A 110,409-nucleotide genomic window follows, 5' to 3' on the forward strand; every position below is an offset into this window, starting at 1 on the left:
GGTCAGAGCGGCGCGGTGCGGTAAAGCCGGACCTTGAGGCCGCCATGCGGGATCGGCGGGCCGATCTCGGCGAAATTCAGCCCGGTCGCCTTGGCCAGCCCGCCGTCGCTGGTCACGAGGCCAAGCCGCCAGCCCGGCAGCTTTTCGCGCAGGGTCTGGCCGAGCCCGCCGTAGAGCGCGAACAACAGGTTCCGGTTGCCGATCCGGTCGCCGTAAGGCGGGTTCACCATGACGAGGCCGGGCGGACCGTCGGGCCGTTCCAGCGCACCGACGGGGTGGCAGGCAAAGCGGGTCAGGGCGGCGACGCCCGCGCGCTCGGCATTCTGGGTCGCCATGCCGACCGCGCCCTGGTCGCGGTCGGATCCGTAGAAGCGCAGGTCCGGAGTGCCGGGCTTGTCGGCCGCGGCTTTCATCGCGGTCCATGCCTGCGGATCGAAGGATGCGAAATCCTCGAAGGCGAAGCGGCGCGACCGGCCGGGGGCGAGCCCGGCGGCGATCTCGGCCGCCTCGATCGGGAAGGTGCCCGAGCCGCACATCGGGTCCATCACGGGTTCCGATCCGTCGTAGCCGCACTGGCGCAGGAACAGTGCTGCCATCGTCTCGCGGATCGGGGCCTTGCCGACGGCCAGCTTGTGGCCGCGCCGGTGCAGCGCCTCGCCCGAGGTGTCGAGCGAGATGGTGCAGAGGTCGTCCTCGATCCGGACCATGATCTTGAGCGCGGCCTCGGCGCTGACTGTTGCGCCGAGCGTTTCCGTGATCGCCCGTTCCACCCGCTGCGCGGCGGCGCCTGCGTGGTAGATGCGCGACTTGCGGCTGGTCGCTTCGACCTTCACCGGCAGATCCGGGCGCAGCACACCGGCCCAGTCCACCTTGCGCGCGCGCTTGTCGAGCTGGGCGAGGTGCATCGCGCGGAACTCGGCGATCCGCACCAGCACCCGCGTCGCGCCGCGCAGCCACAGGTTCGCGCGCCAGACCTCGGGCCAGCCGCCTTGCGCGGTCACGCCGCCCGCGACGGCGGTTGCATCCGCAAAGCCAAGCTCGCGCGCCTCCTCGGCGAGCGTCGCTTCCAGCCCCGGCGGGCAGGTCAGGAACAGGCCGAGGGCCGGTTCAGACGGCGATGAAGTGGACATCGGGGATGCGTTCGATTTCAAAGACATCCTCGTCGTAACGCTCGCTCAGCATGTCGACATAGGCTTCGTCCCAGCCGGGCAGGTCCAGTTCCTCTTCGATCTCGTCCTCGATCGCGAATTTGTCGAGGAACGCGGCGATCACCCGGCGTTTCTGGCGTTCAGTCATGACCGGGTGCGCATGCAGATAGGCCCGGAACCGCTGCATGCCTTCCTTGGACATGATGTCCGCCAGCAAGTCGAAGCCGCCGATGATCTTGGTCCCGTGTTCCAGACCCGCGACCTCGCGGATGATGGAGCCCCAGATCAGCGGCGTGTCCTCGTTGCACCAGACCGTGATCTCGATCTCGGGGTGGGCGGCGCGGATACGGGCGATCAGTTCGGACCAGCGCAGCAGCGCCGGATCGGTGCCGTCGAGGAAGGTCAGGAAATCGTCGTGCGGGCTCTCGGCGAAGAGGGCGGGCAGGTAGGTGGCCGGGTTGCGGATGCCGAGGCAGAGCGTCAGGTGATCACTGCCGAAAAGCTCCGCCAGATCGGTCAGGCGCTGTTCGGCGCGCGGGTAGAGCAGGCCGCCGCTGACAGCGAGCTTGGGCACGCAGAAGAAGTTCTCGTCCGACAGCAGCACCCGCGTCGCACCGTCCTGTTCCACGATCTGGTCCAGCAGGATGTCACGCGCACCGTCTGCGGGGGCATCCTTGATCATCGCCTTGACCGTGTCCCGCAGCAGCTTGCGATAGCGCGAGGGGCCGGGCACCGCGATGCCCTTTTGCAGGAACAGGTCCTTGTTCTTGAGCAGGCACTTCACCAGGCGGTCTACGTCGGTGCAATGTGCGCCCGCGTGCAGGACGATTTCCATGGCGTGCCCTTATTCCCCGGATCCCGGCGTCCGGCTGGTTGCGCCTTCTATATCGCGGGGCGGCTGGACAGTAAAAGCGGTTTGGGGCATGGGGCTTGGCATGGTGGACGTTCCGACACAGGCGGCGCAGGGGCGGCGAATCTTCTGGCCTTCGGCTTGGTCCGTCGGCGCGGGGCTGATCGCCGCGCTGGTGGTCGCGCCGATCGTTTCGGTGTTCGTGATCGCGGCCGCGCCGTTCTGGTCGGGGGCCGAGAACATCTGGCCGCACCTGATCTCCACGACCCTGCCGCGCTACCTGTCGAACACGCTGTGGCTGATGGCCGGTGTCGGCCTGCTGACCGCCTGCATGGGGACCGGGGCGGCGTGGATCGTGGCGCGATACCGGTTTCCGGGCGACAGGTGGCTGGAATACCTGCTGCTGCTGCCGCTGGCGATCCCAGCCTATGTCGGGGCCTATGCGCTGGTCGATTTCCTGGAATACGCGGGCCCGGTTCAGAGCGGTCTGCGCAGCCTGATGGGCTGGAAAACGGCGCGCGACTACTGGTTTCCGGAGATCCGGTCGCTGGGTGCTGCCGTTCTGGTCCTGGCGGCGGCACTGTATCCCTACGTCTACCTGCTGGCGCGGGCGGCGTTCCGCGAACAGGCCGGGGCGGGCGAAGAGGTGGCGATGTCGCTGGGCGTCGGCGCCTTTGGCCGGTTCCGGCGCGTCGGGCTGCCGCTGGCGCGGCCCGCCATCGCGACCGGCGTGGCCGTGGTGATGATGGAGACGGTGAACGATTTCGGCACCGTCGACTATTTCGCGGTGCAGACGCTGACGACCGGCATCTTCTCCACCTGGCTGGAAAAGAACAACGCGGGCGGGGCGGCGCAGATCGCCTGTGTCATCCTCGCGCTCGTCGTGGCGCTGGTGATGATCGAGAAGCTGTCGCAGCGCCGGTCGCGGTTCTACAACATGGCGCGGGGCCATCGCCCGGTGGAAAAGGTGCGGTTGTCGGGCCGGGCCGGGTGGCTGGCCTGCGTGCTGTGCTGCATTCCGCTGCTGATCGGGTTCGTCCTGCCCGCCGGGGTGATCCTGAGGCACGCGGTCGACAATGCCGAGGCCTGGCTCGACCCCGGCCTGCTGCTGGCGTTCCGGCACACGATCACCGTCGGCGGCATCGCCGCGCTGGTGACGGTGGGGGCGGCGGTGTTCCTTGTCTACGGTGTGCGGCTGTCGGGGCGGCGGTTTCCGCGGCTGATGCTGCCGCTCACGTCGATCGGCTATGCCGCGCCGGGGGCTGTGCTGGGGGTCGGGATCCTCGTGCCGCTTGCCGCCGCCGATCACCGGCTGGCCGACACGGTCGAGGGCGCGACGGGGTTCGACATCGGTCTGGTGATGACCGGATCGGCCTTCGCGCTGGTGCTGGCCTATTCGGTCCGGTTCTTCGCCATCGCCGGCGGGGCGGCGGATTCGGGGTTCGGGCGCGTGTCACCGTCGCTGCCGATGGCGGCACAGTCGCTGGGGCGGACACGGGGGCAGGTGCTGCGGTCGATCTATTTCCCGCTGGTGCGCGGCACGCTGGCCTCGGCACTGCTGCTGGTCTTTGTCGACTGCGTCAAGGAACTGCCCGCGACGATGCTGCTGAGGCCCTTCAACTACGACACGCTGGCCACGCGGGTGCACGATCAGGCCTCGCTGGAGAACCTCGGGCAGGCGGCCCCGGCGGCGATCCTCGTGATCCTCGTGGGGCTGGCCGCCGTGGCATTGCTGGCCCGCGCCAACCGCTGAAAGCGCTGTCGCACTGGGGCGGAAAATTTCTGTCCGATCCCTGCAATTTTTCCCTTGCAGCCGTCCGCCCAAGCCAATAGATGATCCCTCACCCAAGGACGCGGGCGTAGCTCAGGGGTAGAGCATAACCTTGCCAAGGTTAGGGTCGTGAGTTCGAATCTCATCGCCCGCTCCAATTAAACAAAGGGTCTGAACCGTCAGCCCTTTGTGACTTCTCTCAGGATCAGAAACAGGCCCTGCCGCCACCCACCGTCGCTAGACGTGTGGCGGTGTGACCATCGACTGCACCTCGCGGACCACGCGGGCCACCGGGACCGGTTTGACCAGCACGACAGGGCGGGGCGACATTGGCGCGGCCGAGGCGTCGAGAATTGAATCGTCTCCGGTGAGAAAGAGGAACGGGATCCCGCGGTCCCACAGGGCCTGTGCCACCGGGCCGCTTGTCTGGCCACCGGCCAGCGACAGGTCCAGCGTCGCACCGTCCAGACCGCTGTTCGCTGCGGCGATTTCGGCGATGGCGGCGTCCACGGTGGCGTGCGGGCCCACGACCTCGAACCCGGCATCCGACAGGATCCGTTTCAGCAGAGCGGCATAAAGGAATTCGTCCTCGACCACCAGAATCCTGGGGCGTCGCGTCATGTCGGTGCAGGCATGGTGGCGGGGAAGCGCAGTTCGTAGACGATTCCGTCGGGCCGGTAGGAAAACGACGCATGTGCACCGAGTTCGCGTGGCACCAGTTCGGTCAGCAGCAGCTTGCCGAAGCCGTCGCCGTCCTCCGTCGTCTCCGGCAGGGGGTGGTCGGCATGTTCCGACCAGACAAGGCTCAGCTCGTTCGGGCCCCGGCCGGAGCCGCATTCGATGGTCACAACGCCGTCTTCCGAGGCAAAGGCGCCATGCTTGACCGCGTTGTTGGTCAGTTCGTGCAGCGCCAGAACGATGGTCGAGGCGGTCGCGGCCTCAAGCTCGGCATCCGCGCCGCGCAGGGTCACGCGGTCGTGGATTTCCGGACCCAGCTGATCCAGTTCCTGCCGGACAAGGTCGTGCAGCGGCCGCGGCATTGCCGAACCGGCGACGAGGTGCAGGTTGGCCCGCCCGATCGCTTCCAGCCGCAGTTGCAGCCGGTCGAGCAGGTCGTCCTTGTCGCTGGCGTTGTAGGCCGAGAAGGCGGCGACCGCCTGAACGATGGCCAGCAGGTTCTTGACCCGGTGGCGCAGTTCAGAGACCAGCAGTTCCTGCCGGTCGCGCCACATCTGCTGTTCGGTCACCTCGAAGGTCATCGCCATCACGCCGGCGACCGCGCCGCTGCGCGTCCGGTAAGGTTCCGCCACGCCGGAAAAGTATCGCCGCCGCGTCTGGCCGTCGGGGCGGGTTTCCAGATAGCTGGTTGTCTGCGCGATCTGCGCCTTGCCGGTCTGGAACGCGGCGTCCAGCAGTTTGTGCGCGCCCGGATTCTCCCCCAGAACGCAGCGCTCGGCCAGCGTGCTGCCCAGGGGTTCGACCCCCGGATGCCATGTGCGGAATTCGTCGTTTGCGAAGATGCAGGTATGCTCCGGGCCGCGGTGGATGCCGACGGCGAAGGGCGCGTTCGACAGCAGGTCCCTGAGCAGCGTCTCGTTGTCGTCCAGCAGGGAATAGGCATCGTCGCCGCCCGGCGGGACAACGGGGCCGGTTCCGGTGAACTGAAGGATACAGCCGGTTACACCGCCGGTCGTGTCGTGGCAGGCGGCGACGCGCAGGTCCTCGCCCGAAGCCGTCCGGCGGGTACGCGATCCTGCGCCGACCATGACTTCCCGCATCTCGTTGTCCAGACCCCTGGTCCCGAGAGTTTCGGTCAGACTGTCGGCGGATTGGCCGATCAGGTCGGCGGTGATGCCCGGACGGGTCAGGGCCTGTGACGTGATGAAGCGGATGGTCAGGTTACGGTCCGCGACGATCACCGGGACACCCGCTGCGCGCAGGATCGACGCCGCGTCCGGCTGGGCGGCGGGAATGTCCGTTCGGCGGTCCAGCGACCCTGTGCAGCCATCCGCCATTCGTGGTGGATCCGGATCTTTCGGAAGGGTTCTGGATCCCTCCCGCATTGCGACAGTCACAGTATACCATCCAAAGCGTTTCGCCGCGCCTCCCCAAATCTGGTGGGTCAGATGCCCGCTCCGGCGGTGATGGAAAATTTCGCCGCGTGTTGATCCGCCTGTCGTCTGCCTGCGTATCCGGTTTATGCTTGTCCAGACCACAGCCATGAACGACAAAACCGCGCGCGGCCTGGCCGCCGTGCGGTCTATGCCGCGTAAGGAGGGGGACAGGGTGCAGTCGACGCCACGCGAGTTGTCGCAGGAAACGGTCTGGATGCTGGCGGTGCGCGACCGGCGCGACCGGATGGCGTTTGCCGCCCTGTTCGATCATTTCGCGCCGCGTCTCAAAGGTTTCGTGATGCGATCCGGCACTCCTGCCGAACAGGCGGAAGAAATCGTGCAGGACGTGATGCTCAAGGTCTGGCGCAAGGCCGATCTGTTCGATCCGCATCGGGCGCAGGTGTCGTCCTGGATCTACCAGATCGCCCGCAACCGGCAGATCGACGTGTTGCGCAAGGAAAGCCGCCCGGTGCCCGAGGAACTGGCCGAGGACCCGGATGCCGAGCCGGACGCCGGCCAGATACTCGCGCTGGAGCAGGAAACCGATCACCTGCGCCGCGCCCTGACCGGGCTGAAGCCCGAGCAGCGCGAGGTGATCGAGAAAGCCTACCTGGGTGAACTCACCCACCAGGAGATTAGTGACCAGACCGGGCTGCCGCTCGGGACCGTGAAATCACGGATCCGGATCGGCCTCGACCGTCTGCGGAAGGAGTTGAAGGACCTACAGCCATGAGTGAAATCCGTCACCATGTCACCGATGCCATGCTGGCTGCCTATGCGGCCGGATCGTTGCCGCACCCCTTTGCCGTACTCGTCTCGGCCCATGTCTCAATGTGCCCGGACTGCCGCGCCGCGCTCGAGGCGCATCAGGCGGTCGGCGGCGTTCTGCTGGATCAGGCCGCGCCCGTCGCGCTGTCCGGCGGGTTGAAGGCCGATATCCTGTCTCGTCTCGACGATGAGTTCCCGTCCGAGCCGGTCTATGCCCGCTCCGGGGTCTATCCCGGACCGATCATGCAGACGCTCAAGGGCCGCGCCCCGCGCTGGAAGTCGCTGGGCATGGGGGTCCGGCAGGACATCCTGTCCGAAAACGCCGAGGGATCGGTGCGGCTCCTCTACATCCCGCCGGGGCAGGCGGTGCCGGATCACGGCCACAACGGGCTGGAACTGACGCTGGTCCTGCAGGGCAGTTTCAGCGACGAGACCGGGCGCTTCGGTCCCGGCGATCTGGAGATCGCGGACGAGGAACTGGAACACACGCCGGTCGCCGATCCGGGCGAGGCCTGCATCTGCGTGGCCGCGACGGACGCCCGCCTGCGGTTCCGTTCCGCCCTGCCGCGTCTGCTGCAGCCGTTCTTCCGTATCTGAAGCTCAGCGGCCCCGGTAGACGACGATATCCGGCAGCATGTCGATCAGCCGGATCACCCAAGCGAAGGGAATGGGAAAGTCGGTGCGGAAGCGCCGGCTTTTCATCGCCTTGAGCACCTTGGCCGCCGCATCCTCGGGCGTCATCAGCTGCGGCATCCGGAATTCATTCTTGTCGGTCAGCCGCGTCTTGATGAAGCCGGGATTGACCAGCCGCACCGTGACCCCGGTGTCGCGCAGATCGTGGCGCAGGGTTTCGGCGAGGCTGACGAGCCCCGCCTTGCTGGCGGAATAGCCGATCGAGGCGGGCAGGCCGTGGTATCCGGCCAGTGACCCGATCAGCGTGATGTCGCCGCGCCCGGCCCGGACCATGCCCGGCACGACCTCGCCCAGAACCCGCATCGCGCCGGTGAAATTCACATCCGCCACCTTCAGCGCCGTTTCGGTGTCCCAGTCACGGGCGGCCATCGGCTCGTAGGCGCCCGCGCCATAGATCACGCCATCCACGTTCCCCGCTTCCGCGACCGCTGCCCGGACCGAGGCAAGGTCGGTCACGTCGAGGGGCAGGGCGCGCGCGTCGGGCAGGTCGTCGGCGAGCGACTTGAGCCGGTCCTCGCTGCGGGCCGACAGGACAAGTCGCGCACCCTCGGCCGCAAGCTGGCGGGCAAGGTCACGGCCCAGGCCTTCGCTTGCGCCGATCAGCCAGTAGGTCTTGCCGGTAAAGGCGGTCATGGTGTGGCCCCCTTGGCGTGCTCGTTGTCCGAGGTCAGCGGTTCGGGCGCGGGCGCGGCGCTGAGGAACGGCGCGCGCTTGATCCAGAGGATCACCGCCTGCCAGTGGATCAGCGCCAGCACCCTCAGTGCGCCCATCGGACGGCGCAGGGCTGCACGGGCCAGCGAGCGGTTCGTCGCCGGGGCAAGCGGGCCGTCCAGCGTGGCCAGCACGCCTTCCTTTCCGTTTTCGTAGGCGATGCGGATATGCACCTCGGTCGCGCTCATGCCGAAGTTGAAGATGTAGCGCCCTGCAACCTCTTGGAAGGGCGAGACATGCATCAGCTTGGTCGCGACCAGCCGGTCGTCGCGCCGGATCGGGCGAAAGTCCTCGTGCGCGCAGAAATAGCAGTGCCGTCCGCCGAAGGTGTTGTTCACCTCGGCCACGAAGGCGAAGGGCTGACCGTCACGCAGGGCGATCCAGAAGCTGACGGGATTGAAATGAAACCAGAGGAAACTCGGCTGGGTCAGAAGCAGAAGCTCCGCGCCCTCCAAGGGAAATCCGCGCCGTTCCAGTTCCCCGCGGAACCAGGCCGTGCCGGTGCCGTCGCCGCGCGGGCCGCCGTGCCGGGCACTGTGCAGCGACCACAGGTTGAACCGGTTCCGGGACAACAGGGCAGGGTCCTCCTGCGGGTCGTCCAGATCGCAAAGCACGTAGTCCACGCCGTAGCGGAATGCGTTGCGGATGCCGCCGCGCCGCGCGTGATAGGTTTGTCCCTGAAGATGCCGTGTCACCATATACCAACTACGCTTCGGGCAGCCGTTTGGTTCAGCGCCGGCGGGAATAATGGGGCAGGGCCCGTACGCGGGCTTACCAGAATTTTTGTCCGGGTTTGAACTATTTGCCGTCGGGCACCGTAACTACGGGGTAACACATTAAAAAGAGAGCCCGATGACCTTTCACGATCCTCGTCCGCCGCGCCGCCGTATCGCCATTGTCGGCAGCGGGATATCGGGCCTCTCGGCCGCGTATTACCTGTCCCCCGATCATGACGTGACCCTGTACGAAGCCGACACCCGGCTGGGTGGTCATGCACGCACGGTCGTGGCCGGGCTGAACGGGGATCAGCCGGTGGATACCGGGTTCATCGTGTTCAACTACGCCACCTATCCCCATCTGACCCGCCTCTTCGACGAGCTGGGCGTACCGGTCACCAAGAGCGACATGAGCTTCAGCGCCTCGATCGACGGCGGACGGATCGAATACGGGCTGACCAACCTGCGGACGCTGACGGCACAGCGCCGCAACCTGCTGCGGCCGGGATATTACCGGATGATGTCGGACATCATGCGGTTCGGCCGCGAGGCAGAGGCCGCGGCGCGTGACGATGAGATGACCATCGGCGAGCTTGTGCGCGACCTGAAGATGGGCCGCTGGTTCAGCGACAATTTCCTGATGCCGATGTGCGGCGCCATCTGGTCGACCCCGCTGCGCGAGGTCGATCAGTTCCCCGCGCAGTCGCTCGTCCGCTTCTTTCGAAACCATGCCCTGTTCGCGCAGACCCCGGACCACCAGTGGTGGACCGTGAGGGGCGGCAGCGTGGAATATGTCCGCCGCCTGAAGGATGCGCTGACCGTGCGCGGCTGCCGCATCCTGACAGGCACCCCGGTACATGAGGTCCGGCGCGGCCCCGAAGGCGTGGTCGTGAAGGCCGGAGAGGGCGCGCGATCCGAGCGGTTCGACGAGATCGTCTTTGCCTGCCATTCTGATCAGGCCCTCCGCATTCTCGGTGACCAGGCGAGTGTCGAGGAACGCTCGGCGCTTGGAGACATCCGGTATCAGACGAACCGCGCGGTCCTGCACCGTGATCCCTCGCAGATGCCCAAGCGGCGCGCCTGCTGGGCCAGCTGGGCCTACCGCTCGCAGGACGGGGCAATCGGCGTGACCTACTGGATGAACAAGCTGCAGAACATCCCTGAGTCCGACCCGCTGTTCGTGACGCTCAACCCGTCATCCGAGATCGCCCCGGACATGATATATGATAGCGTGGACTTCGCGCATCCCATGTTCGACCGCGCGGCGCTGAGCGCGCAGACCCGGATCGGCGCGATGCAGGGACAGCAGAATACGTGGTTCGCGGGCGCTTATCTGGGCAACGGCTTCCACGAGGATGGAATTGCGAGTGCCGTGAAGGTGGTCGACCGCATCCGCGCGCTGCATCCGCTGCAATCCGCATCCCCGGAGCTGCGTCCGGATCTCGCTGCCGAGTAACCCGGCCCCGGCATCCCTGTCGGATATATTTTTCATTTGCAGTGCGTTGCAAAGGTTCTCCACTCGACCGCATCGGTCGAGTGGATCGATCAGCCGTGTCGAATCCCATAATCTGGGACTGTGGGCAAAAAACACGCTATGATTGTGTTTGGACCCCGTTCCGGCGACCTTGGGGCGACTTTTTTCACGTTTGTCGGACAATTTTTTAAGAATTGGGCACATTTTTGCCGAATTTGCCTGTTAGTAAAATTTCAAGAGGCCCCCGAAAGCCGGGCCAGATCGGACGGCCCGGCAAGAGGCTGCATCATCTGTTCCGGCTGGGTATTGAGTGCGAGATCGAACATGAGACTACTGATTGTAGACGACGAACCCAGCATCCTTGAATTGCTCGGCGTGGCCCTGAGGGCTCTTGGCAGTTACAAGGTGAAGACTGCCACATCGGCACGTCAGGCGCTGGAGATGATTGCCGACAAGCCACGGGAATTCGACGCCTTTCTGCTGGATATCCAGATGCCCGGCATGGACGGCATCGAACTGTGCTCGGAAATCCGGCGTAATCAGCACTATCGGTCCGCCCCGATCCTCATGCTGACGGCAATGTCCCAGATGAGCTACGTCGAGAAGGCGTTCGAAGCCGGGGCGACGGACTATGTCACCAAGCCGTTCAACTTCGACGATCTCAAGAGCCGTCTGAACACCGCGCGCAAACAGAAATATTCCAAGGCCGCGACCAATTCGGCCGAGGCGACGCCGTCCATGATGCGGTCGGTGTTCAACAACGACCATCAGGATTATTCCGAAGAGCTCGACTTCTCCAAGGTCGAGCGGTTCATCGGCTCCACCGAGTTCGAAAACTACGTCCGCCAGATGACGCTGGCCAAGGCGCCGCACATCTGTGCCTTTGCCGTGCGGGTTGCGAACGGTGCCAATATCGCGGCCTCGGCTGCCTCGATGGACTTCTACAACCTGTTCCACCGCGTCGCCTCGGCCATCTCGGCCGGCACGTCGGCGGCCGGCAGCCTGCTGGCCTATCGTGGCAACGGCCTGTTCATCTGCGCCGAGCACGGAATGCGGCGCACGGATACGACGAAGCTCGAGGCGGACATCGCCGCCGAGATGGCGCGGATCGGCGGCAACACCGAAGTCGCCCAGATCGCAGTTGGCCTGCATGTGGACATGGAGACCTTCGACGCCCAGGCCGGTAAGCGCCTGATCGATGCCGCGATTGCCCGTGCAGAAGCGCGCACGCCCGCCGTGGTTCAGACCCGCACCCCCGAACCGCCCCGCGCGGCCCCGGTCGCAGAGACGCTGCCGGAAATGCCGCGCGTCGTTCCGGTTCGCTACGAACAGCGCGCGGAACGGCCCGCCGCGCCCCGCCAGCGCCCGGACCGTCGCGCCTATGAGCAGATGCTTCTCGACTCGCTTCGCAACGTCTGAGCCGGGGCGGGAGGGCGCGTCATGAATACCACGATTGCCAATCGCAGGATCATTCGCTTTCTCGAGCGGCTGTTCCTCAGCCCGACGCGACAGCAGATCGTCGACTACACGACCACGATCAGCAAGCTGCTGTTCCAGCGGCACGGCATTTTCCTGTCCGCCACGGTGCTTGCTGCCGTATATGTCGACGCGACCAAGGCGATCCTGTGCTATTCCATGGTCCTTCTGGCCGAGGTGCTGGACCTGCGCCTGGCCCGCAAGGTGTCCAACTGGGAAGGCAAGGACCCCAAGACCGCCCGCCGTATCGCCTGGCAAATCCTGTTCAACACGCTCGTCAGCGCGCTGGCGATCACCGCCTTCGTGGTCCAGATCGCGCTGGAGCAGAGGGTAGGGGGGCACTTCACCCCGCTGTTCTTCCTGTTCGCCGCCGCGCTGTTCTGCGCCATGAACAACCACCAGATCCTCGGGGCGCTTATCCTGCGGCTGACGATCTATGCTTTCGCCTTCGGCTTCATCGCGCTGATCGACATCATCCGCTACGCGCCGCCGCTGTCCTCGTACATCTGGCTGCAGTTCTTCACCGTCGCCTTCGTGATGTACTTCATCCTGGACGTGTCCCGGCTCTATCTCGGGATGTACAAGAAGAACCTCGCGCATCTGGAGTCGCTCGAAGAAGAGCATGAGAAGGTCAAGGCCGCCTTCCGCGTGAAATCCAACTTCGTCTCGACGGTCAGCCACGAGCTGCGGACGCCCCTGACCTCGATCAAGGGCTCGCTCGACCTGATGGCCGCGGGCTCGCTCGGGCCGGTGCCGGACCATCTGAAATCGGTCCTCGACCTCGCCGGGCGGAATTGCGAACGGCTCTCCGCGCTGATCAACGACATCCTGGACGTTCAGAGCCTCGAGGCCGGTCGCTTCGTGAGCGAGCTGAAGCCGCTGTCGGTTGAGGATTTCGTGCACGAGGCGGTTCAGGTGAACTACGGCTTCGCTGACAAGCACGGCGTCTATCTGGATTACCAGCGACCCGAAACGGATACGATGATCCTCGGTGACCGGCGCCGCCTGATTCAGGTCATGACGAACCTCATGTCCAATGCCGTGAAATTCTCGGAACGCGGCGATGCCGTGACCATCCGTACCGAAGCGCATGGCGACAAGGCCGTCATCTTTGTCGAGGACAACGGAATCGGCATTCCCGCCGACGCCCGCGAGAAGGTCTTTGCGCAATTCGAGCAGGTGGACAATTCCGATCGCCGCAGCCACAGCGGCACGGGCCTGGGCATGAACATCACGCGTCAGATTGTCGATCTGCACAAAGGGGTCATCGACTTCGCCTCCGAGCAAGGGGTGGGGACGACCTTCATGGTGGCATTCTCGCGCTGGACGCCCGAGCATGCCGGCGCAGAGATCAAGATGCACCCGCATGCCGAAAAGTTGAGGGCGCTGCCGGCGGCCGAGTGAACTTCGGCTCATACCAACCTAATCACAAAAGATTATCAGGGCGGATGGTCACAGTCTGTGCAACCCTGTTGCATAAATGTGCCTCCCGCCAGAGGAATCTTGTGTGTGGCAGAATCAAGGCGTAGTTGTGTAGACATTGTGGTGGGGGGAACAGTTAATGTTTCCAGAACCGGACTGGCTACGGCAATACGCAATGCATCATCACAGAGATCTGGGCCGCATATCGCGCGCGCATCTGGTTTTTCCCGAAATTGCGTCGGATTCTTCTGAATCACGGCCGATTTTGATCGAACGCGCCGCTGCCGCTAAGTCAACTTCACTGCGGGACGAGGTGATAGATAAGACCGGTTCGGTCAAGGTCACCGCAATGTCGTTTCAAAACATGACGCAATACGGCGATCTGTTTGTTGAATTCATGCGTGCGCGGCGCGCGGTGTTCATCGACCGGCTGAAGTGGAACCTCCAGCAGACCGATGGAATGGAATTCGATCAATACGACACACCGGAGGCTCGCTGGGTCGCGGTCCATGAATACGGTCGCGTTCTGGGCGGGATCCGCCTTATGCCGACCACCGCGCGCTGCGCGATCTACAGCTACATGCTGCGCGACGCGCAGAAGGGGCTGCTGGACGACATTCCCCGCGACGTCCTCTTCTTCGACGCGCCCGAAGATCCCCGGACATGGGAGGCGACGCGCCTTTTCATTTCGGACGATGTCGAGGCCGAGCGACGGTCGCTGGTGCAGCGCATGCTGATGATCGCGATGCAGTCCACGGCCGCACAGGCCGGTGCAACCAGCGTCATAGGGATCGTGCCCTCCGTCTTTGCCCGCTGGCTGAAGCGGATCGGCATGGAAGCCTCGCCGGTCGGGCCGAAGTTCAGCATCGACGGGACCTGGAGCCAGGCGGCACTGTTCCCCTTGCGGCACCGTGTGCAGTAGGCATCAACACGCTGACGGGGTGGTCGTGCCCTCCGTTCCATGGATGGCGGCCCGGTGCATACGACAGCAGAGCGCGCGATCGCTTGAAGCTATCGCGTTTCCTGCGGAACCTCGGTGACATTGTTTCTCGGTGAGGAGGTTTGCCACTTTCCGTTCCACGGAAAGTGCATGGTGCCCCCAGAGGGCGTCCAAGCCCTATATCTTGATGCCCCGTCCTGCTCTGAGTTGACGCGATAGCCATAAAAACATGGCCCAATCGTGTTCCGCGCTATTCCATCACGGCCCATCATACCCCATATCTTGAGGGGGATTGAAAAGGGGATGAAAATGACCCGCGCCTTGAACCGTCTCAGCGCCGCAGCGCTCAAGTCCGCGCCGGTCGGCAAACATGCCGATGGCGGCGGCCTCTGGCTCGTCAAGCGACCGGATGGCGGTGCGCAATGGGTTCTGCGCGTCACGCCCCACGGCAGGCGGCGCGAAATGGGGCTGGGTTCCTTCCCTGACGTTTCGCTCAAAGCTGCGCGGGAGAGTGCTGAGAAGTGCAGGGCAATGGTCCGCAGCGGTCTGGACCCGATCAAGGAGCGGGAACGGGAACGCCGGGAGGCCGCTCGGAATATCCATATGCTTGCCGATATCGCGCTGGACGCCTTCGAAAGCCGCAAGGCCGAATTGAAGGGCGACGGGAAGGCAGGGCGCTGGTTCTCTCCGCTGGAACTGCATGTGCTGCCCAAGCTGGGAAAGGTGCCGGTGGCGGATATCGACCAGAAGGATATCCGCGACACTCTCGCCCCCATCTGGCACACCAAGGCGGACACCGCTCGGAAAGCGATGAACCGGTTGGGCATCGTCATGCGCTACGCGGCGGCGTTGGGGCTGGAAGTGGATCTGCAGGCCACCGACAAGGCAAAGGCGCTTCTGGGCAAGCAGCGGCACACCGTCACCAATGTGCCAGCTATGAACTGGCGTGACGTGCCCGCGTTTTATCAGTCGCTCGGCGGATCGGTCACGGAACTGGCGTTGCGGTTGCTCATCCTTACTGCGGTCCGGTCCTACCCCCTGCGGTTCCTGCATGTGGACCAGATCGAGGGGGACGTTTGGGTGATACCCGCAGCGGCCATGAAAGGTCGACTGGGGACGACAAGTGACTTTCGGGTGCCCTTGTCCGCTGAGGCGCAACGCGTTGTGTCAGAGGCCCGGAAATTCGCGCGCGATGGGTATCTTTTCCCCGGCCTGCGGCGGGGTGTGATTTCCGACATGACGATGACGGCTTTCATGGACCGGCGCGGTTTGGTCGAGCGGCCCCACGGGTTTCGGTCGTCGTTCCGCGACTGGACGGCGGAAGCAACGAACACGCCGCGCGAAGTGGCGGAAACCTGTCTTGGGCATGTCAGCGGGGGCGCGGTCGAACGGGCATATCGACGGACGGATTTTCTAGAGCAGAGGCGGGCGGTGATGGAGCGCTGGGCGCTGGTAATTACCAATAGGGTTGATATTGCAATACTGAACCGGGGGGGCGATGCCGCTTAGTCCTCCGCTTGGTGGATGGGGCTGTCCAGATTGGAAGGACCCATCCGCATACGACAACAACCAGAACTGGTCCGATGAAAGGTGGCGCTGGGAATTTCTAAGGCGCAGTCACTCTGTTCGAGGGACTTACCATATGCAGGCATGCAAGGAATGGAGACGCAGTTGTCCCGGCATGCCAATTCCCAAGGATATTTTTTGGCACGAGCGCTATTCGGATATGACTATCGGCATTCCCCCGAGTATCGCCGCTTCAATAGGATACCCGTCGCTTCCCAACCCAGTTTATGCCGACAGCTTTCTATTGTTGGAGCAATGGTCGGATCACGACCATAGGTATCTGCAGGCGCGACGCATCTATCCGCTTGATTTTGCGAAGGAGCATAAACTTAAGTTCGGGGGCAGTGAAATTATGTCACCCACTCAGATCGGCATCGTTTTCGATCCAAACCAACCGATAGAGCCTCAGGTGCGCAACTTAGAGAGTTTCCTGCTTTCGCTTCGACATCATTCCATCAAGACACGAAAAAAGCTCCATAAATCAAAGATGTCGAAGTATCTAAGGATTCTAGATGCGAGGGAGCAGGGTGCCAGCTGGGCCGATTGCGCGGGCTCCATTTTGTCGTTCGATACGGTGGCAACTCCACAGACTGCAGCGGACACGTTCAAGCAAGCTAGAGCGTTCCAAGCCTCGTTGTGATTTTAGGCCCCCCTTCTTTTCCCAATCTTCAAAATCAATCTTCTGTTCCACGGTGCGCCATACCAAACTGTGGAGACGAAATGACCTACCTCACCTTCAACGACCTCAGGTCCAAACTCGGCAACCGGGGACGGACCACGATTTACCGAGACGTCGAACTGGGCCGTCTGCCCAAACCCATCAAGATCGGTTCCCGCCTCTACTGGGCGGAATCTGAAATCGACGCGGCTCTGGCCGCAGCGGCAGAATAAGACCCGCCCCACCCAAGCAATGCGCTTGGGCGATGGGGACGGGAATGTTCTCTGGAAAAAACGCCCAAACCCTACGCCCAGCGCCTTCCGAAATCAAGGAGGCCTGATATGGCTCACTCAACTGACTGGGGCGCGAAGCCCTTTACCTTCATCCAGCCTGACGAGACCCGGCTTTCGGTCATTGTGAAAGGCCGTGACCGCTGGGCGCTGGAATGTCTCATCGCCGCAGGCAAACGCGGCTGCACGCCCATCGACACCCCCGGACCCCGTTGGAGCGGATACGTCTGGAAGTTGCGGGAGATGGGGATCCAGATCGAGACCGTCACGGAGCCGCACAGCGGGCCGTTTTCCGGCACTCACGCCCGCTATGTCCTGCACAGCCAGCCGGTGGCGCAAGACGGCGGGGTTCCGGCATGAACCGCGCCCCCAACACCCCGTCATCGCGCGATGCTTGGGAAGCGCGTCTTTTTTACCGGCATAGCCTGCCGCGCTGGTTCGCCCGGACACACGCTGACCTTCGCAACGGGCGGCCCGACTGATGGCGAAACCCTACAAGCATCACAAAAGGGGGGCTGGGCGTCACGTCCAGCTTCCTGAATGGCTGCAGGCCAGCGAGGCATGGGCGACCATGAAGCCCGGCCCAAGGGCGCTCTACATCGAACTGAAACGGCGGTTCAACGGCACGAACAACGGGCAGATCATCCTTAGTCACCGGGACGCGGCTCAGGCCCTTGCCGTGCATCGCAATACGGTCGGCCCGTGGTTCGATGAACTGCAGCAACGGGGGTTCATCCGCATGACGCAGGCCCCTCACCTCGGTCCCGCCGGTATCGGCAAGGCGTCTATCTGGGCGCTGGAGGAACTGCCGACGCAAGCCGGTCATCTGCCATCCAAGGCGTTCATGTCTTGGCGGGTGAATAAAAAGCCCCGCACAAAAACTGGGACGTCCCGTCACAAACACTGTGACGCATCGGCGGGTATTGCGGCGAAACTGGCGTGAACCGTCCGGAAAACTGTGACGTGCGGTGTATGACTTTCGATGCCGCGCGGCCCAAGAAACCGGACACATATACATCTAGCCAAGGGCAGTGGTTCTTTCCGGGCGAGCGATGCGACTGGTTCGACGGGGCAACTTGCCAGTCGATTTGGATAAAATAGGGGAAAATAGATGGGCGGATGCGGTAGCGGCACATACCTGCGCTGGGGCGGGCGCATGACGGTCGAAGATATGAAACCCCTGCGGATCGGAGTGCTGGCGAAAGACGGCTGGCTGCACTCCGGGCGAACTTCGAAATACAGTTGGACGGTGAACGGAGAGCCGGAGGGCGACATACGGGTGACGGCACGCGATGGCCACGTCAGGCTGAATTATCGGCATCGGAAGGGCGGCGATTGGGAATCGAAAAACTACCGGGTTCGGATCGAATACACGCCTTGCCACTTTGGCGGATCGCGACCTTGGTTCATCTGCCCAGCGCTAGGATGCGGAAAGCGGACAGGGACACTCTACGGCGGCACGATATTCGCGTGTCGCAGGTGCCACCAGCTTGCATACCCATCGGAGAACGAGAGCCGTAGGGACCGTGCTATCCGGAAAGCGGACAAGCTGCGAAAGCAGCTAGGCTGGCCTCCTGGCATTTTCGAAGGGGCGGGTTGGGGAAAACCTCGATACATGCACCGAGCCACATATCAGAAGCTGGCGACTGAATACGAGGCGCTTGAGGCCAAAGCGTTGACCGAAACGATGGCTTGGCTGGCGATGTATCGAAATTAGGCCGGAGAGCACTCACCAGCTACAGACGGGGGGATTCGGAGGGGGATAGAAGAACCAGTTAGTCAATTAACTGTATGATTTTCAAAGTCTTATTGAATTTAATTGGTGCCCCCAGAGAGACTCGAACTCCCGACCCACTGATTACAAATCAGTTGCTCTACCAGCTGAGCTATAGGGGCAATGCGAGGCACTTAGCACCGGCACCGGCACCGCACAAGCGGCAAGCCGCAGGGAAAGGGAAACGGGCGGCGGCGCCCCATCAACTCAGCCGCCGTCCGCCCCATATGCCGACGGGAACCCCCGATCCGCACATGATTCACCCGTCCGGTCGCGCCTTTTGCGCGCCGGTCTGCGGCCACCGTGGGCTACCTTCCCCAAGTGCTTGGTGAACCGGCCCAGGCCGCGGTGACCGGCCTGTCCGTGCCTGCAGGATGCGGGATCGGTGGGTGTGGATCCAGTCTTGACCTGTGGATAACGGGCCGTCAGGGGCCAAGCCTGCCTGAGGTAAGGAAAACATCTGGGGATTCGGTTGGCGTGCGGCGCCGACCATTCAGGCCGCGCAGGGCGGATCGGCGGAATCCGGCGGACCGGGCCCGTCCGCGACCGGGCGCTCGGATCACCGGAGCCAGGCGGAAGGAACCGGGGTCTCGGACAGGGGATGGCCGGTGGTCGCGCCCTCGGATGCGGGGGTGTCGGTCATCCCGGCGCGTTCGACGTAGCTGCCGTAGCGCTTGCCGTCGTCCAGGTCGATCCGCCAGTCGATGATGCGATACTGGTGGAACGCCACCTTCTGCCCGACCATGAAGCCCTCAAGCCGGGTCGGAAGGCCCTCGATATGGCCTTCGAAATTCATTGCGTCGAGGCGGTAGAAGGGGGCGACCCAGATCGGCTCCCGCTCCGGCCCCTCACCGATCAGGATCATGATCCGCGACCCGTCAATGCCTTCGCCAGAGCGGTCGAAGACATGCGCCAGAAAGATCGGCAGGGTTTCCTGCGCCATGGCGACCGCCTGGGCCAGTCCGGGATCGGACGGGCGCAGGTAATCCACCGGATCCTGAGCCCGCAAAGGCATCGCGGGTGCCGCGACAGTGAGGGCGAGGGCGACGATCTGCGCGATGCGGCTCATTCGTATTCCAGAAGCAGGTCCTTGGCGTCGATCTGCGCACCGGCCGTGACATGGATCGCCTTGATCCGGCCCGACCGGTCCGCGTGCAGGCCAGTCTCCATCTTCATCGCCTCGATGGTCAAGAGAAGGTCGCCCTGCTTGACCTCGGTTCCCTGCGACACTGCCAGAGAAGCCACAACCCCCGGCATCGGCGCCGCGACATGATCGGCATTCGCCGGGTCGGCCTTGGGCCGCGACTTGGAGGCCCCGGTGGCCTTGCGGTCGGGCACGCGGATGATGCGGGGCTGGCCGTTCAGTTCGAAGAACACGCGGACCTCGCCATCGTCCTGAGTCTCGCCCACGGTCTGCAGCCGGATTTCCAGCGTCTTGCCGGGGTCGATCTCGGCCGTGATCTCCTCGCCCGCGTCCATGCCGTAGAAGAAGGTCCGCGTCGGCAGCACCCGGACCGGGCCGTAGGTGGCGTGGCGCCTGGCGTAGTCCTCGAAGACCTTGGGATACATCAGGTAGCCGTTCAGGTCCTCGTCGTCGATCGCCTCGCCGTCCAGCTTGGCCGTGATCTCGGCCCGCTTTTCATCAAGATCGACGGGGGCGAGGTGCTTGCCCGGACGCTCGGTGTTCGGGGTCTCGCCCTTGAGCGCCTTTTTCACGATCGCTTCGGGGAAGCCGCCCGGCGGCTGGCCGAGGTTGCCCTTCATCATGTCGATCACGCTGTCGGGGAAGGAGACGTCCTTGCCCGGGTTCTCCACATCCGCGCGCGTCAGCCCCTGGCTGACCATCATCAGGGCCATATCGCCCACGACCTTGGAGGAGGGCGTGACCTTCACGATGTCACCGAACATCTGGTTCACGTCGGCATAGGTCTCGGCCACCTCGTGCCAGCGCTCCTCCAGACCCATGCTGCGCGCCTGCGCCTTGAGGTTGGTGAACTGTCCGCCCGGCATCTCGTGCAGGTAGACCTCCGAGGCGGGGGCCTGCATCCCGCTTTCGAAGGCCGCATACTGGCCGCGCACCGCTTCCCAGTAGTTCGAGATCTCGCGCACCGCCGTGATGTCGATGGACGACTTGCGGTGCCCGTGCTTGATCGCCTCCAGCACCGAGCCGAAGGTCGGCTGGCTGGTGTTGCCCGACAGGCTGTCCATCGCCACGTCCACCACGTCGACCCCCTTGGCGGCGGCGGCGAGGATGGTCGAGATCGCGGCGCCGCTGGTGTCGTGGGTGTGGAAGTGGATCGGCAGATCCACGGCGTCCTTGAGGGCGGGGAAGAGCTTTTCCGCCACCGCCGCCGTCATGACGCCGGCCATGTCCTTGATCCCCAGCACATGCGCGCCGGCGGCCTGCAACTCCTTGGCCATGTTGACGTAATACTTGATGTCGTATTTGGCGCGGGCCGGGTCCAGCGCATCGCCGGTGTAGCAGATCGTGCCCTCGCAGATCTTGCCCGACTCCTGCACGGCGTCCATCGCGACGCGCATGTTCTCGACCCAGTTCAGGCTGTCGAAGACGCGGAACACGTCGACGCCGGTCTCGGCCGCCTGCCGCACGAATTCCTGCACCACGTTATCGGGGTAGTTGGTGTAGCCCACGCCGTTCGAGGCGCGCAGCAGCATCTGGGTCAGCAGGTTCGGCATCGCCGCGCGCAGGTCGCGCAGCCGCTGCCATGGGCATTCCTGAAGGAAGCGATAGGCCACGTCGAAGGTCGCGCCGCCCCAGCATTCGACGCTGAACAGTTGCGGCATGTTGGCGGCATAGGCGGGGGCCACCTTGATCATGTCGAGGCTGCGCATCCGGGTCGCCAGCAGCGACTGGTGTCCGTCGCGCATCGTGGTGTCGGTGAACAGCAGTTCCTGCTGCGCCTTCATCCAGTCGGCGACGGCCTTCGGACCCTTTTCCTCAAGCAGATTGCGGCTGCCGTATTGCAGGCGGTCGGTGCGGAGTTCGGGCAGGCGCGGGGGCTTGAGATCGGGGTGCGGGCGGGGGCGGCCCTGCACCTCGGGGTGGCCATTGACGGTGATGTCCGCGATGTAGGTCAGCACCTTGGTGCCCCGGTCGCGGCGCTGCGCGAAGTCGAAGAGCTCGGGCGTCGTGTCGATGAACTTCGTCGTGTACTGGTTTGAAAGGAATACGGGATGTTTCAGCAGGTTCTCGACGAAGGCGATGTTCGTACTGACGCCCCGGATGCGGAATTCACGCAGCGCGCGGTCCATCCGGGCGATGGCCTTTTCCGGGGTCTGGGCATGCGCGGTGACCTTGACCAGCAGTGAATCGTAGTAGCGGGTGATGACGCCACCCGCATAGGCCGTGCCGCCGTCCAGACGGATGCCCATGCCGGTGGCGGAGCGGTAGGCGGTCAGGCGGCCGTAATCGGGTATGAAGTTGTTCTGCGGGTCCTCGGTGGTGATCCGGGTCTGCAGCGCGTGGCCGTTCAGCGTGACATCACCCTGCGAGGCCTTGCCGGTCGCCTCCTGGATCGTCTTGCCCTCGGAAATCAAGATCTGGGCCTGCACGATGTCGATGCCGGTGACTTCCTCCGTCACCGTGTGTTCGACCTGCACGCGGGGGTTCACCTCGATGAAGTAGAACTGGTCCGTCTCCATATCCATCAGGAACTCGACGGTGCCCGCGCATTCGTACCCCACATGGGCGCAGATCTTGCGGCCCAGCTCGCAGATCTCGGCCCGCTGAGCCTCGGTCAGGTAGGGGGCGGGGGCGCGTTCGACGACCTTCTGGTTGCGGCGCTGGACGGAGCAATCGCGTTCGAACAAATGGTAGATGTTGCCGTGCCGGTCGCCGAGGATCTGCACCTCGACGTGGCGGGCGCGGGTGATCATCTTTTCCAGATAGCCCTCGCCATTGCCGAAGGCGGCCTCGGCCTCGCGCCGGCCTTCCAGAACCTTTTCAGGCAGTTCCTTGGCGTTGTTGATGGGGCGCATGCCGCGTCCGCCGCCGCCCCATGACGCCTTGAGCATCAGCGGGAAGCCGATCTCCTCGGCCTCCTTGGTGATCGCCGCCATGTCGTCGCCCAGCACCTCGGTCGCGGGGATCACCGGCACGCCCGCCGCGATCGCGACCCGCCGCGCAGAAGCCTTGTCGCCAAGCGCGCGCATCGTTTCGGCGCGGGGGCCGATGAAGGTGATGCCGGCGGCGTCGCAGGCCTCGACCAGTTCGGGGTTCTCGGACAGCAGGCCATAGCCCGGATGGATCGCGTCGGCACCCGACATCTTGGCGACGCGGATGATCTCGGGGATCGACAGGTAGGCGGCGACGGGACCGAGGCCCGCGCCAATGCGATAGGCCTCGTCGGCCTTGAAGCGGTGCAGGCCCAGCTTGTCCTCTTCGGCAAAGACGGCGACCGTCTTTTTCCCCATCTCGTTCGCGGCCCGCATGATGCGGATGGCGATCTCGCCACGGTTGGCGACGAGGATTTTCTTGAACTCGGGCATGGGGTGCGTCCTTTGCTTGCCGGACATGGGGCCGGGGGCCGCCATATTTCCGCACAGCAAACGACACGCTGCGGCGCGGCGCAAGGGGCCATTTTGCTAATTGCTAAGTTTGCACTTCGGTATTTGCAGTTTGCAAATTCATGCGCCTGCTTGGGAAAGTATTAACTGCCTTGGTGATGCGTTAACGATTTGTTAGCTTTTCGCATGCCCTTGGAAACCGAGTTGACCGCCATCCTCTGCAGCCTGCTTCTTCAGGGGCAGGTCGAAGTGCGCCACGACTACGTGGCGGCCGGGCAGGACCGTCACATCCGGGTGGATTGCGAGACCGCAACGCATGTCGTCGAGGTCGGTTTCGACGGCCAGCGATCATCCTATGACAGTATTCATCAGGCCCTGTTCGCGGCCGAGCTGACCGGAAAACTGCCGATGGTCGTGATCATCGACCGGGACGGGCAGGAGGAAGCGGTCCAGTACCAGAACCGCCGTGTCGCGCGGCGGGTCGGGATGAGTTACCTGACCGTGTCCGAGGCGTTCCTGATCCGCTGGCAGATGACCCAGCCCTTTCGCGAAGGACAGCCAGTGCCGCTGTTCGGGATGGACCCGGCAGCGCTGGATGCCGTCAACAGCCTGCGTGCGGGGCGGCCCGGCGGGTGATCCGTCAGATCAGCTTCTCCCAGATCCGGCCGCGCGCTTCTTCCGGCCGGGTGATGCCCATCTGGATCAGGCCGGAGGTCATGTCCTCGGTCAGGATATGCGTCACCTGTTCCGCCCCGCGCGCGCCGAAGGCGGCGACACCCCAGAGCCACGCACGGCCCAGCATCACCATGTCGGCCCCGAGCGCGATGGCACGCAGCACGTCGAGCCCCGATTCCGTGGCCCCGTCGTAGATCAGCGGATAGTCCGGACCGACCGCCTTGCGGATCAGAGGCAGGGCGACAGCAGATCCCGGACCGCCGTCGAACTGGCGTCCACCGTGGTTCGAGACCCAGACCGCATCGACGCCGAGATCGCGCAGCATCACCGCTTCGGACGGGACCAGAACGCCCTTGGCGACGATCGGGCCCTCCCACATGTCACGCAGGCGTTTCAGCAGCTCCGGATCGGGCGCGGCATGGGGGGCGAGGCCGACATGGCGGGCCGGTTCGTGCGGCGAGGCGTATTTCGCCAGACCCCGGACGGTCGGCGTGCCGGCCTTGGCCACGGCCATCGCCCAGTGCGGGCGCAGCACGGACTGCATGAACAGGCGCGGCGTGATCCGGGGCGGGGTCTGCAGGCCGCCGCGCCGCTGGCGTTCGCGCCGCGAGGGGCCGGGGACGTCGACTGTCAGCGTCAGGGTGTGGAACCCGGCATCCTTGGCACGCTTCAGCAGGTCGGCGCAGTGTTCCATGTCGCGCGGCGGGTAAAGCTGGAACCAGCCCTGATCGCCGATATGCGGGGCCAGATCCTCGACCGAGGCGGCGGCGACGGTGGACAGGCCGAAGGGCAGGTTCCGCTTGACCGCGTTCTGCGCCAGCATCACCTCTGCGCCGGGCCAGAAGAGCCCGGTCATCCCGACGGGCGATACGCCGAACGGCGCGGCATAGGTCCGCCCGAGGAAGGTCGTCGTCAGGTCCGGCACCGTCCGGCCCTTCAGCACGGCGGGGGCGAGGATGACCTCGTCCAGCGCCTGCCGCGACCGGCGCAGGGCGAGATCGTCGCCGGTGCCGCTGTCGAGGTATTCCCAGGCAAAATGCGGAAGCCGCCGCTTGGCGCGGCGGCGGAGGTCGGGGATGGTCGGGTAGGAGAGATCGAGTTCCATGGCCGCGCGACTGTGTTGCGGGGCCGGGGTTTTGGCAAGAGCCCTCGGCGCGCCGCTTCACTCGTGAAGCCTCTCGTCGCGCCTGATGGCATGCCTCGCGCGACGCGTGGAACATAGCGGGAACGCATCTTTAACAATTGCGCCGGACGCGCTATAGTCGGAGGATGAGCAGTCACGATGAAATGGACGCCTTCGAAGGCGCCGCAGCCGCCTCTCTGTCATCCCGCGCGATGGCCGCACGGCCCATGCCCTATCTGGATGACCTGAACCCCGCGCAGCGCGCGGCGGTCGAGGCGCTGGACGGGCCGGTGCTGATGCTGGCCGGGGCAGGGACGGGCAAGACCAAGGCGCTGACCGCGCGGATCGTCCACCTGCTGGCGTCAGGCAAGGCGCGGCCCAACGAGATCCTAGCCGTGACCTTCACCAACAAGGCCGCGCGCGAGATGAAGAACCGCGTCGGTCGGATGCTGGGCGAGGCGGTGGAGGGGATGCCGTGGCTGGGCACCTTCCACGCGATCTGCGTCAAGCTGCTGCGCCGCCACGCGGAACTGGTGGGGCTGAAGTCGAACTTCACCATCCTCGACACCGACGACCAGCTGCGCCTGCTCAAGCAGCTGATCGCGGCCAACAACATCGACGAGAAGCGCTGGCCCGCGCGGCAGCTGTCGGGGATCATCGACAACTGGAAGAACCGTGCGTGGACGCCCGAGAAGGTCCCGGCGGCCGAGGCCTCGGCCTTCAACAACCGCGGGACGGAGCTTTACGATCAGTACCAGACCCGCCTGCGCGAGCTGAACGCGACGGATTTCGGCGACCTGCTGTTGCACATGGTCACGATCTTCCAGACGCATGAGGATGTTCTGGCGCAGTATCAGCGCTGGTTCCGTTACATCCTCGTCGACGAATACCAGGACACCAACGTCGCGCAGTATCTGTGGCTGCGGCTGCTGGCCGGGGCGCATCACAACATCTGTTGCGTGGGAGACGACGACCAGTCGATCTATGGCTGGCGCGGGGCCGAGGTGGGCAACATCCTGCGGTTCGAAAAGGATTTTCCGGGCGCCAAGGTGGTGCGGCTGGAACAGAATTACCGCTCGACCCCGCATATCCTCGCCGCCGCCTCGGGCGTGATCCGGGGCAACAAGGGGCGGCTCGGCAAGGAGCTGTGGACCGAGGCCGAGGAGGGCGAGAAGGTCCGACTGATCGGCCACTGGGACGGCGAGGAAGAGGCGCGCTGGATCGGCGAGGAGGTCGAGGCGATGCAGAAGGGCACGCGCGGCCTGCGCCCCCTCAGTCTCGACGACATGGCGATCCTCGTCCGCGCCTCGCACCAGATGCGGGCGTTCGAGGACCGGTTCCTGACGATCGGTCTGCCGTATCGCGTCATCGGCGGCCCGCGATTCTACGAGCGGCTCGAGATCAGGGACGCGATGGCCTATTTCCGGCTGGTGGTCAGCCCCGACGACGATCTGGCGTTCGAGCGGATCGTGAACACCCCCAAGCGGGGGCTGGGCGACAAGGCGCAACAGACGATCCAGCGGGTGGCCCGCGACAACGGGGTGAGCCTTGTCGACGGCGCGCGGCTGTGTGTGGACGAGGGGCACATCGGCGGCAAGGGGGCCGGCCAGCTCAGGGCGCTGGTCGAGGGGCTGGACCGCTGGAACGCGTTCACGCGGGGGCCGCTGCGCCGGATCAACGTCGGGGATGAACTGCTGGATGACGGTGCCGCCGAGACCTTCGAATATGGCCCGCCCGAGATGAGCCATGTGGAACTGGCCGAGATCATCCTCGACGAATCCGGCTACACCGCGATGTGGCAGAACGACAAGACGCCCGAGGCGCCGGGACGGCTGGAGAACCTCAAGGAACTCGTGAAAGCCCTTGAAAGCTTTGAGAATCTTCAGGGCTTCCTCGAACACGTCGCGCTGATCATGGACAACGAACAGGGCGAGGACGGCGAGAAGGTGTCGATCATGACCCTGCACGCCGCCAAGGGGCTGGAGTTCCCGGCGGTGTTCCTGCCGGGCTGGGAGGACGGGCTGTTCCCCTCGCAGCGCTCGATGGACGAGGCGGGGCTGAAGGGCCTCGAGGAGGAGCGGCGGCTGGCCTATGTCGGCATCACGCGGGCTGAGGAGATCTGCACAATCACCTTCGCCGGCAACCGCCGCGTCTATGGCCAGTGGCAGTCCGCGCTGCCCTCGCGCTTCATCGACGAGCTGCCCGAGGAACACGTGGACGTGCTGACCCCGCCGGGGCTTTACGGCGGCGGCTACGGGGCGGCGGGCATGCAAAGCCAGATCCACGAAAAAGCCGCGCGGGCGGATGTCTACAACTCGCCCGGCTGGAAGCGGATGCAGTCCCGCCAGCAGGCGCGCCCGATGGCGCAGCCGCAGGAAGTGCGCAACCAGGTGATCGATTCCACCGCGATCAGCGCCTACACCGTCGGCGACCGGGTGTTTCACCAGAAGTTCGGCTATGGCGCGATCACCGGGATCGAGGGCGACAAGCTGGACATCGCCTTCGAGAAGGCCGGCCAGAAAAAGGTCGTCGCCAAGTTCGTCATGGGCGCGGATGACGTGCCGTTCTGACGGCGCGGGCAGGGTGAGGAATACCTGACTGGAGGGCAGGGCGCGGCGGAGCTAGGCTGGACGCATTACATTATTTCGTCTGCCAGAGCTTTTCCGATGTCTTTTTATCATCTCGTCTGCATTGCTGCGTTCATTATTGCCCTTATCGCCGGCTATCCTGCCAGCGCCACCCCCGACACGCCCGCACCGCATGACCCTGCGGTGCGCGTGGTCTGACGGGCGGGAAACGGTTTGTCCGCCCACCCGGAGCGGCCCCGCGGACAGGACCGGACATCAGCTGTCAGAACCCGCTTGACGCGCCCCGCCGGTGCCCCTAGAACGCCCTCCACGTCCGGGCCTTTGCCTGGGCGGGCAGATGCGCGGTTGTAGCTCAGTCGGTTAGAGTACCGGCCTGTCACGCCGGGGGTCGCGGGTTCGAGCCCCGTCAACCGCGCCACTGTCCCGCCCCTTGGTCCCGACGCGATGCGCGGTTGTAGCTCAGTCGGTTAGAGTACCGGCCTGTCACGCCGGGGGTCGCGGGTTCGAGCCCCGTCAACCGCGCCACTTATCCAACGACGTCATGTGTCTCAGCGCCGCCTGTCCTTCGCGGGCCGTGCGCGCGTCTTCATGCCCTGCCATGATGCCATACGTCGCTTTCTGCAAACCTGTGCCTGCAATATACGTATAGGTTTTTGTCGATATGAACCGATTTGCGCCCGCCCATTGCCCGATTTCGCCCCGAGATTGACCGCCGCTCGTACGGGAGCGAAAGAAACCTGAGGCAGAAATGCGAACCTATGAATTCCTCGCGCGGAAGAATTTTCCGCGCACATACACTGGCAAGGTCCTATTCGTCAGCTTTGTCGGCGTGCACGTGCCGATGTTCGGGGCGGTCACCTATGCTCTTCTGGCGGACAACACGCCCTTCATGGAGCAGATCGACGTGCTGATCGCGATGCTGGTCGCCACGCTGGTCGGCACGGCCGGGACGATGTTCCTCATGAACGAACTGCTGGCGCCGGTCCGTGTCGCGTCGGACGCGGCCCGCGATTACCTCGAAACCGGGCGCACGCCGCGTCTGCCGACGCGCTACACCGATGGCGCCGGGGTGCTGCTGGCCTCGACGCAGGAGGCGATCACCCGTCTCGACGGCGCGGTCACGACCGCCGAGGCGCAGCGTGACCGGATCGCCCAACATCACAACGCGCGGTTCAGCGCGCTGGCGGGCATGAGCCACGATTTCCGCACGCCTCTGACCGTGATCCAGGGCTTTGCACAACTGATGAAGTCCGAGGCGATCAGCCCCTATGGCGGTGCCGCCTACCGCGATGTCGCCAAGTCGATCGAGGGATCGAGCGAACAGCTGATGTCCACGCTGCAGGCCGTTCTGGACCTGTCTCAGGCCGAGGCACGGACGGAATTCGACGCCACGAGCGAGTCGCTGGACATCGTGCGCCTTGCGGACCGTGCCGTGTCGCAGTCGCATTTCCATGCCGATCGCCGGGGCGTCCGCGTTGCCGTGACAGCACCCGAGGTGCTGTTCCATGACACCAGCGGCGAGGCGTTCGGCGATCTTGTCGGCGCGATGCTGCAGGCCGGGATCTCGGCCGTGCCGGAAGGCGGCGAGGTCGGACTGGACCTCGAAAGCATCGGCGGCACGAGCCGCATCCGCATGACCGCATTCGACGCGGCGCTGTCGGTGGAGGATGTCCCCGTTTCGCTCAAGCACACGATCGGCGGCCTGTCCCGCGCCAACGGCGATGTCGTGCGCGGCACCGGGCACACCACGCCGATGACCCTGCGCCTGTCGCTGATCGAATCGTTCTGCCACGCGATGAACGGCAAGGTCAGGCTGGAGCAGTCGGACGACGGGTTCAGCCTGACGGTCGACCTTCTCGGGAGCGAAGAGTCCCTCGCCATCGCGGCCGAGTGAACCTGCCCTACGGAAAAGACAGAGCCGCGGCGGGAAACTGCCGCGGCTTCAGTATGTATAGCCCAGTTCGGCTTCCTGCTCCGCATCGACCCGGCTGCGCAGGAAATCGAGATCGCTGCCGCTCAGCGCGTTCGGCGTCTCGGGGCGGTTGTCGACGGCGGCCTTGAACTTGGAGCCGAGGCGCCTTGCGATCCCGCGGAATTCGCCCTCCCGAGCCGACAGCCCGAACGCCGCAATGAAGGCATCCACGGTCCCGGCGGGATCGGCGGTCAGCTCCTCCATCCGCAGGATCGCGATATTGCAGTCCCGTTCGGCGTAACTCAGCAGCGCGGCCAGCTTGGCGCGGCGCAGGGCAAAGATGTCGGCAAAGCGCCGCCCGGTCAGCGGATCGCGGTCGTGCTGCAGCGGCTGTCCGGTCAGGCCGAGGCGACCGGCCTCCTCGAAATAACGGTCGCGGTCGACGATGGTGTCCCATTCCGCGCGGATGAAATCCGGAAACGCCATGCGCTGCAGGGCAGGGGTCGTGTGCCAGGGCTTGGCGTGCATCGACCGCGCCCAGTCCGCCGCATTGCGCACGCAGCAGACGATCACGGTGTCGGCGGGAACCGCCGTCATCTGCGGAAAGCCGTGTTTCCAGCCAAGCGCCTCGGTCGGTTTGAGCTCCGTGTTCCGCCCCAGAACCCGCTTGGCGAAGTTCGTCCCCGAGGACCGTTCGCCCATCACTTGGAACCGTGTCACCGGCGTGCCGGTCACGTGGGCGAAGTGGCGGCCTGTGGTGGCGAAATCCTGGGGCAGCAGGGCGGCATCCTCCGGCAGTGCACGCGGGTCACGCGGCGTATGCCATCGAATTTCCACGATTCTCCTGTAGCCGCAACCGCGCTATGCTGGGGCAACGACCCCGCAGAGGGCCAACAAACGAAAGACGAGCAGATGCAATCCACCGCGTGCGCGATCACGATGCTGCGTGACGATCTCTTCTTCCTCGAGATCTGGCTGCGCCACTACGGCGAAATGCTGGGCCGCGAGAACTGCTACGTCATCGCCCACGGGCGCGAGCCCGAGGTGCTGGAGATGGCAAAGGGATGCAACATCGTTGGCATTCCCGGCGATCATCACAAGAACTTCGACATGAAGCGCTGGCGGTTGATGAACAACCTCGTGATGGGGCTGAACGCCTATTACAAGCACGTCATCGTCGGCGACGTGGACGAGCTGGTCGTCGTCGACCCGGCCGAAGGCAAGACGCTGCTGGAGTGGCTGGAGGGCGCGCCGGATCGCCGGATCTACACCCCTGTCGGGCTTGAGGTCCTGCACATGATCGATCGCGAGGAGGAACCGGTCGGGGATCGCGTGCTCGGCCCCCGCCGCCATGTCCGGGTCGCGCCGCATTATTCCAAGCCATGCATCGTTTCGGTCGGGACCAAGATCGCGCGGGGCGGGCATTTCACCCAGTTCGAAAAACTGTTCACGCCCGATCCGCTGTATCTGTTCCACCTGAAGTTCGTGGACTTCGGCGCCTACACGGCCGTCATGGACCGCCGCAACGCGGTCACTCAGGCGGTGAATGTCGAGAACATCCGCGACGCCGCCATCGGCCGCCACTGGTTCGCCGAGGCGCGGGGCGAGGACCGGGCGGTGTTCGACGCCTTCACCGCGATGCCGCTGCAGGCGGAGTTCAACATGCGCCCGGTGCGCAGGGCGATGCACCGCAGCTGGCAGGAACGCGGCAAGACCGGGTTCTGGCAGTTCGACCGCCCGGATTACGAGCAGCTCTACCAGTTGCCCGAACGGTTCAACGGCGCGCTCTAGAGCGTCTGGCGGGACAGGAAGGCCAGCATCGCGGCCGCCGTTTCGTCAGGCGCGGTGTCCGGGAAGAAATGTCCGCCGGGGATGCCCTCGGCCTCCGTATCGGTGCAGCGGTCCGCCCAAGTCGCGGGGACGTCGAAGGCCTTGGCCATAGCACCGTCCGCGCCATAGAGCACCAGCGTCGGGCAGGCGATCCGCCGCCCGAGGTCGGCCGCGTCGAGATCGAAATCCACCTCCAGCGCCGCGCGGTAATCGTTGCACATGCCCCTGATCGTATCGGGGTCGCGCCACGCCGCCCGGTAGGCGGCCAGCTGTGCGGGGTCGAAATCCTCCAGCCGCGCCGCGCCCCAGCCGAGCAGGCAACTTTCGAAGAACGCGTCCGGGTCCGCCGCGATCATCCGTTCGGGAAAGGGTTCGGGCTGGGCAAGGAAGAACCAGTGGTAGTAGCTCTGCGCAACCCGCCGGTCGAGCGGGTCGAGCAGCCGGTGCGTCGGCACGATGTCCATGACCTGCAGCGAGGCGACCGCGGCGGGGTGATCCAGCGCCATCCGGTGCGCCGTGCGTCCGCCCCGGTCATGCCCCGCCACGTGGAACCGGTCGACCCCCAGATGCGCCATCAGCGCCACCTGATCCCGCGCCATCTCTCGAAAGCTGTAATCGGTCACGGCGGGCGGCTTGGACGATCCGCCATAGCCGCGCAGGTCGGCGGCCACGACGTGGTAACGCCCGGCCAGCCGCGACGCGATGTCGGACCACAGCGCGCGGGTCTGCGGAAAGCCGTGCAGCAGCAGCAGGGGCGGACCCTCGCCGCCAGCGGAATAGGCGATCCGCTGGCCGTTCACCTGCGCGACGGCATCCCGGAATCCGGGGATCATTTCGTCAGAGCGTCCAGCACCCGTGCCCACGACCGCATCCCCTTGTGGAACGACTCGAGGTCGTATTTCTCGTTCGGGGAATGGATCTGGTCGTCGTCCTTGCCGAAGCCGATCAGCATCGCGTCCATCCCGAGGATCGACTTGAAATACCCCGCGATCGGGATCGACCCGCCGCAGCCGACATAGGCGGCATCCATCGGCCATTCGTCGGACAGGGCCTGCTTGGCCTTCTCGAAGGCCGGGTCCTCGATCGACATCTGGCCTGCGGGCGAGGCGCCATGCGCCTTGAATTCCACCTGCACATCGGGCGGCAGCATCCCCTCGACATGCTTGCGGAAGTTCTTGCGGATCTCGTGCGGGTCCTGCGTGCCGACCAGCCGGAAGGAAATCTTGGCATGCGCCTCGCCCGGCAGGACGGTCTTGAACCCGTCGCCGGTGTAGCCGCCCCAGATGCCGTTCACCTCGCAGGTCGGGCGCGACCAGATCATCTCCAGCGGGCGGCGGCCCTTTTCACCGGCGGGGACCGACAGGCCGACGCTGCCCAGGAACCCCTCGGCGTCGAATTTCAGGTCGTCCCAGCTGGCGAGGATCTCGTTGCTCAGTTCCGGCACGCCGTCATAGAAGCCGGGGATCGTGACCCGGCCCTGATCGTCGTGCAGGTTGGCGATGACGTTTGACAGCACCCGGATCGGGTTCATCGCGACACCGCCATACATGCCGGAATGCAGGTCGCGGGTGGCGGCCTTGATCGTCAGCTCCTCGCCCAGCATACCGCGCAGCATGGTGATGATCGCGGGGGTGGAGCTTTCGAACAGCCCGGTGTCGCAGATCAGCGCGATGTCGGCTTTCAGCTCTTCCGCGTTCTCCTTCATGAAGGGGATCAGCGAGGGCGATCCGCTTTCCTCCTCGCCCTCGAAGAAGAAGGTGATGCGGCAGGGCAGGGTGCCGTTCTCTTCCTTCCACGCGCGGCAGGCCTCGACGAAGGTCATAAGCTGGCCCTTGTCGTCCGACGATCCGCGGCCGCGGATCACCTTGCCGGCGGGCGTCTCCTCGATCGCAGGGTCGAAGGGGGCGCGGTTCCAGAGGTTCAGCGGATCGACCGGCTGCACGTCGTAGTGGCCGTAGAACAGGATGTGCGGGCCGTCGCCCTCCACGTGGCCCACGACCATCGGGTGTCCCGGTGTCGGGCGCTTCTCGGCCTGAATGCCGATCGAGGCGAGGTCGGCAACCAGCCAGTCCGCCGCACGGTCGCAGTCGGCCTTGTAGGCGGGATCGGTCGAAACCGAGGGGATGCGCAGCAGGTCGAGCAGCCGCTCGGTCGCGGCGGGCAGGTCTGCGTCAAGGCGGGAAAGGACGGCGTCGAGGGACATGCGGAGGCTCCATTCTGCTTCGCGCCCGACCCTAGCACCCGCCGGTCCCGTGTCCAGACGGGCTCAGCTCATCACGAGGCAGAGCCCCGCGATCACCAGCGCCGCGCCGCATCCCTGCACAAAGGTCAGCCCCTCGCCGTAGGTATGGGCAAGGACCATGACAAGGACCGTCTCGGCGGCAAGGATCAGGACATAGACGATTGCGAGCGACGCCTGTCGCAGAAGGATGATCTCGGCAATGACGGCGACGGTCAGGCCGATCACGACCATGCCCGTCGCCGCGGAATGCCATGCCGTGGCAGCCGCCTTCATGCCGGCGGTGGCCATGACATACCCTGCGGCTGACATAAGGATCAGCACCAGGGTCGGCGCAGTCAGTATGTTTTGCATTGAATCTTCGTCTGAAAAAGGCGGGGCAGAATGTGTAACCCCTTGGCTGTATGAAAGAAGTCTGCGCCGGTTTTCGGGTGACGCAAAGTAAGGAATTCCTTGCCTTCCAGGCCGACTCGCCGTGTCCAGCAGCGGTGCCGGACGTTCCGCGATAAGTTGAAGGGGCCTTGTACCTTTTTGTCGCGGTCAAATGACAGAGCCTTGGATATTCAGTATTTCCAATATCTTAGGGGTGCGGTCTTTGTGGTCGACTTGACCTGCATCAAGGTGTCGCCGACGTCATCGCCTTAAGAAGGTTGTGGAAAACACGCGCGACTTATATCCATTCCAAAAATTCGCGGCCCCCTATGGGCCCGCGGCGCGCATCTCGGACGAACGGAGGCAGCCCCGTGGACTACATCGCCAATCTCGACAAGGCGCTCAACGACCTTCATGACGAAGGCCGGTATCGCACCTTTATCGACATCGTCCGGCACAAGGGCACCTTTCCGCATGCCACGTGGCACCGGCCCGACGGCACCGAACAGGACGTGACCGTCTGGTGCGGGAACGACTACCTCGGGATGGGTCAGCACCCCGTTGTCCTCGCCGCCATGCACGAGGCGCTGGACGAGGCGGGCGCAGGCTCCGGCGGGACGCGCAACATCTCGGGCACGACCGTCTATCACAAGCAGCTCGAGGCCGAACTGGCTGACCTGCACCGCAAGGAAGCGGCGCTGGTCTTCACCTCGGCCTACATCGCCAACGACGCGACGCTGTCGACGCTGCCCAAACTGTTCCCCGGTCTCATCATATATACCGACGCGCTGAACCACGCCTCGATGATCGAGGGCATCCGCCGCAACGGCGGGGCCAAGCGCATCTTCCGTCACAACGACGTCGCGCATCTGCGGGAACTGCTGGAAAAGGACGACCCGGCGGCGCCCAAGCTGATCGCCTTTGAATCGGTCTATTCGATGGACGGCGATTTCGGCCCGATCGAGGCGATCTGCGATCTGGCTGACGAGTTCAACGCCCTCACCTATATCGACGAGGTCCACGCGGTCGGCATGTACGGCGCGCGGGGCGGCGGCGTGTCCGAGCGTGACGGCCTGGCGCATCGCATCGACATCATCAACGGCACGCTGGCAAAGGCCTATGGCGTGATGGGCGGCTACATCGCCGCGTCCGAGAAAATGGTCGACGCGATAAGGTCTTACGCGCCGGGCTTCATCTTCACCACCTCTATCCCGCCCGCGGTTGCGGCGGGGGCGGCGGCCTCGGTCCGGCACCTGAAAACCGACCAGGCGCTGCGAGAGCGGCACCAGACCCAGGCCAGCATTCTCAAGATGCGGCTCAAGGGCATGGGCCTGCCGATCATCGACCACGGCAGCCACATCGTGCCCGTGATCGTGGGCAATCCGGTGCACACCAAGATCCTCAGCGACATGCTGCTGGAACGGCACGGTATCTACGTCCAGCCGATCAATTACCCCACCGTGCCGCGCGGAACGGAGCGTCTGCGCTTCACGCCGTCGCCGGTGCACGGCCCGAAAGAGATCGACAAACTGATCCGCGCAATGGACGAGTTGTGGTCGCATTGTGCGCTGAATCGCGCTGATATGGCGGGATAACTCTTCGTTAGGCTTACAATTGCCTTGCCCTGTGTTAGCCTTAGCTAAATAAGACCTCGACTCGAATCGTGGGGACGGTTCATGGGTCAGCAACACATATGGGGCAGTCGGGACGATGCGGCGTAGAGGCCAGCCAGACATCGAAACCACCACGGAAACTCCTCGGGGCTTTGACGATTTCGATCTCAGGCTCGGGGACATCCTGCGTGGCGAGCGAGCGACGCTCGGCAAGTCCCTTCTGGACGTGCAGCGTGAGCTCAGGATCAAGGCGCCCTACATCGCCGCGATCGAGAACTGCGATCCCGAAGCCTTCGACACACCCGGTTTCATCGCGGGCTATGTGCGGTCCTACGCGCGCTACCTGAACATGAACCCCGACGAGGTCTTCGCGGCCTTCTGCGCGGAAAGCGGTTTTGAAACGCCGCATGGCGTCTCTGCCGCCGCGTCGTCGAAACGCCCCGACAGCATTGGCCGCAAGCAGCCGACTGTTAAGGAACCGTTCCTCGGTTCCGCAACGCCGTTCACGCCGGTGTCGGACGGGTTCCTGTCCCGCATCGAACCCTCGGCCATCGGCTCGGCCTTCGTGCTGGTCGCGCTGATCGCGGGCCTCGGCTATGGCGGCTGGACCGTCCTGAACGAAGTGCAGCGGGTTCAGGTCGCCCCGTCCGAGAACACCCCGGACGTGTTGACCGATCTCGATCCGCTTGCAGGCGCCACCCGGCCCAAGCCCGAAGACGTCGCCAGCGCCAATACGCAGTCCGGCGTCTTTACGCCGCCCGCCGAGGCGCTGGACCGGCTCTACCGCCCGCAGGCGCTGGACGTCCCGGTCATGGTCGCCCGCGACGCGCCGATCTCCACCCTCGACCCGGCGCGGTCCGGCAGCTTTGCCGATGCGGATCCCGCGCGGCGTGGCACCGATCCGACGGTCGTGGACAGCGCCATCATGCGCGCCATGGCCGCAGCCGGGGACACCGGACCGTCGTCACCGACCCCGCAGGTCGTGGAAAGCCCGGCACCGGGTGTCGCGCTGTTCGCGGTCCGCCCGGCATGGGTGCGGGTGCAGGCCGCCAACGGTTCGATCATCTTCGAAAAGATCCTCGACGCGGGCGAGACCTATGACCTGCCGCAGACCGAGGACGCCCCCGTCCTGCGGGCGGGCATGTCCGGTTCGATCTACTTCCGCGTCAATGGCGACCTCTACGGTCCGGCGGGCGATGGCACCGCCACGATCCGCGACGTCGCCCTGTCGGTCAACGCGCTGACCGACCGCTACGCGGTGGCCGACCTGACCAACGACTCCGTCGCCGCCAAGGTGGTGGCCGAGGCGCAGTTCACGCAGCCCTCGCCGCAACAGTGATCGGGGCGGCATTGCGCCGCCCGCCGACACGGTCTATCTCAGCCGCAACAGCCCGTCCGAACAGGAGCCGCCGCTCATGTCGCTGAACCCCGTCCGTCCCTGGCGCAACATCGAACGCCGCAAGAGCCGCCGCATCATGGTGGGCGACGTCCCCGTGGGGGACGGCGCGCCGATCACCGTGCAGACGATGACGAACACCATCACCTCGGACGTGAAAGCCACCGTCGCGCAGGTGCAGGCCGCCGCCGATGCGGGCGCGGACATCGTCCGCGTCTCGGTCCCGGACGAGGCGTCGTCGAAGGCGCTGAAGGAAATCGTGCGCGAAAGCCCGGTGCCGATCGTCGCCGACATCCACTTCCACTACCGCCGCGGCATCGAGAGCGCCGAAGCGGGCGCGGCCTGCCTGCGGATCAACCCCGGCAACATCGGCTCGCCCGAGCGGGTGCGCGAGGTCATCAAGGCCGCCCGCGACCACGGCTGTTCCATGCGGATCGGCGTGAACGCCGGGTCGCTGGAAAAGCACCTGCTGGACAAGTACGGCGAGCCCTGTCCCGACGCGATGGTCGAGAGCGGGCTGGAACACATCCGCATCCTGCAGGACAACGATTTCCACGAATTCAAGATCAGCGTGAAGGCGTCCGACGTCTTCATGGCCGCCGCCGCCTACCAGCAACTGGCCGACGCCACCGACGCGCCGATCCACCTCGGGATCACCGAGGCAGGCGGGCTGATGTCCGGCACGGTGAAAAGCGCGATCGGGCTGGGGCAGCTTCTGTGGATGGGCATCGGCGATACGCTGCGGGTGTCGCTCTCGGCCGATCCGGTAGAAGAGGTGAAGGCCGGGTTCGAGATCCTCAAGGCGCTCGGCCTCCGGCACCGGGGTGTGAACATCATTTCCTGCCCCTCCTGCGCGCGTCAGGGCTTTGACGTCATCAAGACTGTCGAGGCGCTGGAAAAGCGGCTGGAGCATGTGAAGACGCCGATGTCGCTGTCGATCATCGGCTGCGTGGTCAACGGGCCGGGCGAGGCGCTGATGACCGACGTGGGCTTTACCGGGGGCGGTGCCGGGAACGGGATGGTCTACCTCGCGGGCAAGCAATCGCACCGGATGTCGAACGACCGGATGATCGACCATATCGTCGAAGAGGTCGAGAAGAAGGCCGAGGAGATCGATGCCCGGATGGCCGCCGAGAAGGCCGCGTCCGAGCAGGCGGCGGAGTAGGGGACGGGCCTGCGGCCCGTGCCTCCGGCGGGAGTTTATCCGGCCAGATGAAGCAGATCAGGCCAGTTCGGGGTCGTCGAGGTCGGTCTGGATCCAGCGGTCGTTCTGGTGGATGTCGACGGTAACCAGCTTGCCGGGGCCGAGGTTGTGGAACTTGTGCGGGATGTTCGCGGGGCCGAGCACGACGTCCCCGGTCTCAGCTTCCAGCTTGGTGTCGCCCACGGTGAACAGCGCGCGGCCCTCGCGGATCACGAAGACCTCGTCATAGGGGTGGACGTGCCACTTGGGGCCGACCCCGACCTCGTCCGTTTCATAGAACAGCACCGTCACGCCGGTGCCGAGGCGATAGCCCTCGGCCGCGCCGCGCCATGCGCCGGGCCAGAGTTCGGGGCGGCGGGACCAGTCCTGCCAGGTGAGCTTGCCGGGGGTCGACATCGGGGAATCCTCAGTAGCGGGCGATGTAGTGTTCCAGCACCGCCGCCGGGACATGGCCGCGCACGAACATGTCCGGAAAGACATAGCTGGGCGCCATGTCGAGGCCGAGCCGTTCGGCGCTGACCGCCTCGTCGCGCATCCGCTCGGCCTTGGCGGCGGGGATGTTCGCGATGGCCGTCCAGCTCCTGGCGAGCCGTTCGGGGCCGAACAGCTCGACCGCGCCGAGGCGGGCGATGGTCTTGGGGTCAGTGTCGAGCGGGCGGAGTTCGATGCGCAGCCCGCGATGGCGGCGGGTCAGGTCGATCAGGTCCGACAGGGCGGCGGCGCAGTCGGCGCAGTTGCCGGCCATGAAGACCGCGATGGTCAGGCGGGGCCAGCTGGAGCCGAAGCCACGGTCTGTCTGCGAGAAGAGCCAGTAGGCCTCGTCCCGGATGATCTGCTGGTCGCGGGCGATTTCGTCGGCGTAGTCCGGAGCGGGCGGAGCAGGCACCGGCGCGGCGGGCTCCGGTTCCGCGCCGTCGAGCGCACGGAGGATGAGTTCGGGTTCGTCCAGCAGCAGCGCCCGCACCTCGGCCCGGAAGGCCGCGCGTTCGTCGATTGTCAGCGGCAGCCCTTCGGCCGCCGCCTGCGATGCGGCGAGACCGAGACCTAGGGCAGCCGCCCGGCCGATCATTCGGACCGCGCGTCCGCCACGACCTGCGCCATCACCTCGCCGGGAACGTAGCCGCGCACCATTTCGGAGCCGATCACGAAGGTCGGGGTGCCGCTGATCTGCAGCCGCTGCGCCAGCGCGCGGGTCTTGGCGATTTCCTCGGTCACTTCGGGATTGTTCATCGCGTCGAGGATCGGGGCGGGGTCGATGCCCAGACTTTCGGCAAGGCGCGTGAGCGAGGTTTCATCGGGCTGGCCGCCGAAGGTCATCAGCGCGTCGTGGACGGCGTGATAGGCCTCGTCGCCCGCAACCTGCTTGGTCGCGATGGCAAAGCGCGAGGCGACGACCGAGGCTTCGCCGAGGATCGGGAATTCCTTCACCACGAACCGGATGTTGCCGTCTTCGCTGAGCAGGGCGTTCACCTCGTCGAAGGCCTTGCGGCAGTAGCCGCAGCGATAGTCCATGAACTCGACGATGGTCACGTCGCCGTCCGGATTGCCGCCGACCCAGGAAAAACCGTCGTCAAAGATCGCATCCGCGTTGACCTCGACCAGGGTCTTGTCAGCCTGCGCCTTGTCTGCCGCCTGCCGTTCCTCCAGCACCTGCACCGCCTCCATGATGACCTGCGGGTTTTCCATCAGGTAGGCGCGGACTTCGGCCCGGAACGCCTCGCGCTCGGCATCGGTCATGCTGGTGAGGTCCAGCGCGAGGGCCGGCGCGGCGGTGCCGAGCATGAGGGCTGCGGCGAGAGAGGCGAGGCGGGTCATGAAGAACTCCTGACTGGTTGGTGGCGACAGACCATATTCCTGCGCAAAAGCCAACCGGCTTGGGCGGGGGTGCCGGGAAAACCGGCAGGGCGGCGCGAGACCCGGCAGGGGGACTGTTTCCCGGTAAACATTCCGGGTATCTGCCCGCCTCAGGTTGACCTCGCCGTTCCCCGCGCGCGAGGCTGGACGCACAGCGGAAACTATCGGAGAGCTTCATGCGCGTATCAAGGCGTGGCCTTGTCGATCCCTTTATTGTGATGGACGTGATCAAGGCTGCACAGCAGGCAGAGGACGAAGGCCGCAAGATCATTCACATGGAGGTCGGACAGCCCGGCACATCCGCGCCGCAGGGCGCGTTGGATGCCGTGGCGGGGGCGATGCAGGACGGCGATCCGATGGGCTATTCGGTGACGCTGGGGCTTGATGCGCTGCGGACGCGGATCGCGCAGCTCTATGGCGACTGGTATGACGTCGACCTGAACCCGGAGCGGATCGTGGTGACGCCGGGATCGTCCGGGGCGTTCACGCTGGCCTTCACCTCGCTCTTCGATGCGGGCGAAAAGGTGGGCATCGGTGCGCCGGGCTATCCGTCATACCGGCAGATCCTCAAGGCGCTCAGCCTTGAGCCGGTGGTCATCGAAACCGCCGAGAATGCGCGCTACCAGCCGGTGCCGGAAGATGTCGCGGCCTACGGGTTGAACGGGCTGCTGGTCGCATCGCCGTCGAACCCGGCGGGCACGATGCTGGGGCGCGAGGCGCTCGGCGCGCTGATGGAGGCCTGCTCGGACGCCGACGCGGCTTTCATCTCGGACGAGATTTACCACGGGCTGGAATACGAGATGCCGTCGGTATCGGCGCTGGAGATCTCGGATGACGCCTATGTCATCAACTCCTTCTCCAAGTACTTCTCGATGACCGGGTGGCGGATCGGCTGGATGGTGGTCCCCGAGGATCACATCCGCCGGGTCGAACGGATCGCGCAGCACATGTATATCTGCGCGCCCCATGTCAGCCAGGTCGCGGCGCTGGCGGCGATGGACTGTGAGGCGGAGCTGGACACCTACCTCGACACCTATGCGCGGAACCGGGCGCTGATGCTGGACGGGCTGCCGCGGGCCGGGTTTCGCCGGATCGCGCCGCCGGACGGCGGGTTCTACGTCTATGCGGATGTCAGCGACCTGACCGACGACAGCCGCGTCTTCGCGCGCGAGATACTGGACGAGGCCGGGGTGGCGGTGACGCCGGGGCTGGACTTCGACCCGACGCGGGGCAAGGGCACGCTGCGTTTCTCCTATGCCGCCAGCACCGACGACATCCGCGAGGGGCTGGACCGGCTGGCGACCTTCATGGACGCGCGGGCCGGCTAGGCTAGACCCGTTCCCGGCCAAGCGCGACCAGCCGGTCGCGCAGGCCCGTGGCGCGCATGTCGCCGCAGTCGAGCGCGAGGATGTAGGCCTGCGTCAGGAAGAACGGGCCTTCGTCCGGCAGCGCGCCATCTGCGGCCTGCTGGTAGAGCCCGACCAGCGCCGCCCGGTCCCCCGCCGCATGCGCGGCGAGGATCGCGGCGTCCAGCTCAGGCGGCTGCATCGGCCCCGGCCATCCGGCCGGCCACCCAATCGTGGAAGCAATGCGTCGGCCCGTCCATCGCGGGCGAGAAGCGGCCGCCGTCGAAACCGGGCGCGGCGCGGCCCGCCTGCATCCCCTCGACGACGAAGATGTCCTCCTCGAAAACCGTCTTCCACAGCGCCGCGTTCTGCGCACGAAGCGCGGGGTCGGTGTCGGGCGTGGCGTAATAGAGATGGATATGCTCCACCGTTCGGCCCTGACCGTCCGGGCGCAGGATGATCGCGAAGGCATGGTCGCGGTGCACACCGAACAGCACGTTCGGATAGAGCGCGGCATATTCTGCGGCGGTGTCCCACTTGGCGGGCAGGGCGGGGAAGTCGGGGAAAGTCGCCCCGTCCGCGCCGCGCAGCTGGCGGTAAAGGGTCGAGCCCTGGCCGGAATAGAGCCCCGGCGCCTCGATGTTGTAGTGATCCTCCAGCCGGGAATAGGCGTTCAGGCCGGGATGGACCCACGGCAGGTGATAGCTCTCGCAGTAGTTCTCGACCGCCAGCTTCCAGTTCGACCGGACCTCGAGCGTGAAGCGGCTTTCCGCGCCGCCGTGGTAGAGCGGGGCGTCGAAGTCGGACCAGCGGGCGATCAGGTCGCGCTGCGCCTCGTCGAAGGGCAGGGCCGTGCCGGAGAGGTTGACGAAGACCACGTCCCGCCAGACATGCGACCGGACCTCGATCAGGCCGAGCGCGTCGCGGTCGATGGCCTCGTGCGTGTTCATGCCGGGGCCGCCGACATGGGGCGTGGCGACCAGCCGGCCGTCCGTGCCGTAGCACCATGAATGATAGGGGCAGCGGATCGCGCCCTCGATCTTGCGGGGCTCGGAGATGAGGATCATCCCGCGGTGACGGCAGATGTTCTGGAACACCCGGACCGCCCCGTCACGCCCGCGCAGCAGCAGCAGCGGCACGCCGAGGAAGTCGACCGGCAGGGCATCGCCGTTCTCCGGGACTTCGGCGGCGGTGGCGAGGCCGGCCCACTGGTCGAAGAACAGCCGTTGGCGTTCGGCGTTGTGGACGGCGGGATCGGTGTAGTGCCGGTTCGGCAGGCCATGCGCGGTGGCGACAGGCTGACGGATGGCGCTCAGGTCATTGAAGGTGTCGGGCATGGTCGGATCGTCCCCTTGGATGATCCATTGGGCCATGCCCCGGCGCGCGGCGCGTGTCGCACCGCGACCTGTTTTGCCCGGTCGCGACATGCGCGGCCGGGCGTTGGCGTCAGTTGAACGGCTCTTTCAGCCGCAGCAGCCGCTGGTGGAAGGCCGGCAGCATCTCGGGCTGGACGAAGCCCGACGACCGGGCCGCGCGCAATGCAGCGCCGAAATCATGGCCGAGGTGTTCATAGACCATCCGGGTGGCGCGGTGTCCGGCGATGGTTTCGGCCACCGTCCGGGTGACATAGCCGACCCAGAAGTTGTTTTCGAACGCCGGCACGCGGCTGAGGAAGTTGAACGTGCAGGTGATGGCGCCCTTGCGCGAGATCAGCGCGGCCACGCCCTCTTCCTGTTTCAGGAAGATGCCGCGGAATTCGCGGGTCTGCGGGCTGGCATCCAGACCCTGCTGGGACATCGCCTCTTTCGCCTCGTAGCCGCGGACGAAGGAATATCCGTCGGCGCGGAAGACATAGACGAGACCGGTCACGGCCAGTTCCGCGTCCACGAAGCTGCGGCGCGAGAAGCGGTAGATGCCGCCGGGCATCAGGTCCTCGGGCACGGCCGTCGATTCGGAGCCGAGATAGGGCGAGATCGCCGGGTGATTCAGCAGGTCCGTCGCGATCGGGCTGAGGCTGTCCACCGGCTCCAGCAGGATGCGGGCGTCGGTTTCGAAGAAATGGCAGATGCGCAGCAGCACGTCCGGGCGGGGAAAGCTTTCACCCGAAAGGTAGCGATTATACTGCGTCCGGTTGATCCCGAGTTCGCGGCAAAGGCCCGCAATCGAGGGGTATCGGCCACTCAGATGGCGCAGGTTGGCGCCGAAGATGCCGCGAACTTCGACCGGATCGGACAGGTCGTTGTCGGGCCGCGTCAATATCCGGTTCAATTTCTGTCTCCCGCGGTTGTCAGACGCCGGTTTGACCCGGCAAGTGACGCTACGTTGACACATTCTGTCGGTGTCTTGACGTTAAACAGCGTCACGATTGATGTTATATAGCGCCATTCCGGTTGCAACGCGACACAAAAAACGAAATGGCGTCCGGGAATGAGGAATGTGCAGCAAGCGGCCTTTGGCGGAGAGTTATCCAAAAGGCGCAAGTTACTGACAGAATTGAGGAACACGATGTTCGGTGTGGTTCTATGGAGTGACAGACGTGACGATCGCGCCGTCATCTGGTGCGAAGATCACGGGGATCTGGCGTATTTCAATGCCAGAGAGGACGCGCTGGACGCCACTCCGGAGCTCGATCCGGGCGATCTGGTGCAGTTTGACGTCACGGAAACCGGCCGGCTGCGGCGCGCGCGCAACCCGCGCCTGGTGGCCGAGGATCAATATCCCACCCTCGCGGGTGATCTGAAAACGCTCCGGCAGGGCCCTGGGATCAGGACCGAGCCGACCCCGCAGCCTGAGTCTCCCAGGGCTGAAAGGGCGATCGTTCTGCCGTTCAGCGGCAGAACCGGACGGTCACGGGTCGGGGTCGCCCGTGGCCGTCGGACTGGCAGTTAGCTCAGCGGGCGCCGCGCGACAGCGCGGCGACACCGGTGCGCGCCATCTCGAGCAGGCCGAGCGGGCGCATCAGGTCGGCGAAGGCGTCGATCTTTTCCGGGGTGCCGGTGATCTCGAAGACAAAGCTCGACAGCGTCGAATCGACCACGTTGGCGCGGAAGATGTCCGCCAGCCGCAGCGCCTCGACCCGCTTGTCGCCGTCGCCCGACACTTTCAGCAGCGCCAGTTCCCGCTCGACCGACGGCCCCTCGACGGTCAGGTCATGCACCTCGTGCACCGGCACGATCCGGCCGAGCTGCGCCTTGATCTGTTCGATCACCTGAGGGGTGCCGCGGGTGACGATGGTGATCCGGCTCAGGTGCCCGGTGTGATCCACCTCGGCGACCGTGAGGCTGTCGATGTTGTAGCCCCGGCCCGAGAACAGTCCGATCACGCGGGCTAGAACCCCTGCCTCGTTGTCGACGAGCACCGCGAGGGTGTGGGTTTCGATCACGTCCGAGAACGTGGGGCGAAGGTTGTAGGCCGAATGCTTGGTCGAGCCCTTCTTGATCTGGAGTGCGTTCATCTTCGTTGTCCTCTGGCAGGTGGTGCGTGCAGAGCACGCACCCTACGGGCGGATGGCCGGTGTGGTGATGTAGGGTGCGTGCTCTGCACGCACCACGGCCTCACACCAGCACCGCGCCCCCTTCCTTGATCGCGTCCTTGGTGCTCGCATCGCCGAGCAGCATCTTGTTGTGCGGCTCGCCCGACGGGATCATCGGGAAGCAGTTCTCGTGCTTCTCAACGAGGCAGTCGAAGATCACCGGCCCGTCGTAGTTGATCATCTCCATGATCGCGTCGTCGAGGTCGGCGGGGTCGGTGCACAGGATGCCCTTGGCCCCGAACGCCTCGGCCAGCTTCACGAAGTCGGGCAGCGCCTCGGACCAGGAGTGGGAATAGCGTTCGCCGTGCAGCAGCTCCTGCCACTGGCGGACCATGCCGAGCCGTTCGTTGTTCAGGATGAACTGCTTGACCGGCAGGCGGAACTGCACCGCCGTGCCCATCTCCTGCATGTTCATCAGCCACGACGCCTCGCCCGCGACGTTGATCACGAGGCTTTCGGGATGCGCCATCTGCACTCCGATCGAGGCCGGGAAGCCATAACCCATCGTCCCGAGGCCGCCCGAGGTCATCCAGCGGTTCGGTTCGTCGAAGGTCAGGTATTGCGCGGCCCACATCTGGTGCTGGCCGACCTCGGTCGTGATGTAGCGGTCGCGGCCCTTGGTCAGCTCTTCGAGACGCTGCAACGCATACTGCGGCTTGATCGTCTTGGCGGAGTTCGTGAACTTCAGGCAGTCCACCTTCTTCCACTCGTCGATCTTGCCCCACCACTTGGCCAGACCCTCGCGGTTCATCTTGCGCCCGCGGGCCTTCCAGACCTTGAGGATGTCCTCCAGCACATGGGCCACGTCGCCGACGATCGGGATGTCGACGCGGATGACCTTGTTGATCGACGAGGGGTCGATATCGATATGCGCCTTGGTCGAGTTCGGCGAGAAGGCGTCGATGCGGCCGGTGATCCGGTCGTCGAACCGCGCGCCGATGTTGATCATCAGGTCGCAGTCGTGCATCGCCATGTTGGCCTCGTAGAGGCCGTGCATCCCCAGCATCCCGAGCCAGTTCTTGCCCGACGCCGGGTAGGCGCCAAGGCCCATGAGCGTCGAGGTGATCGGCGCGCCGGTGGCGTCCACCAGTTCGCGGAGCAGCTGGCTGGCCGCGGGGCCGGAGTTGATGACGCCGCCGCCGGTGTAGAAGATCGGCCGCTTCGCGGTTTCGAGGGCGGCGACCAGCTCGGTGATCTCTTCCATGTCGCCCTTGACCTGCGGGTTGTAGCGATAGGTCGAGCCCTTGGGCGGCGCGGTATAGGTGCCGGATGCGAACTGGACGTCCTTGGGAATGTCGATCAGCACCGGGCCGGGGCGGCCGGTGGTCGCGACATGGAACGCCTGATGCAGGACGCCGGGCAGGGCGTCCGTTTCCTTGACCAGCCAGTTGTGCTTGGTGCAGGGGCGGGTGATGCCGACGGTGTCGGCCTCCTGGAACCCGTCCGAGCCGATCATGAAGGTCGGGACCTGCCCGGTCAGTACGACGATCGGGATCGAGTCGAGCAGCGCGTCGGCCAGCCCGGTGACGGCATTCGTCGCACCGGGACCCGAGGTCACCAGAACGACGCCCGGCTTGCCGGTCGAGCGGGCATAGCCTTCGGCCGCGTGGACCGCGCCCTGTTCGTGGCGGACGAGGATGTGACGGATGTCGTTCTGCTGAAAGACCTCGTCATAGATCGGCAGGACGGCGCCGCCCGGATAGCCGAATACCGTGTCCACACCCTGATCCTTGAGGGCCTGAACCACCATTTTGGCGCCTGTCATCTGGCGTGTCATCTGATCATCTCCGTCCTGCGCTTGCCAGCTTATCGGTAACAAAAAACCCCCGGATTTCGGTCCGGGGGCGCATGGGTGTCCGTTAGGGATTACCGGTATCACCGGCCCATGCGCCAAGCTCCTACGATTACGACTAGGGTCATCATGTCCCGTGAGTCCCAAGGGTTTCCGTTGTCGGCGGACCATAGGCGGAGGTTTTCGGGGCGTCAACAGCGAATGAAACGGAAAAAGTGTCGCGAGGTGGCGATTTTCTTTCCGTTTGTTGCGTCGAGCGCTTGTTTGGCGACATTTCGATAAAGCGTATGGCCTGTCCGGTGGCGATTCCGCCGGTGCAGGCGTCGCTCAGCGCGCTTCGAGGATGCGTTTGATGTTCTCCAGCCCCTGCATGGACTCCGTATCCATCCGGGCGATCATCTCGTCCGTCGGCGGCTTGGGCCGTGACGGGTTGCGCATGACGCGGGTAAATCGGGTGCCTTCGGGCAGCGGGTCGAACTGGTAGTGGACGACGATTGGGCCGATGAAATCGGTCTGCGTGATCCCGATCCACTGGCGCGGGTGGTCGCAGACGATCACCACCCAGTCCAGAACCACCGGCGCGGTGCGGGTCGACCAGTGTTCCCGGAACGTGTCGCCGAACCGCATCGGCCGGTTGTCGCATTCCAGTTCGTGCGAGGACGCCAGCCATTCCGGCCAGGTCTTGGGGTTGCTGACGTAGTCGAACACCGTTGCGGGATCGGTTGCGATGACGATGGAGTGGCTCCGCTGGAACGGGTGGCGCGGGGTGTCGGTGGTCATGGCATGCTCCGTCTGCTGGTGTGACTTTCATTGGGGCAGGGGCCGTCTGCGCGGTCAACAGGCGGACATGGATGTGTTTGCGGGCCGGCGCCGTGGAGCCGGGTGTGAGAATGCCGAGAATTTCGGCAATGCGGCGCTTCCACGTGGGGCTTCGGTGTATTCCGTAAATTTACCATTTGATAAAAAATCAAACCGTGTCAGGCTGACGGAAAGAGTTGCGACAGGGACCGGACATGACCAACAGCCCTCTGACACCCGGCATCGTGCCGGGGCGCCTGCCTGCCGACGAGATCGCGCGCGGCTTTTCCGATCTGCATCCGCCGATGGACCAGCACGAGGCGCAGGTGGCGGCCGACCGCTGCTACTTCTGTCACGACGCGCCCTGCATGACGGCCTGTCCGACCTCGATCGACATTCCGCTGTTCATCCGGCAGATCTCGACCGGCACGCCCGAGGCGGCGGCGAAGACGATCTTCGACCAGAACATCCTCGGCGGCATGTGCGCCCGCGTCTGCCCGACCGAAACCCTGTGCGAGGAAGCCTGCGTCCGGATGACCGCCGAAGGCGATCCGGTGGAGATCGGGCGGCTTCAGCGTCACGCCACGGACACGCTGATGGCGAAGAATACACATCCCTACGCGCGGGCGGCGGCGACGGGCAAGACCGTGGCCGTGGTCGGTGCTGGTCCTGCCGGTCTGGCCTGTGCGCACCGGCTGGCGATGAAGGGTCATGACGTGGTGATGTTCGACGCGCGGCCCAAGCCGGGCGGGCTGAACGAATTCGGCATCGCGGCTTACAAGAGCACCAATGACTTCGCGCAGAAGGAGGTCGACTGGCTGCTCTCCATCGGCGGCATCAAGGTGGAGACGGGCAGGGCGCTCGGCTCCGGCCTCGACCTGAACCAGCTTCAGCAGGACTACGATGCCGTCTTCCTCGGGATCGGGCTGGCCGGTGTGAACGCGCTCGGAGTGCCGGGGGCTGATCTGGATGGCGTCGCGGATGCGGTCGACTTCATCTCGGACCTGCGCCAGTCGGACGATCTGAGCAAGCTGCCCGTGGGGCGCAACGTGGTGGTGATCGGCGGCGGCATGACGGCCGTCGACGCGGCGGTGCAGTCGCGTCTGCTGGGGGCCGACAGCGTGACGATTGCTTACCGCCGGGGGGCAGACCGCATGGGCGCCTCGCAGTTCGAGCGGGATCTTGCGGCGTCCAAGGGCGTGCGCATCCTGACGAACCTGCAGCCCGTGGCCGTGCATGGTGACGGTGCCGCGACCGAGATGGAACTGGAATATACGACCGAGGAAGGCAGCCGTCTGATCGGCACCGGCGAGACGGTGCGCATCCCGGCAGACCAGGTGTTCCGCGCCATCGGCCAAGCGCTGGAGGGCGAGCTGGCGGGGCTCGAAATTCGCAAGGGCAAGATTGCGGTTGGTGAAAATGGCCGCACCACTTTGCCAGGAGTGTGGGCAGGGGGCGATTGTGCCTTGGGTGGAGAGGATCTGACTGTTACGGCTGTCGCCCAAGGTCGCGACGCGGCCGAGGACATCCATACCCATCTTACGAATTGAGGATTCATGACCCTTTCCAGAACCATCGCCCCGATTATCTCCGCACCCCTTCTTTGCATGGGGCTTGCCGCTCCGGCCAGTGCCCTGTCGGTCGATGTAGAAAGCGCCCCCCAGAGCCTGACCATACCTTCGAATGACGTGGCCAATGCCGTGATGGGCTGCGGCGCGGGCCAGCTTGTCTCGGGCGGCTACGCGCTGACTTCGGGGCCGGCGGATCGCACCGCTTTCAGCTTCATTGCCAGCTTTTCGCCCGTGCCGGGCCTCTGGACGATCCGCGTCCAGAACAATAGCGCCGAGGACATCACCGTCGACTTCGACATGTCGGTCCTCTGCCTGAGCGAATAGATCACCCGGCGGGTCCCGCATGGCGGGGCCCGTCTCCAACCGGAAGAGCCACGACAGAATGCCTGTTCCGTCCGCGTCAGACTGCACCGCGCCCGCCATCGGCCCCCGGACGGCCGTGCGTGAGGCCGGCGTCCGCCGGGTGAAGATTTCCGACAGCGCGGCCAACCTGCGCCCGCTGCACTCCAGCCGCCACGAGGGAACCTGAGACATGGCCGACCTGACATCCGATTTTCTGGGCATCAAATCCCCGAACCCGTTCTGGCTGGCCTCGGCGCCGCCGACGGACAAGGAATACAACGTCCGCCGCGCATTCGAGGCCGGATGGGGCGGTGTCGTGTGGAAGACGCTGGGCGAGGAAGGCCCGCCGGTGGTCAACGTCAACGGCCCGCGCTACGGCGCGATCTGGGGCGCGGACCGGCGGCTGCTGGGGCTGAACAACATCGAATTGATCACCGACCGCGATCTCTACACGAACCTCGAGGAGATCAAGCGGGTCAAGGCCGACTATCCCGACCGGGCGATCATCGTCTCGATCATGGTCCCCTGCGAGGAGGAAAGCTGGAAGAAGATCCTGCCGCTTGTCGAGGACACCGGCGCGGACGGGATCGAGCTGAACTTCGGCTGCCCCCACGGGATGAGCGAGCGGGGCATGGGATCTGCCGTCGGGCAGGTGCCCGAATACATCGAGATGGTGACGCGGTGGTGCAAGCAGTACTACTCCAAACCCGTCATCGTGAAGCTGACGCCCAACATCACCGATATCCGCAAACCGGCGACGGCGGCGAAGATGGGCGGGGCGGATGCGGTCAGCCTGATCAACACGATCAATTCGATCACTCATGTCGATCTGGACCTGATGGCGCCGGAACCGACCATCGACGGCAAGGGCTCGCACGGCGGCTATTGCGGACCGGCGGTCAAGCCGATCGCGCTGTCCATGGTGTCCGAGATCGCCCGCCACCCTGAAACGCGCGGCCTGCCGATCAGCGGCATCGGCGGCGTGACCACGTGGCGCGACGCGGCGGAGTTCATGGTGCTGGGCGCGGGCAACGTGCAGGTCTGCACGGCGGCGATGACCTATGGCTTCAAGGTCGTGCAGGAGATGATCAGCGGCCTGTCGCAGTGGATGGACGAGAAGGGCTATGAAAGCACCGCCGATTTCGTCGGCAAGGCCGTCCCGAACGTGACCGACTGGCAGTATCTGAACCTGAACTACGTGACCAAGGCCAGGATCGACCAGGACGCCTGCATCAAGTGCGGCCGCTGCTATGCTGCCTGCGAGGACACCAGCCACCAGGCGATCGCGATGAAAGAAGGCCGGGTGTTCGAGGTGATGGACGACGAATGCGTGGCCTGCAACCTCTGCGTCAACGTCTGCCCGGTCGAGGATTGCATCACCATGGTCGAGATGCCCAAGGGCGACACCGACCCGCGCACGGGTCGCCAGGTCGGCGACTATGCCAACTGGACCACGCATCCGAACAACCCGATGTCGGTCAAGGCGGCGGAGTAGGTCCGCCACCGTGTCACCGGGGGGCGTAAGGGGCCACTTCGCCCTCGCGCCCCGACGCGATCAGCGCCTCAACGAGCGGGGGGTGCAGCTCTGACCGGCGAGGTTCGGCCCGCAGGGCGCTGAGGTAGGCATCGGCGGCGGCGTCGTGATTGCCGCGGACGCTTTCGATCTGTGCGATCAGCCGCCATGCGGCCCACGCCGTGTCCCGCCCGACCGTCACGTGCCGCGCCTGTTCGAGCGCTTCGACCAGCGCACCGGTATTCGCGAGCATGATCGCCAAATTCATCCGGGCGACGGGAAAATCCGGCCAGTCGGATACAACGGCGCGCAACTGGTCCAGTCCCTCGTCTGTCGCGCCAAGCCGGAAATTGGCCACCGCCATTGCCATCCGGCCGGTCGGGTTTTCCGGATCGATGGCCAGGATCCGCTCAGCCGCAGCAAGCGCTTCGGCAAACGCGCCCTGGGCGAGGCGGCTCTCGGCGAGCCGGACCCAAGGTGCGGCAAAGTTCCAGTTGCTGGATGTCAGGAGCCGTTCGAGGATGTCCGACGCGTACTCCGCCCCGAGACCCGCGTTGCTTATCAGCGCCATCACCTGCTGGATCGCGCCTTCGTTCCCCGACAGACCGCTGTCGCGGAACAGCATGACCTCGGTGACGTCTGCCGGGACCTTGGACGCGGCCGCGATCAGTTTTGCGGGATCCGCGGGCGGACGGCCGATGCGGTGGTCTGTCATGGTCACGTGGACGACATCGTTGGTACGCCGCTCGGGCATGTGGCAAGTGGTGCAGTCCGCGGCGGCGTCGATCTGCGGATGCGCGGCGGGTGGCGGCACCTGCACCTGACCCGCCGCATCCGTCTGATGGCAGGTCAGGCAGGCGGCGCGGTAATGAGCCGCGCGATCTTCGGGTTTCACCTTCACATGGGGATCGTGGCAGGTCAGACAGCCGATTTTCCCCTCGCTTTCGGTAAAGCATGCGCTCTGTTCCATCCTGTAGGGATGGTGATTTATGTCGAACCGATCTTCGGTTGCGCGGGTGCCGTCTACGATGTCAATCGGCGTGACATAGTCCGAAAGCGGCTCGCCGGGGCGGAATGAAAAGACGCCCCGGTCGCCGCGCAGCGGAGAGGCTACGGCGACACTGGGCTGCAGGTGGCAGGAATAGCAGATCTCCTGTCGACGCTCCGCCGGCAGGTCGGCGGGGTTCGTGATCGAGCCCATGATTTCCGCGAATGCAGCGGTCCCGGAGGTGGCGAGCGTGACGTGGCGGGCGCCGGGGCCGTGGCACCGCTGACAGCCGATGCCCTCGGGCATGTGTTCGGGATAGTGTTGCGGGTATCCCGGCAGGTCTGTCACGGCCGAAAGGTCGGGAACGGCGTTGTGGCAGGCGAGACACCGGAATTCCGCCTGCCGCTGCAGGCCCGGCTGATTGGCGAATTCGTAGCCGGGCGGCATGCCCCAGCCCCGTTCCTGCGTATACCAGGCCAACGGAAGCTCGGTCAGGGTGCCGTCCGGGTGTTGCACGATATAGGTCCGGGCATGGTTGCCCGAGCCGAGGATCCAGTCCACTTCGGCCTCGTAGACATCGGACAGGCTGCCATCGGGCAGGGTGCGGAACTGGCGGAAACGGTAGGTGCCGTCCACAAGGCTCATGTCATAGGACAGGCCGCTTGTCGCGTGATGGAGGGGCGGGGCATCGAAATCCTCGATCACCTCGGCGCCATCGGCGGCGTAAAAGCTCTTCGACATCGCGACATTGGCGTAACTGTCGGCGATCTGAACGTGGCAGGCCGCGCATTCCGCGTCATCGACATAGCCGCTCGCCGCGTCCTGCGCGGTCGCGGCCGTGCCCGCCAACGCCATGATCACCTGGACAAGTGCCGCTGTCAGCTGGTGTCGCACCGGAACCTCCTCTGGCGCTTCCGTAGTCCGGCGGGCCGGTCTGCCCCAGTCTAGTCCGGGCGCAGCAGCCTTGTGAACATGGTGGCAAGATAGTCTTCGGCATCCGGGAACGGGTCCCCGGCCGCGGATCCAAGGACGGCGCGGACCTGCACGTCGAAATCGGCGTAATGCTGGGTCAGCGACCAGATCGAGAAAATCAGGTGGTGCGGGTTGGCGGGCTTGATCCGCCCGGCGTCCATCCACCCCTGGATCAGTGCGGCCTTTTCATCGACCAGCGATTTCAGATCGGTTTCCAGCAAGGGCAGGATGTTGCTTGCGCCATGCAGGATCTCGTTTGCGAAAAGCCGGCTCTCGCGCGGGCGTTCGCGGCTGAGTTCCAGCTTGCGCTGAACATAGGCCAGTATCTCGTCGAGCGGGTCACCGCCTTCGTCCACTTCGCGCAGAGGATCGAGCCATGTGTCCATGAGGGTGGACAGGAGGTAGGTGTGGATCGCTTCCTTGGACGGGAAGTAGTAGAGCAGGTTCGGTTTCGACAGCCCCGCCTCGCGGGCGATCTGGTCCACCGTCGCGCCCCGGAACCCGTTGGAGGAAAACACCTCGAGCGCGGCTTCGGCGATCAGGCCGACGTTGCGTTTCTGAATCCGGGTGGTCGCGACGGGTAGGTTCATCCAGCTATCCTGCTACGCCTGAAAATGCTTTTCCCGCCAATGTTTCGCCTGAGCCCGCGTTTGTCCAGCCAAGCTGAAAATTTGGTCAGCCTGCGCGGCAGAGCGGTGCGATGCGCGGACATCGGGCGATTTCCTTGACTGCGGTCCGCTCCGTGTTAGCGTGGCTTTGACCTTTTGGTCAAATGCACCCGGAAGACCAGCAAGGAGTGCCGATGCCCGCCCCCGGAGAAAACCTGAAGATCAACGGCGACCGCCTGTGGGACAGCCTGATGGAAATGGCCAAGGTCGGTCCCGGAATCGCGGGCGGCAACAACCGCCAGACGCTGACCGACGCCGACGCCGAGGGCCGCGCCCTGTTCCAGAAATGGTGCGAGGAGGCGGGTTGCGAGATGGGGCTCGACACGATGGGCAACATGTTCGCGATGCGGCCGGGCACAGACCCCGACGCACTGCCGGTCTACGTGGGCAGCCACCTCGACACCCAGCCGACGGGCGGGAAATACGACGGTGTTCTGGGGGTGCTGGGCGCGCTGGAACTGGTGCGCACGCTGAATGATCTGGGGATCAAGACGAAACATCCGATCGTCGCGACCAACTGGACGAACGAAGAGGGCACCCGATATGCCCCCGCGATGCTGTCCTCGGGCGTCTTCGCGGGCGTGCATACCGAGGACTGGGGCAAGTCGCGCGTCGATGCGGCGGGCAAGTCGTTCGGCGACGAGCTGAAGCGGATCGGCTGGGAAGGCGACGAACCGGTCGGATCGCGCAAGATGAAGGCGTTCTTCGAGCTGCATATCGAACAGGGCCCTATCCTTGAGGCCGAGGAGAAGGACATCGGCATCGTCACGCACGGGCAGGGCCTGTCGTGGATCCAGGTGACGATCACGGGGCGCGACGCGCATACCGGGTCCACGCCGATGCCGATGCGAAAGAACGCGGGGCTGGGGATGGCCAAGGTGCTGCAGCTGGTCGACGAGATCGCGTGGAGCCACGCGCCCCACGCCGTCGGCGCGGCGGGCCATATCGACGTCTATCCCAATTCGCGCAACGTGATCCCCGGCAAGGTTGTCTTCACCGTCGACTTCCGCTCGCCCGAGCTGAGCGTCATCGAGGATATGGAGGCGCGGCTGAAGGAGGGCGCGGCAAAGATCTGCGAGGAGATGGGGCTGGGGATCGAGTTCGAGAAGGTCGGGGGCTTCGACCCGGTGAAGTTCGACGAGGGTTGTGTCGGGGCGCTGCGATCGGCTGCGGAACGGCTGGGCTATTCGCACCGCGACATCATCTCGGGCGCCGGGCACGACGCCTGCTGGATCAACCAGGTCGCGCCGACGGCGATGGTCATGTGTCCCTGCGTCGACGGGCTGAGCCACAACGAGGCCGAGGAGATCACCAAGGAATGGGCCGCCGCGGGCGCGGACGTGCTGTTGCATGCCGTGGTCGAGACGGCGGAGATCGTGGAGTAGGGTGGAGAGGCCGGGGGGCTGCCTGCCCCCCGGACCCCCCGAAAGTATTTGAAACCAGAAGAAGCAGGGGGCGCGGTGGCGACCCCGAAGGGAGTTTCAGGATGAGCAAGGTCATCAAGGGCGGCACGATCGTCACGGCGGACCGCCAGTTCGAGGGCGATATCCGGATCGAGGGCGAAACGATCGCCGAGATCGGGGAGAACCTGAAGGGCGACGAATACGTCGATGCGGAAGGGGCCTATGTGATCCCCGGCGGGATCGACCCGCATACGCATCTGGAGATGCCGTTCATGGGGACGACGGCGGCCGAGACCTTCGAGACGGGGACATGGGCCGCGGCCTGTGGCGGGACGACGATGGTCGTGGATTTCTGCCTGCCGGGCGAAGACGGGTCGATCAAGAACGCGATCAACGAATGGCACCGCAAGTCGGCGCCGCAGATCTGTTCCGACATCGGTTACCACATGGCGATCACCGGCTGGAACGAGCTGATCTTCGACGAGATGAAATACGCCGTCGACAACGGGGTGAACTCGTTCAAGCACTTCATGGCCTACAAGGGCGCGCTGATGGTCGAGGACGACGAGATGTTCGCCTCGTTCTCGCGCTGCCGGGAGCTGGGCGCACTGCCGATGGTCCATGCGGAGAACGGCGACCTCGTGGACCTGATGCAGAAGAAGTTCCTGGCCGAGGGCAAGACCGGGCCGGAATGGCACGCGCGGTCCCGTCCGCCGGAGTTCGAGGGCGAGGCGGCGAACCGGGCGATCACAATCGCGGATGCGGCGGGGACGCCGCTCTATATCGTGCACGTGTCCTGCGAGCAGGCGCACGAGGCGATCCGGCGGGCGCGGCAGAAGGGGATGCGCGTCTATGGCGAGCCCCTGGCGCAGTTCCTGACGCTGGATGACGACGAATACCTCAGCAAGGACTGGCTGCATTCGGCGCAGCGGGTCATGTCGCCGCCGTTCCGGGGCAAGGAGCATCAGGACGGGCTCTGGGCCGGGCTGCAGGCGGGGTCGCTGCAGGTGGTGGCGACGGACCACGCGGCGTTCAATTCGGATCAGAAGAAGATGGGGGTCGGGGACTTTACCAAGATCCCCAACGGGACCAACGGGTTGGAGGAAAGACTTGGCGTGCTCTGGACGCGGGGCGTGGAGACCGGACGGCTGACGCCCGAGGAATTCGTCGCCGTCACCTCGACCAACATCGCCAAGATCCTGAACATGTACCCGCGCAAGGGTGCGCTGGTGCCCGGGGCGGATGCGGATATCGTGGTGTGGGATCCGAAGATCTCCAAGACGATCAGCGCGTCGAACCATCACTCGATCCTCGATTACAACGTGTTCGAGGGCTTCGAGGTGACGGCGCAGCCGCGTTACACGATCAGCCGGGGCGAGGTGATCTGGGCCTGGGGCCAGAACAGCCAGCCGCAGCCGGGCCGGGGCCGGTTCGTGCCGCGTCCGGCGTTCTCGTCGGCCGCGAAGGCGCTGTCGCGCTGGAAGGAACTGAACTCGCCGCGCAGCGTGCAGCGCGATCCGATGAACATCCCGGCGGGGATCTGATGCGCTCAGCCCGGCACCAGCGCGTCCAGTTCGGGCAGGAGGACGACGCTCTCCTGCTCGTTCGGGTCGGTGCGGGCGATGACGGCGACGGCGGGGCTGTCGGACAGGTTGACCGGCAGGTGCGGCACGCCGGCGGGGATGTAGATCAGATCGCCGGCCGTGACGTCCATGCGATGCTCCAGCCGGTCGCCCCACCACATGCTGGCCGCGCCCTCGATCACGTAGATCGCGGTTTCATGGGTGGCGTGCTTGTGCGCCTTGGCGCGGGCGCCGGGCGGGATCGTCAGCAGGTGCATGCAGAGCCCCTGCGCGCCGGTGGTTTCGCGGGCGATGCCTTCGAAGTAATCAAACCCCTGACGGCCGGAATAGGTGCCGCCGGGGCGGACCTTGTGGCAGGCGGGCGGGTTCTGGACTGTCATGGCCGACTCCCTCTGGCGTGACTGGACGGGCGGAATTTACCACGGATGACGAGTGCGGGGATGACGGAAGTGACTGAGACGGCAGGGACGGCGGCGCCGGTGATCGCGGCACGCGGGCTGGACCTGACGTTCCAGACGAACGACGGGCCGGTGCATGCGCTGAAGGGCGTGGACCTGGATATCGGCAAGGGCGACTTCGTCAGTTTCATCGGGCCGTCGGGCTGCGGCAAGACGACCTTCCTGCGGTGCATCGCGGCGCTTGAGACGCCGACCGGCGGGACGCTGACCGTGAACGGGATGACGCCGGACGAGGCGCGGCGGGCGCGGGCCTATGGCTATGTCTTTCAGGCGGCGGGGCTCTATCCGTGGCGGACCATCGCGGGGAACATCAAGCTGCCGCTTGAGATCATGGGGTTTTCCAGGGCCGAGCGCGAAGAACGCGTGAAGAAGGTTCTGGAACTGGTTGATCTGGAAGGATTCGGCGGCAAGTTCCCCTGGCAGCTGTCGGGCGGGATGCAGCAGCGGGCCTCCATCGCGCGGGCGCTGAGTTTCGACGCGGACATCCTGCTGATGGACGAACCCTTCGGCGCGCTGGACGAAATCGTGCGCGATCACCTGAACGAGGAACTGCTGAAGCTGTGGTCGCGGACCGGCAAGACCATCGGCTTCGTCACCCATTCGATCCCCGAGGCGGTCTATCTGTCGACGCGGATCGTGGTGATGTCGCCGCGTCCGGGGCGGATCACCGACGTGATCGAGAGCCCGCTGCCGCGCGAGCGTCCGCTGGACATAAGGGACACGCCGGAATTCCTTGAAATCGCACACAGAGTCCGGGAAGGGCTGCGGGCGGGGCATGCCTATGACTGACGCGGCCGTCAGACGCGCGGGTCCGGTGGACGTCCCTGCGATGGCCGCCATCGCCAACGCCTGGGTGGACGAGACCGACTGGATGCCGCGCGACATGCCGCCCGAGGGGATCACGCGGTTCATCCGGGACGCGCTGCCCGAACGCGAGATCTGGGTCGCGGGCGAGCCGGTCTGCGGCTACCTCTCGCTCGATCCGGTGACGCTCAGGATCGGCGCGCTTTATGTCAGGGAGCGCGGACGCGGGGTTGGCAAGACGCTCATGGACCGGGTGAAGGACGGGCGCGACATGCTGTGGCTGCACACGCATGTGCCCAATCTGGACGCGCAGCGGTTCTATCGCCGCGAGGGGTTTGCCGAGGTGTCGCGCCATGCGGCGGAACCGCCCGAGACGGTGCCCGAGATCAGGATGGAGTGGCGGCGGTGAGGCAGGTCTTTCCCGTCGTGGTCGTCGTCGCCGTCATCGTGGCGCTGTGGTATCTCGCCTGCGTGCCGATGAACATCCACACCGCCCTGACGGATGCGGAAAGGGCCGGGGTCGCGGTCACGCCCGAGGGCGCGGCGGTGCGGCGCGACATGTCGGCCATCGGGCTGGCGCTGGCCAATCCGGGGCAGTGGGGCGATACGCTGGCGCAGGATAAGCCGCGCCTGCCCGCCCCGCACCAGGTGGTGGCGGAGCTCTGGGACACCACGGTCGAGAAGAAGGTGACGTCCAAGCGCAGCCTGATCTACCACGGCTGGGTGACCCTTTCGGCGACGCTTCTGGGCTTTGCCATCGGCACCGTGGCCGGGATCGTGCTGGCGGTCGGCATCGTGCATTCGCGGGCCATGGACATGAGCGTCATGCCCTGGGCCATCGCCAGCCAGACCATCCCGATCCTCGCCATCGCGCCTATGATCATCGTGGTGCTGAACTCGGTGGGCGTTCAGGGGCTGGTGCCAAAGGCGATCATCAGCGCCTACCTTTCGTTCTTCCCGGTGGTCGTCGGAATGGTGAAGGGGCTCCGGTCCCCGGACGCGATGCAGTTCGACCTGCTCAGGACCTACAGCGCCAGCCGGGGCGAGACGTTCTGGAAGCTGCGGCTGCCGGCCTCGGTGCCTTATCTCTTCGCCTCCCTGAAGGTGGGGATCGCCGCCTCGCTGGTCGGGGCCATCGTGGGCGAGCTGCCGACCGGGGCGGTGCGTGGCCTCGGCGCGCGGCTGCTGACGGGGAGCTACTACGGGCAGACGATCCAGATATGGTCGGCGCTCTTCGCCACCGCGATCCTTGCCGCCATTCTGGTGGCCCTGATCGCCGGTATGGAGCGGGCGACGCTGCGGCGGATGGGGCTGGGGAGATGAGCGGCGTGGGCGGATATGGCGCAGGGCAGCGTCTGCCTGGGCTGGCGCTGGAGTGCTGCGAACAACAAATGCGCGGGAGTCGTGCTTTGCTCCGACCGTTTCACATTCGGAAAGGTTTGAAGCGCCTGCCGGGGGGCAGGCAGGCGCTGCCCGGGACGATGTCCCGGGCGGGGGCGGAGTGTAGTTTGTCCTCCCTGGATGGGGAGAACCGCGCATGACCCTCGTTGCCGCCGCCCTCGTGCTCTGGGCCCTCCTGTGGCTCCTGAACGTGCGCCTCGCCAATGGCTCGGCCTCCGGCACCCGCGCGGTGCAACTCGGCGTGCCGCTGATCTTCGGCCTGACGCTGCTGGTGATGTGGGAACTGATCGTGCGCGGCCTGAACGTGCCCGGCGTCATCCTGCCCGCCCCGACCGAGATCGTGGCGCGGATCAGCCGCGAAACCCCGACCCTCTGGGCGGATTTCCGGCAGACCTTCCTGAAGGGCGCGCTGTCGGGCTATGCCATCGGCTGCACGGCGGCCTTCCTGACCGCGATCCTGATCGACCGCAGCGACTTCCTGCGCCGGGGCCTGCTGCCCGTCGGCAGTTTCGTCGCAGCACTGCCCATCGTCGGGACCGCGCCGATCCTCGTCATGTGGTACGGGTTCGACTGGCAGTCCAAGGCGGCGGTGGTCGTGCTGATGGTGTTCTTCCCGATGCTGGTGAACATCGTCGCGGGCCTGAGCGAGACCACCCAGATGCAGCGCGACCAGATGAAGACATGGGCCGCAAGCTATTGGCAGGGCTTCTGGAAACTGCGCCTGCCGGCGGCGATGCCCTTCATCTTCAACGGGCTGAAAATTTCATCGACGCTGGCGCTGATCGGCGCGATCGTGGCGGAATTCTTCGGCTCGCCCATTGTGGGGATGGGGTTCCGCATATCAACATCCGTCGGGCAACTCGCGCTCGACATGGTCTGGGCCGAGATCGTCGTGGCCGCTCTGGCCGGATCCGCCTTCTACGGTATCGTGGCGCTCATCGAACGGTGGGTCACGTTCTGGCATCCGTCGCAACGGCGGTAACGACAAGCAACTCAACAAGGGAGCTAATAATGAAGAAACTTCTGGCCGGGGCCGCGATGGCCCTCGCACTGGCGACGGGGCCCGCGATGGCGGCCTCGCATGCCGACAATTCCGTCAAGCTGCAGCTGCAGTGGGTCACGCAGGCCCAGTTCGCGGGCTACTACGTGGCGCTGGAAAAGGGGTTCTACGAGGAAGAGGGCCTCGAGGTCACCATCCTGCCCGGCGGGCCTGACATCGCGCCGCCGCAGGTGCTGGCGGGCGGCGGGGCCGACGCGATGCTGAACTGGATGCCCTCGGCGCTGGCGGCACGCGAAAAGGGCCTTCCGGTGGTGAACATCGCGCAGCCGTTCAAGTCGTCGGGCCTGATGCTGACCTGCTGGAAGGACACCGGCATCACCGGGCCGCAGGACTTCAAGGGCAAGACCATCGGCGTCTGGTTCTTCGGCAACGAATATCCGTTCCTGTCGTGGATGTCCCAGGAAGGCATTTCCACCGATGGCGGCGATGACGGCGTGACGGTGCTCAAGCAGGGCTTCAACGTCGATCCGCTGATCCAGCGTCAGGCGGACTGCATTTCGACCATGACCTACAACGAATACGGTCAGGTTCTGGATGCGGGCGTCAGCGAGGACGAGCTGGTGACCTTCAAGTACGAGGACATGGGCGTGGCGACGCTCGAGGACGGGATCTACGTGCTCGAGGAGAACCTCAAGGACGAGATGTTCAAGGAGAAGATGGTCAAGTTCGTCCGCGCCTCGATGAAGGGCTGGAAATACGCCGAGGAGAACCCGGGCGAGGCCGCCGAGATCGTGCTGGAATATGACGAGACCGGCGCCCAGACCGAGGCCCACCAGAAGCGGATGATGGGCGAGATCGCCAAGCTGACTGCGGGCTCGAACGGCGCGCTGGCCGAAGAGGACTTCCAGCGGACCGTGGACACGCTGCTGGCGGGCGGGTCGGACCCGGTCATCAGCAAGCAGCCGGAAGGCGCCTGGACGCACGAGATCACGGACGCGGCGCTTCAGTAACGCCCGCTGCGATCTGCAGGGAAGGGGCCGCGCGCTGCGTGGCCCTTTTTCGTTTCGCGCCGCCTTACAACTCGCCCAACAGGGACCGGACGCCCTCCAGCGCATCCTGCGTTTCGGTGGCTGCCGTTTCGAGTTCGGCCGCAAGGCTGGCCGCAACGGAAGTGTCCACACCCCGCTGTAGGAGGCGCGCGGCGCTGAGCGAAATCGACGTCAGGTTGGCGAGCTTGTGCATCAGGTCGCGCAGCCCGGCGTCGGGCGCGGCGTCCGGCGTGGTGTCCCCGGCGGGTGTGGCCAGCAGCAGGACCGTCGCGACCTCTGCGCCGTCATGCTCCAGCGGCAGCGCTTCCATCGTCCAGTGCGGGGAAGGCGCGCCCTGCGGGTGGCCGGCGAAGGTCACGCTGCGCCCGGCAAAGGCGGCCGCGACGGGATCCTGTCCGGCGGCATCCGTATCGGTCGTCCAGACCGCGCCGTGATGCTGACCGAACACGTCCGCGGCCCCTGACCCCAGCAGGTCGAGGCCACGTTGGTTCGTGGCGATGATGCGCCCCGCGCGGTCGATGAGCTGCGCGCTGATATTGGCGCGCTGCGCGATGTGATTGGTGATTTCGGCAACAGCCTGGGTGCTGAGCCCCTCTTTCGCAAGAATATGGTCCATGGCGTATCGGGTCGGGAGTGAACGGAAAGGCGTTCGCCTAAGACATCAGGCCGAATCGATCAAGCCTGTCTTTCCCACAAATTCGTGCGCTTTCGTTGGGTAAGGCAGGGGACGGCAGGGCGGGGCGCGGGGAATTGATCATGATGGATTATCTTGTGGCGCACCCCCGCGCGGTCTAGTCTGGCCCGACTTTCGAAAGGGGAGACACCGCGCTGAGGGACGAAGCCGACAGGGAAGAGGTCAGGCGGCGGTCGCGCCCCGTGCGCGTGGCCGAGGCGATCAAGGAACTGGTCGTGGCGCAGGGTCTGCGCAAGGGCGACCGGCTGCCGGGCGAGGCAGAGCTGATGGAGCGCTTCGGCATGGCCAAGGGCACCATCCGCGAAGCGATGCGCATCCTCGAGGCGCAGGGGCTGATCGTCACCCGGACCGGGCCCGGCGGCGGCAACTTCGTGCACGAGGTCTCGCAGGAACGGGCGCGGGCGTTGCTGGGCAACTACTTCTACTTCCGCGACCTGACGCTGCACGACATCTACCAGCTGCGCCGCCTGCTGGAACCGGAACTGGCCGCGTCGCTGGCGGGCAGGCTGGACGAGGAGCGGCTGGTGCGGCTGGAGGCGGTGATCGCCACCTATCCGCGCCCCTCCACATCGGTCGAGGAGGAGCGCGAACAGCATGTGTCGTCGCTGCGGTTCCACCAGCTTCTGGCCAGTTTCGCGGGCAACGAACTGCTGGGGTTCCTGATCGGGTTCATGGCGCAGATCCTGTCGGACCTGACGGTCTACCGAAAGCTCTACGAGCCGCCGAACCATGAACTGTGGGCCAAGGGCCGCGCCTATCAGATGGAACTGGTCGAGGCGCTGAGGATCGGCGATGCGGACCGGGCCCGTCTGGTGATGTCCGATCACATGGCCACTGCCGAGACGCTGATGGAGGGGCAGGAGGCCGAGGTTCTGAAACGATTTATCGCGCAATGATTCAGTCACGTGCCGAACGAACGTTTTAATCGCCTGATGGCCTTGGCATTTACCTAACGTAATTCAAGGTCAGATCACGAAAATCTCAGAAACACCCCCGAAAATCGCACATTTGCCTAAAGTTTGATGTTTCGCGGTACGGAATTCGCCGCTAACTTCCGAACACTTGTAACAAAAGTGCGGGACCCATACCCGCATAAGTGCAAACGGGAGGAAATTCATGGATCGTCGGTCCTTTCTAAAGACGTCCGCGCTCGGCGGCGGTGCCGCTGCGGCAACCACGCTGGCCGCTCCGGCCATCGCGCAGGGCAACACGACTCTGACAATGGTCACCACCTGGCCGCGCGGGCTCGCCGGCGTGTGGGATTCGGTGGAACGCTTCGCCAACAACTGCTCCGAGATGTCGGGCGGCAGCCTGACCATCGACGCCAAGGCCGGCGGCGAACTTGTGGGCGCGCTGGAAAGCTTTGACGCCGTGACCGCGGGTCAGGCGGACGTCTACCACGGCGCAGACTACTACTGGGTCGGTCAGCACCCCGCATGGGCGTTCTTCACCGCAGTTCCGTTCGGCATGACCGCGCCGGAAATCATGGTGTGGTACTACGCACAGGACGGCATGGCGCTGCACCACGAACTGGGCGAAGTCTTCGGCATCAAGCCGTTCATCGCCGGTCAGACCGCGGCACAGGGTGGCGGCTGGTATCGCAACCCGATCAACTCGGCAGACGATTTCAAGGGCCTCAAGTTCCGCATGCCCGGCCTCGGCGGCCAGGCGCTGGCGAAACTGGGCGCATCCGTCCAGAACATCCCCGGCGGCGAGATCTACCAGGCCCTGTCCACCGGCGCGCTGGACGGGACCGAGTGGATCGGCCCGTGGTCGGACGAGAAGCTGGGCCTGCAGGAGGTCTGCGACCACTACTATCCCGCGGGCTTCCACGAGCCGGGCGCGGCACTGTCCGTGGGCGTGAACCTCGACGTCTTCAACGGCCTGTCGCCCGAGCATCAGAAGATCATCGAAAAGGCCGCGGCCGACGCGCATCAGCACAACTATGCGGTGTTCATCGCGAACAACGGCCCGGCGCTGGCCCGCCTGCAGCAGGGCGGCACGCAGGTGCACGAGTTCACCGACGACGTCTGGGACGCCTTCGGCGCGGCCTCGAAAGAGGTTCTGGACGGCTTCATGGGTGACGAGATCTTCGCCAAGATCCGCAAGTCCGTGGACGAGTCGATGGCCAACACCGCAGGCTGGGTGTCCAAGTCGGACGGCACCTACACCCGCCAGCGGGCACGCGTGACCGGCTCGTGACCGGCGCGCCCTGCAGAACTGAGGTCTGCGGGGACTGACAGATCAGGGCTGCGCACCACACGTGCGCAGCCTTATCACATGGGGGACGCACGATGCTGGATGCACTTGGCTGGCTCGCGACGAATATCGGCCTCGGATTCTACAACCTGTTCTACGCGCTGACCCACACCGGCCTCTGGCTGGACTGGTCGGATCCGGAAAACCTGTTGCGCTTCGTCTACTACGGCGGCTCGGTCGAGCTGTTCTTCGTCGTGTTCGACATCTTCCTTGTCGTCACGATCATCGGGCTGATCTGGCGGCCGTTCATGTGGGGCTGCGTCCGGGTGCTGGAGGGCTTTGCCAACACGCTCGGCCGGACTGCCGCATGGGCCGGTCTGATCATGGTGGCGATCCAGACCATGGTGGTCTTCCTGCAGTCCATCTTTCGACTGGGCGAGATCACGGTGGCGCCGATCGGCCTCGGGATCAGCCAGTCGGTCGGCTGGTGGTCCGAAGGGCTGAAGTTCTGGAACGCGGTCGTCATCGCGCTCTGCGTGTCCTACACCTTCATCCAGGGCGGGCACGTGCGGGTCGATCTGGTCTATGCGCCGCTGAAGCACCGCGCCAAGCGGGTGATCGATATGTTCGGTTCGCTCTTCTTCATGATCCCGGCGGCGGTGCTGACGTGGATGTACGCCTGGTTCTTCCTGTGGCGGCACCTGATCACGCCCAAGGTTTCGGCCAGCGATCAGCTGGATCTGATGCTGCGCAAGGCGCGGATCGTGAAATGGAACGTGGAAACCATCGCGTTCAGCCCGGACGGGTTCAACGGCTACTTCCTGTTCAAGATCCTGATGCTCTGCTTCGTCGCGCTGGTGATGTTGCAGGCCGTCGCCTTCTTCTACCGCTCGTTCCTCGAATTCGTGGAGGGCGAGGGCTCGAAGGACAAATACCTCGACCGCGACACGCTGGGCGAGGGCGAAGAAGCCTACGAAGGCACACACTGAGGGGTAGAGGCGGATGCTTTTCGGACTTGATGGCGTCGAGATCGGCCTGCTGATCGTATTTCTGAGCCTCTTCGCGGGGATCCTGTCGGGCTTCCCGGTGGCTTTCGCGATTTCCGGTGCGGGCGTCATCGCCTTCGCCATCATCGCCTTTCTCGATTCCACCGGCACACTGGTGCATTACGTGGTCGACACCTCGACCCAGGCCTACAAGGACGTCCTGGCGACGGGGGTGAGGCCGGATTCAGTCTCGACCTTCCGATACCCGGATCTGCCGACCATCGCGCAGCCGATATTCGACCGGGGGTGGGAGGTCGCGATCGACCGGAACCTGTCGTTCATCGTGAACCGGATGAACGAACGGGTTTTTGCCGGCCAGTCGATCGAGACGCTGCTTGCCGTGCTGATGTTCGTCCTGATGGGCATCACGCTGGAACGCTCCAAGATCGCCAACGACCTGCTAACGACCATGGCGCGGATCTTCGGCCCGCTGCCGGGGGGTCTGGCCGTGTCGGTCGTCGTCGTCGGCGCCTTCCTGGCCGCCTCGACCGGGATCGTCGGCGCGACCGTTGTCACGATGGGCCTGCTGTCGCTGCCCACGATGCTGCGCAACGGCTATTCGCCCGAGCTGTCCACCGGGGTCATCGCGGCCTCGGGGACACTCGGGCAGATCATTCCGCCCTCCATCGTCATCGTCCTCTTGGGCACGCTTGCGGGCGATCTCTACTCGACCGCGCAGGAGACCCGTGCGCAGAGCTTCGGCTGTTCCGATGCGCTGACTTACCTGGGCCGTCCGGCGGTGGTGTCGGTCGGCACGCTGTTCCAGGCGGCGATGCTGCCCGGCGTGCTGCTGGCGGTGCTCTATGCTGGCTACGCCTTCGTCTATGCACTGCTGAACCCCTCCAAGGCGCCCGCGGTCCATGTCGAATACAGCGGCGGCGAGACGATCACCCGCGCCGAGGGCCTGACCTGGTTCATCTTCGCGCCGGTCCTGCTGATCGGGACGCTGTTCCTGCTCTACGAGGTCAACGTCGTCGGCTCGCAGGACCTGACGGTGTCGAGCTATTCCGAAGGCACCGAGGGCGCGGTCCTGCGCACCAATGTCAGCGAAAGCTGTCAGGCCGCGATGATCGAGCTGCACGGGCAAGAGAAATGGGATCTGGCCCTCGAGCAGCAGCGCGCCATCGAGGAGTCGGGCGGGGCACAGGCCAGCGTCGCGCTGACACCCGAGCAGATCGAAGAGGCACGGGCCGCCAAGCTGGCCGCCGCCGCGCCGATCGGGACCGGGCTGTCGATCCTCGCGCTGGTGTTCCTGCTGACCTTCGCCTTCGCCCGCGGCGTGAAGCCCGCCGACGCGGCCGAGCCGCTGATGATCGGCGCGGCGGGGGCGGTGGCGATCCTTCTGGCGGACGTCTTCTTCGTTAGGCCCACGACATCGCCGATGTCGACGGTGCTCATCATCGCGCTGCCGGTGCTGGTGGCGCTCTGGGGCATGCGACACGCGGCGGGACGTCTGGCGCAGAACGAACTGGTGCGCGTGGTCTTCCCGCCGCTGGTGCTGATCGTCGCCGTTCTGGGCTCGATCCTCGGCGGGATCACCAACCCGACGCCGGCTGCGGCGCTCGGGGCGGCGGGGGCCATCATGCTGGCGGCCTATCGCAAGCTCAAGGAAGAGAACCGCACCGGCAAGATCATCATCAACTCCACCTTCGCGGTGGTGATCATGATCCTGATCGGCGCCAACTTCGACGTGCGCATCAACCAGAGCCAGGTCGGGCTGGAGAACTGGATCGCCTTCCTCGTCGCCTACGCGGCCTTCCTCTATGCCGCCTTTGGCCTGGCCTATGCGGGTTGGACGCTCTACCGCACCTCGGTGCTGAGCCCGGTGGTGCGCGAGACGGCCAAGGTGACCTCGATGGTGTTCACCATCCTGATCGGGTCGCAGCTGCTGAACCTCGTGGTGATCTCCTTCGGGGGCGAGCATTACATCCAGCAGTTCCTGCGCAGCTTCGACAGCGAGTTCCAGGTCTTCCTGATCGTGATGCTGGTGCTGTTCATCCTCGGCTTCGTGCTCGACTTCCTCGAGATCATCTACATCGTGATCCCGATCGTCGGGCCGGTGATCTACGGCGGCACGTTCGACCCGAAATGGGTGACGATCATGATCGCGGTGAACCTGCAGACCTCGTTCCTGACGCCGCCCTTCGGCTTCGCGCTGTTCTACCTGCGCGGGGTCGCGCCGCCATCGGTGACGACCGGCCATATCTACCGCGGGATCGTGCCCTTCGTGCTGATCCAGGTCGCGGGGCTGGCGCTGCTGTGGTTCGTACCGTCCATCGTGACCATCGTGCCGGACCTGATGCCGAACTGAACGGGCCGGGTCTGACCTGAAGGAAAAGCCGCGCCTTCGGGCGCGGCTTTGTTCTTTCGTGCCTCGCGCCGCCTGCGGCTGTGCGGGGCCGTCGGCGGCGGTTCAGCCGCGGCGCGCGGGGACGTAGCGGTGCAGGCTGGCGATGAAGGCGTCGATTTCGGCGGCCATCGGCCCGTGGTCGAAACCGGCGAGGGTTTCCGACGCGAGGGCGTCGGGCCAGAGCGCGCGATCGAGCCGGTCGCGGGTCGCCGCGTCGTCCTTGGCGAGGGGCAGGGCCTCGGCGGCGGTCAGCAGTTCCAAGCGGCGGTGGACGGCGCGCATGTCGCTGAAAGCGGCCATCATCGGGGCCAGCAGCGCGGGATCGTCCTGCCAGCTCTTGCCCGCGAAGAGGTCTTGCGTGACCCGCTGCCCGGCGCCGGTGCAGTCGTAGCGGACGCAGCCAGCGAAGCCGGTGGCATCGAGGCGGGCGTGGATCGAACAGGCGTGACCGGCAAGATTGGGGCAGGGGGTGCCCGCCGGTTTGTCGATGGCGAAGTCCTCGCCCCGGTCGAATGCCAGCGCCACGCAGCAGAGCGCGGCACAGTTGCCGCAATCGGCGGTGAGCGCGGGGCGGCTCATGCCCCGGCGCGGGCGGCCATCGCCGTGGCAAGGTCGCCGTAGCCGGTGAAGCGACGCTCGAACGCGAGGCCGAGCCGATGCGCCGCCGCCTCGGCCTGAGCCGTCAGCGCCGGATCCTCGGTCTGGGCGAGATAGACCAGCCGGTCGTAATTGCCGAAATACATGTCCCGCAGCTCCGGATGCCTGTCGAGGCCGAGCGGCTTGATGACGAAAGTCTCGAACTGGCGGGCGAGGAAATCGGTCAGGTAGAAGGCCGTCACCTCGTCCCGCGCGGCAAAGGCCGCATCGCCGTCGAAGAAGCTGTAGCAGTGCGGCCCTGCCAGCATCTCGATCCCCAGCCGGTCGCAGGTCGTTTCAAGCTGCCCGCCGGTGCCGCAGTCGGCATAGAGCACGAAGATGTCGTCGTAATCCGCGCGGAAGCGTTCGACCGCCTGTTCCACCGCCGGACCGATCCGTTCCGGGTGGTTGTGCAGGATGGCGGGCAGGCAGTGCAGGTCGTAGAGCTGCCAGTCGTTCAGCCGGATCAGCGCCAGGACCTCGCGCGCCAGCGCCCCGCAGGCCAGCAGCAGGACCTTGCCCTCGCCGCTGGCGGCAAGGCCGGTCCGTGTCAGCGCGCTGTCGTCGGGAAGCTCCATATCCGCCATGTGGCAGCGCGCCGCCGCGCGGTCAAGATGGCGCGGGGCCGAGGTAGCGGTCCAGCAGCGCCTCGGCGATCACGCGGACCGCCCGGCGCGCATCCTCGCCGCTGACCTCGGCGATGTCGTGCAGGGCGAGCATCGCCTCGCTGCCGGTTGCGAGCGTCAGCGCGCTGACGAGATCGCGGAAGTCGCCGTCCGACAGCCGGTGCCGGTCGGCGTCCAGCGCGGCCTCGAACATCGGCACCCGGCGCGCGCCGCGTAGCGAGCGTTTCCCGTTTTCGGCGATCCATGCGTCGAGGTTGCGGGCGAGGAAGGTGCGGAACGCGGTTTCGTGTTGGACGGACAGGTCGAAGATGTAGAGCGACACCGCCAGCACCTTCTCGCGCGAGGTGACGGTGCCCTCGATCACCTTGTCGTAGGGCCAGACCTGCACTGCCAGCCCCGCCTCGGCGGCCAGCACGGCGGGGTCCGAAAAGTAGCGGTAAGCGGTCGCGCGCGAAATGCCTGCGGCCTCGGCCGCGGCATTGACCGTCACCGGTTCGCCCCGCGCCAGCACCTCGCGTGCGCCGGCGAGGATCGCCTCGCGCGTCCGGGACTTCTGTGCACTGCGGTCCCGGGTCGTATCCGGGACCTGCCGCGTGTCTTGGCCTGCCATGTGCACCTTTCTTAAATGAGACTCTTGTCTCAATATGAGACGCATGTATCATGAATACAAGAATCGCATTTCAGAGGAAAGACCATATGACCGACCGCCATCGCACTTATGAAGTTCTCGGGATCCTGATGAAATTCCACGCCTTCCCGGCGGATGTGCAGGGCAAGTACTGCCTTGTCGAAGCCGTCGTCCCGCCGGGCTGCGGCGCACCGCCGAACCATCACGCGGGCGAGACGGAGGCGTTCCACATTCTGGAGGGCACGTTCGAGTTCATGGTCGACGGCAAGGTGTTCGAGGCAAAGGCCGGCGATCACGTCCGGGTGCCCGATGGGGCCGTGCATGCCTTTTCGGCCACCGGAGACACGCCCGGCCGGGTGCTGATCCTGAACGCGCCCGGCGAGATGCACGATACCTTTTTCACAGGGCTCGGTGTCGAGGTGCCGGACGATACGACCATGCCGCAGCCGATGGACGGCCCACCGGACGTGGCCCGTGTCGTGGCGATGGCCGAGAAGGTCGGCATGAAGGTGGTCGCGCCCGCTGGCGCCTGAATTCAGTTAAGGCAATTTCATAAAGAAGGGCCCGGACTTGCGTCCGGGCCCCATTTCGTTCCGCCTGTCGGCAGGCTCGGCTCAGCTCGCCACGCCCTGGTTGTGCTTGCGGGCGACGAAGGCTTTCGCCGTCTCGACCGCCACGGCCGCGTCGCGGCAATAGGCGTCGGCGCCGATGGCCTTGCCGAATTCCTCGTTCAGGGGCGCGCCGCCGACCAGCACGATATAATCGTCGCGGATGCCCTGTTCCTTCATCGTGTCGATCACGACCTTCATGTAGGGCATCGTCGTCGTCAGCAGGGCCGACATGCCGAGGATGTCGGGCTGTTCCGAGGCCAGCGCCTCGAGATACTTCTCGACCGAGTTGTTGATCCCGAGATCGAGGATCTCGAACCCTGCGCCTTCCATCATCATGGCGACGAGGTTCTTGCCGATATCGTGGATGTCGCCCTTGACGGTGCCGATGACCATCTTGCCCATCCGGGGGGCGCCGGTTTCGACCAGCAGCGGCTTGAGGATGGACATGCCGCCCTTCATCGCGTTGGCGGCCAGCAGCACCTCGGGGACGAACAGGATGCCGTCGCGGAAGTCGTTGCCGACGATGGTCATCCCGCCGACCAGCGCCTTGGTCAGGATGTCGTAGGGAGTCCAGCCGCGCTCGAGCAGGATGTTCACGCCCTCTTCGATCTCTTCCTTGAGACCGTCGTAGAGGTCGTCGAACATCTGCTGCACAAGTTCGTCGTCGTCGAGTTCGGAGAGGATGATCTCGTCGTCTTCGTCGGACATGGGTCGTCTATCCTTGGTGGCCGGGCATTGAGTCCGGGATGAGAGGGTTTCCCAACCCATCTGTCAAAACCGGCATTTCGACTGGCCAGATTACGACATGGGCGGTGGTTCAACCGACCTATAGACTGATTGTGCCTGCCAGAGTGTTGAAAAATCCTCATGCAGATCATGCCCTCAGGCGGGGTTCTGCCGTCTTTGCGTGCAGGGGGCTTGTCGATGTTCCCGTAATGTTCCAGGTTGAGGCATGGACCGCCCAATCGTCAGAACCCCCGGCCGCGCCGCGGCGTCGAACCCGGCCAACCGCTACGACCGCCTGCGGTCGGAGACGGAGGACGAGGCGTTCGGTTATGACGATGAACTGCCCGTGCTGCGCACCGAAGTGTCCGAGGAGGTGCCGCGCCGGGTGCTGACCTTCAACAGCTCGCCCGATCTGCCCTTCGATCGCTCGGTCAACGCCTATCGCGGCTGCGAACACGGCTGCATCTACTGTTTCGCCCGGCCCAGCCATGCCTACCTCGGCCTGTCGCCCGGTCTGGATTTCGAGACGCGGCTGATCGCCCGGCCAGACGCGGCCCGTATCCTGCGCAAGGAACTGGCGTCGAAGTCCTACCGCGTCGCGCCGATTGCCATGGGAACGAACACCGACCCCTACCAGCCGGTCGAGGGGCGTTACGCGATCACCCGGTCGTTGCTGGAGCTGATGGCCGAGACGCGGCATCCGGTGGGGATCGTCACCAAGGGGCGCCTGATCCTGCGGGACATCGACCTGCTGGCCGGGCTGGCGGAACAGGGGCTCGTGCGGGTCGGGGTCTCGATGACCACGCTGGACGCGGACCTGAGCCGCCGGATGGAGCCGCGCGCGCCTGCGCCCGCGATGCGGTTGCGGATGATCCGCACGCTGACCGAGGCCGGGATCCCGGTGCGGGTCATGACTTCGCCGCTGGTGCCGGGCCTGACGGATCACGAGCTGGAACGGATGCTGGAAGCGGCGGCCGAAGCGGGGGCCGTCGCGGCCAGCTGGATCATGCTGCGCCTGCCGCTGGAGGTGTCTCCGCTGTTCCGTGACTGGCTGGCCGAGCACTACCCCGACCGGGCGGCCCGCGTCATGGCGCGGGTGCGCGAGATGCACGGGGGCCGGGACTACTCCGCCGAATGGGGCAAGCGGATGCGGGGCGAGGGGCACTATGCCGGGATCATCGCGCAGCGCTTCAAGGCGGCCGCCCGACGGTTGGGGCTGGACCGGCCGCAGCCCGAGCTGCGCTGTGACCTGTTCCGGGCGCCGCGGCTGGATACCCGGCAAGGCGACCTGTTCGGGGATCCGTGTTGACTTGGCACGAGGGCAGCGCCATTAATTAACTTATGTGTTAAATAATGGAGGTGACGATGAGCGCTCAGCATTACGAAGGCGGATGTCAGTGCGGCAAGGTCAGCTACGAGGTCGACGTCGATCTCGACCAGGCGATCGTCTGCAACTGCTCGCGCTGCAAGCCGATGGGGTTCACCCTGACCTTTGCCCCGGCCGAGGCATTCAGGTTGAAGTCGGGCGAGGGCGAGACGACGGAATATCTGTTCAACAACAACGTCATCCGCCACCTGTTCTGCAAGACCTGCGGGGTGCAGAGCTTTGCCTACGGACAGATGCCCGACGGCAAGCCGGTGGTGGCTGTGAACGTCAACTGCCTGAAAGGCGTCGATCCGCGCGCGCTGTCCGTGACGGCCTACGACGGCGCGTCCATGTGACCGGCCAGAAGACTCAGGCGCGGCGGCGGCTGCGGCGTTCGCGCTTGGGGCCGTCGTCGCCCGTCCCGTCGCTGGCCGACGAGAAGCCGCCCAGTCGGGTGGCGATATCCTCGAGCGTCGGGCGCGGACCGCGCGGGCGGGTGCTGAGCGCCTCGTGCATCTTCTCCAGATGCTCGGGCATCGTGCCGCAGCAGCCGCCGATGATCGTGGCCCCGGCATCGCGGGCGAGGCAGGCGTAATCGGCCATCAGTTCCGGCGTGCCGTCGTAATGGATGTGCCCGTCGACATACTTGGGGATCCCGGCGTTGCCCTTGGAGATGATCGGCCGCTCGGACCCCTGTGCGACAAAGCCCAGCACGGTGCGCAGCAGGTCGGACGCGCCGACGCCGCAGTTGGCGCCATAGGCGATCGGCGGGTTCGGCAGCTTTTCGACCATCGACACCATGTCGGCCGAGGTCAGGCCCATCATGGTCCGGCCCGCGGTGTCAAAGCTCATCGTGCCGCACCACGGCATGTCCGCCAGGGCAAAGGCTTCGGCGGCGGCCCTGTATTCCTCGGGGGCGGAGATCGTTTCCAGCCACAGCACGTCCGCGCCGCCTTCCTTCAGGCCCTCGGCCTGTTCGTGAAAGATTTCGACGGCGGCGGCGTGGGTCAGGCTGCCCATGGGGGCCATGATCTCGCCCGTGGGGCCGACGGAGCCGGCGACGACGACCGTGCGGCCCGAGGCGTCCGCAACCTCGCGGCCCAGTTCGGCGGCGACACGGTTCAACTCGCGCACCCGGCCCTGCGCGTCGTGCAGCTTCAGACGGGCGGCGTTGCCGCCGAAGCTGTTGGTCAGGAAGATATCGCTGCCTGAATTCACGGCGTAGGCGTAGAGCGTCTTGATCTTTTCCGGTTCGTCCACGTTCCAGAGCTCGGGCGCATCGCCCGCGCCGAGGCCCATGTTGAACAGGTTGGTGCCGGTTGCTCCGTCCGCCATGAGCCAGTCGCGATCTTTCAGAAGGCGGGTCAGGGCGTCGGTCATAATGCGGCTCCGGTCAATGTCTGGGCGATGTCAGGGTCGTGCCCGGTGTCTCATGTCCGGCGTCGAAAGGCAATGGCGCGGGCCGCCAGCGCCTTTGGCCGCGCAAGCGGCGACGGGCGCGGTTCGGTCGAAGTCGCGCGGATCGCACGGGCCAGATCCGCGAGCGCCAGCGCCAGCCCGGCGCGGGTCGGTGCGGCGGCGTAGAGCGGTTCGCACCGCGGGGCGAAGGCGGATTTGAAGCGGATCAGCCCGGCGCCACCGCTGCGCTGCGCGATCTCGGCGCGCAGGCGGGCGGTCAGGCGTCCTTCACACGCCGGTCGGGCGGGCATTGCGGCCAGAGAAAGGCGGGGCACCCCGGCTGCGCGGGCATCGGCCAGGGCGGTTGCGATCAGGCTCTGCATCGTGCCGTCGGGCAGGTCGGGCAGGTGACGCATCAGGTCGAGCGTCCATTCCGCCGGGCCCTCGTGGAAGGTGACGAAGGCGATTGGCGCGCCGTCCTGTTCGGCCAGATAGACCCGCTGGGTTTCGACATAGGCGGGATCGAACAGGCCGACCGTCAGGCCGCGCGCGCCGCCATGGGCCTTGGACCAGATGCGGTCGATGCGGCTGAGATGGCCGAGGGGCAGGGTCAGGCCGTGACGGACCGTGACGCCCGCCTTTTCGGCATGGCGCAGCTTGCGCCGCAGCTGGCGGTGTGTGGAGCCGGAGAGGTCGAAGGCGGCAGGGGCGATCACCGCCTCGTCCGCGATCCGGGCCACGCGCCATCCGGCGCGGCGGGCCAGCGCGGCGTCACGCGCGGAAATCTTGTAGAGACAGGGGGTTCTGTTGGTGCGTTCAGCCTCTGCGTGAAGGGCAGGCAACAGGGCGCTGAGCCGCCCGCGCGTGGGGGCGAAGAGCAGGCTGAGGGCCTGTGCGGTGCCGATTACGGCGGCGCGGGCGCCGCGCGCCTCGAGCCCGCGGGCGCCGTTCTGCCGGGCGACCCCCAATTCGGCCCGCGTGGCCAGCGCGATGTCGCGCGGCGCCTCGGGCGACAGGCGCGGGCGGCTGCGGGCGGCCATGCCGCGGCGGAAGGGTCGCGCCATCGGCACCAGCGCCAGACATGCGGGCAGCGCGTAGTAGACGGCGCGGAAGGCCACGATGCTGGCCAGCAGTTCGGCATCCGGGACACTTGGCAGCAGCGCCACAAGCGCGAGTTCGAACGGCCCGACGCCGCCCGGCGTGCCGGTCGCCAGCGCGGCGCCGAGGGCGAGCAGGTAGGCGGCGAAGACGGTGCCGGGATCGGGCGCGAGGCCGGCCGGCAGGAGCATGTAGAACGCGAGCGCCGCGGCAGCGGTGTCCAGCGCGGTGAAGCCGAGGATCGCCGTCAGCGCGGGCAGGCTGGGCAGGTCGATCCGACGACCGAAGAACGGCAGTGTCGGAACGAAGAAGGCGGTCAGGGCCAGGCCGAGGGCCATGGCCAGGACGGCCGGGGATGTGAACCATGGCAGGGCGGCGACGGGAAAGGCCAGCGTCACCAGCGCCGTCACCACCGCCCAGGCCCCCATGAACGACACAGCGACCAAAGCCGACACGCGGGCGGCGTCGAGGGGGCTGAGGCCGGGCAGCATCCGCCAGCGCGCCAGCGCACCGGTCACGACGCCCATCCCCAGCACCTGCGACAGTGCGATGGCCGCCGCGCCGGAGCGCAGGGCGGCACTTGTGCGGACGCCGGTGCGCAGGTGCCGGTGCACCACCGCGTCATAGCGCCCCAGCGACCAGAAGCTGAGGGACGTCGCCGCCAGCGCGGCAAGCCACTGGAGCGGCGTGATCGCCCCGACGGCACCGCGCACAGAGGCGGCATCCAGCCCCTCGAGCCGGTCGCTCAATGCCACGATACAGATGATGCCCAACCCGATGGGGGCGGCCAAACGAATGATCCGCTGCGCCCGTGCGGCGCGCAGTTTTCCTGCCTGCAAGTCTGTCCCTCCACACTCTCACGGCCCGAGATAGGCCCGGTGCGTTACTGGCCGCTTAACGCGGTAGGGCTTCTTTAAGGCAGTTCTTGGGCGGGGACATCATACAAAAGTATGGGGCGCACGAAGCGCCCCATCTCAAACGTCATCACACTGGTCGGCAGTGCCCGGCAGGGCGCTGAAATGGTTCAGCTTTCCGAGACAAGCTGACCCTTGGCCACGATCAGCATCTCTTCCATCTTGGCGCGGATCATCGCGTCGTCCGCCTTGTCGCCCAGGTCGCCGGACAGCTTGCGCACCACGTCCTCGATCCCGGCTTCCTCGAAGTCGGAGTTGATGACCTCCTTGGCGTAGGCCTCGGCATCGTCGCCGGACTTGCCCAGCAGGCCGGCGGCCCAGAGACCGACCAGCTTGTTGCGGCGGACCTCGGCCTTGAAACGCATGTTCTCGTCATGCGCGAACTTGTTCTCGAAGGCGTTCTCGCGGTCGTCGAAAGTGCTCATGTCAGGTCCCCTTGCGGCATGATTTCCCACGATATGGCCTGCCGCGCGCTCTGGCGCAAGCCTTTGCCCCCGCCATTGCTTGCGACAATGCCGCCCATGACATATGAGGGCGCGACAGGCGGGACTCGGCCCGCCGCCGGATCGGAGAGCCCATGGCACGGCGCAAGAAAATCTACGAAGGCAAGGCGAAGATCCTTTACGAAGGCCCCGAGCCGGGCACGATCGTCCAGTACTTCAAGGACGACGCGACCGCCTTCAACGCGCAGAAGCACGCCACGATCGAGGGCAAGGGCGTCCTGAACAACCGCCTGAGCGAGTTTTTCATGACCGGTCTCAACGCGATAGGCGTGCCGACCCACTTCATCCGCCGCCTGAACATGCGCGAGCAGCTGTGCCGGTCTTGCGAGATCATTCCGCTGGAAGTGGTCGTGCGCAACTATGCCGCCGGATCGCTGGCCAAGCGGCTGGGGATCGAGGAAGGCACCGCGCTGCCGCGGCCGATCGTCGAGTATTACTACAAGGACGACAAGCTGGGCGACCCGATGGTGACCGAGGAGCACATCGCGGCGTTCAACTGGGCGTCCCAGCAGGACATGGACGACATCCTGGCGCTGGCGCTCAGGGTCAACGACTTCCTGTCCGGCGTGATGATCGCGGTCGGCATCCGGCTGGTGGACTTCAAGATCGAGATCGGCCGGGTCTATGATGGCGACTATCAACGTCTTGTCGTTGCTGATGAAATCAGCCCCGACAGCTGCCGCCTGTGGGACATCGAGACCGGGCAGAAGCTGGACAAGGACGTGTTCCGCCGCGATCTGGGATCGCTGACGGATGCCTACACGGAGGTCGCGCGGCGGCTCGGGGTGATCCCGAACGAGCCGACCAAGATGACCAAGCCGACGCTGATCAACTGAAAGGGCCCGAGATGAAGGCGCGCGTGCATGTAATGCTGAAGGACGGCGTTCTGGACCCGCAGGGCGAGGCCGTGCGCCACGCCCTCGGCTCGCTCGGGTTCTCGGGCGTTCAGGGTGTCCGCCAGGGCAAGGTGATCGAGCTGGACCTGGCAGAGGGCACCGACGAGGCGACCGTGAAAGAGATGTGCGAGAAGCTGCTCGCCAACACCGTGATCGAGAGCTACTCGGTCGAGATGTGACCGCCGGACGGGCGGGGTGATCCCCGCCCTGCGGGTGTCGTGAATTCCCAGAGAGCGAGACTGTGTGAACCGGGCCGCGCGGCGGGGCCGGGCGAATCGGTATGCGTGCCTCGCAACCCGCTGGACCTGCAGTCGGTATCGCGAGTGCGTCGCTGTGACCGGCTGCGCAGGTGTCGCTGACCATGGCCGACTTGCACGGCTGGGACCCGAGGGCGCCCTGCGTGAGGTTTGCGGTCCTGTGCATCTGTGAAAGCTTTGCATGGGATGGAGGGTGCGGAGGGGGGCTGTCTGCCCCTCGCGGTCTGCGACCGCGCCCCCCGAAGGTATTTGGAACCAGAAGAAGCAGGGGACCTGCTCTGGCGGGGGCCCCGGCCGCAGACGGGACAGGTGCTCGTCTGCCGGTGCGTTGGCGCCAAGGCGGGAAAACGGGAAAATCGCCTTGTTCACCGTACCGTCTTGCCCGTTTGACATGCGGTCGGGGTGGGGGACCCTGAGAACGCGTCGGAGCGGGGCGGGGTTCCGCGTGGCGCTTGATTTCCGGGATCGGGGGCTGGATTGTGCCGGAAAGGGACAAGGGAGGACCTGCCGATGAAAGCCGCCGTTCTGCGCGCCTACAACGAAGACCTGAGCATCGAGGATGTGGCGATGCCGTCCTGTCCCGAGGACGGGGTGGTGCTGAAGGTGCTGGCCTGCGGGGTCTGCCGGAGCGACTGGCATGGCTGGACGGGCGAGCATCCGCGGGTGAAGCCGGGGCAGATCGGCGGGCACGAGTATTGCGGCGAGGTGGTCGAGGCGGGGCCCGCGTCGAACTGGAAGGTGGGCGACGTGCTGGTCGCGCCGTTCATCCTCGCCTGCGGGACCTGTCCGCAGTGCCAGATGGGGGCGCAGAACACCTGTCTGGACCAGCGGCTGCCGGGCTTCATCGAGCCAGGGGCCTTTGCCGAATACGTGGCGGTGCCGCGCGATCACAACCTCGCCCGGCTGCCGGAGGGGATGAGCCCGACACTGGCCGCGGGGCTGGGGTGCCGGGTGACGACTTCGTGGCACGCGCTGACGGGGCGCGCGGCGCTTCAGGGCGGTGAATGGCTGGCGGTGCACGGGACCGGCGGGATCGGGCTGTCGGCGGCTCTGCTGGGGCGTGCGCTCGGGGCGCATGTGATCGTGGTGGATGTGGTGCAGGAGAAGCTGGACCATGCGCTGTCGCTGGGGATCGACGCAGCCGTGAACGCGAAGGACGGCAATGTCGGGGCGCAGATCAAGGAACTGACCGGGGGCGGCGCGCATGTGAGCGTCGAGGCGCTCGGGATCGAGGCGACGGTGAACGGGTCGCTGGAGTGCCTGCGGCCCCTTGGGCGGCATGTGCAGGTGGGGATGCCCGTGGGGCATACGGCGCGTATGAACGTGAACATGAGCGCCATTTATCAGGGCAATATCGCGGTCTACGGGACGCGCGGGATGCCGGCCTGGCGCTATCCCTCTCTGCTTGGATTGATCACCGCCGGAAAGGTGGATATGAGCCCGCTCATCGCACGGGAGATTCCGCTCAGCCGGACAGGCGCGGAGCTTGCGGCGTTCAACGGCCCGACGCCTCCGGGCGTGGCGGTCATCACCGACTTCACGCGCTAGGGAGTGCCCCCATGAAAGCCGCCGTCCTCGTTTTCCCCGGATCGAACTGCGACCGTGACCTCAAGGTCGCCTTCGAGCGTGCGGGGGCGGATGTCACGATGGTCTGGCACAAGGACACGCAGCTGCCCGAGGGGGTGGATATCGTAGGCGTGCCGGGCGGGTTCTCCTACGGCGACTACCTGCGCTGCGGGGCGATCGCGGCGAATTCGCCGATCTGCACGGAGCTGAAGCGCCATGTGGAGCGGGGGGGCTATGCGCTCGGTGTCTGCAACGGGTTCCAGATCCTGACCGAGACGCGGCTGCTGCCGGGGGCGCTGCTCAGGAACGCGAACCTGAAATACGTCTGCCGCACGGTGCCGCTGACGGTGCGGACCTCGGACTCGGTCTTCACGCGGGCATGGAACGCGGGGACGGAGCTGCAGATCCCGATCGCGCATCACGACGGGAACTACCGGGCCGACGACGAGCTGTTGCGGCAGCTGGAGGCGGAGGACCGGATCGCCTTCACCTACAACGACAACCCCAATGGCTCGGCCGGGGATATCGCGGGCGTGCTGAGCGCGAACCGGCGGGTGCTCGGCATGATGCCGCATCCCGAGCGGGCGGCGGACGAGGGGCATGGCGGGACCGATGGCCGGGCCATGTTCACCGGGCTGATGGACGCGCTGGTCGCGGCCTGACGGCGGGCTGAGGTTGGGGGCTCTGCCCCCGTCCGGCCTGTGGCCGGACTCCCCCGGAGTTTACCGGGCCAGATGAAGCCGGGGATCGGGCCCGTCCATTCGGGCAGGGCCTGACGGTCACGGTTCCATCACCTTATGGCGAAGAGCCGCCCATTCCGGGCGCCCGCGCTTGAGCGCGGCGGGGGGCGGGCGTATCCTGTCACGATCTTTTGTGCGGGACGCGAATGTCAGCGACGGACGATCAGGAGCAGGAACAGGGGCGGACGATCAGCTGGCGGGCGCGGGTCGCCCTGCTGATATTCGTCGCTATTGCCTGTTGCGTCGTGCTCGTCACCAACTGGCTGCTGACCGAGCGGTTCACCCAGAACACGCGCAACCGGGCGGAGCTGCGGCTGGCGCTCTATGGCGGGAACCTCGTCAGCGAATTGCAGCGGAATTCCATCGTGCCGCAGCTGCTGAGCCGCGACCCGGAGCTGATCGGGGCACTGAATTCGGGTGACTATTCGCGATCGACGCAGCGGCTGATCTCCTTCGTGGACGAGATCGAGGCGGCCTCGCTCATGCTGCTGGACGCGGACGGGCGGATCGTCGCCGCGACCGACCGCAACCGGCTGGGCGAGCAGCACCGCGCGCAGTCGTTCTTTGTCGACGCGCTGCGGTCCAACGGGACCGTGTTCTCGGCCCTGCAGCGCGAGACCGGGGGCTACCGGTTCACCTATTCGCGCAAGATCGAGACGCAGGGGACAGCTATCGGGGTCGTTCTGGTCGAGGTCGATCTGCAGAAATTCGAACGGGCCTGGGCCGGGTTCGCGGATGCGGTGCACGTGACGGATTCCACCGGCACGATCATCCTGGCCACCGAGCTGCGCTGGCGCGGCAAGTCCGAGGCCGACGCGCTGGCGGCCGAACCGCCGGCGAGCGCGATCCAGCGGGCGATCCAGGCCACCGCCGACTGGACGGCGCTGCCGGCCGACGCCTACCTGGGCGGCGAGGCGGTGATGCGGATGTCCTCGCGCATTCCGTTCCGGGGCTGGCAGATCACCAGCTACACGACCTATGCCAGCATCCGGGAACGGGTGAACGGGGTGATCGCCTCCGAGATCATGGCCTTCGCCATCCTGCTGGCGCTGGCCTTCTATGTTTTGAGCCGCAAGAACGCCCTGCAGAGCGCCTTCTTCCAGAAGGAGAGCGCGACGCTCCGGGCGCTGAACGAGCGGCTGCAGCGCGAGATCGCGGAGCGCGAGCGGGTGCAGGAGAACCTCGCCGTGGCCGAGCAGACGCTGGCGCAGTCGTCCAAGCTGGCCGCACTGGGCGAGATGTCGGCGGCGGTCAGTCACGAGCTGAACCAGCCACTGGCGGCGATGCGGACCTATCTGGCGGGCGCGGGGCTGCTGTTGCGGCGGAACCGGCCGGACGAGGCGCTGTCGTCCTTCCAGCGGATCGACGACCTGATCGAACGGATGGGCGCGATCACGCGGCAGCTGAAATCCTATGCCCGCAAGGGCGGCGAGGATCTGGCGCCCGTGGACATGGGGCAGGCGGTGCATTCGGCGCTGTCGATGATGGAGCCGCAACTGCGCCAGCGAAAGATACGGATGAACGTCGCCCTGCCGGACCGGCGGGTGATGGTGATGGGTGACCGGGTGCGGATCGAGCAGGTCATCATCAACCTGATGCGCAACGCCATCGACGCCACCCAGACCGTGCAGACCCCGGAAATCGACGTCCTGCTGGCCGCCGGCGAGACCGCCGTTCTGACGGTCCGGGACAACGGTCACGGGATCGACGACCTGACGTCTTTGTTCGAGCCTTTCTACACCACCAAGCAGCCCGGAGACGGTGTCGGACTGGGTCTTGCCATCTCTTCGGGGATCGTCAACGACCTCGGTGGACGACTGACGGCACGGAACGGAAGGGCCGGTGGGGCTGTTTTCGAGATGCAACTGCCTATCTTGTCAGAAGACATGGAGGCGGCCGAGTAGCCGAGCGGAGTAAATGAGCATGCAAAAAGGCATGAAGATTGCCATCGTCGACGATGAGCAGGACATGCGGCAGTCGATCAGCCAGTGGCTGGCCCTGTCGGGATACGACACCGAGACGTTTTCCAGCGCCGAGGACGCGCTGAAGAACCTCGGGCCGGAATATCCCGGCATCGTGATTTCGGACATCAAGATGCCCGGCATGGACGGGATGCAGTTCCTGAAGAAGCTGATGGGGACCGACTCTGCCCTGCCGGTGATCATGATCACCGGCCACGGCGACGTGCCGATGGCGGTCGAGGCGATGCGGATTGGGGCGTTCGACTTCCTCGAGAAGCCGTTCAACCCGGACCGGATGACCGAACTGGCCAAGAAGGCGGCCAATGCGCGCCGCCTGACGATGGACAACCGCCAGCTGCGGCGGGAACTGTCGGACGGGTCGCAGCTGATGAAGAAACTGATCGGCAACTCTCCGACGATGGAACGGCTGCGCGAGGACATTCTGGATCTCGGGCAGGCCGACGGGCACGTGCTGATCGACGGCGAGACCGGGACCGGCAAGACGCTGGTGGCGCATGCGCTGCATGCGGTCGGCGCGCGGGCGGGCAAGAAGTTCGTGCTGCTGTCCTGCGGCGCGATGGACGAGGCGCGGCTGGAAAAGCGGCTGTTCGGGCCGATGCTGCCCGAGGACAGCCAGCTGCCCGCGATCGAGGAAGCGCGCGGCGGGACGCTGGTGCTGGAGGATATCGAGAAGCTGAGCGAGACGCTGCAATCGCGCCTGCTGTCGGTCATCAATGAGCAGGGCACGCCCGCCGAGACGCGGATCGTCGCCATTTCCAACCTGCAGGAGCAGAACAAGACCTGCGAGGATGCGCTGCGGCCCGATCTGTTCTACCGGCTGGCCGCGCTCAGGATCACCGTGCCGCCGCTGCGCCAGCGTGGCGAGGATATCCTGCTGATGTTCACCCAGCTGTCCGAGCAGTTCGCGGACGAATACGGCTGCGAGACGCCCAACGTGACCGCGCAGGAGGCCGCGCAGCTGCTGCAGGCGCCGTGGCCGGGCAACGTGCGGCAGCTGATCAACGTGGCCGAACGGGCGGTGCTGCAATCGCGGCGCGGGTCCGGGACCATCGCCTCGCTGCTGATGAGCGATCACGACGAAATGCAGCCGGTGATGACGACCGAGGGCAAGCCGCTCAAGGAATACGTCGAAGCCTTCGAGCGGATGCTGATCGACAACACGATGCGACGGCACAAGGGCTCGATCGCGTCCGTGATGGACGAGCTGTGCCTGCCGCGCCGGACGCTGAACGAGAAGATGGCGAAGTACGGGCTGCAGCGGCAGGACTACCTGTAAGCCCTGCCACGCCTTGCCGCGCGCGCCCTTAGCCGGGCGCGCGTCGGTTGCTGCCCGCTGTCACACCCCCGTCGATCACCAGTTCCGACCCTGTCATGTAGCGTGACGCATCGGAGGCGAGGAACAGCACGCCGTTCGCGATCTCTTGCGGATCGGCGGCGTGTCCGATGGGGGTGTTGCGGCCCATCTCCTGACCGACGGACGGGCCGTTGTGGCCTGCGGCCTCGGGGCGGATCGCGTTCCAGATCGGCGTGTCGATGATGCCGGGATGGACCGAGTTCACCCGGATTCCGTCCCCCGCTGCGGTGCATTCCAGCGCCACCGATTTGGACAGCAGCCGCACGGCGCCCTTGGTGGCCGAGTAGCCCGCCAGCGACGGAGCGCCGCGCAGGCCCGCGATCGACGACATCACGACGATCGAACCACCGCGCCCGCCCTGTCGCATCAGCGGCAGGCCGTGGCGGATGGTCAGGAAAACGCCGTCGATGTTGACGGCGGTCTGCTTGCGCCAGTCGGCCAGCGACATCTGGGTGATCGAGGCAGCGGGCACGGCGATGCCCGCGTTGGCGACTAGGATGTCGAGGCGCCCGTGCGTGGCCTCGATGTGGGCGATGACCTCGGACCAGCGGGATTCGTCGGTGACGTCCTGCGGCAGGAACTCGGCCATGCCGCCCGCCGCTTCGATGTCGCGCACCACCGCCGCGCCGCCAACGGGGTCGAGGTCCGTCACCACAACGGTGGCCCCTTCGCCCGCCAGTGTCGTCGCGCAGCGGGCACCGATGCCGGATGCCGCGCCGGTCACGAGGGCGATCCGCCCGTCGAGTTGTCCCATGTCTGTGTCCTCCCTTGCTCCGGTGCCAGTGATGGCACGTTCGGGACCGCGAGGGGAGGCGCTATCGCCCCGAGCGCCTTTCTCTACATGCATGCAGTCGAAAAGGGTCGGATTGACCCATCGGGTATCCCTCTGTATCCCGATGGATACGGAGGGATTCATGCCAGACGACGGATTGCGAAAGACGGGTGCCCCGCAGGGGCGCGAGGCGTATGACCGGCTGATCGAGGCGATCCGGGCCGGATCGCTGCTGCCCGGCGACAGGCTGACCGAGACCGATCTGGCGGCACGGCTGGGGATCAGCCGGACCCCCGTGCGCGAGGCGATCCGGCTGCTGGAGGCCGACGGGCTGGTGACGCATGTGCCGCGCTTCGGCGCGGTGATCCGGCAGCTCGATTATTCCGAAGTCACCGAGCTCTACGACATGCGCACGACGCTGGAGGCAACGGCGGCGGGACTGGCCGCGCGGGCGGCGTCGGACGTGGAGATCGACGAGATCGCCGCGATCAATGCCGAGATGGCGGCGGCGGGCAGCAACGCGGAGCGGGCGGATCTGAACCGCCAGTTCCACCTGGCGCTGCTGGACGCGGCCAAGAACCGCTACCTGATCCGCGCGGTAAGCACGCTGCAGAAGAGCATGCTGATCCTCGGGCCCACGACGATGGCCGAGACGAAGCGGTTCGCGCAGGCGGCGGACGAACATGAATGGGTCGTCGCGGCGCTCCGCGCGCGGGACCAGGTGGATGCGGAGAACGCGATGCGCCAGCACATGCAGGGCGCGCAGCGGATGCGGTTGCGGCAGCTCAGGCTGCGGGAGAGGCAGGGGGAGGACGGCGTATGAGCGATCTGGCCGGGGTCGACTGGGATCTGGTCGTGGTGGGGGGCGGCAATGCCGCGCTCTGCGCCGCGATCGAGGCGGCGGAGACCGGGGCGCGGGTCGTGCTGCTGGAGGGCGCGCCGGAGTTCTATCGCGGCGGTAATTCGCGGCACACGCGGAACTTCCGCTGCATGCATCGCGGGCCGCTTTCGGTGCTGACGGATGCCTATGGCGAGGACGAATATTACGACGACCTGATCCGCGTGACCAAGGGCCAGACCGACGAGGGGCTGGCGCGGCTTGCGATCACGACGTCCGAGGATTGCCTGCCGTGGATGGAGAACCACGGCGTGCGGTTCCAGCCGTCGCTGTCGGGCACGCTGTCGCTGAGCCGGACGAACGCCTTCTTCCTAGGCGGGGGCAAGGCGCTGGTGAACGCCTATTACAACACGGCCGAGGACCTGGGCGTGGCCATCGCCTACGAGGCGCAGGTGAAGCACGTGGTGGTCACCGGCGGGCGGTTCGAGGCGGTCGAGGTCGAGATCGGCGGCGAACGGCTGACCATCCGGGGCAGGGCGGTCGTGCTGGCCTCTGGCGGGTTCCAGTCCGACCTGGACTGGCTGGCACGGGCATGGGGTCCGGCGGCGCGGAACTTCCTGATCCGGGGCACGCCCTACAACCGGGGCGTGGTGCTGAAGGACATGCTGGATCAGGGCGCCGAGAGCGTGGGCGATCCGACCCAGTGCCACGCGGTGGCCATCGACGGGCGCGCGCCGCAGTATGACGGCGGGATCGTGACGCGGCTGGACTGTGTGCCGTTCTCGGTCGTGGTGAACCGCGACGGCGAACGGTTCTATGACGAGGGCGAGGATGTCTGGCCCAAACGCTATGCGATCTGGGGGCGGCTGGTGGCCGCGCAGCCGGATCAGGTGGGTTATTCGCTGATCGACGCCAAGTCGCGCGACCTGTTCATGCCTTCCGTCTTTCCGCCGATCGAGGCGGGCAGCATCGGGGAACTGGCCGAGAAGATGGGCCTGCCGCGCGAGAAGGTGGAGGCAACGGTGGCCGCGTTCAATGCTGCCTGTCGGCCCGGCACGTTTCATCCGACCGAGCTGGACGGGCTGGCGACCGAGGGGCTGGAACCGGCCAAGACGAACTGGGCGCGGCCTTTGGATACGCCGCCCTACTACGGCTATTCGCTGCGCCCCGGCGTGACCTTCACCTACCTCGGGCTGAAGGTCGACGACACCGCGCGGGTGACCGGGCCGGAGGGGCGGTACGAAAACGTCTGGGCGGCGGGCGAGATCATGGCGGGGTCGATCCTGGGGCAGGGCTATCTGGCCGGGTTCGGGATGACCATCGGAACGGTATTCGGACGGATTGCAGGCAGGGAGGCCGCGGCGCATGTCGCTTGATCAGGTGAACGCGGGCGCGCCCGCGCTGGAAGAGGCGCGGCGGCAGCTCGAGATCTGCAACGCCTGCCGCTATTGCGAGGGATACTGCGCGGTATTCCCGGCGATGACCCGGCAGAAGGCCTTCGCGGACGGCGACCTGACGCAGCTCGCCAACCTCTGCCACAACTGCCGGGGCTGCTATTACGCCTGCCAGTATACGGAGCCGCATGAGTTCGCCCTGAACCTGCCGGCGGCGCTGGCGGATGTGCGGGTGGAAAGCTGGGAGCGTTACGCATGGCCCACCGGGCTGGCGCCGATGTTCCAACGTAACGGGCTGGCCATCGCGATGGCGGTGATCGCGGGCTTCGCCCTGCTGTTCGCGGCCGTCGCGGCGCTGCCGGGGGGCGGCGAGGGGTTCTATGCCTACCTGTCGCACGGGGCTATGGTGGCGATCTTCCTGCCCGCGTTCGTCTTTCCAATGGTGGCGATCGGGATCGCCCTGCGCCGCTACTGGGCGGATGTGGGCGGCAAGGCGCTGCGGGCGTCGGACGTCACCGGGGCGCTGCATGATGCCGGGCGGATGAAGAACCTCGACGGCGGGCAGGGGCAGGGCTGCAACTTCGAGGACGGTGACCGGTTCTCGAACGCGCGGCGGATCGCGCACCAGCTGATCCTCTACGGGTTCCTGCTGTGCTTTGCCTCGACCTCGGTCGCGACGCTGATGCATTACCTGATGGGGTGGGAAGCGCCCTATGGCTTCTGGACGCCGCCCAAGATGCTTGGCGTGCCAGGGGGGATCCTGCTGGTCGCCGGTGTGCTGTGGATGGCGTCGCTCAAGGTGAAGGCGGACCACGACCTTGGGGCCAAGAACGTCGCGGGTGGCGAGATCTGGTTCTACATCGTGCTGCTGGTGGTCGCGGCTTCGGGGCTGCTGCTCTACGCGCTCGGCGGGACCGGGGCAGTGGCGGTGATGCTGCCGCTGCACCTCGGGTCGGTGCTGACCTTCTTCCTGCTGATGCCCTATTCCAAGATGGTGCACGGCTTCTTCCGCCTCGCCGCGCTGATGCGGGACCGGCAGGACAAGGGCTAGGCCTACTCCGCCGGGGCGAAGCCGGTGATCAGCTGGCGCAGGCCGATGGCCGCGCCGGCGAGGATCGCGGCGAAGGTCACGGGTGCGGAGAAGGCCAGCAGCGAGAAGGCCGAGATGCCTTGCCCCACGGAACAGCCGACGGCTAGGATCGCGCCGGGGCCCATGATCGCCGCGCCGAGGATCTGGCGGCCGAGTTCGCGCGGATCCTCGCAGGCTTCCCAGCGGAAATGCCCCTTGGAGTAGGAGCCGAGGACCGCGCCGATCAGCACGCCGAAGACCGAGCCCGCCGAGAACGACAGCGCGGTGCCCGAGGCCGTCATCATGTATATGATCGTGTCCCCGATGGGCGCGGCAAAGGTGTGGGTCTGGACCGGTTCGGCGTCGAACCCATTGGCGGCGACCCATTGCGTGCCGACCCAGCCCGACACGACGGCGAGCCCGACCACGAGGCCCCAGACGATATGCGAGGGCGAGGCGAGCATCCGGCGCGACGACAGGCCGAGCGCGATCAGCGCCGCGCCGATGACCGCGCCGGTCAGCAGCGGCGGGATGCCGAGGTGCAGGGCCGCCAGTTGCGAGAAGCCCTGCGGGCGCTCTGCGCCGGTTTCGACCGGGAACAGCCAGACGCGGGTCTGGGCGAGGGGGCCGGACATGACCACGTATGCCGAGATGCCCATGACGAGGACGATGAAGAACGACCGCAGGTCGCCGCCGCCGAGCCGCGCCAGTGCGCCGTAGCCGCAGTTGCCCGACAGCGCCATGCCGTAGCCGAACATGAGGCCGCCGATGATCGAGCCGAGCGGATTCCAGACCTGATCGAGATAGGCGGTCTGTCCGAAATCCAGCAGGCCGAGCGCCGCCGCCCCGTGCGCGCCGATGATCGCGGCACCGATGGCCAGCGCCCACATCCGCATCCGTCGGTCGTCCGAGGAATAGAGCCAGTCCTCGATCGCGCCGAGGGTGCAGAAGCGCCCGATCCGGGCGGCGAGGCCCAGAACGATGCCGCCCGCAAGCCCGATGAGGGCGACGGCATTCGCGTCACTCATGTAATCCAGCAGCATTGACGGCCCTTTCGTGTCCCGGCGCGCGCCGGCGACGGCGGGCGTCAGTCCTCCCGACAGAAGAGGTCGTAGACAACTTCCATGATCTTGCGGGGCCGGTCGTCCGTCAAGCTGTAGTAGATGGTCTTGCCATCACGGCGCGGTGTGACGAGCCCTTCGAGCCGGAGGCGCGACAGCTGCTGCGACACGGCGGCCTGCCGGGCCGAGAGCAGATCCTCGAGTTCGGTCACCGATTTCTCGCCGGTGGCGAGGTGGCACAGGATCATCATCCGGCCTTCGTGCGAGATCGCCTTGAGGAAGTTCGACGCGGTGGTGGCGTTCCGCAGCATGCGGTCCATATCCTCGGCGCAGGTGTTTTCGTCGAAGACGGGAAGCGAGGTGCCGCGGTCCTCGGTGTCGTATTGATCTTCGGAATTCTGCTGCAAGGTCATACGTCTAGCCAGCCTTCTTGTAATCAATCTGCGCCCGGTCCAGCATCATGCCGAGCAAGCCCCAAAAGAAATCCTCACCGGGATACCCTTCCATGCGGTCGATTTCCACCCCGTCGCGGACCAGCACGAAGGTCGGGGTAAAGGCAATCTTGCGCGCCAGCGTAACGCCGTCGGGCGTGCCCTCGGTCTTGTCGAAGCGTTCCAGCGGGGCGGCTTCGCCCTCTGGCGTCTTGGGGTAGATCGCGGAGACCTCCCGGTCCCAGCGTTCGCACCACGCGCAGCCCGGCTGCTCGGCCATGAGCAGGCGGGTCTCGGCGAGGCCGAGTGCGGGGGCGAGCGACAGGAACCCTGCCGCGAGAATTGTCATCAGTCGCATGTCGATGTCCGATTGACGGGACCAGCAGGGCAAACATAATCTTATATTTGAATTTCTCAACCGGGTTCAGGCTGCGGCATGTTCGACGTATCGTTTTTCGGCGCTCTTGTTGCAGGTCTGCTGTCTTTTCTATCACCCTGCATCCTGCCGATCGTCCCGTTCTACCTGAGCTATCTCGCCGGCGCGGGCGTTCACCAGATCGCGGCGGGGGGCGAAGCACCGCCGGGCGTGCGCCGCCGGGCGGTAATCGCGGCGATCATGTTCGCGCTCGGGGTCATCACGGTCTTCATGGGGCTGGGGGCGACGGCGACGGTCTTCGGCCAGATGGTGCGGGAATATTTCGACGTCCTCAGATGGGTGGCGGCGGCGATTATCATCGCCATGGGGCTGCATTTCCTCGGGGTGATCCGCATCGGCATCCTTTACCGCCAGTTCCGCGCGGATGCGGGCGACACCAAGGATGTCAGCCTGCTTGGGGCCTTCGTCATCGGGCTCGCCTTCGCCTTTGGCTGGACGCCCTGCGTGGGGCCGGTGCTGGCGGCGATCCTGTTCACCGCCGCCGGGGCCGAGACGGCGACGCGCGGTGCGATGCTGCTCTTCGTCTACGGGGTGGGGATGACCGCGCCCTTCGTGATCGCGGCGCTTTTCATCGGGCCGTTCATGCGCTGGATGGCGGGGTTCCGGAAACATCTGGGCACAGTGGAAAAGGCCATGGGCGTGCTGTTGATCCTGTTCGGCGTCCTGATCGCGACCAATACCGTGAACATCATCGCCCAATGGATGCTGGACACCATCCCGTGGTTCAGCTCCGTCGGGTAAGTGGAGGAGAAATCATGCGAAAACTTCTGATCCTGCTGGCGACGCTGCTGACCGCAGGCCATGTCGCGGCGGCCGAGATGGGCGACGACGGGCTGCACAAGGCAGCCTGGATGCACGACACGTTCAAGGACCTGCGCGACGATCTGGCCGAGGCCAATGCAGAGGGCAAGCGGCTGATGATCCTGATCGAACAGCGCGGCTGCATCTACTGCCGCAAGATGCACGAGGAGGTCTATCCGACCCCCAAGATCGACGCACTGCTGAACGAGCGATTCTTCGTCATCCAGATGAACATGTTCGGCGACACCGAGGTGACGGATTTCGACGGCGAGTCGCTGTCCGAGAAGGACGCCGTCAGCAAGTGGGGCGCGATCTTTACGCCCACCATGATCTTCCTGCCCGAGGAGGTGCCCGAAGGTGTCTCGGCAGCCAAGGCGGCGGTGGTCACGATGCCCGGCGCGTTCGAGAAAGGAACGACCTATAACCTGCTGAACTGGGTGCTGGAAAAAGGCTATGCCGGTGACGAGCCGTTCCAGAAATACCATGCCCGGAACCTCGGCAGCTGGAAGTGACGAAAGTTGCGCGGGGCGCTGCAGCGCGGCAAGAATATTTAAATTCATGTAAGTGAATTTGATGTTGCGTTTTGTCGCGTCCGTGGCCTACGGTATGCAACAGCCCACAGCGCCGGAGAGGCGGCGCAACGCGCTCAGGGGAGGAAACATGAGGCTTACAGCAACAGCACTGGCCGCCACGCTGGTCGCAGGTGTCGCCATCGCGGCGCCGGTCGCGCCGGACGACGTGGCATATGACGGCGGCGCCATCGAGGCATCGCTGACCGGCACGGCGGGCGATCCCGAAAACGGCAAGGCCATCATGACCAACCGGGCCAAGGGCAACTGCGTCGCCTGCCACGAGGTCACGGCGCTGAGCGCGGCGCCGTTCCACGGCACCGTCGGCCCGACGCTGGATTCGGTCGGCGATACCTGGTCCGAGGCGGAACTGCGCGGGATCGTGGCCAATGCCAAGATGACCTTCGACGGGACGGTGATGCCGCCCTTCTACAAGGTCAGCGGCTTCACCCGTCCGGGCGACGGCTATACCGGCAAGGCCGCACCGGCCGATCTGGCGCCGATCCTGACGGCGCAGGAAATCGAGGATGTGGTCGCCTTCCTCAAGACCCTCAAGGAATGAGCGACAGAGATAGGAGACATATGACGATGAGCTTCACACGACGCGATACACTGGCGCTTGGCGCCGGCGCCGCGCTGATGACGTTCCTGCCGTTCCGCGTCAACGCGGCGGCCGAGGACGCGATCGCGGCCTTCACCGGCGGCGCCGCCGTGACGGATGGCGGGGTCGACCTGACCGCGCCCGAAATCGCCGAAAACGGCAACACCGTTCCGATCGAGGTCGGCGCCGAGGGCGCGGCCGCCATCCTGCTGCTGGCGACCGGCAACCCGACACCGGGCGTCGCCACCTTCACCTTCGGTCCGCTCGCCGGCGCGTCGCGCGCGGCGACGCGCATCCGCCTTGCGGGCACCCAGGACGTCGTGGCGATTGCCAAGATGGCCGACGGTTCGTTCGCGCGTGCGTCGAAGACCGTCAAAGTCACCATCGGCGGCTGCGGCGGCTGAGCGTAGGAGAACCGGATCATGGCAAACGATGCAAAACCCCGCGTGAAGGTGCCGAAGTCGGCATCCGCCGGCGAGGTCATCACGATCAAGTCGCTGATCAACCACCAGATGGAAAGCGGTCAGCGCAAGGGCAGCGACGGGAACCTCATTCCGCGCTCGATCATCAACCGCTTCACCTGTGACTTCAACGGTCAGAACGTGGTGGACGTGAAGATGGAGCCCGCGATCTCGACCAACCCGTATTTCGAATTCGACGCCAAGGTCGATGCCTCGGGCGAGTTCAAGTTCACCTGGTACGACGACGACGGCTCTGTCTACGAAGACGTCAAGCCGATCACCGTCGGCTAAGGGCTTGCCCTGTCCCGCGGGGCCGCGGGGCAGGGTCCATCAGGGGAGGAACACCATGAAATTCAAGGCATTGTCCGTTGCCGCGCTGGCCCTTGCGACCACCGCGACCCTGACATGGGCCGAAGCCGACGACGACCAGCTGGTCATCAACGGCGATCTCGAGATCACCACCAAGGCCGCCGCGCCCGCGCATCTGGACGGCGCGCTGGACGAGGTCATTTCCGGCTGGCATTTCCGGGACGACGAGACCCAGGCGATGGAGCAGGACGACTTCGACAACCCCGGCATGATCTTCGTCGACAAGGCGCGCGATCAGTGGGCGATGGTCGAAGGGTCCGAGGGCAAATCCTGCGCGTCCTGCCACAACGACCCGGAAAGCATGGCGGGCGTGAAGCCGACCTATCCCAAGTGGAACGAGGCGGCGGGCGAGGTGCGGACGATCCAGATGCAGGTCAACGCCTGCCGGACCGAACGGATGGGCGCCGAGCCGCTGAAGCTCGACTCGGACGACGCGCTGAACATGGAGGCGCTGATCGCCTCGGTGTCGCGCGGAATGCCGATGAACGTGGCGATCGACGGCCCGGCCCAGGAAACATGGGCGAAGGGCAAGGAGATCTACTACACCCGTTTCGGCCAGCTGGAACTGTCCTGCGCCAACTGCCACGAGCAGAACTACGGCAACTACATCCGCTCGGACCACCTGAGCCAGGGTCAGATCCAGGCGTTTCCGGCCTACCGTCTGAAGGACGCCAAGCTGGTCGGCGTGCAGGGCCGCTTCCGTGGCTGCGTGCGCGACACCCGTGGCGAGACCTTCGCGGCGGGCAGCCCGGAGTTCATCGCACTGGAGCTCTACGTCGCCTCGCGCGGCAACGGCCTGTCGGTCGAGGGCCCTTCGGTCCGCAACTAACCCGGAACCCCGCGCGGGCCTGACCTCGCGCGGGGTTTCTCGCTCTTAAAGCATTCACACATGCGCATGTGTGTCGAATTCAGGAACCAGTGACATGATCTCGAGACGCGATTTCCTGCAGGTGTCGATGGCCGCCTCGGCCATGCTCGGCGCTTCGGGCTTCGGCAAATGGGCGCGGCTGGCCGCGCAGCAGACGCTGACGCAGGACCAGCTCCTGCAGTTCGACACGTTCGGGAACGTCTCGCTGATCCACGTCACGGACATCCACGCCCAGCTCAAGCCGATCTACTTCCGCGAACCCTCGGTCAACATCGGCGTGGGCGAGAACAAGGGCGCGGTGCCGCACATCACCGGCGCGGACTTCCGCAAGTTCTACGGGGTGGAGGACGGCAGCGCCTATCACTACGCCCTGTCCTCCGGCGATTTCGAGGCGCTGGCCAAGGGCTATGGCCGGGTCGGCGGCCTCGACCGTGTGGCGACCGTCATCAACGCGATCCGGGCCGAACGGCCGGATGCGCTGCTGCTGGACGGCGGCGATACCTGGCACGGGTCCTACACCTGCTATCAGACCGAAGGCCAGGACATGGTCAACGTGATGAACGCGCTCAGGCCCGACGCGATGACCTTCCACTGGGAATTCACGCTTGGCTCCGCGCGGGTCGAGGAGCTGGTCGGCGGGCTGCCCTTCGCGGCGCTTGGCCAGAACATCTTCGACGCGGAGTGGGACGAGCCGTCGGAGCTGTTCCCGCCCTACAAGATGTTCGAACGCGGCGGCGTCAAGATCGCGGTGATCGGTCAGGCCTTCCCCTACATGCCGATCGCCAACCCGCGCTGGATGTTCTCGGAATACTCCTTCGGCATCCGCGACGAGAACATGCAGGAAATGGTGGACGAAGTCCGTGCCGAGGGCGCGGAGCTGGTGGTCTGCCTGTCGCACAACGGTTTCGACGTGGACAAGAAGATGGCGTCCAAGGTGACGGGCATCGACGTGATCCTGTCCGGCCACACCCACGACGCGCTGCCCGAGCCGGTTCTTGTGGGCGAGACGATCATCGTCGCCTCCGGCTCCAACGGGAAATTCGTCAGCCGCGTCGATCTGGACGTGCAGAACGGCCGGATGATGGGCTTCCGCCACAAGCTGATCCCGATCTTTGCCGACGTGATCGAGCCGGACAAAGAGGTCGCGGCGCTGATCGACGCGGAGCGCGCCCCCTACGCGGATGCACTGAAAGAGGTCGTCGGCCAGACCGACAGCCTGCTCTACCGGCGCGGCAACTTCAACGGGACGTGGGACGACCTGATCTGCGAGGCCCTGCTGAGCGAGCGCGAGGCCGACATCGCGATGTCCCCCGGCGTCCGCTGGGGGCCGAGCCTGATCCCCGGCGACGACATCACGCGCGAGGACATCTGGAACGTCACCTCGATGTCCTACGGCGAGGCCTACCGGTCCGAGATGACCGGCGAGTTCATCAAGGTGATCCTCGAGGACGTGGCCGACAACATCTTCAACCCCGATCCCTACTACCAGCAGGGCGGCGACATGGTCCGCATCGGGGGCATGGGCTACCGCATCGACATCACCAAACCGCAGGGCGAGCGCGTCAGCGAGATGACGCTGCTGAAGACGGGCGAAGCCATTGATCCGGCGAAGAATTACGTCGTCGCGGGCTGGGCCAGCGTGAACGAGGGCACCGAGGGACCGCAGATCTGGGACGTGGTCGAGGCGCATATCAAGAAGATGGGCACGGTGACGGTCGCGCCGAACAACAGCGTGACGGTGGTCGGGGCCTGAACATCGGAAAGGGAGGAAAACCGATGATGAAGACCGGACTGGGCGCTGCCGCGCTCGCACTGTGCCTGACGACCGGGGCATGGGCCGAAGGGATGATGCACAAGGTCGCGGTCCACGTGGACCAGAACGACCCGCAGGTGCTGAACATGGCGCTGAACAACGTCCAGAACCTCGCCAGCTACTACAAGGAGAACGGCGACCAGGCGACAGTCGAAATCGTCGCCTATGGCCCCGGCCTGATGATGTTTGTCGAGGGCAAGAGCCCGGTGGCGGACCGGATCTCGGCGATGGCGCTGGAGCTGGAGCACGTCACCTTCTCCGCCTGCGAGAACACGCTGGAAAACATGAAGAAAAAGCAGGGCCAGGATATCGCGCTGCTCGACGAGGCACGGATCGTGCCGTCCGGCGTGGTCCGGCTGATCGAGCTGCAGGAACAGGGCTATGCCTATGTGCGCCCCTGACGGGCGGATGCCCGCACGGGGCAGGTAATACGAAACTGGAGTTGATGATGGACACTGAGAAGAAAGGACAGTCGCGCCGCGCTTTCCTGACCTCGGCCGCCGCTGTCGGGGCAGGGGCGGTCGCGGCAGGCGCGGTGCGCGCCGCCGGGCCCGACCCGCTGATCACCGAGGTCCAGCCATGGGCCTCGGGCACCGGGCTGGGTGTGGATGCGACGCCATACGGCATGCCGATCGAGTTTGAATCGGATGTCATCCGGCGCAACGTGCCCTGGCTGACGGCCGATCCGATCAGCTCCATCAACTTCACGCCGATCCACGCGCTCGATGGCACGATCACCCCGCAGGGCTGCGCCTTCGAGCGCCACCACTCCGGCGCGATCGAACTGCGCAAGGAAGATTACCGGCTGATGATCAACGGGCTGGTCGACCAGCCGCTGGTCTTCACCTACGCCGACCTCGAACGCTTCCCGCGCGAGAACCACGTCTACTTCTGCGAATGTGCGGCCAACACCGGCATGGAATGGGCGGGGGCGCAGCTGAACGGCGCGCAGTTCACGCACGGTATGATCCACAACATGGAATATTCCGGCGTCTCGCTCAGGACGCTGCTGAACGAGGCCGGGCTCTCGGCCGCCGGCGACCTCACGGACAAGTGGGTTTATGTCGAAGGCGCCGACGCTTCGTCCAACGGCCGCTCGATCCCGATGGAAAAAGCGCTCGACGACGTGCTGGTCGCCTTCAAGGCCAATGGCGAGGCGCTCAGGATGGAACATGGCTATCCCGTCCGGCTGGTCGTGCCGGGCTGGGAAGGCAACATGTGGATCAAGTGGCTGCGCCGGATCGAAGTCACCGCGCAGGCCATCGAGAGCCGCGAGGAGACGTCGAAATACACCGACACCCTGGCCGACGGCATCTCGCGCAAATGGACATGGGTGATGGATGCGAAATCCGTCATCACCAGCCCCAGCCCGCAGGCGCCGATCACCCATGGCAACGGACCGCTGGTGATCACCGGTCTGGCGTGGTCGGGCCACGGGCGGATCACGCGCGTCGACGTGTCCAAGGACGGCGGCATCACCTGGGAAACCGCGCGGCTTGGCCGGACGCAGGGCGACACGAAGGCGCTGACCCGGTTCTACCTCGACACCGAGTGGAACGGCGAGGAGATGCTGCTGCAGTCCCGCGCCATCGACGAGACGGGCTATGTCCAGCCGACCAAGGCGCAGCTGCGCGAGGTGCGCGGTCTGAACTCCGTCTATCACAACAACTGTATCCAGACCTGGCACGTCACGCCCACCGGGGAGGCAGAGAATGTCGAAGTCTCTTAATCTGTTGATGCCCGCCCTCGGCGGCGCGGCGATCGTCCTCGGGGCGGCCTATGGCCTGTCCACGCGCGACTACCGCGCGCAGGAGGCCGAGATGGCGCAGACCCAGGCCGAAACCGCCACCGCGCGCGCGGCAGCGGCCGAGGAAAAGGCCGGTGCCGCATCGGAGGCGGCCAAGACCGCCGAGGCCCGGCTGGCCGAGGTCGAGGCCGAGGCGAAATCCGCCGTCGACGCGGCCACGGAAGAGCTCGAGGCGCTGAAGACACGGTTGGCACAGGCCGAAGAGGCCGCCCGCAACGCGTCTTCCGGCGATGCGCCGGTCAAGGTGGCCGCGGACACCGGTCCTGCCGAAACGCCCGCAGCGCCCGAGGGCGGTTACGGGATCGGACGCGCCGCGCTGCCCGAAGAAGTCGCGGCATGGAACATCGACGTCAGCCCGGACGGCACCGGCCTGCCGGTCGGCTCCGGCTCGGTCGAGGATGGTGAGCGGATCTTCTCGGAAAACTGCGCCGCATGCCACGGCGAGTTTGCCGAAGGGGCGGGCAACTGGCCCAAGCTGGCAGGCGGCGACGGTTCGCTGGCGGACGAGGACCCGCTCAAGACCGTCGGCAGCTACTGGCCCTACCTCTCCACGACCTTCGATTATGTCCACCGGTCGATGCCCTTCGGCGCGGCGCAGACGATGTCGGTCGACGACACCTACGCGATCGTCGCCTACATCCTCTATTCCAACTACATCGTCGAAGACGACTTCGTCCTGTCGAACGAGAACTTCCTCGACGTGGAGATGCCGAACGCCGACGGGTTCATCGTCGATGACCGTCCCGAGACGGAATACGCCAAGTGGCGGGTCGAACCCTGCATGGTGGATTGCAAGCCCTCGGTCGAGATCACCAAGCGCGCCACCGTGCTGGACGTGACGCCGGAAGAAACCGCCGCCAAGGACGTGGCGGCGGGCGGCGGAGCGTCCTCGCAGGACGAGGCAAAGGTCGAACCGGTCAGCGCGGAGACCCCGTCAGCCGAGGCTCCGAAGGCCGAGGAAAGCGCGAAGGCGGAAACGGCCTCCGCCGATCCGGAACTGGTCGCGGCCGGTGAAAAGGTCTTTGGCAAGTGCAAGGCCTGCCACGAGGTCGGTGCGGGGGCCAAGAACAAGACCGGGCCCGAGCTGAACGGCGTCATCGGGCGGGTCATGGGGTCCATCGACGGCTTCAAGTACTCCAAGGGCTTCCAGCAGGCGCATGACGAGGGCCGGGTCTGGGACGAGGCCGCGATGGCCGAGTTCATGGCCAATCCCAAGGCCTTCATGAAGGGCACGCGGATGTCCTTTGTCGGGCTCAAGAAGGACGAGGATGTCGCGGCCCTGATCGCCTATCTCTCGACCATCCCGGAGTGAGCCGGTGCGCGCCCTGATCCGTTCCTCCCTGCTGGTTGGCGCGACCGTCCTCGCGACGGACGCACCGGCCAGCGAATTGGGCGACGCGGGGCGGGGCGAAAAGCTGTTCAGCCAGTGCAAGGGCTGTCACCAGATCGGACGGGGCGCCGAGAACCGGATCGGCCCCCACCTCAACACGCTCTTCGGCCGCAAGGCCGGGGGGCTGGAGGACTTCCGCTACTCCAAGAGCATGGCGCGCGCCGGTGCGGCCGGGCTGGAGTGGCACGCCGAAACGCTGGACGGGTTCCTCGAGAACCCGCGTTCCATCGCGTCGGGCACGCGGATGAGCTATCGCGGCATGAAGGACGACGGGCAGCGCGCTGATCTCATTGCCTATCTCCGGGTCCATTCCGACAGTCCGCGCGACATCCCCGAGGCCGATCCGACGGCAAGCGGGACGGATCACGATGTCGATCCGGAAATACTCGCCATCGCCGGCGACCCGGAATACGGCGAATACCTCTCGTCCGAATGCAAGACCTGCCATCAGTCGGACGGCGGCGATGACGGAATCCCGTCGATCACGCTCTGGCCGGTCGAAGACTTCGTGGTCGCGATGCATGCCTACAAGGAAAAGAAGCGTCAGAACCCGGTCATGCAGATGATGGCCGGCCGGCTGAGCAACGAGGAGATTGCGGCGCTGGCCGCGTATTTCGGGGCGCTGGAGGAGGACTAGCGCGCCATATTTTCAGGGAGGAGATACTATGGCTTTGAACAGACGGGTCTTTCTGGGAACGACAGCGGCCCTTGCCGCAACGCTGACCGCGCCCGCGGCGATCGGGCAGGCCCGGCCACGGGTCGTGGTGATCGGTGGCGGTGCAGGCGGGGCGACCGCCGCGCGCTATATCGCCAAGGACAGCAAGGGTGCGGTGGACGTCACGCTGGTCGAACCGACGCGGACCTACTTCACCTGCTTCTTCTCCAACCTCTACCTCGGCGGGTTCCAGGAACTGGCCGACATCGGCCACACCTACGGGACGCTGGCGGCGGACTACGGCATCAACGTCATCCACGACTGGGCCACCGGGGTGGACCGGGACGCCAAGACCGTCACGCTCGCGGGCGGGCACACGCTGTCCTATGACAAGCTGATCCTGTCGCCTGGCATCGACTTCGTCGATGGCGCGGTGCCGGGCTGGGACGTGACCCAGCAGAATCGGATGCCGCATGCCTACAAGGCCGGGTCGCAGTCCGAACTGCTCAAGGCGCAGCTGATGGCGATGCCCGAGGGCGGGACCTTTGCAATGATCGCGCCGCCGAACCCCTATCGCTGCCCGCCGGGACCCTACGAGCGGGTGTCGATGGTGGCGCATCTGCTGAAGCAGAACAATCCGACGGCCAAGATCCTCGTGGTCGACCCGAAGGAGAAGTTCTCGAAACAGGCGCTGTTCGAGGAAGGCTGGGCCAAGCATTACGGCGGCATGATCGAACGCATCGGCCCGGATTTCGGCGGCGGCAACGTCAAGGTCGATGCGCAGGCGATGACCGTCGATATCGACGGCTCGGTCGAGACGGTGGATGTCTGCAACGTCATCCCGGCGATGAAGGCGGGCCGGATCGCCGAGATCGCGGGCGTGACCGAGGGCAACTGGGCGCCGGTGAACGCGGCGGACATGTCGACCAAGGCGGACCCGGATGTCTACGTGCTGGGCGATGCGGCGGCGCAGGGCGACATGCCGAAGTCCGGCTTCTCGGCCAACAGCCAGGCCAAGGTCTGCGCCAACGCCGTGCGGGGCGCGCTGACCGGGTCCAAGGTGTTCCCGGCCAAGTTCTCCAACACCTGCTGGTCGCTGATTGCGCCCGAGGATGGCGTAAAGGTCGGCGCGACCTACGAGGCGACGCCGGAGAAGATCGCCTCGACCGAAAGCTTCGTGAGCCAGACGGGCGAGGATGCGGACACCCGCGCGGCGACCTACCGGGAATCGCTGGGCTGGTATCAGGGCATCACCGCGGACATGTTCGGCTGATGCGGATGTGACAGGGCGGCGGGACTTTGCGCGATATCAACGACCCGCCGCCGCAGCCGTGACAGGCTGAAACCCAAAGGAGATTCCGATGCGACACCTGTCTCTTGCTCTGATCCTCGCACTGCCCCTGCCGGCAGTTGCGGAAGAAATCGTGGCCGTGCCTTTCGAGGGCAGCTACGACGATGCCGCTTTCGCGGTCGAGAATGCCATCGTCGGACGCGGGCTGGTCGTGGACCACGTCAGCCACGTCGGCGAGATGCTGAACCGCACGGCGGCGGATGTGGGCGCGACGAAGCAGATCTTCACCGACGCGCAGGTGTTCCAGTTCTGCTCGGCCGTGGTGTCGCGGCAGGTGATGGAGGCCGATCCGCTGAACGTCGGCTACTGTCCTTACGGAATTTTCGTATTCGAGAACGAAGACGGTGTGAAAATCGGTTACCGAACCTATCCGGACGGGCCGATGGACGTGGTCGAGGACCTGCTGAAAGACATCGTCGAAGAAGCCGGAGGCTGACTTTTCAATGGATTACAACGCATACTTCGCATCCGAGCTGACGCGGCTGAAGGACGAGGGCAATTACCGGGTCTTCGCGGATCTGGAACGGCACCGGGGCCAGTATCCCGCTGCGACATGGCGCGGCGACGGCGGTGAGCGTGACGTCACCATCTGGTGCTCGAACGACTATCTCGGCATGGGCCAGCACCCGGTGGTGATCGAGGCGATGCACGGCGCGCTCGACAGCTACGGCGCGGGCGCTGGCGGGACGCGGAACATCTCGGGCACCACCCATGCGCATGTGCTGCTGGAACGTGAACTCGCGGGCCTGCACGGGAAAGAAGACGCGCTGCTCTTCACCTCGGGCTACGTGTCGAACTGGGCCGCGCTCGGGACACTGGCGTCGAAGGTGCCCGGCATGGTGGTGCTGTCGGACGCGCTGAACCATGCCTCGATGATCGAGGGCATCCGCCATTCGCGGGCGAAATGCGTGGTCTGGAAACACAACGATCTCAGTGACCTGGAGGCGAAACTTCAAGCGCTTCCCGTGGACGCGCCCAAGATGATCGCCTTTGAATCGGTTTACTCGATGGACGGCGACATCGCCCCGATCCGCGAGATCTGCGATCTGGCGGAGCGCTACGGCGCGATGACCTATCTGGACGAGGTGCATGCGGTTGGTCTCTACGGCCCGCGCGGCGGCGGCGTCGCCGAGCGCGAGGGGCTGATGGACCGGCTGACTGTGATCGAGGGCACGCTCGGCAAGGCGTTCGGCGTGGTCGGCGGCTATATCGCCGCCAGCCGCGAACTCTGCGATTTCGTGCGCTCCTTCGCCAGCGGTTTCATCTTCACCACCGCTCTGCCGCCGGCCGTGGCCGCCGGAGCGGCCGCCTCGATCCGGCACCTAAAAACCAGCAGCGCCGAGCGTGAGCGTCAGCAGCAGGTGGTGGCCGAGGTTCGGGCGCGGCTCGATGCCATCGGGATCCCGCATTTGCCGAACCCCAGCCACATCATCCCGGTGATGGTCGGCGATCCGGTGAAGTGCAAGTTCATCTCGGACATGCTGCTGCGCGACTACGGCATCTACATCCAGCCGATCAACTATCCGACCGTGCCCAAGGGAACGGAACGGCTGCGGATCACCCCGTCGCCAGTCCATTCGCCCGAGGATGTGAACCGTCTGATCGGCGCGCTTTCGGACCTGTGGCGGCAGTGCGAACTGGCCCGCCGTCCGATGGCGGCGCAGTAGCGGGGTTGATCCAGAGCAAGGTGCGGATCGCGTAAAGAGTTTAGGCCAAGCATATGGAATGGCTCATCGAAACCCTTGGCGATCCCGGCGCGCTCGGCCTCGCCGGCGCGCTTGTCGGCCTGCTGTTCGGCGCGGCGGCCCAGCAGTCGCGCTTCTGCCTGCGCGCCTCGACGGTCGAGGTGGCCGAGGGCCATCCCGGCCCGCGCCTCGCCGTCTGGCTGCTCGCCTTCTTCACTGCGGTGTCCAGCGTCCAGCTGGCTATCCATTTCGGTATTCTCGACCTCTCCGGCGCGCGGGTTCTGGCTGCCACCGGCTCGATGAGCGGGGCGGTGATCGGCGGGCTGATGTTCGGCACCGGCATGATCCTCGCCCGCGGCTGCGCCTCGCGCCTGCTGGTGCTGGCCTCGTCCGGCAATCTCCGCGCGCTGGTCTCGGGCCTTGTCGTGACGCTGGTCGCGCAGTCGGCCTACAAGGGCGTCCTCAGCCCCGCGCGCGAGGCGATCTCGGCGCTCTGGACCATCCCCGGCGGCGGCGAACGGAGCCTTGCCGCCATGCTGGGCCTCTCGCCGCTTGCGGTCGGGGCGATCGCGCTGTTCTGCCTAGGCGGGGCTGTCGTCTATGCCATGCGCAACCGCGTTCCGGTATGGCACATGGCGACCGGGGCGCTGGTCGGGCTGGCCGTGGCGCTCGGATGGTGGGCGACCTTCGCGATCTCGCAGGTCTCGTTCGAGGTGGTGCCGATCTCCTCCGTCACATTCACCGGGCCCTCGACCGACACCTTGATGGTGCTGGTAACGCAGCCGCGCGTGACGCTGAGCTTCGGTATCGGCCTCGTGCCGGGCGTGGCCGTCGGGGCAGGGTTGGCGGCCCTGCTGACGCGGGAATGGCGGCTGGAACGGTTTGGGGCCGACACGCCGATGGAGCGCTACCTGGTCGGTGCGGCCCTGATGGGGTTCGGCGCGATGCTGGCGGGCGGCTGCGCGGTCGGCGCGGGTGTGTCAGGCGGCGCGGCGATGTCGGTGACGGCCTGGACGGCGGTGTTCTGCATGTGGGTCGGCGCGATGGTGACGCAACGTGTCCTGACGCTCCGCATGGGGCAGAGCGTCAGCGCCTGATCCTCAGCCCGCGTCAGGCACGAAACGGAAACCGTCGCCGCCGCGCTCCGCCCGGCCGATCCCGCCTTCGCCAAAGTGGAACCCGATCAGCATAGTTCGGTCCTGCGCCACCCGGTCGATCAGCGCCGCGCGGGTGGCCGCACCGGTCTCGGCGTCCTGATCGGAGCCCGCCAGCCATCCCGGACGGCGGAAGGCGATGTGGTGGTTGCCGATGGCATCGCCGACGATCATCACCGGATCGCCGCCCCTGTTGATCTCGAAGGACATATGGCCCGGCGTGTGGCCATGCGTGGCGACGGCCGCGACGCCCGGCAGGACCTCTTCACCGTCATCGAAGAACTCGAACCGGTCCTCCATCGCCTCCATCCGCCGCTTCGCCCCCGCGGCGAACGAGGCCCGTTCCGCGCCGATCGTCTCGACCGTCTCGGGGTTCCACCAATAATCCCATTCGGTCCTTCCCATGTAGTGGGCGGCATCCGGGAACATCGGATCGTCGAAATCGTCCAGCAGGCCCCAGAGGTGATCGGGATGCGCATGGGTGAATACGACATGGGTGATCTCTTCGGGTGCGACCCCGGCCGCGTCGAGCGAGGTCAGCAGCTTGCCCGCGCTCGGCATGAAATGACTGCCCGCGCCCACGTCGAACAGGACGGTGTTCGTCCCGTCGCGCAGCAGCGTGACGTTGCAGGGCGGCTCCATCCGGTCGCGCGACAGGCCGTATTCGGCCAGAATCCCCGCGAGTTCCTCCTCGGGCAGACCGGCGCCGATCATGCTGCCGGGCAGCACGAGGTTGCCGTCGCTGACGATGGTCAGGGTGGCACCGCCCATGGCGATCTCGGAGAGAGCGAAGCGGGGAAGGGCGAGCGTGGCCCCGAAAGCGGCGGCGGAGCGCAGCATGGTGCGGCGGGTCGGCATGTGGAGTCCTCCTCATATTCGCATATGTTAATAGAATGGAGCCGGGCACGCGGCAACAGCTTCGGTTGGTCGCAGTTGTTCCGGACGGCGGATGCGGGCAGGAAGAGCCCATGACGCCAGAAGCCAGAATCGCCGCCGCCGCCGAGGTGCTCGACCGGATCCTCGATGGCACCTCCGCCACGCAGGCCCTGCTGGCCTGGGGCCGTGCCAGCCGGTTTGCCGGGTCAGGCGACCGCAATGCGGTCCGAGATCATGTTTACGACGCCCTGCGCCGGCGGCGCAGCGCGGCGGCCCGCGGCGGCGGACTGACGGGGCGCGGGCTCATGATCGGGTTGCTGCGCGAAGCGGGCCAGGACCCGGCCAAATTTCTCACCGGCATGGGACACGCGCTCCAGCCGCCTGATGCCGCCGAAGCCGAGCGATGGCGCGACCCTGAACCCGGCGCCGAGGCGCTGGATTTGCCAGATTGGTTGGCCGAACGGTTCCGGGACGCCCTTGGTGACGACTGGCAAACGGCGGCAGAGACGCTGAGGCTGCGGGCGCCTGTCTATCTCCGGGTGAACCTGGCGAAAATCGAGCGCGACCAGGCCGTTGTCGAACTCGCCGCATCAGGCGTCACTTCTGTTCCCAGCCCCGTGTCCCGTACCGCGCTGAAGGTGAGTGAGGGCGCGCGGCGCATCGCGCAGACAGCGGCCTACACCGAAGGGCGGGTAGAATTGCAGGACCTCGCCAGCCAGCGGATCGCCGAAGACCTGCCCCTGTCCGATGGACTGAGGGTGCTCGACTATTGCGCCGGCGGCGGGGGCAAGGCGCTGGCCATCGCCGCGCTGATGCGGGGCGACATCGCATGCCACGACATCGATCCGCGCCGTATGGCGGACCTGCCAGCGCGCGCCCGCCGCGCGGGAGTGCGTGTTGCCCTCGTGGACAGGGCGCAGGTCGATCGCGCGGCACCTTACGACCTCGTCCTGTGCGACGCGCCGTGCTCTGGCAGCGGGTCATGGCGGCGCGACCCGGAAGGCAAATGGGCCCTGACCCCTGAGCGGCTGACAGAGCTGATGTCCATTCAGGACAGCATCCTTGACGAGGCGGCGGCGCTGGTGGTGCCCGGCGGGATGCTGGCCTATGCGACCTGTTCGGTTCTGAAGGAAGAAGATGAAGATCGGGTGAACGCATTTCTCGGGCGTCATCCCGGCTGGGTCTGCCGCATGGCGCGCCGCTACGGGCTGGATGAGGGCGGGGACGGCTTCTTTGCGGCGCACCTGATCCCTCCAGGCGGAGCCGGGGCGTGAAATTTGTCCGTCGCAGGCAGACGTTAGGGCAATCTTAACCCTTCTGCCGCCAGATGGTGGCCAGAGCGTGTCGCCCCTTCTGCGATGCCCTGGAAGGGAGGATGTCTTGGCCCGAGGTGCTGGTACTGCAGGGGCTCTCACGCGATTGTCGGTGTCGCTTGCGCCGCGGCTTGTCCTGCTGCCGGTCATTGCCCTGTCACTGATCGCCGCAGCGGTCGTGCTGAAGGATCCGGGCGCGTCTCGTCTCTTCGGGGCGGGTGGCGCGACGGTGATGATCGTCTTTGCCGTCCTCGGCACGCTGTTGCATCTGCATCGCCTGCGCGAGGCGGCAGCGACTGACGCGGTTGCGGATTTCGTCGCGGATGAAGCGGCGCCGTCCTTCATCACCGCTGCAGATGGCGAAATCCTGCATTCGAACCGTGCCGCGGCCCGCACATTTCCCAGGGTCGGCGCCGGGCTGACCGCGCTGTTCGACGGCATTTTCGCAAGCCCTGCCAGTGTTATGCGACGCCTCCGGACACGTGCCTCCGGCCAGGGCAGCGCGTCCGAGGACGTGGTTACGCAACAAGGCCACGCGCGCCTTTCCGTCCATCGGCTGCCACGAAATCGTCTGCTCTGGCGGTTCGAGGAGTTCTCGGTGCCTGTTCAGGGTGCGAACGGGTTCGATCTCGCGCTGATAACGGTGGGCCGGTCCAATTCCATCCTGTCGATGAATCCGGCGGCGCGGCGGCTGGTCGGTGCCCGGCCCAGATCGCTTCAGGCTCTCTTCGAAACGCTGCCGCTGCGATCCGGGGAAACGCATGACCTGGTCACCGCCACGGGTCGGATCGCCGTCCGTGTCCTGCAGATTGGCGAAACGGGCGGCCGGCGTGAACTGGTACTGCTGCCCGAGACCGGCGGTCAGGTGGAACGCCTTGGCGGGCTGGAGGATCTGTTGTCCTCGCTGCCCGTGCCGATCCTGCTGCTGGACGCCGCGGGAACGGTCGAGCTGGCGAACATCCCGGCCCGCGACATGCTGGGCCCGGACTGTCACGAGGGTGCACCACTCTCGGCGTTGCTGGAGGGGCTGGGCCGTTCGCTGACCGATTGGCTGGCGGAGGCGATTTCCGGCCGCGGTCCGATTCACTCCGAGTTTCTGCGCCTGTCGGCCGACGAGTCCGAAACGTTCGTCCAAGTGACGCTGAAGCCGATTGACCGGGGCGGGAGCAGGGGCGTCATCGCGACGCTCAGCGACGCGACCGAGCTCAAGACACTCGAGGCTCAGTTCGTCCAGAGCCAGAAGATGCAGGCCATCGGCCAGCTTGCCGGAGGTGTCGCGCATGACTTCAACAATCTTCTCACGGCCATCTCCGGCCATTGCGATCTGCTGCTGTTGCGTCACGATCCCGGTGATCCGGACTACTCGGATCTCATCCAGATCAACCAGAATGCGAACCGGGCCGCGTCGCTGGTGGGGCAGTTGCTGGCCTTTTCGCGCAAGCAGACACTGCGGCCCCAGGTGCTCGACCTGCGCGATACGCTGAGCGATCTTACCCATCTTCTCAACCGGCTGGTCGGCGAAAAGGTGCGTCTGACGCTCAGTCACGATCCGTTGCTCCGCACCATACGCGGTGACAAGCGGCAGCTTGAACAGGTGATCATGAACCTCGTCGTCAATGCGCGCGACGCCATGCCGGACGGTGGCGACATACGTATCGTGACCGAAAGCTTGCGACTGTCCGAACCGATGAAGCGTGACCGGGCCGAGGTGGCGGCCGGCGAATACGTGTCGGTCAAGGTAATCGACACCGGTCGCGGTATTACGCCTGACAAGCTGGCCAAGGTCTTCGAGCCTTTCTTTACCACCAAGCGGGTCGGCGAAGGCACCGGCCTCGGGTTGTCCACGGCCTACGGCATCGTGAAGCAGTCCGGCGGGTTCATCTTCGCCGACAGCGAAGCCGACCAAGGCACGTGCTTTACCCTGCTTTTTCCGGTCTACGAGGCGCGGTCGCGACCGACGGGATGTTCCCAGAAGGCCGAGGGACCCGGCGCCCGGCGGCCGGGGCGGTTTGCCGAAGGCGTCGTTCTGCTGGTCGAGGACGAGGCCCCTGTCCGCGCGTTTGCCAGCCAGGCTCTGCGGTTGCGCGGCTATACGGTGCTGGAGGCGGACAGCGCCGAGTCCGCGCTCGAAACCCTGAACGACCGGGATCTCAAGGTGGATATCTTCGTGACCGACGTGGTGATGCCGGGGCTGGATGGCCCCAGCTGGGTGCGCAAGGCGCTGGAGTCCCGGCCCGAGGTGCGCGTGGTCTTCGTGTCGGGCTATGCCGAGGAGAGCTTCGGCGACGCGCAGGCGCATATACCGAATTCCGTCTTCCTGCCAAAACCGTTCTCGCTGACGCAATTGACCGAGACCGTGCAACGCCAGCTGCACTGACGGTGCAGGCGGTTCGACCGCTGCGGGCAGGTCATGCGACACGCTGGACGGGCCGCGTGATCAGGTCTTGGCATACCTCCGAGTGACGCGATCACAGTCGGGATCCTGGCTGTCCGGAGATGCCGGTCGGGCCGGGCCGCCGATCCTTGTGATCCGCTCCCGCGGCAATCGGTGAATTCGTTTGCGGGGCCGCCTTCAAAGGGGGCACGCCACGTGGATCGAACCTCTCAGCGGCGGCGACGCATGAGGGGGTGATGATCCTCGACGAGATCCTTCAGGCGCTCGTCAAGGACGTGGGTGTAGATCTCGGTCGTGGCCAGGTCAGCATGGCCCAGCAATGTCTGGATGGCGCGCAGGTCCGCCCCCCCGGCAAGGAGGTGCGTGGCGAAGGCGTGGCGCAGGGTGTGCGGGGTCACCTTGTCCGGGGACACCCCGGCGGCGACAGCGATTTCCTTGATCAGAAGGTAGAACCGGTTTCGCGTCAGGTAGCCCTGCTTGCCGCGCGAGGGAAACAGGTGCCGCGAGGGGGGATGGCCCTTCTCGCGCGCGGCCGCATCCTCGGCGTCCCGCATCGCCAGCCATTCCGCCAGCGCGGCGCGCGCCGGGGCCGAGAGGGGCACCATGCGTTCCTTGTCGCCCTTGCCGCGGATCAGCAGCATGCGCGGATCGCCCCGAGCCGAGGACACAGGGAGCGAGACCAGTTCGGTCACCCGCATCCCGGTGGCATAGAGCAGCTCCACGAGACAGGTGTTGCGCAGCCGGTCCGCGGGGCTCCGCCCGTGATCGTGGGCGGCGAGGATCAGGCGGTCGACCTCCTCGATCGTCAGGGTCCTGGGCAGCTTCTTGTCCCGGCCGGGGCCGCGGATCTGGATGGCGGGGTTGTCCTCGCGCCAGCCCTCGTCAAAGGCGAACCGGTAGAGCTGCTTGAGGGCGGACAAACGGCGCGCGCGGGTGGCGCGGCTCAGGCCCTGCGCGTCGCAGAAGACGAGGTAGGCCTCCATCTCGGCCCGACCGGCGGCGGCGAAACTGCTGCCGCGCCGTTCCAGCCATGCCGCCACATCCTTCAGGTCCCGGCCATAGGCCAGCAGCGTGTTGCGCGCGGCGCCCAGTTCTGCTGCCTGCGCGTCGAGAAAGGCCGATATCCAGCGCGCGTCCTGATGCATCATCGGTTCCGGTCGAGGATCAGCAGCTGCAGCGCCGCCTGCCGGGCGGTGTCCTCCAGCCCCACGGCGCGGAACGTCGCCAGTGCGCGCACGGCATCCTTGTGTTCCCCCTGGACCCCGCTGGCATAGAGCGCGATGGCCTGCAGCAGCAGTTCGCCCAGCCGGTTCGCGGCGATCATCTGGCGCGTTTCCGGTATGGCCTGCGCGGGATCGGCGAACGCCTGCGCCACCGCGCGAGCGAGGGCAGAGGGTGCATCTTCGACGCGCGGCGTGCCCTTGGCGAGGCCGATCAGGAAAGTCTCTTCGCGCGTCGCGGGTGTCAGCGTTGCGGCGGCGGCCTCGTAGCCCGGCGACAGCATCGCCATGCGGAAGGCGGTCCGGCGCGCGGCCGATCCGGTCAACTGAACATCCGCCAGGTCCGCGCCGTAGAGCCCGGCGAACAGCACCTCCAGCTCGACGCTGCGCATCGCGGCCCAGGCGGCCGTCACGCGATCGCCGATTTCGTCCGTGTCACGCGCCTGCATGGCGGCATCGAAAGCCTGAACCGCCGCCACCCGGTCCCACACCCCGCCCGAAGCGGCGGGCCGGCGGGCGGTGTAGACACCCAGCAAACGGTTGCCGCTGAGCGCGCCGGTCCGCGCCAGCCGTTCCACCGCTTCCAGCTCGGCCTTCCAGCCGGACACGTCGCGGAGGTCGGCGATGGAATAGGCGCGGGGCAGGGTTGCGGTCGCCAGCGGCTGGCCGAGCGCCTCCTGCAGGCGGAAGATCATCGGCGTGACCTCGGACGGCGGCGCAAGGGCGGGCCGTATCTCGATCAGCTCGGGTTCGAGGAACAGTTCCAGCAGCACCTCGGTGCGGCTGTCGAATTCGCCGAGCGCCCGCATGGTCGAAAAGGTCAGCATCGCGGCATTCCAGTCGCCGAGCCGGGCCATGCAGTAGACCTGCGCGGCGGTGCCCGGCGACAGGTCGGGGCGGGCGGCGATGCGGGCGCAGGCCTCGGTCTCGGTGCCGGTCAGCAGGGCCATGTCGAAATAGCGCCGGAAGAGGCCCGGATGGCGTTCCGGTCCGACATGTTCGGCCAGCGCCTTGGCCGGTTCGACCGAACCGAGGTCCACCAGCCGGTCCAGTCGCGCCAGCAGCAGGTCGGGCTGGTCCCGCGCGGTGTCGGGGGGCAGGCTTTCCGTCAGCAGCAGGGCATAGAGCAGCGCCTGCATCGCAGGCAGCCGTTCCACGCGCACCCGCTCCAGCGCGCGGTCCAGCCGGGCGGGGTCCGACCCGCGCCACAGCGACACGGGCAGACCCGTGACCGAGGTGGGGATCAGCCCGACCGGGCCGTCGATCCGGCCGTCCAGCGGGGTGACCGACACATCCGGCACGCCCGCCCCGGCCGAGACCGGCGGTTCGTCAAGCGGCAGCGCCGCCCGGCCCGGCGCCGCAGGACCGCCACGCGAGGCTCCGCCATCCGGTCGCAGCGCGGCGACCGTGTCGTTGTGATCCAGCCATTCGATGGCCGACATCGGTTGCTGCGCGGCCAGAGGACCGCCCAGCATCAGGGGCAGAAGCAGCGGGAGGAGGTGTCGGTTAATTGACATCCAGAATCACGGGGGTCCGTATCTCGGTCTGCGGCGGGGTAAAGTCCACGCCGAACCATGGCCCGAGGTAGGCATAGGCCACAAGGGCGACACCCAGCAGGACCGCGAGGAAAAATAGCCAGCGAATAACGAAGAACATGCCTGCCTGCCTGATGTCCCGTTCCGGATGAGATCGCGTTTTGGCGTCTTATAACTGGCATTTCCGGCAAGATCACGTCATTCAGGGCGAACCGTAAACAAATGCGCGAGAGCCAGCCGAGCCGGACCGGAAAATGCCCTACAGGTTGAAGAAAACAGTGGTTCTCGTCGGCATGATGGGGGCCGGGAAAACCGCGGTCGGGCGGGTACTTGCGGCTGAACTGGGCGTGCCGTTCCTCGATTCGGATGCCGAGATCGAAGAGGCGGCGGCGATGAGCATTCCCGAAATATTCGCCCGCGACGGTGAGCCGTTCTTCCGCCGGAAAGAGGCGCAGGTGATCGAACGGCTGCTGACGGAGACGCCGGGAATCCTTTCGACCGGCGGCGGCGCCTACATGCAGGAGGCCAACCGCAGGGCGATCCACGACGCGGGTGTCGCGGTCTGGCTGGATGCCGATCTGGACTTGTTGTGGAAACGTGTCAGGGGCCGCGACAGCCGGCCCCTGCTGAAGACCGACAACCCCCGCGCCACGCTGGCCGCCCTTTACGAAAAACGGGTGCCCGTCTATGCGCTGGCGGAACTGAGCGTGAAGGCAAGCCCGGCCTATTCCCTGCAGGACATGGCGGGGCAGGTGGTCGCGGCGCTGCTGACCCGACCCGACGTGCTGGAGACCACATGACCGAAACCGTCCGTGTCGACCTGTCCGAGCGGAGTTACGACATCCGCGTCGGGCCGGACCTGCTGTCCCGCGCCGGGGCAGAGATCGCGCCATATCTCAAGCGCAAACGCGTGGCGGTGCTGACCGACGAAACGGTGGCGGGCCTGCACCTTGAGGCGCTGCGCGAGGGACTGGCGGGGGCCGGGATCGAGATGTCCGCGCTGGCGCTGCCCGCGGGCGAGGCGACCAAGG

At 66.0% G+C, this 110,409-nt stretch carries 108 protein-coding genes and 4 tRNA genes (1 of these 112 only partly in view); 70 read left to right on the forward strand and 42 right to left on the reverse strand.

From position 1 onward, the window contains the following. Positions 1-2 precede the first annotated feature (2 nt). Both ATO6_RS18160 and ATO6_RS18165 read right to left on the reverse strand, forming a co-directional pair. Positions 3-1,130, reverse strand: a complete 1,128-nt coding sequence (locus ATO6_RS18160; RefSeq protein WP_088625463.1) for a class I SAM-dependent RNA methyltransferase — start codon at positions 1,128-1,130, stop codon at positions 3-5. Next, complete coding sequence (locus ATO6_RS18165) at positions 1,108-1,983, reverse strand: hypothetical protein (RefSeq protein WP_088625464.1); 876 nt, start codon at positions 1,981-1,983, stop codon at positions 1,108-1,110. Before ATO6_RS18165 ends, ATO6_RS18160 begins: the two co-directional genes overlap by 23 nt. Positions 1,984-2,083: 100 nt before the next feature. Between ATO6_RS18165 and ATO6_RS18170 the strand changes: the two genes are divergently transcribed. Beyond that, positions 2,084-3,751: an iron ABC transporter permease gene (locus ATO6_RS18170; RefSeq protein WP_088625616.1), complete on the forward strand. Its 1,668-nt coding sequence runs from the start codon at positions 2,084-2,086 to the stop codon at positions 3,749-3,751. Positions 3,752-3,851: 100 nt separating this feature from the next. Then, a tRNA-Gly gene (locus ATO6_RS18175) sits at positions 3,852-3,926 on the forward strand. A gap of 80 nt (positions 3,927-4,006) precedes the next feature. On the opposite strand, the gene ATO6_RS18180 is transcribed toward ATO6_RS18175, so the two are convergent. Both ATO6_RS18180 and ATO6_RS18185 read right to left on the reverse strand, forming a co-directional pair. Further along, positions 4,007-4,390, reverse strand: coding sequence for a response regulator (locus ATO6_RS18180; RefSeq protein WP_088625465.1), 384 nt, complete (start codon positions 4,388-4,390; stop codon positions 4,007-4,009). Then, positions 4,387-5,784: a sensor histidine kinase gene (locus ATO6_RS18185; protein ID WP_176440991.1), complete on the reverse strand. Its 1,398-nt coding sequence runs from the start codon at positions 5,782-5,784 to the stop codon at positions 4,387-4,389. Before ATO6_RS18185 ends, ATO6_RS18180 begins: the two co-directional genes overlap by 4 nt. A 313-nt stretch (positions 5,785-6,097) precedes the next feature. Here ATO6_RS18185 and ATO6_RS18190 point away from each other — a divergent pair, with 313 nt between their 5' ends. Continuing rightward, positions 6,098-6,616, forward strand: a complete 519-nt coding sequence (locus tag ATO6_RS18190; RefSeq protein WP_176441008.1) for a sigma-70 family RNA polymerase sigma factor — start codon at positions 6,098-6,100, stop codon at positions 6,614-6,616. Then, positions 6,613-7,248, forward strand: coding sequence for a ChrR family anti-sigma-E factor (locus tag ATO6_RS18195; protein WP_088625467.1), 636 nt, complete (start codon positions 6,613-6,615; stop codon positions 7,246-7,248). The genes ATO6_RS18190 and ATO6_RS18195 overlap by 4 nt, the downstream gene beginning before the upstream one ends. 3 nt (positions 7,249-7,251) lie before the next feature. On the opposite strand, the gene ATO6_RS18200 is transcribed toward ATO6_RS18195, so the two are convergent. Then, a complete protein-coding gene (locus ATO6_RS18200; protein ID WP_088625468.1) occupies positions 7,252-7,977 on the reverse strand; it encodes an SDR family oxidoreductase in 726 nt (241 codons plus the stop codon). Next, complete coding sequence (locus tag ATO6_RS18205) at positions 7,974-8,753, reverse strand: DUF1365 domain-containing protein (RefSeq protein ID WP_088625469.1); 780 nt, start codon at positions 8,751-8,753, stop codon at positions 7,974-7,976. Before ATO6_RS18205 ends, ATO6_RS18200 begins: the two co-directional genes overlap by 4 nt. Positions 8,754-8,907: 154 nt before the next feature. Here ATO6_RS18205 and ATO6_RS18210 point away from each other — a divergent pair, with 154 nt between their 5' ends. From ATO6_RS18210 to ATO6_RS18250, 9 genes are all read left to right on the forward strand, one after another. Continuing rightward, the gene (locus ATO6_RS18210; RefSeq protein WP_088625470.1) at positions 8,908-10,227 is read left to right on the forward strand and encodes an NAD(P)/FAD-dependent oxidoreductase; all 1,320 of its coding nucleotides are present in this window, start codon (positions 8,908-8,910) and stop codon (positions 10,225-10,227) included. Positions 10,228-10,569: 342 nt separating this feature from the next. Beyond that, the gene (locus ATO6_RS18215) at positions 10,570-11,664 is read left to right on the forward strand and encodes a response regulator (protein ID WP_176440992.1); all 1,095 of its coding nucleotides are present in this window, start codon (positions 10,570-10,572) and stop codon (positions 11,662-11,664) included. A gap of 21 nt (positions 11,665-11,685) precedes the next feature. Continuing rightward, positions 11,686-13,125 carry a cell wall metabolism sensor histidine kinase WalK gene (locus ATO6_RS18220; RefSeq protein WP_088625472.1) on the forward strand — a complete coding sequence of 480 codons (1,440 nt, stop codon included), beginning with the start codon at positions 11,686-11,688 and terminating at the stop codon, positions 13,123-13,125. A gap of 157 nt (positions 13,126-13,282) precedes the next feature. Further along, the gene (locus tag ATO6_RS18225; protein ID WP_254919202.1) at positions 13,283-14,065 is read left to right on the forward strand and encodes an acyl-homoserine-lactone synthase; all 783 of its coding nucleotides are present in this window, start codon (positions 13,283-13,285) and stop codon (positions 14,063-14,065) included. A gap of 327 nt (positions 14,066-14,392) precedes the next feature. Beyond that, positions 14,393-15,592, forward strand: coding sequence for a site-specific integrase (locus tag ATO6_RS18230; protein ID WP_088625474.1), 1,200 nt, complete (start codon positions 14,393-14,395; stop codon positions 15,590-15,592). A 172-nt stretch (positions 15,593-15,764) separates the two neighbouring features. Next, positions 15,765-16,289 carry a hypothetical protein gene (locus ATO6_RS18235; protein WP_088625475.1) on the forward strand — a complete coding sequence of 175 codons (525 nt, stop codon included), beginning with the start codon at positions 15,765-15,767 and terminating at the stop codon, positions 16,287-16,289. Positions 16,290-16,369: 80 nt separating this feature from the next. Further along, positions 16,370-16,540: an AlpA family transcriptional regulator gene (locus ATO6_RS18240; protein ID WP_088625476.1), complete on the forward strand. Its 171-nt coding sequence runs from the start codon at positions 16,370-16,372 to the stop codon at positions 16,538-16,540. Positions 16,541-16,648: 108 nt separating this feature from the next. Then, complete coding sequence (locus ATO6_RS18245) at positions 16,649-16,957, forward strand: hypothetical protein (RefSeq protein WP_088625477.1); 309 nt, start codon at positions 16,649-16,651, stop codon at positions 16,955-16,957. Positions 16,958-17,078: 121 nt separating this feature from the next. Continuing rightward, positions 17,079-17,540, forward strand: coding sequence for a hypothetical protein (locus tag ATO6_RS18250; protein ID WP_176440993.1), 462 nt, complete (start codon positions 17,079-17,081; stop codon positions 17,538-17,540). 877 nt (positions 17,541-18,417) lie between these two features. Here the strand turns inward: ATO6_RS18250 and ATO6_RS18255 are convergent. The 3 genes from ATO6_RS18255 to ATO6_RS18265 all read right to left on the reverse strand — a co-directional run bounded on the left by ATO6_RS18255 (position 18,418) and on the right by ATO6_RS18265 (position 22,880). Next, positions 18,418-18,493, reverse strand: a tRNA-Thr gene (locus ATO6_RS18255). Positions 18,494-18,930: 437 nt separating this feature from the next. Next, the gene (locus tag ATO6_RS18260; protein WP_088625478.1) at positions 18,931-19,440 is read right to left on the reverse strand and encodes a DUF2314 domain-containing protein; all 510 of its coding nucleotides are present in this window, start codon (positions 19,438-19,440) and stop codon (positions 18,931-18,933) included. Continuing rightward, positions 19,437-22,880: a pyruvate carboxylase gene (locus ATO6_RS18265; RefSeq protein ID WP_088625479.1), complete on the reverse strand. Its 3,444-nt coding sequence runs from the start codon at positions 22,878-22,880 to the stop codon at positions 19,437-19,439. The genes ATO6_RS18260 and ATO6_RS18265 overlap by 4 nt, the downstream gene beginning before the upstream one ends. Before the next feature lie 222 nt (positions 22,881-23,102). Between ATO6_RS18265 and ATO6_RS18270 the strand changes: the two genes are divergently transcribed. Further along, positions 23,103-23,534, forward strand: a complete 432-nt coding sequence (locus tag ATO6_RS18270; RefSeq protein WP_176440994.1) for a hypothetical protein — start codon at positions 23,103-23,105, stop codon at positions 23,532-23,534. 4 nt (positions 23,535-23,538) lie between these two features. On the opposite strand, the gene ATO6_RS18275 is transcribed toward ATO6_RS18270, so the two are convergent. Next, entirely contained in the window at positions 23,539-24,678 is a 1,140-nt protein-coding gene (locus tag ATO6_RS18275; protein ID WP_088625480.1) for an alpha-hydroxy acid oxidase, read from the reverse strand. A gap of 164 nt (positions 24,679-24,842) precedes the next feature. On the opposite strand from ATO6_RS18275, the gene ATO6_RS18280 reads away from it, so the two are divergent. From ATO6_RS18280 to ATO6_RS18295, 4 genes are all read left to right on the forward strand, one after another. Continuing rightward, positions 24,843-27,266: an ATP-dependent helicase gene (locus ATO6_RS18280; protein WP_088625481.1), complete on the forward strand. Its 2,424-nt coding sequence runs from the start codon at positions 24,843-24,845 to the stop codon at positions 27,264-27,266. Between the two features lie 359 nt (positions 27,267-27,625). Beyond that, a tRNA-Asp gene (locus tag ATO6_RS18285) sits at positions 27,626-27,702 on the forward strand. 30 nt (positions 27,703-27,732) lie between these two features. After that, positions 27,733-27,809 (forward strand) — tRNA-Asp (locus tag ATO6_RS18290). Positions 27,810-28,032: 223 nt separating this feature from the next. Then, on the forward strand, positions 28,033-29,178 hold the full coding sequence (locus ATO6_RS18295) for a sensor histidine kinase KdpD (protein ID WP_088625482.1): 1,146 nt from the start codon (positions 28,033-28,035) through the stop codon (positions 29,176-29,178). A gap of 48 nt (positions 29,179-29,226) precedes the next feature. Here ATO6_RS18295 and ATO6_RS18300 read toward each other — a convergent pair whose 3' ends face one another. Next, positions 29,227-30,033 carry a hypothetical protein gene (locus ATO6_RS18300; RefSeq protein WP_254919203.1) on the reverse strand — a complete coding sequence of 269 codons (807 nt, stop codon included), beginning with the start codon at positions 30,031-30,033 and terminating at the stop codon, positions 29,227-29,229. Positions 30,034-30,108: 75 nt separating this feature from the next. Here ATO6_RS18300 and ATO6_RS18305 point away from each other — a divergent pair, with 75 nt between their 5' ends. After that, positions 30,109-30,987, forward strand: coding sequence for a glycosyltransferase family 2 protein (locus ATO6_RS18305; RefSeq protein WP_088625483.1), 879 nt, complete (start codon positions 30,109-30,111; stop codon positions 30,985-30,987). Here ATO6_RS18305 and ATO6_RS18310 read toward each other — a convergent pair. The 3 genes from ATO6_RS18310 to ATO6_RS18320 all read right to left on the reverse strand — a co-directional run bounded on the left by ATO6_RS18310 (position 30,984) and on the right by ATO6_RS18320 (position 33,619). Continuing rightward, on the reverse strand, positions 30,984-31,859 hold the full coding sequence (locus ATO6_RS18310) for an alpha/beta fold hydrolase (protein WP_088625484.1): 876 nt from the start codon (positions 31,857-31,859) through the stop codon (positions 30,984-30,986). The two genes, ATO6_RS18305 and ATO6_RS18310, sit on opposite strands and share 4 nt — an antisense overlap. Then, entirely contained in the window at positions 31,856-33,229 is a 1,374-nt protein-coding gene (locus ATO6_RS18315; RefSeq protein ID WP_088625485.1) for a M20/M25/M40 family metallo-hydrolase, read from the reverse strand. Before ATO6_RS18315 ends, ATO6_RS18310 begins: the two co-directional genes overlap by 4 nt. Before the next feature lie 63 nt (positions 33,230-33,292). Further along, on the reverse strand, positions 33,293-33,619 hold the full coding sequence (locus ATO6_RS18320; RefSeq protein ID WP_088625486.1) for a 5-aminolevulinate synthase: 327 nt from the start codon (positions 33,617-33,619) through the stop codon (positions 33,293-33,295). Between the two features lie 389 nt (positions 33,620-34,008). On the opposite strand from ATO6_RS18320, the gene hemA (ATO6_RS18325) reads away from it, so the two are divergent. The 3 genes from hemA (ATO6_RS18325) to ispG all read left to right on the forward strand — a co-directional run bounded on the left by hemA (ATO6_RS18325) (position 34,009) and on the right by ispG (position 37,811). Continuing rightward, positions 34,009-35,232, forward strand: a complete 1,224-nt coding sequence (gene hemA / locus ATO6_RS18325) for a 5-aminolevulinate synthase (RefSeq protein WP_088625487.1) — start codon at positions 34,009-34,011, stop codon at positions 35,230-35,232. Positions 35,233-35,347: 115 nt separating this feature from the next. Beyond that, complete coding sequence (locus ATO6_RS18330; RefSeq protein ID WP_088625488.1) at positions 35,348-36,589, forward strand: RodZ domain-containing protein; 1,242 nt, start codon at positions 35,348-35,350, stop codon at positions 36,587-36,589. A gap of 76 nt (positions 36,590-36,665) precedes the next feature. Beyond that, positions 36,666-37,811: a flavodoxin-dependent (E)-4-hydroxy-3-methylbut-2-enyl-diphosphate synthase gene (ispG, locus tag ATO6_RS18335; protein WP_088625489.1), complete on the forward strand. Its 1,146-nt coding sequence runs from the start codon at positions 36,666-36,668 to the stop codon at positions 37,809-37,811. 57 nt (positions 37,812-37,868) lie between these two features. Here ispG and ATO6_RS18340 read toward each other — a convergent pair whose 3' ends face one another. The 3 genes from ATO6_RS18340 to ATO6_RS18350 are packed head-to-tail and all read right to left on the reverse strand — an operon-like array spanning position 37,869 to position 39,665. Further along, positions 37,869-38,246 (reverse strand): cupin domain-containing protein, encoded by a 378-nt coding sequence (locus ATO6_RS18340; protein WP_088625490.1) that lies wholly within the window; start codon positions 38,244-38,246, stop codon positions 37,869-37,871. Between the two features lie 10 nt (positions 38,247-38,256). Then, positions 38,257-38,919 (reverse strand): hypothetical protein, encoded by a 663-nt coding sequence (locus ATO6_RS18345; RefSeq protein WP_088625491.1) that lies wholly within the window; start codon positions 38,917-38,919, stop codon positions 38,257-38,259. Further along, complete coding sequence (locus tag ATO6_RS18350; RefSeq protein WP_088625492.1) at positions 38,916-39,665, reverse strand: DsbA family protein; 750 nt, start codon at positions 39,663-39,665, stop codon at positions 38,916-38,918. The genes ATO6_RS18345 and ATO6_RS18350 overlap by 4 nt, the downstream gene beginning before the upstream one ends. Positions 39,666-39,880: 215 nt before the next feature. Between ATO6_RS18350 and ATO6_RS18355 the strand changes: the two genes are divergently transcribed. Continuing rightward, positions 39,881-41,032: a pyridoxal phosphate-dependent aminotransferase gene (locus ATO6_RS18355; RefSeq protein WP_088625493.1), complete on the forward strand. Its 1,152-nt coding sequence runs from the start codon at positions 39,881-39,883 to the stop codon at positions 41,030-41,032. A 1-nt stretch (position 41,033) separates the two neighbouring features. Here ATO6_RS18355 and ATO6_RS18360 read toward each other — a convergent pair whose 3' ends face one another. From ATO6_RS18360 to ATO6_RS18370, 3 genes are all read right to left on the reverse strand, one after another. Next, the gene (locus ATO6_RS18360; protein WP_088625494.1) at positions 41,034-41,252 is read right to left on the reverse strand and encodes a hypothetical protein; all 219 of its coding nucleotides are present in this window, start codon (positions 41,250-41,252) and stop codon (positions 41,034-41,036) included. Continuing rightward, entirely contained in the window at positions 41,239-42,387 is a 1,149-nt protein-coding gene (locus ATO6_RS18365; RefSeq protein WP_088625619.1) for an aromatic ring-hydroxylating dioxygenase subunit alpha, read from the reverse strand. Before ATO6_RS18365 ends, ATO6_RS18360 begins: the two co-directional genes overlap by 14 nt. 109 nt (positions 42,388-42,496) lie before the next feature. Beyond that, positions 42,497-43,318, reverse strand: coding sequence for a helix-turn-helix domain-containing protein (locus tag ATO6_RS18370; RefSeq protein ID WP_254919204.1), 822 nt, complete (start codon positions 43,316-43,318; stop codon positions 42,497-42,499). A gap of 237 nt (positions 43,319-43,555) precedes the next feature. On the opposite strand from ATO6_RS18370, the gene ATO6_RS18375 reads away from it, so the two are divergent. Beyond that, positions 43,556-43,939: a hypothetical protein gene (locus tag ATO6_RS18375; protein WP_141102037.1), complete on the forward strand. Its 384-nt coding sequence runs from the start codon at positions 43,556-43,558 to the stop codon at positions 43,937-43,939. 1 nt (position 43,940) lies between these two features. Here ATO6_RS18375 and ilvN read toward each other — a convergent pair whose 3' ends face one another. The 3 genes from ilvN to ATO6_RS18390 form a co-directional block, all read right to left on the reverse strand. Continuing rightward, positions 43,941-44,504: an acetolactate synthase small subunit gene (gene ilvN, locus ATO6_RS18380; RefSeq protein ID WP_088625496.1), complete on the reverse strand. Its 564-nt coding sequence runs from the start codon at positions 44,502-44,504 to the stop codon at positions 43,941-43,943. A gap of 100 nt (positions 44,505-44,604) precedes the next feature. Then, a complete protein-coding gene (locus ATO6_RS18385) occupies positions 44,605-46,359 on the reverse strand; it encodes an acetolactate synthase 3 large subunit (protein WP_088625497.1) in 1,755 nt (584 codons plus the stop codon). A gap of 342 nt (positions 46,360-46,701) precedes the next feature. Then, on the reverse strand, positions 46,702-47,154 hold the full coding sequence (locus ATO6_RS18390; protein WP_088625498.1) for an SRPBCC family protein: 453 nt from the start codon (positions 47,152-47,154) through the stop codon (positions 46,702-46,704). Between the two features lie 233 nt (positions 47,155-47,387). Between ATO6_RS18390 and ATO6_RS18395 the strand changes: the two genes are divergently transcribed. From ATO6_RS18395 to preA, 4 genes are read left to right on the forward strand one after another with little or no spacing between them, the layout of a single operon-like run. Then, positions 47,388-48,722, forward strand: coding sequence for an NAD(P)-dependent oxidoreductase (locus ATO6_RS18395; protein WP_088625499.1), 1,335 nt, complete (start codon positions 47,388-47,390; stop codon positions 48,720-48,722). Between the two features lie 6 nt (positions 48,723-48,728). Next, positions 48,729-49,067 (forward strand): hypothetical protein, encoded by a 339-nt coding sequence (locus tag ATO6_RS24875; RefSeq protein ID WP_141102038.1) that lies wholly within the window; start codon positions 48,729-48,731, stop codon positions 49,065-49,067. A 58-nt stretch (positions 49,068-49,125) separates the two neighbouring features. After that, complete coding sequence (locus tag ATO6_RS25140) at positions 49,126-49,272, forward strand: hypothetical protein (RefSeq protein WP_176440995.1); 147 nt, start codon at positions 49,126-49,128, stop codon at positions 49,270-49,272. A gap of 3 nt (positions 49,273-49,275) precedes the next feature. Beyond that, positions 49,276-50,580, forward strand: coding sequence for an NAD-dependent dihydropyrimidine dehydrogenase subunit PreA (gene preA / locus ATO6_RS18405; RefSeq protein ID WP_088625501.1), 1,305 nt, complete (start codon positions 49,276-49,278; stop codon positions 50,578-50,580). 13 nt (positions 50,581-50,593) lie between these two features. On the opposite strand, the gene ATO6_RS18410 is transcribed toward preA, so the two are convergent. Continuing rightward, complete coding sequence (locus tag ATO6_RS18410) at positions 50,594-52,480, reverse strand: tetratricopeptide repeat protein (RefSeq protein WP_088625502.1); 1,887 nt, start codon at positions 52,478-52,480, stop codon at positions 50,594-50,596. Between the two features lie 50 nt (positions 52,481-52,530). Further along, the gene (locus ATO6_RS18415; protein WP_088625503.1) at positions 52,531-53,148 is read right to left on the reverse strand and encodes a TetR family transcriptional regulator C-terminal domain-containing protein; all 618 of its coding nucleotides are present in this window, start codon (positions 53,146-53,148) and stop codon (positions 52,531-52,533) included. Positions 53,149-53,360: 212 nt separating this feature from the next. Between ATO6_RS18415 and ATO6_RS18420 the strand changes: the two genes are divergently transcribed. Then, entirely contained in the window at positions 53,361-54,611 is a 1,251-nt protein-coding gene (locus tag ATO6_RS18420) for a Zn-dependent hydrolase (protein WP_088625504.1), read from the forward strand. A 101-nt stretch (positions 54,612-54,712) separates the two neighbouring features. Continuing rightward, positions 54,713-56,173: a dihydropyrimidinase gene (gene hydA, locus ATO6_RS18425; protein ID WP_088625505.1), complete on the forward strand. Its 1,461-nt coding sequence runs from the start codon at positions 54,713-54,715 to the stop codon at positions 56,171-56,173. Between the two features lie 5 nt (positions 56,174-56,178). Here the strand turns inward: hydA and ATO6_RS18430 are convergent, their stop codons facing one another. Further along, positions 56,179-56,592, reverse strand: coding sequence for a cupin domain-containing protein (locus ATO6_RS18430; RefSeq protein WP_088625506.1), 414 nt, complete (start codon positions 56,590-56,592; stop codon positions 56,179-56,181). A 60-nt stretch (positions 56,593-56,652) separates the two neighbouring features. Between ATO6_RS18430 and ATO6_RS18435 the strand changes: the two genes are divergently transcribed. The 5 genes from ATO6_RS18435 to ATO6_RS18455 all read left to right on the forward strand — a co-directional run bounded on the left by ATO6_RS18435 (position 56,653) and on the right by ATO6_RS18455 (position 60,885). Beyond that, the gene (locus tag ATO6_RS18435; protein ID WP_088625507.1) at positions 56,653-57,459 is read left to right on the forward strand and encodes an ABC transporter ATP-binding protein; all 807 of its coding nucleotides are present in this window, start codon (positions 56,653-56,655) and stop codon (positions 57,457-57,459) included. Next, on the forward strand, positions 57,452-57,883 hold the full coding sequence (locus ATO6_RS18440; RefSeq protein ID WP_088625508.1) for a GNAT family N-acetyltransferase: 432 nt from the start codon (positions 57,452-57,454) through the stop codon (positions 57,881-57,883). Before ATO6_RS18435 ends, ATO6_RS18440 begins: the two co-directional genes overlap by 8 nt. Next, on the forward strand, positions 57,880-58,797 hold the full coding sequence (locus ATO6_RS18445; RefSeq protein ID WP_088625621.1) for an ABC transporter permease: 918 nt from the start codon (positions 57,880-57,882) through the stop codon (positions 58,795-58,797). Before ATO6_RS18440 ends, ATO6_RS18445 begins: the two co-directional genes overlap by 4 nt. 214 nt (positions 58,798-59,011) lie before the next feature. Then, on the forward strand, positions 59,012-59,857 hold the full coding sequence (locus ATO6_RS18450) for an ABC transporter permease (RefSeq protein WP_088625509.1): 846 nt from the start codon (positions 59,012-59,014) through the stop codon (positions 59,855-59,857). Positions 59,858-59,886: 29 nt separating this feature from the next. Further along, positions 59,887-60,885, forward strand: a complete 999-nt coding sequence (locus ATO6_RS18455; protein ID WP_088625510.1) for an ABC transporter substrate-binding protein — start codon at positions 59,887-59,889, stop codon at positions 60,883-60,885. A 64-nt stretch (positions 60,886-60,949) separates the two neighbouring features. On the opposite strand, the gene ATO6_RS18460 is transcribed toward ATO6_RS18455, so the two are convergent. Then, on the reverse strand, positions 60,950-61,540 hold the full coding sequence (locus ATO6_RS18460; protein ID WP_088625511.1) for a PAS domain-containing protein: 591 nt from the start codon (positions 61,538-61,540) through the stop codon (positions 60,950-60,952). A 260-nt stretch (positions 61,541-61,800) separates the two neighbouring features. Here ATO6_RS18460 and ATO6_RS18465 point away from each other — a divergent pair, with 260 nt between their 5' ends. The 4 genes from ATO6_RS18465 (at position 61,801) to ATO6_RS18480 (ending at position 67,174) form a co-directional block, all read left to right on the forward strand. Further along, positions 61,801-62,514: a FadR/GntR family transcriptional regulator gene (locus ATO6_RS18465; RefSeq protein ID WP_088625512.1), complete on the forward strand. Its 714-nt coding sequence runs from the start codon at positions 61,801-61,803 to the stop codon at positions 62,512-62,514. Between the two features lie 220 nt (positions 62,515-62,734). After that, on the forward strand, positions 62,735-63,820 hold the full coding sequence (locus tag ATO6_RS18470) for a TRAP transporter substrate-binding protein (protein ID WP_088625513.1): 1,086 nt from the start codon (positions 62,735-62,737) through the stop codon (positions 63,818-63,820). Between the two features lie 92 nt (positions 63,821-63,912). Next, complete coding sequence (locus tag ATO6_RS18475) at positions 63,913-64,806, forward strand: TRAP transporter small permease subunit (protein WP_088625514.1); 894 nt, start codon at positions 63,913-63,915, stop codon at positions 64,804-64,806. 13 nt (positions 64,807-64,819) lie between these two features. Continuing rightward, positions 64,820-67,174, forward strand: a complete 2,355-nt coding sequence (locus tag ATO6_RS18480) for a TRAP transporter large permease subunit (RefSeq protein WP_088625515.1) — start codon at positions 64,820-64,822, stop codon at positions 67,172-67,174. Positions 67,175-67,276: 102 nt separating this feature from the next. On the opposite strand, the gene ATO6_RS18485 is transcribed toward ATO6_RS18480, so the two are convergent. From ATO6_RS18485 to ATO6_RS18495, 3 genes are read right to left on the reverse strand one after another with little or no spacing between them, the layout of a single operon-like run. After that, a complete protein-coding gene (locus tag ATO6_RS18485) occupies positions 67,277-67,792 on the reverse strand; it encodes a hypothetical protein (protein ID WP_088625516.1) in 516 nt (171 codons plus the stop codon). Continuing rightward, the gene (locus ATO6_RS18490; RefSeq protein WP_088625517.1) at positions 67,789-68,427 is read right to left on the reverse strand and encodes a DUF1638 domain-containing protein; all 639 of its coding nucleotides are present in this window, start codon (positions 68,425-68,427) and stop codon (positions 67,789-67,791) included. The genes ATO6_RS18485 and ATO6_RS18490 overlap by 4 nt, the downstream gene beginning before the upstream one ends. Positions 68,428-68,458: 31 nt before the next feature. Continuing rightward, positions 68,459-69,085, reverse strand: coding sequence for a TetR/AcrR family transcriptional regulator (locus ATO6_RS18495; RefSeq protein WP_176440996.1), 627 nt, complete (start codon positions 69,083-69,085; stop codon positions 68,459-68,461). An 86-nt stretch (positions 69,086-69,171) separates the two neighbouring features. Here ATO6_RS18495 and ATO6_RS18500 point away from each other — a divergent pair, with 86 nt between their 5' ends. After that, positions 69,172-69,636, forward strand: a complete 465-nt coding sequence (locus tag ATO6_RS18500) for a cupin domain-containing protein (protein WP_254919205.1) — start codon at positions 69,172-69,174, stop codon at positions 69,634-69,636. Between the two features lie 81 nt (positions 69,637-69,717). Here the strand turns inward: ATO6_RS18500 and ATO6_RS18505 are convergent, their stop codons facing one another. Next, a complete protein-coding gene (locus ATO6_RS18505; RefSeq protein ID WP_088625520.1) occupies positions 69,718-70,422 on the reverse strand; it encodes a B12-binding domain-containing protein in 705 nt (234 codons plus the stop codon). A 244-nt stretch (positions 70,423-70,666) separates the two neighbouring features. Between ATO6_RS18505 and ATO6_RS18510 the strand changes: the two genes are divergently transcribed. Next, positions 70,667-71,749: a PA0069 family radical SAM protein gene (locus ATO6_RS18510; protein WP_088625521.1), complete on the forward strand. Its 1,083-nt coding sequence runs from the start codon at positions 70,667-70,669 to the stop codon at positions 71,747-71,749. Positions 71,750-71,805: 56 nt separating this feature from the next. Beyond that, entirely contained in the window at positions 71,806-72,162 is a 357-nt protein-coding gene (locus ATO6_RS18515) for a GFA family protein (RefSeq protein WP_088625522.1), read from the forward strand. Between the two features lie 13 nt (positions 72,163-72,175). Here the strand turns inward: ATO6_RS18515 and bmt are convergent, their stop codons facing one another. The 3 genes from bmt to ATO6_RS18530 all read right to left on the reverse strand — a co-directional run bounded on the left by bmt (position 72,176) and on the right by ATO6_RS18530 (position 75,641). Beyond that, positions 72,176-73,186, reverse strand: coding sequence for a betaine--homocysteine S-methyltransferase (gene bmt / locus ATO6_RS18520; RefSeq protein WP_088625523.1), 1,011 nt, complete (start codon positions 73,184-73,186; stop codon positions 72,176-72,178). Between the two features lie 50 nt (positions 73,187-73,236). Continuing rightward, complete coding sequence (locus ATO6_RS18525; protein ID WP_141102039.1) at positions 73,237-75,141, reverse strand: phosphatidylglycerol lysyltransferase domain-containing protein; 1,905 nt, start codon at positions 75,139-75,141, stop codon at positions 73,237-73,239. Between the two features lie 185 nt (positions 75,142-75,326). After that, on the reverse strand, positions 75,327-75,641 hold the full coding sequence (locus ATO6_RS18530; protein WP_088625525.1) for a DUF1476 domain-containing protein: 315 nt from the start codon (positions 75,639-75,641) through the stop codon (positions 75,327-75,329). 152 nt (positions 75,642-75,793) lie between these two features. On the opposite strand from ATO6_RS18530, the gene purC reads away from it, so the two are divergent. From purC to ATO6_RS18560, 6 genes are all read left to right on the forward strand, one after another. Further along, a complete protein-coding gene (gene purC, locus ATO6_RS18535; RefSeq protein ID WP_088625526.1) occupies positions 75,794-76,555 on the forward strand; it encodes a phosphoribosylaminoimidazolesuccinocarboxamide synthase in 762 nt (253 codons plus the stop codon). A gap of 11 nt (positions 76,556-76,566) precedes the next feature. Beyond that, positions 76,567-76,794 (forward strand): phosphoribosylformylglycinamidine synthase subunit PurS, encoded by a 228-nt coding sequence (purS, locus tag ATO6_RS18540; protein WP_088625527.1) that lies wholly within the window; start codon positions 76,567-76,569, stop codon positions 76,792-76,794. 588 nt (positions 76,795-77,382) lie between these two features. After that, the gene (locus ATO6_RS18545) at positions 77,383-78,420 is read left to right on the forward strand and encodes an alcohol dehydrogenase catalytic domain-containing protein (protein ID WP_088625528.1); all 1,038 of its coding nucleotides are present in this window, start codon (positions 77,383-77,385) and stop codon (positions 78,418-78,420) included. An 11-nt stretch (positions 78,421-78,431) separates the two neighbouring features. Then, positions 78,432-79,100, forward strand: coding sequence for a phosphoribosylformylglycinamidine synthase subunit PurQ (gene purQ / locus ATO6_RS18550; RefSeq protein ID WP_088625529.1), 669 nt, complete (start codon positions 78,432-78,434; stop codon positions 79,098-79,100). A gap of 224 nt (positions 79,101-79,324) precedes the next feature. Then, complete coding sequence (locus ATO6_RS18555; protein WP_088625530.1) at positions 79,325-81,082, forward strand: ATP-binding protein; 1,758 nt, start codon at positions 79,325-79,327, stop codon at positions 81,080-81,082. Positions 81,083-81,101: 19 nt separating this feature from the next. Next, positions 81,102-82,436 carry a sigma-54 dependent transcriptional regulator gene (locus ATO6_RS18560; protein WP_088625622.1) on the forward strand — a complete coding sequence of 445 codons (1,335 nt, stop codon included), beginning with the start codon at positions 81,102-81,104 and terminating at the stop codon, positions 82,434-82,436. Positions 82,437-82,464: 28 nt separating this feature from the next. Here ATO6_RS18560 and ATO6_RS18565 read toward each other — a convergent pair whose 3' ends face one another. Continuing rightward, positions 82,465-83,268 (reverse strand): SDR family NAD(P)-dependent oxidoreductase, encoded by an 804-nt coding sequence (locus ATO6_RS18565; protein ID WP_088625531.1) that lies wholly within the window; start codon positions 83,266-83,268, stop codon positions 82,465-82,467. Between the two features lie 160 nt (positions 83,269-83,428). Between ATO6_RS18565 and ATO6_RS18570 the strand changes: the two genes are divergently transcribed. From ATO6_RS18570 to tcuB, 3 genes are read left to right on the forward strand one after another with little or no spacing between them, the layout of a single operon-like run. Continuing rightward, positions 83,429-84,109: a GntR family transcriptional regulator gene (locus tag ATO6_RS18570; RefSeq protein ID WP_088625532.1), complete on the forward strand. Its 681-nt coding sequence runs from the start codon at positions 83,429-83,431 to the stop codon at positions 84,107-84,109. Further along, on the forward strand, positions 84,106-85,500 hold the full coding sequence (tcuA, locus tag ATO6_RS18575) for an FAD-dependent tricarballylate dehydrogenase TcuA (RefSeq protein ID WP_088625533.1): 1,395 nt from the start codon (positions 84,106-84,108) through the stop codon (positions 85,498-85,500). Before ATO6_RS18570 ends, tcuA begins: the two co-directional genes overlap by 4 nt. Continuing rightward, a complete protein-coding gene (tcuB, locus tag ATO6_RS18580; protein ID WP_088625534.1) occupies positions 85,490-86,569 on the forward strand; it encodes a tricarballylate utilization 4Fe-4S protein TcuB in 1,080 nt (359 codons plus the stop codon). The genes tcuA and tcuB overlap by 11 nt, the downstream gene beginning before the upstream one ends. A 2-nt stretch (positions 86,570-86,571) precedes the next feature. On the opposite strand, the gene ATO6_RS18585 is transcribed toward tcuB, so the two are convergent. From ATO6_RS18585 to ATO6_RS18595, 3 genes are read right to left on the reverse strand one after another with little or no spacing between them, the layout of a single operon-like run. Then, a complete protein-coding gene (locus tag ATO6_RS18585) occupies positions 86,572-87,627 on the reverse strand; it encodes a YeeE/YedE family protein (protein ID WP_088625623.1) in 1,056 nt (351 codons plus the stop codon). A 47-nt stretch (positions 87,628-87,674) separates the two neighbouring features. Further along, positions 87,675-88,061, reverse strand: coding sequence for a helix-turn-helix transcriptional regulator (locus tag ATO6_RS18590; protein ID WP_088625535.1), 387 nt, complete (start codon positions 88,059-88,061; stop codon positions 87,675-87,677). Between the two features lie 4 nt (positions 88,062-88,065). Further along, positions 88,066-88,437, reverse strand: coding sequence for a hypothetical protein (locus tag ATO6_RS18595; protein WP_088625536.1), 372 nt, complete (start codon positions 88,435-88,437; stop codon positions 88,066-88,068). A 78-nt stretch (positions 88,438-88,515) separates the two neighbouring features. Between ATO6_RS18595 and ATO6_RS18600 the strand changes: the two genes are divergently transcribed. From ATO6_RS18600 to ATO6_RS18670, 15 genes are all read left to right on the forward strand, one after another. After that, complete coding sequence (locus ATO6_RS18600) at positions 88,516-89,256, forward strand: cytochrome c biogenesis CcdA family protein (protein WP_088625537.1); 741 nt, start codon at positions 88,516-88,518, stop codon at positions 89,254-89,256. A 14-nt stretch (positions 89,257-89,270) separates the two neighbouring features. After that, entirely contained in the window at positions 89,271-89,828 is a 558-nt protein-coding gene (locus ATO6_RS18605; protein WP_088625538.1) for a thioredoxin family protein, read from the forward strand. 148 nt (positions 89,829-89,976) lie between these two features. Then, positions 89,977-90,447, forward strand: a complete 471-nt coding sequence (gene soxX, locus ATO6_RS18610) for a sulfur oxidation c-type cytochrome SoxX (protein WP_088625539.1) — start codon at positions 89,977-89,979, stop codon at positions 90,445-90,447. A gap of 26 nt (positions 90,448-90,473) precedes the next feature. Next, the gene (gene soxY / locus ATO6_RS18615) at positions 90,474-90,890 is read left to right on the forward strand and encodes a thiosulfate oxidation carrier protein SoxY (protein ID WP_088625624.1); all 417 of its coding nucleotides are present in this window, start codon (positions 90,474-90,476) and stop codon (positions 90,888-90,890) included. Between the two features lie 18 nt (positions 90,891-90,908). After that, positions 90,909-91,238 (forward strand): thiosulfate oxidation carrier complex protein SoxZ, encoded by a 330-nt coding sequence (gene soxZ, locus ATO6_RS18620; RefSeq protein ID WP_088625540.1) that lies wholly within the window; start codon positions 90,909-90,911, stop codon positions 91,236-91,238. 55 nt (positions 91,239-91,293) lie between these two features. Next, positions 91,294-92,145 (forward strand): sulfur oxidation c-type cytochrome SoxA, encoded by an 852-nt coding sequence (gene soxA, locus ATO6_RS18625; RefSeq protein ID WP_088625541.1) that lies wholly within the window; start codon positions 91,294-91,296, stop codon positions 92,143-92,145. A gap of 94 nt (positions 92,146-92,239) precedes the next feature. Beyond that, on the forward strand, positions 92,240-93,937 hold the full coding sequence (gene soxB, locus ATO6_RS18630; RefSeq protein ID WP_088625542.1) for a thiosulfohydrolase SoxB: 1,698 nt from the start codon (positions 92,240-92,242) through the stop codon (positions 93,935-93,937). Positions 93,938-93,960: 23 nt separating this feature from the next. Then, positions 93,961-94,398: a DsrE family protein gene (locus ATO6_RS18635; RefSeq protein ID WP_088625543.1), complete on the forward strand. Its 438-nt coding sequence runs from the start codon at positions 93,961-93,963 to the stop codon at positions 94,396-94,398. A gap of 44 nt (positions 94,399-94,442) precedes the next feature. Beyond that, entirely contained in the window at positions 94,443-95,726 is a 1,284-nt protein-coding gene (gene soxC / locus ATO6_RS18640; protein ID WP_088625544.1) for a sulfite dehydrogenase, read from the forward strand. 322 nt (positions 95,727-96,048) lie between these two features. Continuing rightward, complete coding sequence (locus ATO6_RS18645; protein ID WP_254919211.1) at positions 96,049-97,116, forward strand: c-type cytochrome; 1,068 nt, start codon at positions 96,049-96,051, stop codon at positions 97,114-97,116. A 13-nt stretch (positions 97,117-97,129) separates the two neighbouring features. Continuing rightward, complete coding sequence (locus ATO6_RS18650) at positions 97,130-97,831, forward strand: c-type cytochrome (protein WP_176441010.1); 702 nt, start codon at positions 97,130-97,132, stop codon at positions 97,829-97,831. Positions 97,832-97,859: 28 nt separating this feature from the next. Further along, positions 97,860-99,122: an NAD(P)/FAD-dependent oxidoreductase gene (locus ATO6_RS18655; RefSeq protein WP_088625547.1), complete on the forward strand. Its 1,263-nt coding sequence runs from the start codon at positions 97,860-97,862 to the stop codon at positions 99,120-99,122. Positions 99,123-99,210: 88 nt separating this feature from the next. Next, a complete protein-coding gene (locus ATO6_RS18660) occupies positions 99,211-99,636 on the forward strand; it encodes a DUF302 domain-containing protein (RefSeq protein WP_088625548.1) in 426 nt (141 codons plus the stop codon). A 7-nt stretch (positions 99,637-99,643) separates the two neighbouring features. Then, positions 99,644-100,867, forward strand: a complete 1,224-nt coding sequence (gene hemA / locus ATO6_RS18665; RefSeq protein ID WP_088625549.1) for a 5-aminolevulinate synthase — start codon at positions 99,644-99,646, stop codon at positions 100,865-100,867. A 53-nt stretch (positions 100,868-100,920) separates the two neighbouring features. Next, the gene (locus ATO6_RS18670; RefSeq protein WP_088625550.1) at positions 100,921-101,982 is read left to right on the forward strand and encodes a YeeE/YedE family protein; all 1,062 of its coding nucleotides are present in this window, start codon (positions 100,921-100,923) and stop codon (positions 101,980-101,982) included. Positions 101,983-101,985: 3 nt separating this feature from the next. Here the strand turns inward: ATO6_RS18670 and ATO6_RS18675 are convergent, their stop codons facing one another. Next, a complete protein-coding gene (locus tag ATO6_RS18675) occupies positions 101,986-102,897 on the reverse strand; it encodes an MBL fold metallo-hydrolase (protein ID WP_254919206.1) in 912 nt (303 codons plus the stop codon). A 110-nt stretch (positions 102,898-103,007) separates the two neighbouring features. Here ATO6_RS18675 and ATO6_RS18680 point away from each other — a divergent pair, with 110 nt between their 5' ends. Together ATO6_RS18680 and ATO6_RS18685 are read left to right on the forward strand one after the other, a co-directional pair. Further along, complete coding sequence (locus ATO6_RS18680; RefSeq protein ID WP_088625551.1) at positions 103,008-104,189, forward strand: RsmB/NOP family class I SAM-dependent RNA methyltransferase; 1,182 nt, start codon at positions 103,008-103,010, stop codon at positions 104,187-104,189. A 151-nt stretch (positions 104,190-104,340) separates the two neighbouring features. Beyond that, positions 104,341-106,605 carry an ATP-binding protein gene (locus tag ATO6_RS18685; protein ID WP_254919207.1) on the forward strand — a complete coding sequence of 755 codons (2,265 nt, stop codon included), beginning with the start codon at positions 104,341-104,343 and terminating at the stop codon, positions 106,603-106,605. Between the two features lie 227 nt (positions 106,606-106,832). Here ATO6_RS18685 and ATO6_RS18690 read toward each other — a convergent pair whose 3' ends face one another. The 3 genes from ATO6_RS18690 to ATO6_RS25145 all read right to left on the reverse strand — a co-directional run bounded on the left by ATO6_RS18690 (position 106,833) and on the right by ATO6_RS25145 (position 109,499). Next, positions 106,833-107,768: a site-specific tyrosine recombinase XerD gene (locus ATO6_RS18690; RefSeq protein WP_088625552.1), complete on the reverse strand. Its 936-nt coding sequence runs from the start codon at positions 107,766-107,768 to the stop codon at positions 106,833-106,835. Further along, a complete protein-coding gene (locus ATO6_RS18695) occupies positions 107,768-109,285 on the reverse strand; it encodes a hypothetical protein (RefSeq protein WP_141102040.1) in 1,518 nt (505 codons plus the stop codon). Before ATO6_RS18695 ends, ATO6_RS18690 begins: the two co-directional genes overlap by 1 nt. Positions 109,286-109,349: 64 nt before the next feature. Then, entirely contained in the window at positions 109,350-109,499 is a 150-nt protein-coding gene (locus ATO6_RS25145; protein WP_176440999.1) for a hypothetical protein, read from the reverse strand. Positions 109,500-109,632: 133 nt separating this feature from the next. On the opposite strand from ATO6_RS25145, the gene ATO6_RS18700 reads away from it, so the two are divergent. Beyond that, complete coding sequence (locus tag ATO6_RS18700) at positions 109,633-110,178, forward strand: shikimate kinase (protein ID WP_088625554.1); 546 nt, start codon at positions 109,633-109,635, stop codon at positions 110,176-110,178. Further along, a protein-coding gene (gene aroB / locus ATO6_RS18705; protein WP_088625555.1) for a 3-dehydroquinate synthase crosses the window boundary here: on the forward strand, positions 110,175-110,409 show its 5' portion. 878 nt of this gene lie beyond the right edge of the window; only the first 235 of its 1,113 coding nucleotides appear in the window; it begins with the start codon at positions 110,175-110,177; its stop codon lies off the right edge, out of view. Before ATO6_RS18700 ends, aroB begins: the two co-directional genes overlap by 4 nt.

Source organism: Oceanicola sp. 22II-s10i, assembly GCF_002210105.1.
Classification (GTDB): Bacteria; Pseudomonadota; Alphaproteobacteria; order Rhodobacterales; family Rhodobacteraceae; genus Pseudooceanicola.

What these genes read in the sequence shown, in the direction of transcription:
- ATO6_RS18160 (WP_088625463.1), bottom strand. Translation starts at nt 1,130, where the DNA reads ATGTCCACTTCATCGCCGTCTGAACCGGCCCTCGGCCTGTTCCTGACC.
- ATO6_RS18165 (WP_088625464.1), bottom strand. Translation starts at nt 1,983, where the DNA reads ATGGAAATCGTCCTGCACGCGGGCGCACATTGCACCGACGTAGACCGC.
- ATO6_RS18170 (WP_088625616.1), top strand. Translation starts at nt 2,084, where the DNA reads ATGGTGGACGTTCCGACACAGGCGGCGCAGGGGCGGCGAATCTTCTGG.
- ATO6_RS18180 (WP_088625465.1), bottom strand. Translation starts at nt 4,390, where the DNA reads ATGACGCGACGCCCCAGGATTCTGGTGGTCGAGGACGAATTCCTTTAT.
- ATO6_RS18185 (WP_176440991.1), bottom strand. Translation starts at nt 5,784, where the DNA reads ATGGCGGATGGCTGCACAGGGTCGCTGGACCGCCGAACGGACATTCCC.
- ATO6_RS18190 (WP_176441008.1), top strand. Translation starts at nt 6,098, where the DNA reads ATGCTGGCGGTGCGCGACCGGCGCGACCGGATGGCGTTTGCCGCCCTG.
- ATO6_RS18195 (WP_088625467.1), top strand. Translation starts at nt 6,613, where the DNA reads ATGAGTGAAATCCGTCACCATGTCACCGATGCCATGCTGGCTGCCTAT.
- ATO6_RS18200 (WP_088625468.1), bottom strand. Translation starts at nt 7,977, where the DNA reads ATGACCGCCTTTACCGGCAAGACCTACTGGCTGATCGGCGCAAGCGAA.
- ATO6_RS18205 (WP_088625469.1), bottom strand. Translation starts at nt 8,753, where the DNA reads ATGGTGACACGGCATCTTCAGGGACAAACCTATCACGCGCGGCGCGGC.
- ATO6_RS18210 (WP_088625470.1), top strand. Translation starts at nt 8,908, where the DNA reads ATGACCTTTCACGATCCTCGTCCGCCGCGCCGCCGTATCGCCATTGTC.
- ATO6_RS18215 (WP_176440992.1), top strand. Translation starts at nt 10,570, where the DNA reads ATGAGACTACTGATTGTAGACGACGAACCCAGCATCCTTGAATTGCTC.
- ATO6_RS18220 (WP_088625472.1), top strand. Translation starts at nt 11,686, where the DNA reads ATGAATACCACGATTGCCAATCGCAGGATCATTCGCTTTCTCGAGCGG.
- ATO6_RS18225 (WP_254919202.1), top strand. Translation starts at nt 13,283, where the DNA reads ATGTTTCCAGAACCGGACTGGCTACGGCAATACGCAATGCATCATCAC.
- ATO6_RS18230 (WP_088625474.1), top strand. Translation starts at nt 14,393, where the DNA reads ATGACCCGCGCCTTGAACCGTCTCAGCGCCGCAGCGCTCAAGTCCGCG.
- ATO6_RS18235 (WP_088625475.1), top strand. Translation starts at nt 15,765, where the DNA reads ATGCCAATTCCCAAGGATATTTTTTGGCACGAGCGCTATTCGGATATG.
- ATO6_RS18240 (WP_088625476.1), top strand. Translation starts at nt 16,370, where the DNA reads ATGACCTACCTCACCTTCAACGACCTCAGGTCCAAACTCGGCAACCGG.
- ATO6_RS18245 (WP_088625477.1), top strand. Translation starts at nt 16,649, where the DNA reads ATGGCTCACTCAACTGACTGGGGCGCGAAGCCCTTTACCTTCATCCAG.
- ATO6_RS18250 (WP_176440993.1), top strand. Translation starts at nt 17,079, where the DNA reads ATGGCGAAACCCTACAAGCATCACAAAAGGGGGGCTGGGCGTCACGTC.
- ATO6_RS18260 (WP_088625478.1), bottom strand. Translation starts at nt 19,440, where the DNA reads ATGAGCCGCATCGCGCAGATCGTCGCCCTCGCCCTCACTGTCGCGGCA.
- ATO6_RS18265 (WP_088625479.1), bottom strand. Translation starts at nt 22,880, where the DNA reads ATGCCCGAGTTCAAGAAAATCCTCGTCGCCAACCGTGGCGAGATCGCC.
- ATO6_RS18275 (WP_088625480.1), bottom strand. Translation starts at nt 24,678, where the DNA reads ATGGAACTCGATCTCTCCTACCCGACCATCCCCGACCTCCGCCGCCGC.
- ATO6_RS18280 (WP_088625481.1), top strand. Translation starts at nt 24,843, where the DNA reads ATGAGCAGTCACGATGAAATGGACGCCTTCGAAGGCGCCGCAGCCGCC.
- ATO6_RS18295 (WP_088625482.1), top strand. Translation starts at nt 28,033, where the DNA reads ATGCGAACCTATGAATTCCTCGCGCGGAAGAATTTTCCGCGCACATAC.
- ATO6_RS18305 (WP_088625483.1), top strand. Translation starts at nt 30,109, where the DNA reads ATGCAATCCACCGCGTGCGCGATCACGATGCTGCGTGACGATCTCTTC.
- ATO6_RS18310 (WP_088625484.1), bottom strand. Translation starts at nt 31,859, where the DNA reads ATGATCCCCGGATTCCGGGATGCCGTCGCGCAGGTGAACGGCCAGCGG.
- ATO6_RS18315 (WP_088625485.1), bottom strand. Translation starts at nt 33,229, where the DNA reads ATGTCCCTCGACGCCGTCCTTTCCCGCCTTGACGCAGACCTGCCCGCC.
- ATO6_RS18320 (WP_088625486.1), bottom strand. Translation starts at nt 33,619, where the DNA reads ATGCAAAACATACTGACTGCGCCGACCCTGGTGCTGATCCTTATGTCA.
- ATO6_RS18330 (WP_088625488.1), top strand. Translation starts at nt 35,348, where the DNA reads ATGCGGCGTAGAGGCCAGCCAGACATCGAAACCACCACGGAAACTCCT.
- ispG (WP_088625489.1), top strand. Translation starts at nt 36,666, where the DNA reads ATGTCGCTGAACCCCGTCCGTCCCTGGCGCAACATCGAACGCCGCAAG.
- ATO6_RS18340 (WP_088625490.1), bottom strand. Translation starts at nt 38,246, where the DNA reads ATGTCGACCCCCGGCAAGCTCACCTGGCAGGACTGGTCCCGCCGCCCC.
- ATO6_RS18345 (WP_088625491.1), bottom strand. Translation starts at nt 38,919, where the DNA reads ATGATCGGCCGGGCGGCTGCCCTAGGTCTCGGTCTCGCCGCATCGCAG.
- ATO6_RS18350 (WP_088625492.1), bottom strand. Translation starts at nt 39,665, where the DNA reads ATGACCCGCCTCGCCTCTCTCGCCGCAGCCCTCATGCTCGGCACCGCC.
- ATO6_RS18355 (WP_088625493.1), top strand. Translation starts at nt 39,881, where the DNA reads ATGCGCGTATCAAGGCGTGGCCTTGTCGATCCCTTTATTGTGATGGAC.
- ATO6_RS18360 (WP_088625494.1), bottom strand. Translation starts at nt 41,252, where the DNA reads ATGCAGCCGCCTGAGCTGGACGCCGCGATCCTCGCCGCGCATGCGGCG.
- ATO6_RS18365 (WP_088625619.1), bottom strand. Translation starts at nt 42,387, where the DNA reads ATGCCCGACACCTTCAATGACCTGAGCGCCATCCGTCAGCCTGTCGCC.
- ATO6_RS18375 (WP_141102037.1), top strand. Translation starts at nt 43,556, where the DNA reads ATGTTCGGTGTGGTTCTATGGAGTGACAGACGTGACGATCGCGCCGTC.
- ilvN (WP_088625496.1), bottom strand. Translation starts at nt 44,504, where the DNA reads ATGAACGCACTCCAGATCAAGAAGGGCTCGACCAAGCATTCGGCCTAC.
- ATO6_RS18385 (WP_088625497.1), bottom strand. Translation starts at nt 46,359, where the DNA reads ATGACACGCCAGATGACAGGCGCCAAAATGGTGGTTCAGGCCCTCAAG.
- ATO6_RS18390 (WP_088625498.1), bottom strand. Translation starts at nt 47,154, where the DNA reads ATGACCACCGACACCCCGCGCCACCCGTTCCAGCGGAGCCACTCCATC.
- ATO6_RS18395 (WP_088625499.1), top strand. Translation starts at nt 47,388, where the DNA reads ATGACCAACAGCCCTCTGACACCCGGCATCGTGCCGGGGCGCCTGCCT.
- ATO6_RS24875 (WP_141102038.1), top strand. Translation starts at nt 48,729, where the DNA reads ATGACCCTTTCCAGAACCATCGCCCCGATTATCTCCGCACCCCTTCTT.
- ATO6_RS25140 (WP_176440995.1), top strand. Translation starts at nt 49,126, where the DNA reads ATGCCTGTTCCGTCCGCGTCAGACTGCACCGCGCCCGCCATCGGCCCC.
- preA (WP_088625501.1), top strand. Translation starts at nt 49,276, where the DNA reads ATGGCCGACCTGACATCCGATTTTCTGGGCATCAAATCCCCGAACCCG.
- ATO6_RS18415 (WP_088625503.1), bottom strand. Translation starts at nt 53,148, where the DNA reads ATGAACCTACCCGTCGCGACCACCCGGATTCAGAAACGCAACGTCGGC.
- ATO6_RS18420 (WP_088625504.1), top strand. Translation starts at nt 53,361, where the DNA reads ATGCCCGCCCCCGGAGAAAACCTGAAGATCAACGGCGACCGCCTGTGG.
- hydA (WP_088625505.1), top strand. Translation starts at nt 54,713, where the DNA reads ATGAGCAAGGTCATCAAGGGCGGCACGATCGTCACGGCGGACCGCCAG.
- ATO6_RS18430 (WP_088625506.1), bottom strand. Translation starts at nt 56,592, where the DNA reads ATGACAGTCCAGAACCCGCCCGCCTGCCACAAGGTCCGCCCCGGCGGC.
- ATO6_RS18435 (WP_088625507.1), top strand. Translation starts at nt 56,653, where the DNA reads ATGACGGAAGTGACTGAGACGGCAGGGACGGCGGCGCCGGTGATCGCG.
- ATO6_RS18440 (WP_088625508.1), top strand. Translation starts at nt 57,452, where the DNA reads ATGACTGACGCGGCCGTCAGACGCGCGGGTCCGGTGGACGTCCCTGCG.
- ATO6_RS18450 (WP_088625509.1), top strand. Translation starts at nt 59,012, where the DNA reads ATGACCCTCGTTGCCGCCGCCCTCGTGCTCTGGGCCCTCCTGTGGCTC.
- ATO6_RS18455 (WP_088625510.1), top strand. Translation starts at nt 59,887, where the DNA reads ATGAAGAAACTTCTGGCCGGGGCCGCGATGGCCCTCGCACTGGCGACG.
- ATO6_RS18460 (WP_088625511.1), bottom strand. Translation starts at nt 61,540, where the DNA reads ATGGACCATATTCTTGCGAAAGAGGGGCTCAGCACCCAGGCTGTTGCC.
- ATO6_RS18470 (WP_088625513.1), top strand. Translation starts at nt 62,735, where the DNA reads ATGGATCGTCGGTCCTTTCTAAAGACGTCCGCGCTCGGCGGCGGTGCC.
- ATO6_RS18475 (WP_088625514.1), top strand. Translation starts at nt 63,913, where the DNA reads ATGCTGGATGCACTTGGCTGGCTCGCGACGAATATCGGCCTCGGATTC.
- ATO6_RS18480 (WP_088625515.1), top strand. Translation starts at nt 64,820, where the DNA reads ATGCTTTTCGGACTTGATGGCGTCGAGATCGGCCTGCTGATCGTATTT.
- ATO6_RS18485 (WP_088625516.1), bottom strand. Translation starts at nt 67,792, where the DNA reads ATGAGCCGCCCCGCGCTCACCGCCGATTGCGGCAACTGTGCCGCGCTC.
- ATO6_RS18490 (WP_088625517.1), bottom strand. Translation starts at nt 68,427, where the DNA reads ATGGAGCTTCCCGACGACAGCGCGCTGACACGGACCGGCCTTGCCGCC.
- ATO6_RS18495 (WP_176440996.1), bottom strand. Translation starts at nt 69,085, where the DNA reads ATGGCAGGCCAAGACACGCGGCAGGTCCCGGATACGACCCGGGACCGC.
- ATO6_RS18500 (WP_254919205.1), top strand. Translation starts at nt 69,172, where the DNA reads ATGACCGACCGCCATCGCACTTATGAAGTTCTCGGGATCCTGATGAAA.
- ATO6_RS18505 (WP_088625520.1), bottom strand. Translation starts at nt 70,422, where the DNA reads ATGTCCGACGAAGACGACGAGATCATCCTCTCCGAACTCGACGACGAC.
- ATO6_RS18510 (WP_088625521.1), top strand. Translation starts at nt 70,667, where the DNA reads ATGGACCGCCCAATCGTCAGAACCCCCGGCCGCGCCGCGGCGTCGAAC.
- ATO6_RS18515 (WP_088625522.1), top strand. Translation starts at nt 71,806, where the DNA reads ATGAGCGCTCAGCATTACGAAGGCGGATGTCAGTGCGGCAAGGTCAGC.
- bmt (WP_088625523.1), bottom strand. Translation starts at nt 73,186, where the DNA reads ATGACCGACGCCCTGACCCGCCTTCTGAAAGATCGCGACTGGCTCATG.
- ATO6_RS18530 (WP_088625525.1), bottom strand. Translation starts at nt 75,641, where the DNA reads ATGAGCACTTTCGACGACCGCGAGAACGCCTTCGAGAACAAGTTCGCG.
- purC (WP_088625526.1), top strand. Translation starts at nt 75,794, where the DNA reads ATGGCACGGCGCAAGAAAATCTACGAAGGCAAGGCGAAGATCCTTTAC.
- purS (WP_088625527.1), top strand. Translation starts at nt 76,567, where the DNA reads ATGAAGGCGCGCGTGCATGTAATGCTGAAGGACGGCGTTCTGGACCCG.
- ATO6_RS18545 (WP_088625528.1), top strand. Translation starts at nt 77,383, where the DNA reads ATGAAAGCCGCCGTTCTGCGCGCCTACAACGAAGACCTGAGCATCGAG.
- purQ (WP_088625529.1), top strand. Translation starts at nt 78,432, where the DNA reads ATGAAAGCCGCCGTCCTCGTTTTCCCCGGATCGAACTGCGACCGTGAC.
- ATO6_RS18555 (WP_088625530.1), top strand. Translation starts at nt 79,325, where the DNA reads ATGTCAGCGACGGACGATCAGGAGCAGGAACAGGGGCGGACGATCAGC.
- ATO6_RS18560 (WP_088625622.1), top strand. Translation starts at nt 81,102, where the DNA reads ATGCAAAAAGGCATGAAGATTGCCATCGTCGACGATGAGCAGGACATG.
- ATO6_RS18565 (WP_088625531.1), bottom strand. Translation starts at nt 83,268, where the DNA reads ATGGGACAACTCGACGGGCGGATCGCCCTCGTGACCGGCGCGGCATCC.
- ATO6_RS18570 (WP_088625532.1), top strand. Translation starts at nt 83,429, where the DNA reads ATGCCAGACGACGGATTGCGAAAGACGGGTGCCCCGCAGGGGCGCGAG.
- tcuA (WP_088625533.1), top strand. Translation starts at nt 84,106, where the DNA reads ATGAGCGATCTGGCCGGGGTCGACTGGGATCTGGTCGTGGTGGGGGGC.
- tcuB (WP_088625534.1), top strand. Translation starts at nt 85,490, where the DNA reads ATGTCGCTTGATCAGGTGAACGCGGGCGCGCCCGCGCTGGAAGAGGCG.
- ATO6_RS18590 (WP_088625535.1), bottom strand. Translation starts at nt 88,061, where the DNA reads ATGACCTTGCAGCAGAATTCCGAAGATCAATACGACACCGAGGACCGC.
- ATO6_RS18595 (WP_088625536.1), bottom strand. Translation starts at nt 88,437, where the DNA reads ATGCGACTGATGACAATTCTCGCGGCAGGGTTCCTGTCGCTCGCCCCC.
- ATO6_RS18600 (WP_088625537.1), top strand. Translation starts at nt 88,516, where the DNA reads ATGTTCGACGTATCGTTTTTCGGCGCTCTTGTTGCAGGTCTGCTGTCT.
- ATO6_RS18605 (WP_088625538.1), top strand. Translation starts at nt 89,271, where the DNA reads ATGCGAAAACTTCTGATCCTGCTGGCGACGCTGCTGACCGCAGGCCAT.
- soxX (WP_088625539.1), top strand. Translation starts at nt 89,977, where the DNA reads ATGAGGCTTACAGCAACAGCACTGGCCGCCACGCTGGTCGCAGGTGTC.
- soxY (WP_088625624.1), top strand. Translation starts at nt 90,474, where the DNA reads ATGAGCTTCACACGACGCGATACACTGGCGCTTGGCGCCGGCGCCGCG.
- soxZ (WP_088625540.1), top strand. Translation starts at nt 90,909, where the DNA reads ATGGCAAACGATGCAAAACCCCGCGTGAAGGTGCCGAAGTCGGCATCC.
- soxA (WP_088625541.1), top strand. Translation starts at nt 91,294, where the DNA reads ATGAAATTCAAGGCATTGTCCGTTGCCGCGCTGGCCCTTGCGACCACC.
- soxB (WP_088625542.1), top strand. Translation starts at nt 92,240, where the DNA reads ATGATCTCGAGACGCGATTTCCTGCAGGTGTCGATGGCCGCCTCGGCC.
- ATO6_RS18635 (WP_088625543.1), top strand. Translation starts at nt 93,961, where the DNA reads ATGATGAAGACCGGACTGGGCGCTGCCGCGCTCGCACTGTGCCTGACG.
- soxC (WP_088625544.1), top strand. Translation starts at nt 94,443, where the DNA reads ATGATGGACACTGAGAAGAAAGGACAGTCGCGCCGCGCTTTCCTGACC.
- ATO6_RS18655 (WP_088625547.1), top strand. Translation starts at nt 97,860, where the DNA reads ATGGCTTTGAACAGACGGGTCTTTCTGGGAACGACAGCGGCCCTTGCC.
- ATO6_RS18660 (WP_088625548.1), top strand. Translation starts at nt 99,211, where the DNA reads ATGCGACACCTGTCTCTTGCTCTGATCCTCGCACTGCCCCTGCCGGCA.
- hemA (WP_088625549.1), top strand. Translation starts at nt 99,644, where the DNA reads ATGGATTACAACGCATACTTCGCATCCGAGCTGACGCGGCTGAAGGAC.
- ATO6_RS18670 (WP_088625550.1), top strand. Translation starts at nt 100,921, where the DNA reads ATGGAATGGCTCATCGAAACCCTTGGCGATCCCGGCGCGCTCGGCCTC.
- ATO6_RS18675 (WP_254919206.1), bottom strand. Translation starts at nt 102,897, where the DNA reads ATGCCGACCCGCCGCACCATGCTGCGCTCCGCCGCCGCTTTCGGGGCC.
- ATO6_RS18680 (WP_088625551.1), top strand. Translation starts at nt 103,008, where the DNA reads ATGACGCCAGAAGCCAGAATCGCCGCCGCCGCCGAGGTGCTCGACCGG.
- ATO6_RS18690 (WP_088625552.1), bottom strand. Translation starts at nt 107,768, where the DNA reads ATGCATCAGGACGCGCGCTGGATATCGGCCTTTCTCGACGCGCAGGCA.
- ATO6_RS18695 (WP_141102040.1), bottom strand. Translation starts at nt 109,285, where the DNA reads ATGTCGGCCATCGAATGGCTGGATCACAACGACACGGTCGCCGCGCTG.
- ATO6_RS25145 (WP_176440999.1), bottom strand. Translation starts at nt 109,499, where the DNA reads ATGTTCTTCGTTATTCGCTGGCTATTTTTCCTCGCGGTCCTGCTGGGT.
- ATO6_RS18700 (WP_088625554.1), top strand. Translation starts at nt 109,633, where the DNA reads ATGCCCTACAGGTTGAAGAAAACAGTGGTTCTCGTCGGCATGATGGGG.